Annotated in this window: 79 protein-coding genes, 3 pseudogenes, 2 CRISPR repeat arrays and 1 riboswitch (1 of these 85 only partly in view); of the genes and pseudogenes, 50 read left to right on the top strand and 32 right to left on the bottom strand. The window is 69.3% G+C overall.

Annotated features, from left to right (window positions below; all coding sequences use genetic code 11):
• The 6 genes from GSY65_RS00585 to GSY65_RS00560 all read right to left on the bottom strand — a co-directional run.
• Positions 1–1,429 carry the 5' portion of an amino acid adenylation domain-containing protein gene (locus GSY65_RS00585; RefSeq protein WP_159765230.1) on the bottom strand. Its footprint begins 1,229 nt before the window's first position, so the window shows 1,429 of its 2,658 coding nt (coding positions 1–1,429); the start codon lies at positions 1,427–1,429; its stop codon lies off the left edge, out of view.
• An 80-nt stretch (positions 1,430–1,509) separates the two neighbouring features.
• Positions 1,510–2,514, bottom strand: coding sequence for a guanitoxin biosynthesis L-enduracididine beta-hydroxylase GntD (gntD, locus tag GSY65_RS00580; RefSeq protein WP_236579641.1), 1,005 nt, complete (start codon positions 2,512–2,514; stop codon positions 1,510–1,512).
• A 71-nt stretch (positions 2,515–2,585) separates the two neighbouring features.
• Positions 2,586–7,040 carry a non-ribosomal peptide synthetase gene (locus GSY65_RS00575; RefSeq protein ID WP_159765228.1) on the bottom strand — a complete coding sequence of 1,485 codons (4,455 nt, stop codon included), beginning with the start codon at positions 7,038–7,040 and terminating at the stop codon, positions 2,586–2,588.
• Between the two features lie 32 nt (positions 7,041–7,072).
• Positions 7,073–7,273 carry an MbtH family protein gene (locus GSY65_RS00570; RefSeq protein WP_159765226.1) on the bottom strand — a complete coding sequence of 67 codons (201 nt, stop codon included), beginning with the start codon at positions 7,271–7,273 and terminating at the stop codon, positions 7,073–7,075.
• Positions 7,274–7,316: 43 nt separating this feature from the next.
• A complete protein-coding gene (locus GSY65_RS00565; protein ID WP_159765224.1) occupies positions 7,317–10,424 on the bottom strand; it encodes a condensation domain-containing protein in 3,108 nt (1,035 codons plus the stop codon).
• Positions 10,421–11,206, bottom strand: a complete 786-nt coding sequence (locus GSY65_RS00560) for a thioesterase II family protein (RefSeq protein WP_268978177.1) — start codon at positions 11,204–11,206, stop codon at positions 10,421–10,423. Before GSY65_RS00560 ends, GSY65_RS00565 begins: the two co-directional genes overlap by 4 nt.
• Positions 11,207–11,523: 317 nt before the next feature.
• Here GSY65_RS00560 and GSY65_RS00555 point away from each other — a divergent pair, with 317 nt between their 5' ends.
• The 9 genes from GSY65_RS00555 (at position 11,524) to GSY65_RS00515 (ending at position 32,136) form a co-directional block, all read left to right on the top strand.
• Entirely contained in the window at positions 11,524–13,503 is a 1,980-nt protein-coding gene (locus tag GSY65_RS00555) for an AMP-binding protein (protein ID WP_159765220.1), read from the top strand.
• A 71-nt stretch (positions 13,504–13,574) separates the two neighbouring features.
• Positions 13,575–22,871: a non-ribosomal peptide synthetase gene (locus GSY65_RS00550; protein WP_159765218.1), complete on the top strand. Its 9,297-nt coding sequence runs from the start codon at positions 13,575–13,577 to the stop codon at positions 22,869–22,871.
• A gap of 86 nt (positions 22,872–22,957) precedes the next feature.
• Positions 22,958–23,683 (top strand): GPR1/FUN34/YaaH family transporter, encoded by a 726-nt coding sequence (locus GSY65_RS00545; protein WP_031024387.1) that lies wholly within the window; start codon positions 22,958–22,960, stop codon positions 23,681–23,683.
• A gap of 67 nt (positions 23,684–23,750) precedes the next feature.
• Complete coding sequence (locus GSY65_RS00540; protein ID WP_159765216.1) at positions 23,751–24,806, top strand: hypothetical protein; 1,056 nt, start codon at positions 23,751–23,753, stop codon at positions 24,804–24,806.
• Between the two features lie 167 nt (positions 24,807–24,973).
• On the top strand, positions 24,974–26,038 hold the full coding sequence (locus tag GSY65_RS00535) for a methyltransferase (RefSeq protein WP_159765214.1): 1,065 nt from the start codon (positions 24,974–24,976) through the stop codon (positions 26,036–26,038).
• Positions 26,039–26,186: 148 nt separating this feature from the next.
• A complete protein-coding gene (locus tag GSY65_RS00530; protein WP_236579639.1) occupies positions 26,187–27,233 on the top strand; it encodes a methyltransferase in 1,047 nt (348 codons plus the stop codon).
• Positions 27,234–27,377: 144 nt separating this feature from the next.
• Positions 27,378–28,964 (top strand): MFS transporter, encoded by a 1,587-nt coding sequence (locus GSY65_RS00525; protein ID WP_159765212.1) that lies wholly within the window; start codon positions 27,378–27,380, stop codon positions 28,962–28,964.
• A gap of 329 nt (positions 28,965–29,293) precedes the next feature.
• The gene (locus GSY65_RS00520) at positions 29,294–30,919 is read left to right on the top strand and encodes an FAD-binding oxidoreductase (protein ID WP_159765210.1); all 1,626 of its coding nucleotides are present in this window, start codon (positions 29,294–29,296) and stop codon (positions 30,917–30,919) included.
• Positions 30,920–31,293: 374 nt separating this feature from the next.
• On the top strand, positions 31,294–32,136 hold the full coding sequence (locus tag GSY65_RS00515; protein WP_159765208.1) for a methyltransferase domain-containing protein: 843 nt from the start codon (positions 31,294–31,296) through the stop codon (positions 32,134–32,136).
• A 138-nt stretch (positions 32,137–32,274) separates the two neighbouring features.
• On the opposite strand, the gene GSY65_RS00510 is transcribed toward GSY65_RS00515, so the two are convergent.
• The gene (locus tag GSY65_RS00510) at positions 32,275–33,210 is read right to left on the bottom strand and encodes an SDR family oxidoreductase (protein WP_159765206.1); all 936 of its coding nucleotides are present in this window, start codon (positions 33,208–33,210) and stop codon (positions 32,275–32,277) included.
• Between the two features lie 193 nt (positions 33,211–33,403).
• Between GSY65_RS00510 and GSY65_RS34610 the strand changes: the two genes are divergently transcribed.
• The 11 genes from GSY65_RS34610 (at position 33,404) to GSY65_RS00460 (ending at position 44,459) form a co-directional block, all read left to right on the top strand.
• Complete coding sequence (locus GSY65_RS34610) at positions 33,404–33,694, top strand: transposase (protein ID WP_159765204.1); 291 nt, start codon at positions 33,404–33,406, stop codon at positions 33,692–33,694.
• Positions 33,695–34,129: 435 nt separating this feature from the next.
• Positions 34,130–34,240 (top strand): putative leader peptide, encoded by a 111-nt coding sequence (locus GSY65_RS34425; RefSeq protein ID WP_328707473.1) that lies wholly within the window; start codon positions 34,130–34,132, stop codon positions 34,238–34,240.
• 135 nt (positions 34,241–34,375) lie between these two features.
• Entirely contained in the window at positions 34,376–35,239 is an 864-nt protein-coding gene (locus GSY65_RS00500; protein ID WP_159765202.1) for a glutathione S-transferase C-terminal domain-containing protein, read from the top strand.
• A 65-nt stretch (positions 35,240–35,304) separates the two neighbouring features.
• Positions 35,305–35,413, top strand: a riboswitch (SAM riboswitch).
• A gap of 324 nt (positions 35,414–35,737) precedes the next feature.
• A complete protein-coding gene (locus GSY65_RS00495; RefSeq protein ID WP_159765200.1) occupies positions 35,738–36,718 on the top strand; it encodes an amino acid ABC transporter permease in 981 nt (326 codons plus the stop codon).
• On the top strand, positions 36,715–37,512 hold the full coding sequence (locus GSY65_RS00490) for an amino acid ABC transporter ATP-binding protein (protein ID WP_159765198.1): 798 nt from the start codon (positions 36,715–36,717) through the stop codon (positions 37,510–37,512). The genes GSY65_RS00495 and GSY65_RS00490 overlap by 4 nt, the downstream gene beginning before the upstream one ends.
• 67 nt (positions 37,513–37,579) lie before the next feature.
• Positions 37,580–38,608 (top strand): transporter substrate-binding domain-containing protein, encoded by a 1,029-nt coding sequence (locus GSY65_RS00485; protein ID WP_159765196.1) that lies wholly within the window; start codon positions 37,580–37,582, stop codon positions 38,606–38,608.
• 88 nt (positions 38,609–38,696) lie between these two features.
• Complete coding sequence (locus tag GSY65_RS00480; RefSeq protein ID WP_159765194.1) at positions 38,697–39,422, top strand: GNAT family N-acetyltransferase; 726 nt, start codon at positions 38,697–38,699, stop codon at positions 39,420–39,422.
• Positions 39,423–39,627: 205 nt separating this feature from the next.
• Complete coding sequence (locus GSY65_RS00475; protein ID WP_159765192.1) at positions 39,628–40,836, top strand: LLM class flavin-dependent oxidoreductase; 1,209 nt, start codon at positions 39,628–39,630, stop codon at positions 40,834–40,836.
• Between the two features lie 20 nt (positions 40,837–40,856).
• Positions 40,857–42,230, top strand: coding sequence for an NtaA/DmoA family FMN-dependent monooxygenase (locus GSY65_RS00470; protein WP_159765190.1), 1,374 nt, complete (start codon positions 40,857–40,859; stop codon positions 42,228–42,230).
• Positions 42,227–43,318, top strand: a complete 1,092-nt coding sequence (locus GSY65_RS00465) for an LLM class flavin-dependent oxidoreductase (RefSeq protein ID WP_159765188.1) — start codon at positions 42,227–42,229, stop codon at positions 43,316–43,318. Before GSY65_RS00470 ends, GSY65_RS00465 begins: the two co-directional genes overlap by 4 nt.
• Positions 43,311–44,459 carry an LLM class flavin-dependent oxidoreductase gene (locus GSY65_RS00460; RefSeq protein ID WP_159765186.1) on the top strand — a complete coding sequence of 383 codons (1,149 nt, stop codon included), beginning with the start codon at positions 43,311–43,313 and terminating at the stop codon, positions 44,457–44,459. The genes GSY65_RS00465 and GSY65_RS00460 overlap by 8 nt, the downstream gene beginning before the upstream one ends.
• A gap of 587 nt (positions 44,460–45,046) precedes the next feature.
• Here the strand turns inward: GSY65_RS00460 and GSY65_RS00455 are convergent.
• Positions 45,047–45,982 carry a LysR family transcriptional regulator gene (locus tag GSY65_RS00455; RefSeq protein ID WP_159765184.1) on the bottom strand — a complete coding sequence of 312 codons (936 nt, stop codon included), beginning with the start codon at positions 45,980–45,982 and terminating at the stop codon, positions 45,047–45,049.
• A gap of 137 nt (positions 45,983–46,119) precedes the next feature.
• On the opposite strand from GSY65_RS00455, the gene GSY65_RS34605 reads away from it, so the two are divergent.
• The 9 genes from GSY65_RS34605 (at position 46,120) to GSY65_RS00415 (ending at position 54,431) form a co-directional block, all read left to right on the top strand.
• The gene (locus GSY65_RS34605) at positions 46,120–46,200 is read left to right on the top strand and encodes a putative leader peptide (protein WP_351078001.1); all 81 of its coding nucleotides are present in this window, start codon (positions 46,120–46,122) and stop codon (positions 46,198–46,200) included.
• A gap of 189 nt (positions 46,201–46,389) precedes the next feature.
• Positions 46,390–47,517, top strand: a complete 1,128-nt coding sequence (gene sfnG, locus GSY65_RS00450) for a dimethylsulfone monooxygenase SfnG (RefSeq protein WP_159765182.1) — start codon at positions 46,390–46,392, stop codon at positions 47,515–47,517.
• A 47-nt stretch (positions 47,518–47,564) separates the two neighbouring features.
• Positions 47,565–48,782, top strand: a complete 1,218-nt coding sequence (locus tag GSY65_RS00445; RefSeq protein ID WP_159765180.1) for an acyl-CoA dehydrogenase family protein — start codon at positions 47,565–47,567, stop codon at positions 48,780–48,782.
• Between the two features lie 12 nt (positions 48,783–48,794).
• Entirely contained in the window at positions 48,795–49,352 is a 558-nt protein-coding gene (gene ssuE / locus GSY65_RS00440; RefSeq protein WP_159765178.1) for an NADPH-dependent FMN reductase, read from the top strand.
• Positions 49,349–50,545, top strand: a complete 1,197-nt coding sequence (locus GSY65_RS00435) for an SfnB family sulfur acquisition oxidoreductase (protein WP_159765176.1) — start codon at positions 49,349–49,351, stop codon at positions 50,543–50,545. Before ssuE ends, GSY65_RS00435 begins: the two co-directional genes overlap by 4 nt.
• A gap of 27 nt (positions 50,546–50,572) precedes the next feature.
• On the top strand, positions 50,573–51,736 hold the full coding sequence (locus tag GSY65_RS00430; protein ID WP_159765174.1) for an LLM class flavin-dependent oxidoreductase: 1,164 nt from the start codon (positions 50,573–50,575) through the stop codon (positions 51,734–51,736).
• Between the two features lie 531 nt (positions 51,737–52,267).
• Positions 52,268–52,741: a nuclear transport factor 2 family protein gene (locus GSY65_RS00425; RefSeq protein ID WP_067271715.1), complete on the top strand. Its 474-nt coding sequence runs from the start codon at positions 52,268–52,270 to the stop codon at positions 52,739–52,741.
• A gap of 440 nt (positions 52,742–53,181) precedes the next feature.
• Positions 53,182–53,718: an ATP-binding protein gene (locus GSY65_RS00420; RefSeq protein WP_236579638.1), complete on the top strand. Its 537-nt coding sequence runs from the start codon at positions 53,182–53,184 to the stop codon at positions 53,716–53,718.
• A gap of 137 nt (positions 53,719–53,855) precedes the next feature.
• On the top strand, positions 53,856–54,431 hold the full coding sequence (locus tag GSY65_RS00415; protein ID WP_159775471.1) for a TetR/AcrR family transcriptional regulator: 576 nt from the start codon (positions 53,856–53,858) through the stop codon (positions 54,429–54,431).
• A 471-nt stretch (positions 54,432–54,902) separates the two neighbouring features.
• Here the strand turns inward: GSY65_RS00415 and istB are convergent.
• From istB to istA, 3 genes and pseudogenes are all read right to left on the bottom strand, one after another.
• Positions 54,903–55,674 (bottom strand): annotated as a pseudogene (gene istB / locus GSY65_RS00410) (IS21-like element helper ATPase IstB).
• Complete coding sequence (locus GSY65_RS34600) at positions 55,671–56,132, bottom strand: Mu transposase domain-containing protein (RefSeq protein ID WP_443043183.1); 462 nt, start codon at positions 56,130–56,132, stop codon at positions 55,671–55,673. Before GSY65_RS34600 ends, istB begins: the two are co-directional and overlap by 4 nt.
• Positions 56,133–57,089, bottom strand: a complete 957-nt coding sequence (gene istA, locus GSY65_RS00405; protein WP_443043182.1) for an IS21 family transposase — start codon at positions 57,087–57,089, stop codon at positions 56,133–56,135.
• Between the two features lie 112 nt (positions 57,090–57,201).
• Between istA and GSY65_RS00400 the strand changes: the two genes are divergently transcribed.
• Positions 57,202–57,684 carry a hypothetical protein gene (locus GSY65_RS00400; RefSeq protein ID WP_159765172.1) on the top strand — a complete coding sequence of 161 codons (483 nt, stop codon included), beginning with the start codon at positions 57,202–57,204 and terminating at the stop codon, positions 57,682–57,684.
• Between the two features lie 298 nt (positions 57,685–57,982).
• Here the strand turns inward: GSY65_RS00400 and GSY65_RS00395 are convergent, their stop codons facing one another.
• The 6 genes from GSY65_RS00395 to GSY65_RS00370 all read right to left on the bottom strand — a co-directional run bounded on the left by GSY65_RS00395 (position 57,983) and on the right by GSY65_RS00370 (position 62,148).
• Positions 57,983–58,681 carry an alpha/beta fold hydrolase gene (locus GSY65_RS00395; RefSeq protein ID WP_159765170.1) on the bottom strand — a complete coding sequence of 233 codons (699 nt, stop codon included), beginning with the start codon at positions 58,679–58,681 and terminating at the stop codon, positions 57,983–57,985.
• 29 nt (positions 58,682–58,710) lie between these two features.
• Positions 58,711–59,133, bottom strand: a complete 423-nt coding sequence (locus GSY65_RS00390; RefSeq protein ID WP_159765168.1) for a nuclear transport factor 2 family protein — start codon at positions 59,131–59,133, stop codon at positions 58,711–58,713.
• A gap of 4 nt (positions 59,134–59,137) precedes the next feature.
• Positions 59,138–59,944 carry an MBL fold metallo-hydrolase gene (locus GSY65_RS00385; protein ID WP_159765166.1) on the bottom strand — a complete coding sequence of 269 codons (807 nt, stop codon included), beginning with the start codon at positions 59,942–59,944 and terminating at the stop codon, positions 59,138–59,140.
• A 47-nt stretch (positions 59,945–59,991) separates the two neighbouring features.
• The gene (locus tag GSY65_RS00380) at positions 59,992–60,618 is read right to left on the bottom strand and encodes a DsbA family protein (protein ID WP_159765164.1); all 627 of its coding nucleotides are present in this window, start codon (positions 60,616–60,618) and stop codon (positions 59,992–59,994) included.
• Positions 60,619–60,772: 154 nt separating this feature from the next.
• Complete coding sequence (locus tag GSY65_RS00375) at positions 60,773–61,267, bottom strand: MarR family winged helix-turn-helix transcriptional regulator (protein ID WP_159765162.1); 495 nt, start codon at positions 61,265–61,267, stop codon at positions 60,773–60,775.
• Positions 61,268–61,830: 563 nt separating this feature from the next.
• Complete coding sequence (locus GSY65_RS00370) at positions 61,831–62,148, bottom strand: hypothetical protein (protein WP_443043181.1); 318 nt, start codon at positions 62,146–62,148, stop codon at positions 61,831–61,833.
• Positions 62,149–62,180: 32 nt separating this feature from the next.
• A CRISPR array of direct repeats spans positions 62,181–62,512; the repeat unit is 27 nt; unit sequence GGGACCATCCCCGCGGGTGCGGGGAGC.
• A gap of 354 nt (positions 62,513–62,866) precedes the next feature.
• Between GSY65_RS00370 and cas3 the strand changes: the two genes are divergently transcribed.
• From cas3 to cas2e, 8 genes are read left to right on the top strand one after another with little or no spacing between them, the layout of a single operon-like run.
• Positions 62,867–65,653: a CRISPR-associated helicase Cas3' gene (gene cas3, locus GSY65_RS00365; protein ID WP_236579636.1), complete on the top strand. Its 2,787-nt coding sequence runs from the start codon at positions 62,867–62,869 to the stop codon at positions 65,651–65,653.
• Positions 65,646–67,373, top strand: a complete 1,728-nt coding sequence (gene casA, locus GSY65_RS00360; protein WP_159765158.1) for a type I-E CRISPR-associated protein Cse1/CasA — start codon at positions 65,646–65,648, stop codon at positions 67,371–67,373. The genes cas3 and casA overlap by 8 nt, the downstream gene beginning before the upstream one ends.
• Positions 67,370–68,029 (top strand): type I-E CRISPR-associated protein Cse2/CasB, encoded by a 660-nt coding sequence (gene casB, locus GSY65_RS00355; RefSeq protein WP_159765156.1) that lies wholly within the window; start codon positions 67,370–67,372, stop codon positions 68,027–68,029. Before casA ends, casB begins: the two co-directional genes overlap by 4 nt.
• 45 nt (positions 68,030–68,074) lie before the next feature.
• Positions 68,075–69,289 carry a type I-E CRISPR-associated protein Cas7/Cse4/CasC gene (gene cas7e, locus GSY65_RS00350; RefSeq protein WP_159765154.1) on the top strand — a complete coding sequence of 405 codons (1,215 nt, stop codon included), beginning with the start codon at positions 68,075–68,077 and terminating at the stop codon, positions 69,287–69,289.
• The gene (gene cas5e, locus GSY65_RS00345; RefSeq protein ID WP_159765152.1) at positions 69,286–70,023 is read left to right on the top strand and encodes a type I-E CRISPR-associated protein Cas5/CasD; all 738 of its coding nucleotides are present in this window, start codon (positions 69,286–69,288) and stop codon (positions 70,021–70,023) included. Before cas7e ends, cas5e begins: the two co-directional genes overlap by 4 nt.
• Entirely contained in the window at positions 70,023–70,817 is a 795-nt protein-coding gene (gene cas6e / locus GSY65_RS00340) for a type I-E CRISPR-associated protein Cas6/Cse3/CasE (protein WP_159765150.1), read from the top strand. The genes cas5e and cas6e overlap by 1 nt, the downstream gene beginning before the upstream one ends.
• A complete protein-coding gene (gene cas1e, locus GSY65_RS00335; RefSeq protein WP_159765148.1) occupies positions 70,814–71,776 on the top strand; it encodes a type I-E CRISPR-associated endonuclease Cas1e in 963 nt (320 codons plus the stop codon). Before cas6e ends, cas1e begins: the two co-directional genes overlap by 4 nt.
• Positions 71,773–72,123: a type I-E CRISPR-associated endoribonuclease Cas2e gene (gene cas2e / locus GSY65_RS00330; RefSeq protein ID WP_159765146.1), complete on the top strand. Its 351-nt coding sequence runs from the start codon at positions 71,773–71,775 to the stop codon at positions 72,121–72,123. The genes cas1e and cas2e overlap by 4 nt, the downstream gene beginning before the upstream one ends.
• A gap of 91 nt (positions 72,124–72,214) precedes the next feature.
• A CRISPR array of direct repeats spans positions 72,215–75,660; the repeat unit is 29 nt; unit sequence GTGCTCCCCGCGCCCGCGGGGATGGTCCC.
• Between the two features lie 158 nt (positions 75,661–75,818).
• On the opposite strand, the pseudogene GSY65_RS00325 reads toward cas2e, so the two are convergent.
• Positions 75,819–76,034 (bottom strand): annotated as a pseudogene (locus GSY65_RS00325) (helicase associated domain-containing protein); the annotation flags it as partial.
• A gap of 476 nt (positions 76,035–76,510) precedes the next feature.
• Here GSY65_RS00325 and GSY65_RS00320 point away from each other — a divergent pair.
• Positions 76,511–76,933, top strand: a complete 423-nt coding sequence (locus GSY65_RS00320) for a helix-turn-helix domain-containing protein (protein ID WP_159765144.1) — start codon at positions 76,511–76,513, stop codon at positions 76,931–76,933.
• Between the two features lie 12 nt (positions 76,934–76,945).
• Here GSY65_RS00320 and GSY65_RS00315 read toward each other — a convergent pair whose 3' ends face one another.
• Positions 76,946–77,251: a hypothetical protein gene (locus tag GSY65_RS00315; RefSeq protein WP_201452420.1), complete on the bottom strand. Its 306-nt coding sequence runs from the start codon at positions 77,249–77,251 to the stop codon at positions 76,946–76,948.
• Positions 77,252–77,976: 725 nt separating this feature from the next.
• On the opposite strand from GSY65_RS00315, the gene GSY65_RS00310 reads away from it, so the two are divergent.
• Complete coding sequence (locus GSY65_RS00310) at positions 77,977–79,986, top strand: hypothetical protein (protein WP_159765142.1); 2,010 nt, start codon at positions 77,977–77,979, stop codon at positions 79,984–79,986.
• Here the strand turns inward: GSY65_RS00310 and GSY65_RS00305 are convergent.
• From GSY65_RS00305 to GSY65_RS00285, 6 genes are all read right to left on the bottom strand, one after another.
• On the bottom strand, positions 79,949–80,353 hold the full coding sequence (locus GSY65_RS00305; RefSeq protein WP_159765140.1) for a hypothetical protein: 405 nt from the start codon (positions 80,351–80,353) through the stop codon (positions 79,949–79,951). The two genes, GSY65_RS00310 and GSY65_RS00305, sit on opposite strands and share 38 nt — an antisense overlap.
• Positions 80,354–80,522: 169 nt before the next feature.
• Positions 80,523–80,966: a TerD family protein gene (locus tag GSY65_RS33480; RefSeq protein WP_236579634.1), complete on the bottom strand. Its 444-nt coding sequence runs from the start codon at positions 80,964–80,966 to the stop codon at positions 80,523–80,525.
• Between the two features lie 131 nt (positions 80,967–81,097).
• Complete coding sequence (locus GSY65_RS00300; protein WP_236579633.1) at positions 81,098–83,248, bottom strand: stress protein; 2,151 nt, start codon at positions 83,246–83,248, stop codon at positions 81,098–81,100.
• Positions 83,238–85,310, bottom strand: coding sequence for a DEAD/DEAH box helicase family protein (locus GSY65_RS00295; RefSeq protein ID WP_159765138.1), 2,073 nt, complete (start codon positions 85,308–85,310; stop codon positions 83,238–83,240). The genes GSY65_RS00300 and GSY65_RS00295 overlap by 11 nt, the downstream gene beginning before the upstream one ends.
• On the bottom strand, positions 85,307–85,882 hold the full coding sequence (locus GSY65_RS00290) for a hypothetical protein (protein WP_236579631.1): 576 nt from the start codon (positions 85,880–85,882) through the stop codon (positions 85,307–85,309). The genes GSY65_RS00295 and GSY65_RS00290 overlap by 4 nt, the downstream gene beginning before the upstream one ends.
• 1,082 nt (positions 85,883–86,964) lie before the next feature.
• On the bottom strand, positions 86,965–87,843 hold the full coding sequence (locus GSY65_RS00285) for a hypothetical protein (protein WP_201452419.1): 879 nt from the start codon (positions 87,841–87,843) through the stop codon (positions 86,965–86,967).
• Between the two features lie 85 nt (positions 87,844–87,928).
• Here GSY65_RS00285 and GSY65_RS00280 point away from each other — a divergent pair, with 85 nt between their 5' ends.
• From GSY65_RS00280 to GSY65_RS34595, 5 genes are all read left to right on the top strand, one after another.
• Complete coding sequence (locus tag GSY65_RS00280) at positions 87,929–88,411, top strand: hypothetical protein (RefSeq protein ID WP_159765134.1); 483 nt, start codon at positions 87,929–87,931, stop codon at positions 88,409–88,411.
• Positions 88,412–88,612: 201 nt separating this feature from the next.
• A complete protein-coding gene (locus GSY65_RS00275) occupies positions 88,613–89,476 on the top strand; it encodes a hypothetical protein (RefSeq protein WP_159765132.1) in 864 nt (287 codons plus the stop codon).
• A gap of 37 nt (positions 89,477–89,513) precedes the next feature.
• Positions 89,514–90,758: a hypothetical protein gene (locus GSY65_RS00270; protein WP_159765130.1), complete on the top strand. Its 1,245-nt coding sequence runs from the start codon at positions 89,514–89,516 to the stop codon at positions 90,756–90,758.
• 78 nt (positions 90,759–90,836) lie between these two features.
• The gene (locus GSY65_RS00265; RefSeq protein ID WP_159765128.1) at positions 90,837–92,108 is read left to right on the top strand and encodes an IS256 family transposase; all 1,272 of its coding nucleotides are present in this window, start codon (positions 90,837–90,839) and stop codon (positions 92,106–92,108) included.
• A 359-nt stretch (positions 92,109–92,467) separates the two neighbouring features.
• Entirely contained in the window at positions 92,468–92,776 is a 309-nt protein-coding gene (locus GSY65_RS34595; protein ID WP_443043180.1) for a hypothetical protein, read from the top strand.
• A gap of 171 nt (positions 92,777–92,947) precedes the next feature.
• On the opposite strand, the pseudogene GSY65_RS00255 reads toward GSY65_RS34595, so the two are convergent.
• The 3 genes and pseudogenes from GSY65_RS00255 to GSY65_RS00245 form a co-directional block, all read right to left on the bottom strand.
• A pseudogene (locus GSY65_RS00255) lies at positions 92,948–93,796 on the bottom strand (IS5 family transposase).
• Between the two features lie 246 nt (positions 93,797–94,042).
• The gene (locus GSY65_RS00250; RefSeq protein ID WP_159765126.1) at positions 94,043–94,618 is read right to left on the bottom strand and encodes a hypothetical protein; all 576 of its coding nucleotides are present in this window, start codon (positions 94,616–94,618) and stop codon (positions 94,043–94,045) included.
• 153 nt (positions 94,619–94,771) lie between these two features.
• On the bottom strand, positions 94,772–98,740 hold the full coding sequence (locus GSY65_RS00245; RefSeq protein ID WP_159765124.1) for an NACHT and WD repeat domain-containing protein: 3,969 nt from the start codon (positions 98,738–98,740) through the stop codon (positions 94,772–94,774).
• A 1,133-nt stretch (positions 98,741–99,873) separates the two neighbouring features.
• Here GSY65_RS00245 and GSY65_RS00240 point away from each other — a divergent pair.
• Positions 99,874–104,058: a hypothetical protein gene (locus GSY65_RS00240; RefSeq protein WP_159765122.1), complete on the top strand. Its 4,185-nt coding sequence runs from the start codon at positions 99,874–99,876 to the stop codon at positions 104,056–104,058.
• A gap of 396 nt (positions 104,059–104,454) precedes the next feature.
• On the opposite strand, the gene GSY65_RS00235 is transcribed toward GSY65_RS00240, so the two are convergent.
• Positions 104,455–105,279, bottom strand: coding sequence for a hypothetical protein (locus GSY65_RS00235; RefSeq protein WP_159765120.1), 825 nt, complete (start codon positions 105,277–105,279; stop codon positions 104,455–104,457).
• A 282-nt stretch (positions 105,280–105,561) separates the two neighbouring features.
• On the opposite strand from GSY65_RS00235, the gene GSY65_RS00230 reads away from it, so the two are divergent.
• Both GSY65_RS00230 and GSY65_RS00225 read left to right on the top strand, forming a co-directional pair.
• Positions 105,562–105,801, top strand: a complete 240-nt coding sequence (locus tag GSY65_RS00230) for a hypothetical protein (protein ID WP_159765118.1) — start codon at positions 105,562–105,564, stop codon at positions 105,799–105,801.
• Positions 105,802–106,690: 889 nt separating this feature from the next.
• The gene (locus tag GSY65_RS00225) at positions 106,691–107,887 is read left to right on the top strand and encodes a helix-turn-helix domain-containing protein (RefSeq protein ID WP_159765116.1); all 1,197 of its coding nucleotides are present in this window, start codon (positions 106,691–106,693) and stop codon (positions 107,885–107,887) included.
• 21 nt (positions 107,888–107,908) lie between these two features.
• On the opposite strand, the gene GSY65_RS00220 is transcribed toward GSY65_RS00225, so the two are convergent.
• Positions 107,909–108,783 (bottom strand): IS5 family transposase gene (locus GSY65_RS00220; protein WP_443043178.1). Its coding sequence is split into 2 segments (ribosomal slippage): positions 107,909–108,391 and positions 108,394–108,783, totalling 873 coding nucleotides; the frame shifts between segments, so codons are not numbered across the junction.
• 87 nt (positions 108,784–108,870) lie between these two features.
• Between GSY65_RS00220 and GSY65_RS00215 the strand changes: the two genes are divergently transcribed.
• Positions 108,871–109,530, top strand: coding sequence for a hypothetical protein (locus tag GSY65_RS00215; protein WP_159765114.1), 660 nt, complete (start codon positions 108,871–108,873; stop codon positions 109,528–109,530).
• A 1,158-nt stretch (positions 109,531–110,688) separates the two neighbouring features.
• Here GSY65_RS00215 and GSY65_RS00210 read toward each other — a convergent pair.
• Together GSY65_RS00210 and GSY65_RS00205 are read right to left on the bottom strand one after the other, a co-directional pair.
• Positions 110,689–111,435, bottom strand: coding sequence for an alpha/beta hydrolase (locus tag GSY65_RS00210; protein ID WP_381203368.1), 747 nt, complete (start codon positions 111,433–111,435; stop codon positions 110,689–110,691).
• A gap of 503 nt (positions 111,436–111,938) precedes the next feature.
• A protein-coding gene (locus GSY65_RS00205) for an IS5 family transposase (protein WP_443043179.1) occupies positions 111,939–112,747 on the bottom strand; the annotation gives its coding sequence in 2 pieces (ribosomal slippage) (positions 111,939–112,390 and positions 112,390–112,747; 810 coding nt in all).
• 745 nt (positions 112,748–113,492) lie between these two features.
• Between GSY65_RS00205 and GSY65_RS00200 the strand changes: the two genes are divergently transcribed.
• Positions 113,493–114,200 (top strand): transposase family protein, encoded by a 708-nt coding sequence (locus GSY65_RS00200; protein WP_159775460.1) that lies wholly within the window; start codon positions 113,493–113,495, stop codon positions 114,198–114,200.
• Positions 114,201–115,343: the final 1,143 nt, after the last annotated feature.

Genomic DNA, 115,343 nt, shown 5'->3' with positions numbered 1-115,343 from the left:
GACCGGTGAGCAGCACCACGGCGCCCGAGTCGTCGAGGATGCGCCGGACGCGCTCGGGCGGATACGTCGGCTCGATCGGGACGTAGGCGGCACCGGCCTTCAGGGTGCCCAGCATCGCGGTCACCGACCAGGCCGCACGCTCGGTCAGCAGCGCCACGAGCCCCCCGGGACCGACCCCGGCCGCACGCAGCAGGTGGGCCACCCGGTTGGCGTCCTCGTCCAGCCGTCCATAGGTCAGTTCGGTTCCCCCGCACAGCACGGCCGGCGCGTCCGGGGTCCGCGCGGCGCGCTCCTCGACCAGCGTGTGCAGGCAAACGGCGGGAACAGCCGCCTCCGCACCGCGCGACCACTCGGCGAGCGCGGCCCGCTCCGCCGCCCCGGCGGCGACGATCCCATACACCGGGCGGTCGTCGAGCAGCTCCTCCAGGACGGCGAGCAGCCGCGCAGCGAACGTGGCGACGGCGCCTTCCTCGTGCAGACCTGTGTCGTAGTCCATCCGCAGCCGGTCGTCCTCCAGCAGGACCAGCAGCCCGTGGTGGGCCACCGCGTCCGGCGGCCGGACCGCCGACGCGGTGTGTGCGCCGACCCGTTCCGGCTCCGATACTCCGCACGGGGACACCGCGAGCGCCGCGTGGAACCCTGGGTGGACCGGGACACCCGAGGCGAGCGCGTGCCCGCTCGCCCGCAGTGCGACCGTCCCGGACACGCTCTCGGCCACTCGCGGGGTGACCGCCACGGGCGCGTCGGTCGCGACGACGATCCCCGTACCGGGCGCGCCGCCGCAGCGGACCAGCAGCACTGTCAGGGCCACGGCCAGCGACGCCTCCACGGGTACACCGGTGGAGCGCAGCCGCGCGGCGGCCTGCCCGGCCGGGACCCGTACCGTTTCCGCGTACCCGGAGGCCCGGTCACCGCCGCCCGGCAGACCCGACGGCCCCCGCTCGCCCCCGGACTGCCCGTCCGCCGGCCCGGCGGCGGCCCGTGACAGCCCTTCAGGCCCCGTGCCGACCGCCGGGAACGGGGCGTCGTCCGTCAGCAGCCACCGCATCACCACCGCCGGGGGCAGGGCGTCCTCGGTGACCACCACCAGCAGGGACCGCTCCTCGTCGAGCCGGGCCAGCAGCACGCGGGCCGGGCCCGGCTCCGCCTCGGCGGCGGCCGTCTCGTCACGGATCAGCTCGCCCCACTCCTCACGGTCCGTCCCGACGCTCCCCGGGCCGAGCACCGTGAGCGGAACCTCCTGGCCGCCGCCCGCGACCCGGACCCGCAGCACCCCCGGATCGAGCGGGCCGTCGACCACCCAGCAGCCGGCGGTGAGCCCGGCGCGGCCGCCCGGGGGCACGTCGGCCGGTCCGGCCGGAGGACCATCCACCGGGCCGGCCACCGGGCCAGGCGTGCGCACGGACCGGGACACGGGCGACGCGGGCATGTTCGTTCCCTTCAGGTGTGCTGTCGTGGTACGGCGACCGGACGGGACCCGCCCGGTCGCCTCGGTGTGTTCACAAGCCGTCAGAGCAGCACGCGCTCCGCCGGCGACTTGCGGTGGGCCCGCGACTTGCGCAGGTCCCGGGTGACGACCGCCTTCTTCAGCCAGCGGTCCGTGCCGTCGAACCGGGCCTTGAACGCGGCTCTGCCGTGCACGACCCGGTAGTTGTCGATCACCAGAAGGTCACCGGGGCTCAGAACCACGTCGGTCAGGTTCCGTTGCAGCTCCGCGGTGAGCGCCTCCAGCGCCGCCGCCGCCTCCGGATCACCCGGCAGCGGTGACATGAACGCCGGGTCGATCCGCAGGTACGGCCGGTCCGGGTGCCCGAACAGCACCGCGCACGGCTCCGGTTCGTCCTGCATCAGCTGCACCACGTGCGGACTTCCCCGGTCCGCAGTGAGCGTCCGGGCGTGCCGGAGGTGCTCGGTGTCCGGCCGGATCAGGAACCGGGGTTGGCTCAGCACATCCCGGTCCTCGTCGGTCAGCACCACCTCGTCCACCCCGGCCACGCCGGTGGGCACCGCGTCATGGTTCCGCAGCCCCAGCAGGAGCAGATAGTCGCAGCGGTACGGGTGGAAACCGTCCTCCGTGTGCCAGGCCAGCTCCACCGTGCCGTGACCGCTCTGGTCGTTCTCGTGCGACGGAACCGGCAGCACGTCGTGCACCAGCCGCCCGTTCTGGAGCGTCGACCAGCCGAAGATGTCGCCGAGGTGCGCCGTCGCCAGCGTCAGGAACACCTCGTGCACCTCCGACTCCGGCTCCCTCGGCGGTTCCCTCCAGTGCAGCGGCGTCGGCCCCAGCCGGCTCTCGTCCACCGGCAGGCCGCGCACGACCAGGCAGGACGCCTCCTCGGCGGTCCGGAACCGCCGTAGCTCCCGGATCAGGCGCGGGGGCATCCGGTGGGCCACCAGCGACAGGTCGTCCAGCAGGGACGGGGCACTGCTCGCCCCGTGGTCCCGCAGGACAGAGCGGGTCAGTTCGTCCAGCGCGGCCGCCTCGGCCGCGTCCAGGTCCACGTAACGGATCACCGGTCATCAGCTCCTGGCCAGTCCCTGTGGCAGCGGTCTCGTGCCTTCACGAGCTCTCCTTGCCCTGTAGGTCACTTGATGGATCCCTGCGGAACAACGACGTCCTCCGGCGCGGGCAGGTAGCCGCCGTCGACCAGGAACCGGAAGCAGGCGTGCGCCCACTCCTCGGTCACCGGCGGGCAGCTGATGCCCGACCCCTCGAGAGCCTCGGTCAGCACCCGGCACTCGTCCTGCGGGTCGATCTGCTTCTGCAGTTCCGGGTCGAGCGCGGCGTGCCGCATCGAGGCGACCCGCAGCAGCGGGGTCATCGGGAACAGGACGTGGTCCTCATCGACGCCCAGCGCCCGCTGCCGGGCCTCCTCCTCGTCGATGACGTTGAGGTCGTAGCCGAACGACCGCAGCCACTGGTAGCACTGCGTCATCGTGGTGGGCGCCGGGTTCGTGATGTTGAAGTTCTTCCCGAAGTTCTCCTCCCGCAGCGAGGTGTGGACGATGGCCTGTGCCGTGAAGTCCACCGGCACCGCGTTGATCACATCGTTGTAGAGGGGCAGCACACCGAGGTCGAGGAAGCCCCTCAGGTACACGTACAGGTAGTCGGTGTGGTGCGAGGCGCCCGTCTGGGTGTGGCCGGTGATCATCCACGGCCGCTGCACGGTCACCGGGATGCCCCGGTCACGGGCCAGGTAGACGATCCTCTCGGCCAGCCACTTGCTGCGCGGGTATCCGGTGGGGATGCGGATCGGACGGCTGTCCAAGTCCTCCTCGGTGAACGGCCGCTCCGCCCCGGTGCCCATGAACACGTCCACGCTGGACACGAAGTGGACCGACTTGAGCGTCGTGGTCGTGGCGAGCCGCAGCACCTCCTTGGTGCCCTCAACGTTGGCCGGCCGGGCGGCCTCGTACGGGTAGGTGAAGTTGACCACCGCGCCGCTGTGGTAGATCACGTCCAGCTCGGCCGCGGCGGCGGCGAACTCCTCCTCGCCCAGGCCGAGCCGCGGCCTGGCCAGGTCACCGACCACCATCCGCATCCGGGACCGGTAGGACTCGTCCCACGCGTGGTACTTGCGGAGCGTGGCCTCCATCCGCTCCCAGGCGTCCTCCTCGTTCTCCGCCCGGACCAGGCAGTGCACGAGCGCGTCCGTGCGCAGGATCAGCTCCACCGCCAGGAACGCGCCCAGGTAACCGGTCGCGCCCGTGACCAGCGCGTGGCGCGGCGCGAACCACTCCGAGTGCGGCAGGTCCCCGGGGGTGATCTCCTCGGGCAGCGTGATCTCCGCGTGCAGCTCCTCGAGCTGCTGCGCGTACAGGACCTCGCTGTCCACGTTGTCCCGCTGCCGCCGGTCCTCCTCGATGGCCGCGGCGACGCCGGCGACCGTGGGCACCCGGAAGATCTGCTCGACCGGCAGCGTCACGTCGTGCGTCCGGGAGAGCTGCGCGGTCAGCCGCGCCACCAGCAGCGAGTTCCCGCCAAGCTCGAAGAAGTCGGCCACCGCGCTGACTTTGGAGACGCCCAGCAGCGAGCAGAACGTCTCCGCGATCTCCGCCTCCAGCTGCGTCCCCGGCTCCACGAAGTCCTCGATGCCAAGGTCCGGGGCGGGCAGTGCGGCGGTGTCGATCTTGCCGTTCGGGGTGAGCGGCATCCGCTCCAGCGTCACGAACGCGCTGGGCACCATGTAGTCCGGCACCTGCGCCAGCACATGCTTGATCAGGGTCTCCTTGGTCAGCACCCGGCCGACGACAGGGATCACGTACGCAACCAGGCGCGGCACACCCGGCTGGTCCTCCCGCGCGATCACCGAGGTCTCGGCGACCAGCGGGTGGCGCAGCAGGACGTTCTCGATCTCGGTCAGCTCGATGCGGAAGCCGCGGATCTTGACCTGGGTGTCGGCCCGGCCCAGGAACTCGATGCTGCCGTCCTGCCGGTAGCGTGCGAGGTCCCCCGTCCGGTACAGCCGTGCACCGGGCTCCTCGGAGAACGGGTCGGGCAGGAAGCTGCCGGCCGTCATCCCCGGCCGCTTGACGTAGCCGCGGACCACACCGCCGCCGCCGATGTACAGCTCACCGGGGACACCGGGCGGCACCGGGTTGAGCCGCTTGTCCAGCAGATGCACCCGGGTGTTGGGGATCGGGCGGCCGATCGGCACCCGGCCGGACTCGGCGTCCTCGGCGGTCACCGGGTGCACCGACGCCCAGACGGTCGCCTCGGTGGGACCGTACTCGTTGAACAGGGCCACGCCGGGTGAGCGCCGCCGGTGCGCCTCGACCAGGCTGGGCGGCAGCACCTCACCGGCCAGCACGGTCGTCCGCACGGAGGGGAACGGCTCCTGCTCGGTCTCCAGCAGCACCGAGTACTGCGAAGGCACCCCGTCGACATGGGTGACGTCCTTGTCCCGGATCAGCGCACCGAGCAGCCGCGGGTCCAGCACCTCCGCCTCGGAGGGCACGACGACGGTGCCGCCGCGCATCAGCGTCCAGTACAGACCGCCGCCCGACGCGTCGAACGTGAACGGGGCCAGCACCAGGTAGCGCTCCGGCAGCCCCGGCTCCTCGAGAATCGAACGGGCCAGTGTGGAGTGCGTGATCTGCCGGTGCTCCACCGCCACACCCTTCGGACGGCCGGTGGAACCCGAGGTGTAGATGACGTAGGCCAGGTTGTCCGGCTCGATCTCCACGGCCGGCCGTGTCACCGGGCCGTCCGGATCGGCGGTCGGTACCGCCACCCGCTCCAGGCCCGCCGCCTTTCCGTCGAGCCCGTCCAGCGTCCCCTGGTCGCCGACGAGCACGCGGATCCCGGCCTCTTCCGCGATCGACGCGATACGGTCCGCCGGGTACGAGGGGTCCAGCGGCACGTACGCGCCACCCGTCTTCAGTACACCAAGCAGCGCGACCATGGTGTGCACCGACCGGTCGGCCAGCACGCCGACCAGGGACTCCGGGCCCGCGCCGAGTCCGGCGAGCCGCGCGGCCAGCGCCTCGGCCCGCAGCTCCATGGAGGAGTAGCTCAGCTCCGCCGTGCTCGACGTCAGCGCCGGCGCGTCCGGATGGGCCGCGGCGGCCTCCGCGACCAGCTCGTGCAGCAGCCGGGCCCCGGTGTGCCCGGTCGCCGTTGCGTTCCACGCCTCCAGCCGCTCCCGGTCCTGCACGGACAGCAGCGACAGGTCGGACAGCGGACGGTCGGGCTCCGCGGTCGCGGAGTCCAGGAGCAGCAGCATCCGGTCCAGGAACTGCTCGACGGTCGCGCGGTCGAACAGCGAGGTGTTGTAGTGGGCCCGCAGCGACAGCTCCCCGTCACGGCGTACCGCGTACAGGTCGATGTCGTGCGGGGTCCACGTCACCGGCAGGTCGAGCCGCCGGGCTGTGACCCCTGGCAGCTCCCGGCTGATCCACTCCTCCTCGAAGCCGAACAGCACCTGGAACAGCGGGGTGCGGCTGAGGTCGCGCTGCGGGTGCGCCGCCTCCACGATCTGCTCGAACGGCAGCCGGGCGTGCTCCAGGGCTTCGTCCAGGGAGGAGTCGGTCCGCCCCAGCAGCGTGGTCAGTGATTCACCGGCGTCCAGGTCGAAACGCACCGGCAGGGTGTTCTCCAACGGGCCGACCACGTCCTCGGCGCCCTCCTGCCAGGACGGAGGCACGGGCACACCGACGGCGAACGTGCGCTGCTCGGCGTGGCGGGACAGCACCGCGGTGCAGCCGGCGAGCAGCAGCCGGGACAGCCGCCGTCCCGAACCGGACGTGAACGCCTCCAGCCGGTCCCGCAGTTCACGCGGCACCGGCACCGTCACCACGTCCGCGTCGATGGTCTTCACCGGCGGCCGGGGCCGGTCGGTGGGCAGTTCGAGGGCATTCAGGCCGGTCGCACGGTCGCGCCAGTACTCGATGTCCTTCTCGGCGTCGTCGCCGGTCAGCCAGGCGCGCTGGGCGGCGGCCAGCGCCTGCGGCTCGGCGGCCGGCCCGGCGGCCTCCTCCCCGCTCCCGCCGAGCAGATGCGCGTACCCGGTGAGCACCTCGTCGGTGAACAGCCGTACGGAGCGACGGTCGGCCACGAGCTGGTGGACCGTCAGCAAGAGGACGTGGTCCTCCTCGCCGAGCCGCAGCAGACTCGCCCGCACCAACGGGCCCTGTGCCAGATCGAACCGGCGGCGTGTCTCGGAGGTCGCTATGCGTGCCAGTTCGGCGTCGAGGCGGTCCGGGTCCACCTGGACCACCGGCAGCCGCAGCGACGCCACCGGCCTGACGGTGGCCAGCGGGTGGCCGTCCACCGTGCGGAAGGTGGTGCGCAGCACCTCGTGGCGCTGCACGGCCGTCGACAGCGCCTGCTGGAGTACGGCCGTGTCGGTCCGGCCGGTCAGCCGCACGGCGACGCTGGTCTGCCAGGGCCGCTTCTCGTCCAGCTGGATCAGCAGCCACAACCGGCGCTGCTCGAGTGTCAGATTGCTGGTGACGTTCGCGGAGGCGTCCAGGAGGCCCGCCAGGAGCGCGCGCTTCTCCTCGGACGTCAGGGAACCGATCTCTTGCTGCCCGCTCATTCGGTGGACTCCCGTCCTAGTGTCGGATGCGATCAGGCGGAGCGCTCGCGGACCGAACGCGGACGCATGTCGGTCCACACCCGCTCGATGTGCTTGAGGCATTCCTGCTTGGTGCCAGCCGGGCCGGCGGCGGCCCAGCCCGAGGGCACCGCCCGGTCGGCGAACCAGATCGAGTACTGGTCCTGTTCGTTGATGACGACCTGGAAGACGGTGTCTGCGTCGTCGATACCCATGAGGCCTCCTCGTGGTGTGTCGGATACGGTCCGGATGCGCCGGTCAGTTCAGATGGCGAAGGAGCTGGTCGATCTCGTCGTCGGACATCCCGGCGAGTTGGGCGAGCAGCGCCTCGTCGGCGGTTGGCCTGCGGTCGCGGGCCCGTTCGAGTTCCTCGATGGCCGCGGCCAGACCGGCCGGGGTCGGCAGACGGAAGAAGTCGCGCACCGGCACCTGCAGACCGAACTCGGCCCGGACGCGGCTCAGCATCTTGGCGGCGAGCAGGGAGTGCCCGCCGAGCCCGAAGAAGTCGGCATGCACACCGATCACCGACAGCCCGAGCACCTCCTGGAAGAGGGACAGCACCCGGCGCTCCACCCCGTTGCGGGGCGGCACCTGCGCCACCGGCTCGCGCGGCGCCTGCGCGGGCGGCTCCGGCAGGGCGCCCCGGTCGATCTCGCCGCCCGGTCCCAGGGGCAGTTCGTCCAGGACCCCGAACACGGCAGGGACCTGGTGGCCGGGCAGCGCGGACCGGGCTCGGCTCCGGACGGCGGAGGTGAACGCCTCACGTTCCGCCTCGGTGCCGGCCGGGACGGTGCCGTCCGGCACCAGCCAGGCGACCAGACGGCTCTGCCCGGCATCCGTGGTCACGGCCGAGGCCGCCACCCCCGGGGACCCGGTGAGCACCTTCTCGACGCTCGCCGCCGGGACGGAGCGGTCCCCGGTGAACAGCCAGCCCTCACCGGGCCCGACCACCTCCAGGGCCCCGTCCCCGGCCCGGCGGCACCGCAGCCCCGCCGGCAAGGCGGCGCCCGCCCCGTCCGTGACGAACAGCTCGCCGACCAGACCGGCGGCCACGGGCCTGCCCAGCACGTCCAGCACACTGCGCACCACACCGCTGGGAGCCGGTCCCAGCCAGCGCCCCCGCCCCTCGTCCAGCGGGGCGAGCGCGACCGGGGCCGCCGTCACCCCGGGACCGGGGCGGCCCAGGAACACGGTGCGGCCGGTCCGTGCGAGCATGTCCACCAGATCGGGCGCCAGCACCTCACCGACACACACCAGCCGTGCCCCCGGCGGGGGCTCACAGCCTTCGGTGAGCACCCGCCGCCAGGTCGGCGGATCGGCCAGGACGAATGCTCCGGGCGGGCCCGGAGGAGCCAGCTGCACCCCTGACAGCAGCAGGCTGCGGGCGTGCGTCAACGCCATCAGCAGATCCACCGGTGACGGCGGGGAGCCGCCGTCCAGCAGCACCACGTCGTCCTCCGGGGTCACCGACAGCCGGTCCGCGACGGCCGTCACCGCGGCGGCCAGCGCCCCGTGCGACAGCGCCGCCCCCGCGCCCCCCGGGTCGGTGTCCTGTGGCGACCAGGCCGGCGCGTCCGGCCCTGACGGCCCGGTGTCCTGCGCCGGGTCGAACCGCGGACCGGTCGTGATCAGCCAGCCGCCGTCCTCCTCCTCGGCCCGCCGCACGAAGGCGCCCGCCCGGTCGTGCCGCAGCCCGTACGCGGGCACCGCGCCGACCTCGAACACCGCGAGCAGCACGGCGACCAGCGCCGCCGACGGCACCGGGGGAGTGGTCACCCGCACGTCCGGCCCGGCGATGCCCTCGGCGCGCAGCCGGCCGGCCAGATCCGACGCCCACTCACGCAGCTCGCCCAGCGTCAGCACGGCGTCCGCCGACGACAGAGCCATGCTGTCCGCGGGACGCTCCGCGAGCAGCTGCGCCACGGTCGTCCCCGCCGCCGGTCCGGCCGCGTCCGGCTCGCCCGCAGCCGGCACCGGTGCCGCGTCGGCGGCCAGGGGCAGCGCCCCCACCGGGGCCTCCGGGTCCCGCAGGGCGTCCGTCAGCACCAGCCTGTGCAGCTCCACGATCCGGGCCGCCGTGGCCTCGTCGTACAGGCCCCGGTCGTAGTCCAGCTGCAGCCGCAGCCCGTCCCCGTCCGGCAGCACCGTCAGCCACAGGTCGAACTTGGCCGCCGCACGGGACAGTTCCACCGGCGCCATCGTCAGACCGGGCAACCCCACCTCCGCTGGCGGGGTGTTCGGCATGGAGAACATCACGTCGAAGAGCGGGTTGCGCTCAAGGACACGGGTCTGCCGCATCTCCTGCACCAGCCGGTCGAACGGCATCCGGTCGTGCGAGAAGGCGCCGACACAAGCGTCCCGCACAACTGCGGCCGCAGCCCCGAACCCGCCGGACAGCGGCAGCCTGGCGCGCAGCACGAGGGTGTTCGCGAAGAACCCGACCAGCCGCTCCGCGTCCGGATGGTGCCGCCCCGCCACCGGCGTGCCCACCACGACGTCCTCCTGGCCGGTCACCCGGGCCAGCGTCGCCATGAAACCGGTGAGCAGCACCATGAACAGCGTTCCGCCGGACCGCTTGGCCAGCTCCTCCAGCGCGGCCGTCGTCACCCCGTCCAGGCGCTCCTCCACCCGTCCACCGTCCCCGCCCCGCCCCAGTTCGCGCGGGCGATCCACCGGCAGCTGCAGCGGCGCCGTACCGGACAGCGTCCGTCGCCAGTGGGCGATCAGCTCGTCCATCCGTTCGCCGGCCAACTGCTCGTCCAGCCAGCCGACATAGTCGGCGTACTGCACCGCCAGCTCACCGAGACCGGCCTCGCCGCGCTCGCGCAACCCGCGGTAGGCGTCGGCGAGGTCCGCGTAGAACACGTCCATCGACCAGCTGTCGCACACGAGATGGTGGATCGTCACAATCAGCGTGTGCCGGTCCGCGGCCTCGCGCACCAGGACCAGCCGCAGCAACGGCGGCGCGTCCAGCGTGAACGGCGCCGACGCCTGTTCCCGCGCAAGCGACTGCACCCGGTCCTCGACCGCTCCGGGCGGCAGGCCCGCGCAGTCGACCACCGGCAGCGCCACAAGGGCCTCCGGCAGCACCAACTGGTGCGGTTCGCCCTCGACCAGGCCGACCCCGGTGCGCAGGCTCTCGTGCCGCGCCACCACCGCGTTCACGGCCTGCTGGAGCAGCACGACGTCCAGCTCACCCGTCAGCCGCACCGCGCTCACCACGTTGTACGCTGCGTTGCTCGACGGGGTCAGCTGACAGACGAACCACAGACTGCGCTGCGCCGGCGCGGCCGGGAGCACGAAGTAGTCGCTGTAGTCACGGGACTCGCCACTACCGACACCGCCGGCGTACGAGGAACTGCTCACTGGGTTCCCGCCTCCCTCGCGGCCGATACGCCGAGCGCCGCCCCGATGTGGGCGACGACGCTCCTTTCGTGGTCCTGGACGAAGTAGTGACCTCCGTCGAACTCCTGCACCGAACAGTCCGCCGAGGTCTGCCGGGCCCAGCCCGCGTCCCCCTCCCGCACCAGCGGGTCCCGTCTGCCGCGCAGCACCCGCACCGGCACCGGCAGCGGCGGCCCCGGCACGTACTGGTAGGTCTCCGCCAGAGTCAGATCGGCCCGTATGGTGGGCAGCATCAGCCTGACCAGCTCCTCGTACGTGGAGAGGTCCTGCGGCTCCATCCCCTCCCAGGCCCGCAGCCGCCCCAGCAGCTCCGCGTCCGGCAGATGGTGGACCCGCTCCTGGTCCGCGTACTGCGGGGCGTCCCGGCCGGACACGAACAGCGCCGACGGCAGGGGCAGGTCCAGCTTCCCGAACCGCCGCAGCACCTCGAAGGCGACCAGCGCACCCATGCTGTGCCCGTAGAACGCGTACGGCCGCCCCGTCAGCTGTGCGAGCGCCGGTGCCAGCGCGTCCACGAGCGCGGTCATCTCCAAGAACGGCCGCTCCCCGAGGCGTACCTCACGGCCAGGCAACTGCACAGCCGTGATCTTCAACGCCGAGGTGTACCGCTGCCAGTTCTGGAACATCGCTGCGCTGCCCCCGGCATGCGGAAAGCACACCACTTCGCTGACCGGATCGGTGACGTCGCCGAAGGATCGGAACCAGCGGGAACTCGGTCGGGTCGGGCGCACCTCTACCTCCATGAGAGATGGCGAACGCAGAACGCGTCAATGCGGTGGACCGGTACCGGACCGGCAACTCCCACCGGGTCACGTAACGGAAATCAATAACCGACCTTATTCGTACCAGTTCCCTCGGAGAACACTCAACGACCCCATGACCGACTGAGAGGTGAGCGATAAGAAAGTGAGAGCCGAGTGAGAGACAGCGCACTTTTAATTGCTTCGGCGCCGGAGTGTGCCGCCGTCATACCGACCTGTCACCGAGCCCCGCACCCTCCGATGCGCGATCCGCCGATCCGACACCGGGCCGCCCGCGGCCGAGGGAATGGAGTCAGCCGATGCCGAGCCCAGCTCGCCCCACACTGGTGCACACCCTCGTCACGCACGCCGCCACCCGCGGCGACCAGACGGCCTACGAGTACCTGCACGACGACGGGCGAGTGGACAGCCTCACCTACCGGGAACTGCTGGCACGAGCCACCAAGGTGGCGCCGCGACTGCGCGCCGACTCCGGGAACAAGGGGCCCGCCCTGCTGCTCTACCCGCCTGGCCTGGACTTCGTCGTCGCCGTCTGGGCCTGCTTCCTCGCCGGGGTTCCCGCCGTTCCCGCCTACCCGCCGATCTTCGGCTCCACCGACCGCATCGCGGCCCGCTTCACCCGGATGCTCGAGGACTCCCGGGCCGGCACCCTGCTGGCCGACCCGGACGTGCTCGGACTGTTCACCGCCGGCATGAGCCCCGAGGCCATGCCGCGCGTCCTCACCCTCGACGACGCCGACGACGGCGACGCGACCGCGGACGGGAACCACGACGCGGACGTCCTGGCCGGCCTGCTGCGCACCGCCGCCGCACCCGAGGACCCCGCTCTCATCCAGTACACCTCGGGCAGTACGGGACAGCCGAAAGGCGTCGTCCTGGAACACCGGAATCTCCTCGCCAACATCAGAGCGATTACCGACGTATTCAAACTGGACGAAACCGCCCGCGTCGTCTCCTGGCTTCCGCCCTATCACGACATGGGGCTCATCGGATTCATCCTCACACCTGTCCACGGGGCATTCCCAGTCCGCTTGATGTCCCCCGTGCATTTCCTCAAGAATCCGCTCGCCTGGCTGCGTCAGATCAGCGAACTCGGCATCACCCACACCGGCGGACCGAATTTCGCCTACGACCTGTGCGACCGGCGCGCCGCCACAGCCGACCTCACCGGACTCGACCTGAGCACCTGGCGCCTCGCCTTCAACGGCGCCGAACCGATCCGCCCCGCTACCCTTCAGCGGTTCGCCGACCGCTTCGCCCCCCACGGCTTCCGCCCCGAGGCGTTCCTGCCCTGCTACGGCCTCGCCGAGGCCACCCTCATCGTCACCGGACACCACTGGACCGGACCCGACGACGGCATCGACGAGGACGGCCGCGTCGACTGCGGCCCCGTCATCGACGGACACACCCTCGTCCTGGTCGACCCCGACACGGGCACACCCGTCCCCGAAGGCGCCGAGGGCGAGATCTGGATCAGCGGCCCCAGCATCAGCAACGGCTACTGGAACAGCACGGGCACCCCCGCCGACGACCTCTTCGGCGTCCTCGACGGCACCCGCCGTCTGCGGACCGGCGACCTCGGCCGGCTGCGCGCCGGACACCTCACCGTCACCGGCCGCCGCAAGGACGTCCTCATCCAGAACGGCGTCAACCACCACGCCCACGACCTGTGTTCCGCCGCGACCGAGGACAACCCCGCCGTACGGCCCACCGCCGCCGCCTTCGCCGGATCCGACGACGAGGTCGTCATCGCCGTCGAGGTCGCCGACCGGAACCACGACACGGCGGCCCTCGCCGCCGACATCCGCACCCGCGTCCTCACCGCCACCGGCGTCCGCGTCCACACCGTGGTCCTCTGCCCGCCCCGCACCATCCCCCGCACCACCAGCGGGAAAGTCCAGCACTCCCTGGCCCGCACCCGCCACCTCGAGGGCAGCCTCGGCGGAACCGCCGTCACCGCCACACCGGTCACCGCCACCGCCGAGGAGGACACGGAACTCCTCACCCTTTTCCTCTCCTCCATCTTCGCCGCCGTCTGCCAGGTCCCCTCCTGCGGACCCGACGAGACCCTCGTCGCCATGGGCGGGGACTCCCTGCGGGCCGCCGAGATCGCCGCCGTCGCCGAGGACGCCCTCACCCTCCAGGTACGGGTCGAGGACGTGCTCCGCGCCCAGACACCCCGAGAACTCACCGCCCGCCTCGCCCGGCGCTGGGCCGACGACGAACTGCCCTACGCCGACGCCCTGGAACGCGTCAGGACCTTGATGTCCCACGACTGACGCCGCCGACACCCACCCCCCGGCAACCCAGCGGAGAACCACGTCCGGTGACCACACGGAGGACGACACCTGTGTCTGACAACCTTCAGGTATCCGCCGACCTCGGCCGCGACCTCCTCGCCCGCTGGCGTGCCCGCACACCGGACACCACCGCACCCGCCGCCCCCCAGGCCAGCCCCATCCAGCTCGGCCTGCGGCTGTTCGAGGAGATCCACCCAGGCACCGCCGCCAACATCCTCCGCTACGACGCCGAGACCAACGGCTCCCTCGACACCGACCGCCTCGCCACCGCCCTGCGCACCCTCACCCGCCGACACGCCGTGCTACGCACCACCTTCCCCACCGGGGACCGCACCCAGTGCGCCGTCACCCCGGAAGCCGAAGCCGCACCCGACCTCACCGTCACCGACCTCTCCGACCTCGACCGCGACGCCGGCCACGCCCGGGCGCGCGCCGAGGCGGACGCCCGCGCCGCCGCAGCCATGGACCTCGCGACCGGCCCGCTGTGGCGCGTCGCCGTCTGGACCCTCGCCGACGGCACCGCCCGGCTGCAGCTCCTCGCCCACCACATCGTGGCCGACGGCTGGTCCCTGGGAGTGTTCCTCGCCGAACTCGACACCCTCTACGCCGGCCGGCCCCTCGGCCCGGCCACCCCGCTGCCCGTGGTCCCCGCCACCCCCGACCCGGCCGACCTCGCCGCCTGGCGTGACCGCCTGGCCGGTGCTCGACCGCTCTCTCTGCCCACGGACCAACCCCGGCCGAACACCCGCCGCTTCCGCTCCGGCCACATCGATGTCACCGTGGACGCCGAACTCATGGGCCGCGTACAGGACCTGGCCGACAGCAACGCGATGACACCTTTCATGGTGCTGCTCACCGCCTTCCATCTGACGCTGGCGCGGACGGCCGGACACTCGGACATCACCGTCGGGTCACCCATCGCGACCCGTGAACGCCACCGCGCGCCAGGAGCCATCGGCCCCCTCGCGACCATGCTCGCGCTGCGCACCGACACCACCGGTGCCCGCACCGTCCGCGAGGCGCTCCACGCGGTCCGGGACACTTGCCTCGACGCCTACAGCGGTGCCCATGTGCCCATCGAGACCGTGGCGGAGCAGCTCGGCCGGCGGGGCGCCGCCCTGTTCGACGTCCTCTTCGTGCTCCAGCCGCGTCCGGCCGAGGCCCGCCTCGGGGACCTGCAGGTCCGGCCGATGGTGATGGCACCCGTCACCATCCGCAACGACGTCGAGCTGTACCTCTGGCAGGGCGACGACGGCGTCACCGGCTTCCTGGCCTACGACACGGACCTGTACTCCGCCGACACCGCCACCCTCCTCGCCGACCGCTTCCTCACCGCTCTGTCCGCGTTGGTGGAGTGCCCGGATGCTGTGGTGGCGGAGGTGGATGTGCGGTCGGTGGGGGAGCGGGAGCGGGTGGGTGTGCTGTCGGCGGGTGTGCCGTTGGCGGGTGGGGTGGTGGGTCGGGTGGAGGAGTTGGTGGAGGGGGTGGTTGATCGCTTGGGTGGTGCGGGTGTGGCGGTGCGGTGTGCGGGGGAGGTGTTGTCGTTCGGGGAGTTGGAGGCGCGGGCGAACCGGTTGGCGTGGGGTTTGCGTGGTGCTGGGGTGGGGCCCGGTGACGTGGTGGGTGTGTTGTTGCCGAGGTCGGTGGACCTGGTGGTTGCTCTGCTGGGTGTGTTGAAGTCGGGTGCGGGTTATGTGCCGATGGACCCGGGTTATCCGGGTGAGCGTGTCGACTTCATGGTTGAGGACTCGGGTGTCTCGGTGGTGTTGAGGTCGGTCGAGGACTTCCCGGACGGGGGCCGCACGGACCGGGTGCCGGTGGTGGGAGACGGTTCGGATGTGGCGTATGTGATTTATACGTCGGGTTCGTCGGGGCGTCCGAAGGGGGTGGTGATCGAGCACGCGCAGGTGGTGGCGATGTTGTCGTGGGCGGGCCGGGTGTTCTCGGATGAGGAGTTGTCGCAGACGCTGGCTGCGACGTCGGTGTCGTTCGACCTGTCTGTGTTCGAGATCTTTGCTCCGCTGTCGGTGGGCGGGACGGTGCATCTGGTTCCGGACAATGCGCTGGACCTGATTGCGCATCCGGGCCGGTATGTGGATGTGACGTTGGTGAACACGGTTCCGTCGGTGGTGCGTGAGCTGTTGGCGGCCGGTGCGATTCCTCCTCGTGCGCGGACGGTGAATCTGGCTGGTGAGCCGTTGGCGCCGGGCCTGGTTGCGGAGTTGTATGCGCATCCGGTGATCGGTGTGGTGAACAACCTGTACGGGCCGAGTGAGGACACCACCTACTCGACACACGCGGTCACTGTTTCCGGTGATGCGCGGACGCCGATCGGCCGGCCTGTCGACGGGACACGGGCTCACGTCCTCGACGGGTGTCTGCGGCCGGTGGTTGTGGGTGCGGTGGGTGAGTTGTATCTGTCGGGGGCCGGTGTCACCCGTGGCTACCATGGCCGGCCTGGGCTGACCGCGGAGCGGTATCTGCCCGATCCGTTCTCCTCGGACGGATCCAGGATGTATCGCACGGGAGATCTCGTGCGCTGGCGTCCTGACGGGCAGTTGGAGTATCTGGGCCGCGCCGACGGGCAGGTGAAGATCCGCGGTCACCGTGTCGAACTCGGCGAGGTGGAGGAGGTTCTGCGCCGGCACCCGCAGGTGTCGGAGGCTGTGGTCGTCGCCCGCCCGGACACGACCGGGTCACTGCGGCTGGCCGCCTACATCGTCTCTCACGGGGCCGAGGGTGACGTTCCCTGCGACCTGCCCTCCCATGCACGTGCCTGGCTTCCGGATTTCATGGTTCCCTCGGCTGTGGTCGCTCTCGAGGAGTTGCCTCTCCTCCCCAACGGCAAGATCGACCGCTCTGCTCTTCCCGACCCCGCCCCCGGCGCGGACCGCACCTCCTTGCGCCCTCCGTCCGGGCCGGCCGAAGAACTGATCGCCCGTGTCTGGGCCGAGCTCCTCGGTATCACCCGGATCGGCGCGGACGACGACTTCTTCGCCCTCGGCGGACACTCCCTCCTCGCCACCCGGCTCACCCACCGGCTCGGCGAGGCCCTCGGCACCCACATACCGCTCCACCTCGTCTTCGAACACCCCACCCTCACCGACCTCGCCGCCCACCTCGACCGACCGGGGAAGGCCCGCCCGCCCATACCAGTCGCACCGCGCATCCCGAACCCCGACGGCACCGTCGTCTTCCCTGCCACGTCCGGCCAGAAGCGACTGTGGCTGCTGTGCGCCCTGGACCCGCAGGCGAATCTCGCCTACACACTGAACGGCGGTGCCAGGATCACCGGCCGGCTCGACGCCCCGGCCTTGGCGCGGGCGATCGAAGAGGTCGCCCGCCGCCACGAGGTGCTGCGGACCACCCTGCGCGAGGAGAACGGCGAGGTCGTCCAGGTCGTCCACCCCGTCTGGTCCGGCACGGTGGCAGTCGATACGTACGCGTCCCCGCAGTGCGACGAGGCCGAACTGCTGACAGCCTGGCGTCACTCCACGGTGGACCTTGCCGAAGGCCCGCTCTTCCGCGCGCGGATCATCCGCCGCGCCGAGGACGTCCACCTTCTCCTGCTGTCCCTGCATCACACCATCGCCGACGGCTGGACACTCATCAGCCTGCTGGACGAGATCGCCGCCGTCTACGCCGCCCTCGGCCAAGGCCACCCCCTGCCCTCGGCTCCCACCCTCCACTACGGCGACTTCGCCCGGATGCGAGCTGCCGAGCCGACGTCCGAGGACGACAGCGGGCTCGTTCACTGGCGTGAGCGGCTCGCGGGAGTGCGTCCTCTGGACGTCCCGACCGACCACCCGCGTCCAGCACGGCGCACCCACAACGGTGCGGCCGTCCCGGTGGAGCTGAGCGCCGAGGCGGTCGGGGGCATCGCACGCCGTACCGGCACGACCCCGTTCGCCGTTGTCGCCACCGCGGTCACTGTCGTCCTCGCCGCTCTGTCGGGCAGCGACGACGTGACCATCGGCATCCCGACCAGCGGCCGCACCCACCCCGACACCGCCGGCATCCTGGGATTCTTCACCAACACCCTGCCCCTGCGCCGGACCCTGGACCCGCGGGCCACGCTCGCGGAGACACTGCGCGCCACCCACGAAGCCCTCGTGGAAGCACACGAGCATGCCGAGACACCGTTCGAGGAGATCGTCCGGCACACGACCCTCGCCGCCGACGGGCAGGCACGCAGCCCCCTGTTCCAGACGATGCTGGCCCTCAACGAAGCCCCGTCACGAAACCTGCACCTGCCCGGTCTGACCGTCAGCCGTCTCGACATCCCCCCGGCCGGGACCCAGTTCGACCTCTCCCTCCACCTGGAGCACGGCGAGGACGCCATCACCGGTTACCTGACCTACAACACCGATCTCTACGCGGACAGCACCGCCCGCTTCTTCACCGAGCGCCTCGCCTCCGTCGTCTCCGCGTTGGTGGAGTGCCCGGATGCTGTGGTGGCGGAGGTGGATGTGCGGTCGGTGGGGGAGCGGGAGCGGGTGGGTGTGCTGTCGGCGGGTGTGCCGTTGGCGGGTGGGGTGGTGGGTCGGGTGGAGGAGTTGGTGGAGGGGGTGGTTGATCGCTTGGGTGGTGCGGGTGTGGCGGTGCGGTGTGCGGGGGAGGTGTTGTCGTTCGGGGAGTTGGAGGCGCGGGCGAACCGGTTGGCGTGGGGTTTGCGTGGTGCTGGGGTGGGGCCCGGTGACGTGGTGGGTGTGTTGTTGCCGAGGTCGGTGGACCTGGTGGTTGCTCTGCTGGGTGTGTTGAAGTCGGGTGCGGGTTATGTGCCGATGGACCCGGGTTATCCGGGTGAGCGTGTCGACTTCATGGTTGAGGACTCGGGTGTCTCGGTGGTGTTGAGGTCGGTCGAGGACTTCCCGGACGGGGGCCGCACGGACCGGGTGCCGGTGGTGGGAGACGGTTCGGATGTGGCGTATGTGATTTATACGTCGGGTTCGTCGGGGCGTCCGAAGGGGGTGGTGATCGAGCACGCGCAGGTGGTGGCGATGTTGTCGTGGGCGGGCCGGGTGTTCTCGGATGAGGAGTTGTCGCAGACGCTGGCTGCGACGTCGGTGTCGTTCGACCTGTCTGTGTTCGAGATCTTTGCTCCGCTGTCGGTGGGCGGGACGGTGCATCTGGTTCCGGACAATGCGCTGGACCTGATTGCGCATCCGGGCCGGTATGTGGATGTGACGTTGGTGAACACGGTTCCGTCGGTGGTGCGTGAGCTGTTGGCGGCCGGTGCGATTCCTCCTCGTGCGCGGACGGTGAATCTGGCTGGTGAGCCGTTGGCGCCGGGCCTGGTTGCGGAGTTGTATGCGCATCCGGTGATCGGTGTGGTGAACAACCTGTACGGGCCGAGTGAGGACACCACCTACTCGACACACGCGGTCACTGTTTCCGGTGATGCGCGGACGCCGATCGGCCGGCCTGTCGACGGGACACGGGCTCACGTCCTCGACGGGTGTCTGCGGCCGGTGGTTGTGGGTGCGGTGGGTGAGTTGTATCTGTCGGGGGCCGGTGTCACCCGTGGCTACCATGGCCGGCCTGGGCTGACCGCGGAGCGGTATCTGCCCGATCCGTTCTCCTCGGACGGATCCAGGATGTATCGCACGGGAGATCTCGTGCGCTGGCGTCCTGACGGGCAGTTGGAGTATCTGGGCCGCGCCGACGGGCAGGTGAAGATCCGCGGTCACCGTGTCGAACTCGGCGAGGTGGAGGAGGTTCTGCGCCGGCACCCGCAGGTGTCGGAGGCTGTGGTCGTCGCCCGCCCGGACACGACCGGGTCACTGCGGCTGGCCGCCTACATCGTCTCTCACGGGGCCGAGGGTGACGTTCCCTGCGACCTGCCCTCCCATGCACGTGCCTGGCTTCCGGATTTCATGGTTCCCTCGGCTGTGGTCGCTCTCGAGGAGTTGCCTCTCCTCCCCAACGGCAAGATCGACCGCTCTGCTCTTCCCGACCCCGCCCCCGGCGCGGACCGCACCTCCTTGCGCCCTCCGTCCGGGCCGGCCGAAGAACTGATCGCCCGTGTCTGGGCCGAGCTCCTCGGTATCACCCGGATCGGCGCGGACGACGACTTCTTCGCCCTCGGCGGACACTCCCTCCTCGCCACCCGGCTCACCCACCGGCTCGGCGAGGCCCTCGGCACCCACATACCGCTCCACCTCGTCTTCGAACACCCCACCCTCACCGACCTCGCCGCCCACCTCCCCGATGGCACGGAGCAAGGGCGTACTCCGCCGATCACCCTGCTCGACCGGATCCCGGAACCGGACGGCACGCTCGTACTGCCGGCATCGCCCGGCCAGGAACGCCTGTGGGTCCAGTGCGCCCTGGACCCGGAAGCCAACCTCGCCTACCACATCAGGGGCGCCGTCCACCTGCACGGGCCGCTGAACGAGGACGCCCTGGTCACCGCCCTCCGTCACCTCGCGTGCCGCCATGAGAGCCTGCGCACTTCGCTACGCCAGATCGACGGCGAACTCCGCCAGGTGGTGGCACCCGATCCCGAAGTGCCGCTGCTCCGGACCACCACCACCGACTGGGAAGCGGTGATCGACGCTGAGACCCGGCGGGCCTTCGACCTCTCCGCCGGCCCTCTCTGGCACGTCACGCTCGTCAGTGCCGGGCCCGAGCATCACGTCGTCGTCATGAGCCTGCATCACGCCATCGCCGACGGTTGGTCCGTGGACCTGATCCTGAAGGAGATGGCCCGGAGTTACGCCGCACTCCTGCGCGCCCCCGGTACCGAAGCCCTCTCGCCCGCGCCCGTCCAGTACGCCGAAGCCGCGGCCTGGCAGCGCGAAACGGCGTCGGAGAACGCGGAGTTCTGGCGGTCCCACCTGGCAGGTATGTCCTCGTCCGACCTCTCGACCGACCGGCCCCGTCCTCCTCGGCAAACCTTCCGAGGTGACGCGGTCCCGCTGAACCTTCCGCAAGAAGCGCTGGCCGGCGCGGCACGAAAGGCGGCGACCACCCCGTTCACCGTCCTCGCGACGGCCCTCGCCGTCGTCCTCGTCAAGCTCACGGACCGGTACGACGTGACCCTCGGCATACCTGTCGCCGGCCGCGACCACCCGGACACGGCGGAGGTCGTCGGCTACCTCGTCGACACGCTGCCACTCCGTCTGTGCCCGGATCCGGGCGCCACACTCGCCGAGACCCTGGACGCGACCCGGGAGCTCCTGGACGGCGTCCGCGCCCACCCGCGCATCCCCTTGGAGGAACTGTTCCGCGAAGCACGCCCCCACGGCGACCGCGGCCCGCTGTTCCAGGTCCTGCTGGCCCTCAACGGGACGCCGCCCCGCTACGAACTGGCCGGCCTGGAGATGAGCCCGGCTCCCGTTCCATTCCGCACCACCCCCTACGACCTGGTCGTCCAGGCGGAGGAACGCGACGGCCGAGTCACCGGACACCTGCTGTTCAACACCGACTTGTTCGAGCGCTCCACCGCACAGCTCATCGCGGACCGGCTCGCCACGGCGGTCCACGCTCTGGCCGACGGTCCCAGCCTGACGGTGGCGGAGGTGGATGTGCGGTCGGTGGGGGAGCGGGAGCGGGTGGGTGTGCTGTCGGCGGGTGTGCCGTTGGCGGGTGGGGTGGTGGGTCGGGTGGAGGAGTTGGTGGAGGGGGTGGTTGATCGCTTGGGTGGTGCGGGTGTGGCGGTGCGGTGTGCGGGGGAGGTGTTGTCGTTCGGGGAGTTGGAGGCGCGGGCGAACCGGTTGGCGTGGGGTTTGCGTGGTGCTGGGGTGGGGCCCGGTGACGTGGTGGGTGTGTTGTTGCCGAGGTCGGTGGACCTGGTGGTTGCTCTGCTGGGTGTGTTGAAGTCGGGTGCGGGTTATGTGCCGATGGACCCGGGTTATCCGGGTGAGCGTGTCGACTTCATGGTTGAGGACTCGGGTGTCTCGGTGGTGTTGAGGTCGGTCGAGGACTTCCCGGACGGGGGCCGCACGGACCGGGTGCCGGTGGTGGGAGACGGTTCGGATGTGGCGTATGTGATTTATACGTCGGGTTCGTCGGGGCGTCCGAAGGGGGTGGTGATCGAGCACGCGCAGGTGGTGGCGATGTTGTCGTGGGCGGGCCGGGTGTTCTCGGATGAGGAGTTGTCGCAGACGCTGGCTGCGACGTCGGTGTCGTTCGACCTGTCTGTGTTCGAGATCTTTGCTCCGCTGTCGGTGGGCGGGACGGTGCATCTGGTTCCGGACAATGCGCTGGACCTGATTGCGCATCCGGGCCGGTATGTGGATGTGACGTTGGTGAACACGGTTCCGTCGGTGGTGCGTGAGCTGTTGGCGGCCGGTGCGATTCCTCCTCGTGCGCGGACGGTGAATCTGGCTGGTGAGCCGTTGGCGCCGGGCCTGGTTGCGGAGTTGTATGCGCATCCGGTGATCGGTGTGGTGAACAACCTGTACGGGCCGAGTGAGGACACCACCTACTCGACACACGCGGTCACTGTTTCCGGTGATGCGCGGACGCCGATCGGCCGGCCTGTCGACGGGACACGGGCTCACGTCCTCGACGGGTGTCTGCGGCCGGTGGTTGTGGGTGCGGTGGGTGAGTTGTATCTGTCGGGGGCCGGTGTCACCCGTGGCTACCATGGCCGGCCTGGGCTGACCGCGGAGCGGTATCTGCCCGATCCGTTCTCCTCGGACGGATCCAGGATGTATCGCACGGGAGATCTCGTGCGCTGGCGTCCTGACGGGCAGTTGGAGTATCTGGGCCGCGCCGACGGGCAGGTGAAGATCCGCGGTCACCGTGTCGAACTCGGCGAGGTGGAGGAGGTTCTGCGCCGGCACCCGCAGGTGTCGGAGGCTGTGGTCGTCGCCCGCCCGGACACGACCGGGTCACTGCGGCTGGCCGCCTACATCGTCTCTCACGGGGCCGAGGGTGACGTTCCCTGCGACCTGCCCTCCCATGCACGTGCCTGGCTTCCGGATTTCATGGTTCCCTCGGCTGTGGTCGCTCTCGAGGAGTTGCCTCTCCTCCCCAACGGCAAGATCGACCGCTCTGCTCTTCCCGACCCCGCCCCCGGCGCGGACCGCACCTCCTTGCGCCCTTTGTCCGGGCCGGCCGAAGAACTGATCGCCCGTGTCTGGGCCGAGCTCCTCGGTATCACCCGGATCGGCGCGGACGACGACTTCTTCGCCCTCGGCGGACACTCCCTCCTCGCCACCCGGGTCGTCAGCCGCCTGACGACACTCACCGGCGCCGAGATACCACTCCACCTCGTCTTCGAACACCCCGTACTTGCCGACCTGGCCCGCCTGTTGCCCGATCCGGCGGGCTGGCCGTCCGGCCCCGCCCGCATCCAGCGCATCCGACGCGTCAGGGGCGGAACGACCGCGGGGTGACATCCGTCCCCTCCCCCCACCCCGCTCCGTCCATCCGAACGCCGTATCCATCCGAACTCCGCCTTCTACGAGAACAGGAGACAGTGATGAAACAGGAAGAGAAGACACTCGACATGCCGCCAGCGCCCGTCGCCGACACCGCGCACACGGCGAAGCCGTCCGCGCCCGTACCGGACCTGTCCGAGGGCCCCCGAGCCAACGAGCCCGCCATGCTGGGCTTCGGCGGGTTCCTGCTGGGCTCCATCTCGCTCGCCTTCTACCTGAAGGACGTCAGCGTCCCGGCCAACTCCCTGGTGGCCTCGTTGCCCATCATGGTGTTCGCCAGCACCATCATGCTGCTGATGGCATCTGTCTGGGCGATGCGCCTGGGCGACGGGGTGTTCGCGGCTGTGTACGGCCTCTTCGGGACGTTCTGGCTCAGCTTCTCCATCCTCAGCCTCGCCCTGAACAACAACTGGATGGGACAGTTCGAGAACATCGAACAACGCCAGGCCACCGCCAACTTCGTCCTGGTCTGGGCCATCGTGATCATCCTGCTCACGCTGACCACCCTGCGCCTGCCAAGCGTCTTCACGCTGCTCTTCGTCGTCGTGTCCGCGACGCTGCTCGTGCTGTTCGGATCGATCGAGCAGGCCATCGACCAGACCGTCAACAACCCGCTGAAGCCCAGCGACCCCTGGCTGATCTACGTCGGGATCACGACGATGTTCCTCTTCATCGCGGTCGGCATGTACATCTTCGCGAGCTTCATGCACAGGGCGACCGGCGCCAAGAACCTCCCTCTCGGCAAGCCGCTGATCAAGAGCCGCTGACCCGACCGCCCCACGGTGCCGCTCACGGACTCCCTGCCGGCCCCACCGCAGACGTAAAGGAGGAACGATGACCGACTACCTGCCCCAGGTCGCCACCGTCCCCTTCCCCATGCCGCGCCCGGAAGACCTGCCGGGCGACGCCCCGGCCGTCGCGGCGGCGGCCCCCTCCGCCCTCGCCGCACTGGCCGGCAAGGTGGCCGACCCGGCGCACCGGACCGGTCTCGCCGACATGCTCACCGCCGTACGGACCGCTCGCGCGGATCTCGGCCCGGTGCCCAGCACCCTCGTCGTGGACGATCCGGGGGAGTCCCGGCCGAACCGCGACAACGATATGGCATTCGGCATAGAACGGCACTACGGCGACCCGCTCACCCTGTTCGTCGCGGCGGCGCTCAACGCCCACCTCGGCATCCTGGAAATCGCCGAGGAACGGGGCACGGGCCTGGACGAAACCGCGTGGATCGACCTGGTCGCGGGCTTCGACACCCTGGTGCGGTGGCCGACCGATCCCACCCGGCTGCCGGCGCCGTTGCCGGTGCCCGGCTGCCCGCCGTCGGGGAAACCCGAACCCCTCGACGGGCTCCGGCGCTGGGTGCGAGGCCACCATGTCTTCATGGTGCTCGCCCAAGGCGGCACCGTCGCCGTGAACAGTCTCACGGCGGCGGCCGAGGCCGGCGACGAGGAGACCGCCGCCACGGCGGCCGAAGTGGCCTCGCGGGTCATGCGGGCCTGCCGCGCCGCCCTCCAGTTCGCCGGAGACGCCAACCCCGACCAGTACGAGTCGGAGATCAGGCCCACCCTCATGCCACCGGTCGCGCCCCCGCAGATGAGCGGGTTGCGCTGGCGGGACCACGAGGCACTGGTGGCCGCGCTGACCGCGTCAGGCGAGGCCTGGTCCTGGCTGGCGGAGCGCCGCCCCGATGCCCTGAGGGACTTCCGGACCGCACTCGACGCCACGTACGAGTCGCACAAGGGCGTGTGCGGCCATTTCGTCGGCAGCCAGTCACCGAGTCTTCTCGCGACCAGCAGGTCCCACCGGCCCGCGGTCGGCGTCATAGAACAGTTCCGCCGACTGCGGGTGGGCACCCTGCCCGCCGCCCCGCTCCCCGACCGCTACAAGTGACCGTCCGCGCGATGCCCTTCGGTGGCAGGCACTTCGCGCTCCGCAGTCGCTCCGGACGGACGACCGCGAGCACCTTCCGAGCATCCCCTCCCCACGTAACACCGGGCCACCGGTCCACCCGCCGGCAACCGGTGGGAACTCACTCACATGCGAGAGGCAGGGCACTCATGACCCAGACCGCATCCACCCAGCACGGCGGGCCCGTCGAGCTCGACATGGACGGCCTGTCCCGGATCCTCTTCGGGCATGCGGCCTTCCAGTACCTGAACGCGGCCTGCGAACTGGGCCTTCCGGACCTGGTCGCCGAGAAGCAGGAGCTCACCCGGGACGAGATCCGCGACGCGCTCTCCCTCCAGGACCGCGCCGTCGACATCCTCCTCCTCGGCTGCACCTCGCTCGGCATCCTCGTCAAGCAGGACGGACGGTACCGACTGGCCGGGGTCATCAAGGACCTCATGGACGAGGGCGACTGGCAGCGCTTCGTGGACACCGTCGCCTTCGAGCAGTACATCGTGTACGAGGGCCAGCTCGACTTCACAGACTCGCTCCGCGAGAACCGCAACGTCGGTCTGCGGCGGGTCCGCGGCTCCGGCCGTGACCTCTACCACCGGCTCGCCGAGAACCCGCACATGGAGCAGGTCTTCTACCGCTACATGCGTTCCTGGTCCGAACTGGCCAACAAGCACCTGGTCGAGCAGCTCGACCTCTCCGGCCGACGTCACCTGCTGGACTGCGGCGGCGGCGACGCCGTCAACGCCATCGCCCTCGCCCAGGCCAACCCGGACCTCAAGGTCACCGTCTTCGAGATCCCGGCGTCCGGCAGCATCGCCGAGAAGAAGATCGCCCAGGCCGGGGTCGGCGACCAGGTCTCCGTCATCACCGGCGACATGTTCGCCGACCCGCTGCCCACCGGCTGCGACGTGGTGATGTTTGCCCACCAGCTGGTCATCTGGACGCCGGAGGAGAACACCGAACTGCTGCGCCGTGCCTACGAGGTCCTGCCCGAAGGCGGTCAACTGGTCATCTTCAACTCCATGTCCAACGACGAGGGTGACGGCCCCGTCGTCGCCGCCCTCGACAGCGTCTACTTCGCCGCACTGCCCGCCGAGGGCGGCATGATCTACTCCTGGGCGACGCACGAGCGGTGCCTGCGCGACGCCGGGTTCAGCACCATCAAGCGCATCCCCTTCCCGGGCTGGACCCCGCACGGCGTCATCGTCGCCACCAAGTAGGCCCCACCGGGGCCACGCACGCGGATACCACCGGGCCGGCCGCCACGGCGGCCCGGCGGCACCCCGTCCGGTGAGCACCACCGACCGCTACGGGCTCACCACACCAGCCCAACGCGACACACAAGAGGACGCACAAGAAGGGGACCGCATGCTCCACCCACAGCTCATTGACGACGCGGCGCGGATGCGCATGCTGCTGTACGGCCAGCTCGTCTCCAAGGCGGTGTGCACAGCGGTGGAGCTCGGTCTGCCAGAGGCACTGGCTGGCGGGCGCCGCTCCGCCGAGGACCTCGCTGGCGACGTGGACGCCCACCCCCTCGCCCTGCGCCGGCTGCTCCGCGCACTCGTCCCCTTCGACGTGTTCACCGAGGAGCCCGACGGCACCTTCGCGCTGACCCGCCTCGGCGCCACCCTGCTGCCGGACACCCCCGGCACGGCACGCCCCAGCGCCCTGCTGCTCGCCGGTGAAGTCGGCCGTACCTGGCAGGAGTTCGGGTACTCCGTCCGGACGGGCGACTCGGCGTTCACCCTGCTCCACGACTGCGCCCTCTTCGAGCACCTGGAGCGGCGGCCGGACCGACGCGAGGTCTTCGACCGGTCCCAGGAGGCCGGACTGCGACTGGAACTGGACGAGATCTTCGACGCGGTCTCCTTCGACCGGTACCCCACGATCGTGGACGTCGGCGGCGGCAACGGCCACCTGATGTGCGAACTGCTGCACCGCACCCCGGGCAGCACCGGCAGCGTCATCGACCTGCCCGGGACCGTGCAGCTCGCCGAGAAGCGCATCGTGGAAGGGGGCCTCACCGACCGTTGCACCGCCGTCGTCGGGGACTTCTTCGACAGCGTCACACCCGGCGCGGACCTCTACATCCTCAGCCACATCCTGCACGACTGGGGTGACGACAGCGCTGTCTCCATCCTGCGTACCTGCGCCGCCGCCATGCCCGCGCACGGTCACCTCATGGTGATCGACCTGCTCACCGACGCCGCCGCGGACGACCGGGGCGGACGCCACCGGCTCCCCGCCCTCATGGACCTCTACATGCTCTCCCTCTTCGGAGCGGCGGGCGGCCAGGAGCGCACCGGCGCGGAGTTCACCGCGCTGCTCACGGCCGCCGGACTGGAACCGGAGGAGACCAGGGTGCTGCCCAGCGGCATGGGCGTCATCACGGCCCGGCGGCGCACCACCTGACCGGTCCCGCACACCGCCCAGCCCGGACCTCGGTCCGGTGTGCCGCGCCGCGTCGTTCCGTCGCGGCCGAAAACCGCTGCCAGGGCGGCCGCGAGCCGTTCAGATGGGTCCCTCCCCCTTCCGTCGCTGGATAGGCACTCCCACATGACTCACGACCCCACCGCCGCCCCGCCCGCCCGTGCCGGGAAACGCGAATGGACAGCCCTGGGTGTCCTCGCCTTACCGGCGTTGCTCATCAGCCTCGACAGCACGGTGCTGCACCTGGCGGTCCCGCATCTCAGCGGGAGCATCGACCCCAGCGGCCTGCAACTGCTGTGGATCGTCGACATCTACAGCTTCCTGATCGCCGGCCTGCTCATCATCGCGGGCACGCTCGGCGACCGGTTCGGCCGACGCCGGCTGCTGCTTGCCGGGGCGGCGGGCTTCGGCCTGGCCTCCGTACTCACGGCGTTCTCGACCAGCGCGGAGATGCTGATCGTCAGCCGGGCGCTGCTGGGCATCGCGGGAGCGACCCTGATGCCCTCCTCGATGTCCCTGATCCGCAACATGTTCCTGGACGCACGACAGCGCTCCGTCGCCTTCAGCGTGTGGATCGCCTGCTTTCTGGTGGGAGGAGCGCTCGGCCCCCTCGTCGGCGGAGCGATGCTGGAACACTTCTGGTGGGGATCGGTCTTCCTGCTGAGCGTGCCCGCGATGGTGCTGCTGCTGATGCTGGGGCCGGTGCTGCTCCCCGAATACCGCGACCCGAGCCCCGGCAGTATCGACCCCGCGAGCGTGCTGCTGCTGGTGACATCCCTGCTGACGACGGTGTACGGGCTCAAGGTGCTCGCAGGTGAGGGCTTCGACGTCCTGCCAGCGGCGCTGCTCCTCGCCGGGCTCGCACTGGCCGTGGTCTTCGCCGTACGACAGCGGCGCCTCACCCACCCCCTGCTGGACCCCGCTCTGTTCCGTGAGCGCACCTTCACCGTCTCGCTCGCCACCATGGGCGTCGCACTCTTCGTGATGTCGGGCTCGCAGTTCTTCGTCGCGCAGTACCTCCAGATGGTGGTGGGGCTGTCGCCACTGGAGACGGGACTGGCGTCGTTGCCCGGCAGTGTCGGCGGGGTGATGGGCGCCCTGCTGGCCCCGGTGGCACTGCGCTGGATGCGGTCCGCGTACGTGATGACGGCGGGGCTCACCATGGCCATGATCGGTTTCGCCGTACTGACCCAGGTCGAGGCGGAGGGCGGTCTCGTCCCGGTGATGATCGCGGTGGGGATGCTCAACTTCGGTGTGGCTCCGACCATCGCGCTCGGCACCGACATGATGATCGAGTCCGCGCCGCCCGAGAAGGCCGGGGCGGTCTCCGCGATCTCCGAGACCTGCCAGGAACTCGGGCTGGGCATGGGCGTCGCGATCCTCGGCAGCGTCGGGACCGCGGTATACCGCGCCGAGGTCGCGGACACCCTGCCCGCCGGCGTGGCCTCCCGCGCCCAGGACACCATCGGTTCGGCCGTGGACGAGGCCGGGCGGCTGCCGGACGAGCTCGGCACGACGGTCCTCGCCGCGGCCCGCGAGGCGTTCACCGAAAGCCTCCTCTACGTCAGCGTCATCTGCACGGTGGTGACCCTGCTGATCGTGGTCACCATCGCGGTGCTGCGCCCGACTCCCGGGGACAACGGTCATGCTCTGGACGGGGCGGACGAGTTGAACGGTCCCGGCGGCGCCGAGGTGCCGTCGCGTACCTCCTGAAGAGGGACCGTTCCGCCGGGCCCGCGCCCACAGCGTCCCAAATCATCCCTCATTGCGACGTATTTACCCGCGCTATACCAGTCAATCGGTTCTCCGTACCGCACACCAAGACTCTGGCGCGCAACAGACTCACGGACTCCGTTTGTGAAAGGAGACCCGGCGAAAGTCGGTCATCCATAAGCCTCCTTTAAGATTGCCGCTTCGTCGGACCAATACGTTTCGACGCCCCTGTAAATGACGTAGGCTTCCGATCTGCCGATGTCGGGCCAGTTGGCGAAGGAACACGGTCGAGTTGTGCCCATCTCCCGTACGTAGCAAGGAGTGCGTCAATGTCTGAACTGAACCGCCGGGGATTACTCACTCGCGCCGGACTCGTCGGGGCCGGTCTGGTCTCGGCGGACTTCTTGGCCGGAGGCGGCACCGCAGTCGCGGCCGGGAAGAGCGCCGGGAAGAGCGCAGGAAAGTGCGCCCCGGCGTTCGACTCCGTCACCGTGCAGCCCGGGGACCCCCGGTACGACGGCTTCATCCGCGCGCACAACACCCGCTTCAGCAACCGGCCGGATCAGGTCACCATCGCGACCTCCTCTGACCAGGTCGCCGAGGCACTCGGCCGCGCCGTCGCGGCCGGCCGGCAGGTCGCCGTCCGCTCCGGCGGCCACTGCCTCGAGAACTTCACGACGTACTCCGGGGTCAAGCACCTCATCGACCTCTCGCAGATGTCGGACGTCTACTACGACGAGCGTCGGCAGGCCTTCGCCGTCGGCCCCGGCGCGATCGTGGCCCCGACGCAGAACACGCTCTTCAAGGGCTGGGGCGTGACCATACCCTCGGCGGGCTGCTCGGAAGTCGGTCTTGGCGGGCACATACTCGGCGGCGGCTACAACTTCTACTCCCGCATCCACGGAATAGCCGTCGACCACCTCGACGCCGTCGAGGTGGTCGTGGTCGGTGCCGACGGACAGCCCCGCACCATCGTGGCCACCAGCCGCCAGGACGACCGCAACCGCGACCTGTGGTGGGCGCACACGGGCGGCGGCGGCGGCAACTTCGGGATCGTCACTCGCTACTGGATGCGCACGCCCGGAGTCGACTCCAGCGACCCCGGCAAGCTGCTGCCCAGTGGCTCGAACCAGCGGGTCCGGAACGTGCAGTGGTCGTGGAACGACCTGTCGCCGCAGTCGTTCAGGACGCTCGTGCGCAACTTCTCCCGGTGGTACGAGCTCAACAGCGCCCCGGGGGCCAAGGAGGTCCAGGTATGGGCCTCGTTCTCCGCCTCGCACCAGGCCGCCGGCGTGATCGGCCTGATGGCCGGTGTCTCCAAGGACGTTCCGGGCGGCGAGGCCCTGCTCGACGGGCTCTTCGAGGCGACTTCCGCCGGATCCGGCGTCTCCGCCGTCTCCGACTCGCGGTACGAACTGCCGTGGCTCGACCGCGACAACTGGTACTGGGGCGCCCCCGGACGCCAGAAGGACAAGACGGCGGACCTCAAGAAGAGCTACACCGACGAGCAACTCGACACGATCTACGCCTACCTGACGGACGACTCCATCAGCAATCCCGGCGCACAGGTGAACCTGGCCGCCCTCGGCGGAAAGATCAACGCGGTACGCTCCGACGCGACCGCCTACGTCCACCGGGACTCGATCCTGCGGGTCTACTTCACTCCCGGGGTGTGGCGCGCGGAGGCCGAGGACGCCGCCCACGTCGCGTGGGTGCGTAAGCTCTACCGCGACGTCTACCGCAACACCGGCGGTGTCCCGGTGCCCGACGCCGCCAACGCCGGGGCGTACATCAACTACCCGGACGTCGACCTCGCCGACCCGGAGTGGAACACTTCAGGCACCCCGTGGCACGGCCTGTACTACGGAGCGAACTACGCACGGCTCCAGCGGGTCAAGTCCGCCTACGACCCTCGTGATGTGTTCCGCCACGCGCTGTCGATCCGGCCCGCCTGATCCGGCATCGGTGCGGTGTGCCCGCTGGACGCCACGCGGCCGGTCGACGGGCACACCGCACCTCCCTCCGCCTCGTTCCGTTGGCCGAAAAGAACCCTTACTTCGGAAGCGGGCGGGCGAATTTTCCTGTGTCCGCTGCCGGACAACGCGACGCGCCGCTTTTCGTTCGGCGGCGAGTTCAGTGGAAGCAGTCGATCCGGGCTGCCCCGACGCCCTGCACCGGACATAAGCGGGTTCACGCGCCACAGAAAGCAGACGAGTATCCCCGGAAGCTCCCCGTGCCGTACTTCCGCCGAACCCCTGCGGCCGCGGCGGCGATCCGACCGACCGAGTGCCCGGGGCCAAGGTAAAGCAGTAACGACAGGGAGATAGGGATGGCTGCCGAAACGTCCGGCGTCGAGAATGTCGCGAGTTTCTACGAGGGCCTCGGCCAGGTTCTCAATATCGCCTGGGGCGAGAACCTGCACTACGGCTATTGGGAGGACGACGCCGACGACAGCACGGTCGAGGTCGCCACGGCCCGGCTCACGGATCTGCTGATCAGTCTGCTCGACCCCGCGCCCGGCGCCGGTGTCCTCGACATCGGCTGCGGCGTCGGCAAGCCCGCTCTCCAGCTCGTGGCGGCCAGGAAGACGCGTGTCACCGGCATCGCGATCAGCGACGTCGAGGTGCAGCAGGCCACCCATCGCGCCGCCGAGGCGGGCCTGTCGGACCTGACCACCTTCCGCAACGCGGACGTACAGGAGCTGCCGTTCGACGACAACTCGTTCGACAGCGCCTGGGCGGTGGAATCCCTGCTCCATGTGCCGGACCGGCATCGCGCGCTCGCCGAGACGGCCAGGGTGCTGCGCCCCGGCGGACGACTCGTGATCGCCGACACCGTCCAGCGCCCGCCGCTGGACGCCGAGGCCCGCGCCGTCCTCGACGAATTCAGCACCGCCTACCACGTGAGTGCCTACGCCACCGCCGACGAGTACCAGGGACTGCTCACCGCGAACGGATTCGTCGACATCGACATCCGTGACATCAGCGACAAGGTGGTCCGCACCGGAATGATCATGGCCGACGCCGTCGAGGCCCGGCGCGACGAGCTGGTCCGGATCGACGGGCCGGAACCGGTCGACCAGTACATCGGCCTCATGCGCCGCGCGGCAGCCAGCCCGGGCATCGGGTACCTGGTCATCGCCGCGACGCTGGACCCCGCGCCCACCTCCTGATCCCGTCCGGCACGCGTCCGCTGCCCGGCACCCCTCCTTCACAAGGGATGCCGGGCGAGCGTGTTGCCGACGCCCGAGCTCCACACCTATAGGGGCCGGCAACCGACCGCGATCAGCGCTGGCCCGCGCCGGGTGTCGTCATCGGTACCCGGACGGGTCGGCGGGCTTGCCCGCCTCCTGGACCTCGACCAAATAACGCCAGCAGTCGGGGCGCGAGCCGTCGAGATCGGTGAAGCCGTACTCCTGAGCAAGCTGCCCGCTGGAGACCGACTGGCCGTTCCAGCGCGCGACATCCGCGTCACCCGCCAGCGCCGCGACCGCGCGCCCCACGTACGCGGGGCTCTCGGAGATGCAGAAGTGCGGCACCTCGGTCAGCGCGTCGCGCCAGTTCTCCTCCGTGACCCCGAGCGTCTCGAGCATCATCTCCGAACGCATCCAGCCCGGCGTGAGCGTCACCGCCGTCCCGCCGTACGACTCCAGCTCATGGGCCAGCACGTACCCCATGCGCAGCACGCTGTTCTTGACCAGGTCGTAGAAGTACGAGTTGCGGTAATGGCTGCCGTTGTACGCGGTCGTACCGTCGGTCATCTCCACCACGAGCCCGCCGGGCCGACGCACCAGCAGAGGCAGGAGGAAGTGGCTGGAGATCGCATGGGTGTCCACGCCGAGCCGCATCAGCCGCAGCCCTGCGTCAAGATCGTGCTCCCACACCTTCTTCTCGAACTCGAACAGCCGCTCACCGCCCCAGACGTCGTTGACCAGTACGTCGAGCCGCCCCTGCTCGGTGTCGACGCGGTCGGCGAGCGCGCGGACCTGCTCCGGCACCAGGTGGTCGGTCGGCACCGCGATCCCGGTTCCGCCAGCCTCTGTGACCAGTTCTGCGGTCTCCTCGATCGTCTCGGACCGGTTGTACTCCGAGCGGCGTTCCCGAGTCGTGCGGCCGGTGACGTAGACCGTCGCACCCGCCGCGCCCAGTTGGACGGCGATGGCTCGTCCGGCCCCCCGCGTGGCACCCGCGACCAGCGCGATCTTCCCCCGAAGGTCCGGAGCCGGCGTGTCGGGCGTGCGTTCCATGAAGGTCCCTCATCTGTTCGTGCGTTCCTGACCCGCGTCCATCCTCGACACGGGCTGTTCCACACCATGATGACGTCTTAACCCGACATCCTCCGTCCTGATTTCCGGCCGTTCCCCGAACGGACCTTGACCCTTGCTCCTGGACACGCGAGACACTGGATCATGAGGATCTGAGAACGGACAGTTCGTGGTCATGAAGAGCGATCCGCCGCAGTTCAAGGCGGACGCGGTCGCGCTGTACCAGTCGCGGCCCGAGGCGACGATCCAGCAGGTCGCTGCCGATCTGGGGATCAACCCCTGGACCTTGCGGAACTGGGTGCGGGCAGCCGGCCGGGGGGACGATGGGCGGAGGCGCCGACCGAGCCGTCGACACCAATGGAGGCGGAGAACGCCGCTCTGCGCAAGAAGATCCGTGAGCTGGAGGAAGAACGCGAGACCCTGCGCAAGGCGGCAAAGTATTCTCGCCGGGGAGAAGCGCCGGTGAACCGCTTCCAGTTCGTTGCCGACCACCGCCGCCGCCACGGCGTGAAGCGGCTGTGCACCATCCTCGATATCGCCCGCTCCAGCTTCTGCTACCGGCGTCGGACGGCCGCAGACCGGGCCGCCCGGCAGGCGGCCGACGCCCGCCTCGCCACCCGGATACGGGCCGTGCACGCGAGTCGGACGGCACCTACGGCGTCGCCAGGATCACCGCCGAGCTACGCGGCTGACGTTGCTGGCGGATGCCCAGGCGGCGCTGGCCAGCACGCTGGACCTGCTGGAGGGATATCGGTGCCGCGTCCCGACGGTCGCACTGGGAAACGCGGGGCGTGTGGGCCGTCGTCCATCGGGGCGTCCGCGATATGGGACGGCCCTCTTGACGCCGAGGCCGACCGGATCGACACTCACTGAGGAAATCCTAGTGAATAGGTAGGGAAACATGAGGCGCCTGGAACTGGTCACCGCACGCGTGAGCCGTTCGCCTCTTCTGACCTCCCGCCGTCACATCGATCTGCTGCGTGTCTGCAGCGCGATCAGCGCTCAGGACTGAGCCGCGCGCATCCCGTGCCGCAAGCGCCCCGTCAGCGAGGACTCATGCGTCCGGCGCCCACGGATGCCCTCTGCTTCCTCGCCCCACGTTGCTTCCGCCACGCGTACGTCCGTACGCCCGCTCTCGGGGAGAGCCATGACTGTCACGCCGTTGGCCGCCCGCGCCTCCGACCGACCCGCGCCCGCCTTCCGGGGCCGGATCGGCCGGGACGCGCGCAGCGGGCACTACGCCGTTCCTGGCCGCTACCACCTCCATCTGTCGACCGCCTGCCCCGGTGGCCTGCGCATCGCCGTCGCCCACAGCCTGCTCGACCTGGACACTCTCTGTCCGGTGACCTTCCTGCCCGCGGTCCCCGACTGCCCCGAGGGCGGGCACTGCGTCTTGCGTCCGTTGTACGAGGCCAGCGCGTACCGGTACGCCGGGCCGGCCGTCGCTCCGGTGCTCAGCGACGGCTGGTCAGGACGGATCGTCAGCACCCATGCCCCGGACATCATGCGTGACCTCGCGTGCCGGTTCGGTGCCGACCGCCTCTCGCTCTACCCGTGCGGAGCGGAGTCGGACATCGACGCGGTCGAGCGGATGTGCGCGCAGGGCATCGAACAGGCCGCGCAGCGCGCCGGATCGGCCGGTCTCGAGCCGTTGGAACGTGACAGGGCACTGAGCACGCTACTTGAGACACTCGGCGCACTGGAGCGATGGCTCGTCAACCGCACGTACCTGATCCGCGACGAAATCACCGCCGCGGACGTGGAGTTGTGGGTCACCCTGGTCCAGCTCGACACCGTGCACCGCAACCACCTGGACGCCGCCGCGGTCCAGCGCATCGCCGACCACCCCACCCTCTGGTCCTACGCCCGATGCCTGACCGTCCACCCCGCCTTCGGCGCCCACCTCGACCTCGGCGGCATCGCACGCCGTCACCACGCTGGCTGCCGGGGCCTGGAGGCCGCCGGAGCAGCCGTCCGCATTCTGGACTGGACGGCACACACCACCCGTTAGCCGTTCCACCTGGTGGACCGGCGTTGACATTCGTTCGGGCAATTGTCTTAACTGCAGCCCAGAACGGTCATGAGTGTCAGCGACAAGCCCTGGCTTGCTGACCGGCAACCCTCGCGTCGCGGTGGGGTGCCCCAGGTGACGACCGGACCGAAGACGCTTCGGTAAGCGCGAGGCCCACGGGGCCAGAACAGAGATGGTGACGCCATGTACGCAGCTCACAGGACGGCCACGCGCCGCCCGCAGAGCCGTGTACAGCCGTACCCGAACCCTCTCGTCACCGATCGCGCCGTCGATCTGCTTCGTGTGAACAGCGCGCTGTGTACCGCACCGGGCTGTGCCCGCTGCCGGGGCTGACACTTCCCCGCATCTCCCCGCATTCCCTGACCCACACCGCGCTTGCGGTGTGCCGTTACCCTCCCGCCCCCGGTACCTCGCCGTCGTGTGCGTCCCCGCATGCCGCCGCGCTTCCGGGGCGCTCCCACACAGCCGGAGCCGACCATGAGTGAACCCCCTGGCGCCACCGTCACCCTCCCCGAGGCGCCGACCGCCGACGAACCACCGAAACCGCTCACCGCCCAGCGAGTTCTCCCGCTCCGACGACCAGGGCGCTGGCTTGCCACCGCGGTCATGGTGGTCCTGGTCGCCCAGTTCGTGCACGGACTAATCTCCAACCCCTTCTACCAGTGGGACCGCTGGGGCTACTGGTTCCTGCGCCCCACCATCCTCGACGGCCTGCTGATCACCCTCGAAGTCACCGCCTACAGCGCGGTGCTGGGCCTGATCGGCGGCACCCTGATCGCCGTGGCCCGGCTGTCGAAGAGCCCCGTGCTGCGCGCTGTCAGCTGGACCTATGTCTGGGCGTTCCGTTCCATCCCGCTCATCGTGGTGCTGATCTTCCTTTACAACTTCAGTGCCCTCTACAAGACGTTGAGCGTCGGCATCCCCTTCGGCCCGGCCTTCTTCTCCTTCGATGAGTCGAGACTCGCCACCGACATGGTCGTCGCCGTCGTCGGCCTCAGCCTCAACGAGGCTGCCTATGCGGCAGAGGTGGTGCGCGGCGGCATCCTCTCCGTCGACCAGGGCCAGCACGAGGCCGCCGCCGCCCTCGGCCTGCCCAAGGGCTACCAGTTCCGGAAGATCGTCTTTCCGCAGGCGCTGCGCTCCATCATCCCCAACTACGTCAACCAGCTCATCGGCCTGATCAAGGGCACGTCACTGGTCTTCTACGTCTCCCTGCTCGACCTCTTCGGCTCCGCGCAGACCATGGGTTCCACCTACCCCGGCGACATCGTGCCGCTGCTGCTGGTCGTCACCGTCTGGTATCTCATCCTGACCAGCGTCGTTTCCGTCGTCCAGTTCTATGTCGAGCGGTACTACGCCCGCGGCGCCACCCGCAGCCTGCCGCCGACGCCACTGCAGAAGCTCCGCACCGGTCTCACCGTCCTGCGGGCCCGCATCCGCCGGGAGGCCGCCGTATGACCGCCAAGACCGCCGAGGCCCTGGCGGACGTCGTAGCCGCCACCGTCGAGGTCCATGACGTGCACAAGTGGTACGGAACCCACCGGGTCCTGGACGGCGTCGACCTGACCGTCCGCCCCGGCGAGGTCACGGTCATCCTCGGCCCTTCCGGCTCCGGCAAGTCCACCCTGCTGCGGGTCATCAACCACCTGGAGAAGCCCGAGATCGGCTATGTCAGCATCAACGGCGAACCGATCGGCGTGAAGCGGCATGGCGATCGGCTGAAGGAACTGAGCGAGCGTGCGATCCTCACCCAGCGCGGGCGCATCGGCTTCGTCTTCCAGAACTTCAACCTCTTCCCACACCTGACCGTCCTGGACAACGTGGCCACCGCCCCGGTCGCCACCGGCCGGCTCGGCAGGAACGAGGCACAGGCACTCGCCCATGAACTCCTCGGCCGTGTCGGCCTCGCCGACAAGACCGGCGCCTACCCGCGCCAACTCTCCGGCGGCCAGCAGCAGCGCGTCGCCATAGCCCGCGCCCTCGCCCTGCGCCCCGGAGTCATCCTCTTCGACGAGCCCACATCCGCCCTGGACCCCGAACTGGTCGGCGAAGTCCTGGCCGTCATTCGGGACTTGGCCTCCAGCGGCACCACCCTCGTCATCGTCACCCACGAGATCGGCTTCGCCCGCGAGATCGCCGACCGGGTCGTTTTCATCGACAACGGCAAGATCATCGAGCAGGGCCCGCCCTCAGAGGTCCTCGACAACCCCCAGCACGAGCGGACCAGGGACTTCCTCGGCAAGGTCCTCTGACCCGCCCCACCCCTGTGACCTCCCCCCACGATCACCCTCATCACCCTTTCAGCGACAAGGAACGGCCATGTCCACCCACATCACCCGACGCAGCCTGATACGCGGCATCACCGCGGCGACCGCCGTCGCCTCCCTGGTCACCGGGCTCGCCGCCTGCGGTGGCAACAGCGACGCGGCAACATCCATCGACAGCGCCGCCACGTCCGGCGAGGTCGTCATCGGCCAGGTCTCCAACGGCGCGGCCAAGCAGACCTCCATCAAGGTCTCCGAGGTCAAGTCCATCAGCGCCGAACTGCCCGCCGCCCTCAAGAAGAGCGGCAAGCTGGAGATCGGCGTCGGCGCCCTGCCAGCCGGCTTCCCGCCGCTGGCCTACGTGGGCAGCGACCAGAAGACCCTCACCGGCGCGGAGCCCGACTTCGGCCGCCTGGTCGCCGCAGTCCTCGGCCTGCAGCCCGAGGTGAAGAACTCCACCTGGGAGAACCTCTTCGTCGGCATCGACAGCGGCAAGGTCGACGTGGCCTTCTCCAACGTCACCGACACCGAGGAGCGCAAGAAGAAGTACGAGTTCGCCTCCTACCGGCAGGACAACCTCGCCTTCACCGTGCCGAAGAAGAGCACCTGGAACTTCGACGGCAACTACGAGAACCTCGCCGGCAAGACCGTCTCCGTCGGCTCCGGCACCAACCAGGAGAAGATCCTCCTGGAGTGGAAGGCGAAGCTGGCCAAGGAGGGCAAGAGCCTCACCGTCAAGTACTTCCAGGACAGCAACAGCGTCTACCTCGCCCTGTCCAGCGGCAAGATCGACGCGTACTTCGGCCCCAACCCCGGCATCGCCTACCACAATCGGCAAACCGCGAACACGCCCAACGCCACCCGCACCGCCGGCACCTACTCCGGCGCCGGCGAGAGCCTGCAGGGCCTGATCGCGGCCACCGCGAAGAAGGACAGCGGCCTGGCGAAGCCGCTCGCCGACGCCATCAACTACCTGATCAAGAACGGTCAGTACGCCGAGTGGCTCAAGGCCTACAACCTCTCGAACGAGGCCGTGGCCACGTCCGAGGTCAACCCGCCCGGGCTGCCACTGGACAACTCCTGACCAACGCGTACCGGGGATTCCACCGCCACCTCGCGGTGGAATCCCCGGGCGCCGGACACCCGAGCCGCACACCGGAGACCGCCACACCATGTCCGTGACCAGCATCGACGCCCTCTCCTCGCACATCCTGGACAACCCCGCCTGGGCCGCGCTCACCGGCCCCCACGCCCGCTTCGCCGAACGCCACGGCCGCGCAGTCCGCTACCAGCAGGACGTGGCTCCGTTCCACGCCCTCTCCGACGAGGACGACCCGCGTGCCTGGGCCGACCTCGCCGCACTCGTCGGCCCAGGCGGCACCGCCGCGGTACAGGGCGTCACCGAGGCGGCGGCGGGCTGGGAGGTCGTGCGAACCGGACACGGTGTCCAACTCGTGGACACCTCCCTCCGGGCCGAACACGACCCCGGGGCCGTACGGCTCGGACCCGACGACGTGCCCGAGATCCTCGACCTGATCGCCCGCACCGAGCCGGGCCCCTATCTGCCCCGAACCGTCGAACTGGGTACCTACCTCGGCATCCGCCACCAGGGCCGGCTGATCGCCCTGGCCGGCGAGCGGCTGCACCCACCAGGCTGGACGGAGATCAGCGCCGTGTGCACCGACCCCGCCCACCGCGGCCGGGGTCTGGCCACCCGCCTGGTCCGCGCGGTCGCCGCCGGCGTCAGGGAACGCGGCGAACGCCCCTTCCTGCACGCCGCAGCCACCAACACGAACGCGATCCGGCTGTACGAATCGATCGGCTTCACCGTGCGCCGCCACACCGCCTTCTCGCTCGTCCAGCACACCGGCGTCGCCGCTCTGGAAGAAACGGCATAGCCGCCGCGTTGCCGGTGTCCGCCCGGACAGAGGTGCGACACGTGACACGTGTACTCCGTGCTGTCCGCCTCCACTCCCGGTCCCACATCGACCTCCAGCGCGTGGCCGGCTCCCTCTGTAGCCCCTGACCTCGTTTCCCCAGCCGCCGAAAGCCCGATTTCCCGCGGGCCGGCGATCTCGTACGCACCTTCAGGAAGGCACCCCCGTGTCCTCAACTCCCGCTTCCCATCTGCACCTTGCCGTGGCTCTGGACGGCACCGGCTGGCACCCCGCCTCCTGGCGCGAGCCGGTGGCCCGCCCGCGCGACCTGTTCACTGCCGGATACTGGGCCGATCTGGTCACCGAGGCCGAGCGCGGTCTGCTCGACTTCGTGACCATCGAGGACGGCCTCGGCCTTCAGTCCTCCCACTTCCTGGACCCGGACGAGCGCACCGACCAGGTACGCGGCCGCCTGGACGCCGTCCTCATCGCGTCCCGCGTCGCACCGCTGACCCGGCACATAGGTCTGGTGCCGACGGTGGTGGCCACGCACACGGAGCCGTTCCACATCTCCAAGGCGATCGCCACCCTCGACTACGTCAGCGCCGGCCGCGCCGGCCTGCGCGTGCAGATCACGGCCCGCCCGAACGAGGCCGCGCACTTCGGCCGCCGCAGCGTCCCGCGCATCGAGGCCTACGACCACCCGGACACCTGGGAGCCGGTGGCCGACCTCTTCGACGAGGCCGCCGACTACGTGGAGGTCGTGCGCCGCCTGTGGGACAGCTGGGAGGACGACGCCGAGATCCGGGACGCCGCCACCGGCCGCTTCATCGACCGGGACAAGCTGCACCACATCGACTTCGAGGGCAGGCACTTCAGCGTCACAGGCCCCAGCATCACGCCCCGCCCGCCGCAGGGCCAGCCGATCGTCAGCGCCCTCGCCCACGGCACCGTCCCGTACCGGCTGGTGGCCCGCGCCGCCGACATCGGGTACGTCACCCCGCACGACGCCGACGAGGCCCGCGCCGTCGTCGCCCGGATCCGCGCCGAGCAGAACGCGGCGGGGCGAGCCGCCGACCCCCTCCATGTCTTCGGCGACCTGGTCGTCTTCCTCGACGACGACCCGGCCGCCGCGACCGCCCGCCGGGAACGGCTCGACGCGCTCGCGGGACAGCCGTACACGAGTGATGCCCGCATCTTCACCGGCACGCCCGCCCAACTCGCCGATCTGCTGCATGAGTTGCACAGCGTCGGGCTGACCGGCTTCCGGCTGCGTCCCGCCGTCGCCGGCCACGACCTCCCGGCGATCACCCGGGGGCTGGTCCCCGAACTGCAGCGCCGGGGCGCCTTCCGCCGCGCCTACGAGGCCGGCACCCTGCGCGGCCTGCTGGGGCTGGCCCGCCCCGCCAACCGCTACGCCGCCACCACCGTCTGAACCGGAAGGATCCCCGACCGATGACCAAGCCTTTGAAGCAGATCCATCTGGCCGCGCACTTCCCGGGCGTCAACAACACCACCGTGTGGAGCGACCCGAAGGCCGGCAGTCACATCGAGTTCAGCTCCTTCGTCCACTTCGCGCAGACCGCCGAACGCGCGAAGTTCGACTTCCTGTTCCTCGCCGAGGGACTCCGGCTGCGCGAACAGGGCGGGAAGATCTACGACCTGGACGTGGTCGGCCGCCCCGACACCTTCACCGTGCTCGCCGCGCTCGCCGCCGTCACCGAGCACCTCGGCCTGACCGGCACCATCAACTCCACCTTCAACGAGCCCTACGAGGTGGCCCGCCAGTTCGCCAGTCTCGACCACCTCTCCGGCGGACGCTCCGCCTGGAACGTCGTCACCTCCTGGGACGCCTTCACCGGCGAGAACTTCCGCCGCGGCGGCTTCCTGCCGCAGGAGGAGCGCTACTCCCGCGCCAAGGAGTTCCTGGCCACGGCGAACGAGCTCTTCGACTCCTGGCACGGCGACGAGATCCTCGCCGACCAGGAGACCGGCACCTTCCTGCGCCACGCCAAGGCCGGAGCCTTCGTCCACACCGGACAGCACTTCGACATCCACGGGCAGTTCAACGTGCCGCGCTCCCCGCAGGGCCGCCCGGTGATCTTCCAGGCCGGCGACTCCGAGGAAGGCCGCGAGTTCGCCGCCTCCGAAGCCGACGCGATCTTCAGCCGGCACGCCACCCTCGAAGCCGGCCAGGCCTTCTACACGGACGTCAAGAACCGCCTCGCCAAGTACGGTCGCAGGCAGGACCAACTGCTGATCCTGCCCGCCGCCTCCTTCGCCCTCGCCGACACCGACGCCGAGGCGGAGGAACTGGCCAAGCTGGTACGCCGCCGGCAGGTCAGCGGGGCCACCGCCCTCAAGCATCTGGAGTTCGTCTGGAACCGGGACCTGTCCTCCTACGACCCGGACGGGCCACTCCCCGACATCGACCCCGATGTCAGCGACCACCACATCTCCCAGGGCCGCGCCCAGGTCCGCATGTACCGCGACCCGCTGGCCACCGCCCGCGAGTGGCGCGAGCTGGCCGAGGCGAACAACTGGTCCATCCGCGACCTGGTCATCAACACCGGCAACCGCCAGAACTTCGTCGGCTCCCCGGCCACCATCGCCAAGACCATCAACGACCACGTCCAGGCCGACGCCAGTGACGGCTTCATTCTCGTCCCGCACATCACCCCGACCGGCCTCGACGACTTCGCAGACAAGGTTGTCCCGTTGCTGCAGGAACAGGGCGTCTTCCGCACCGACTACGAGGGCCCGACGCTCCGGCACCACCTCGGCCTCGCCCACCCGGACGAGGCGTCCGAAAAGCGGGCGGCGTCGTGAAGTTCCTCGCCATCACCCTGATCGTGCACCGGCCGGATCCGATCACCGGGGTGCACAAGCCGACCCATGACCGGTTCCGCGAGGTCCTTGACAACGCCCTGCTCGCCGAGGAACTCGGCTTCGACGGCTTCGGCGTGGGGGAGCGCCACGAGCGGCCGTTCATCTCCTCCTCGCCCACCGTCGTCCTCAGCCACATCGCGGCACTGACCCGACGCATCCGGCTGTTCACGGCCGTGACCACGCTCAGCCTGCTGGACCCGGTCCGCGCGTACGAGGACTACGCCACCCTCGACCATCTGTCGGGCGGCCGCCTCGACCTGATCATCGGCAAGGGCAACGGCTCCGCCCAGCGCGAGCTGTTCCACGTCACGTCCGAGGACCAGTGGGACCGCAACGCCGAGAGCTACGAGGTCTTCCGGAAGATCTGGCGGCAGGACAAGGTCACCGCCGACACCCGCTTCCGTCCCCCGCTGACCGACGCCGAGGTGTGGCCGCGGCCGTACCAGCAGCCGGTCCGGGTCTGGCACGGCAGCGCCACCAGCAAGGAGTCCGTCGATCTCGCCGCCCGCCACGGCGATCCGCTGTTCTCCGCGAACGTCAGCAACCCCATCGAGCCGTATGCCGAGTTGATCCGCTACTACCGCGAGCGCTGGGAGTTCTACGGCCGTGACCCGGCCCACATCGCGGTCGGCGCCGGGACGGCCGGCATCTACGTGGCCCCCACCTCCCAGGAGGCGCTGGCCGCGTACCGGCCGATCTTCGAGTCCAACCTGGCTTTCTTCAGGAAGGCTGGCCTGCCGCTGGTCTTCGAGACTCTGGCGGACTTCGTCGAACGCAGCTCCGCCCTGATCGGCAGCCCACAGCAGGTCATCGACAAGGTGCACCGCTACCACGAACAGTTCGGCCACACCGTGGTGCACCTGCATGCCGACGCGAACGGGCTGACGGAATCCCAGCACCGGGCCTCGCTCGAACTGTTCCAGTCCGAGGCCGCCCCCGTGCTGCGTCGGGAGATCCCGGATCCGCCATTCGCCTGGGGCCCCGTGCTTCCGGCATCACCACTCGCTCAGGAGTCCATCCGTGTCTGACATTCCCCTCGGCGTCCTCGACCTGGTCCCTATTTCCTCCGGCTCGACGGCAGCCGATGCCCTACGCAACTCCATCGACCTCGCTCAGCAGGCCGAGCGTTTCGGGTATGCCCGCTACTGGTTCGCGGAACACCACCTCAATCCCGGCGTGGCCGGAACGTCACCCGCCGTCGTCCTGGCGCTGACCGCCTCCGCCACCTCCACCATCCGGCTCGGCTCCGGGGCCGTGCAGCTCGGGCACCGGACGGCGCTGTCCACCGTGGAGGAGTTCGGCCTGCTCGACACCCTGCACCCGGGCCGCTTCGATCTGGGCCTGGGCCGCTCGGGAGGCCGCCCGCCGGGACAGCCGTCCGCACCGTCCACCACAGCGCCCCCGGTCGTCGACGGCCGCACCCCGAACGGCCTGCTGATCCCACCCCGCTTCTCCTTCGAGCATCTACTCGGCTCACCCCGCATCGCGCTGCAGCGCAGGCTGCTCCTGCTGCCCGGCGCCGAGTCACAGGACTACGCCGAGCAGATCGGCGACATCCTTGCCCTGCTGGCCGGCACCTACCGCTCGCCGGAAGGCGTCGAAGCTCACGTCGTGCCGGGGGAGGGCGCCGATGTGGAGGTGTGGATCCTGGGCAGCAGCGGTGGCCAGAGCGCCGAGGTGGCCGGCGGCAACGGCCTGCGGTTCGCGGCCAACTATCACGTCAGCCCGGCCACGGTCCTGGAGGCGGTGGAGGGCTACCGGTCTTTCTTCCAGCCCTCCGAGTTCCTCGACAAGCCGTACGTCAGCGTCTCGGCGGACGTCGTCGTCGCCGAGGACGACGCAACGGCCCGGGAGCTCGCCACCGGTTACGGCCCGTGGGTGCGCAGCATCCGCACCGCCGAGGGCGCCATCGAGTTCCCGACGCCGCAGGAGGCGCGCGCCCACCCATGGACCGACGAGGACCGCGCCCTCGTCCGGGACCGCCTCGACACCCAGTTCGTCGGCTCGCCGGGCCGGGTCGCCGACCAGTTGCTGCAACTGCAGGAGGCCACGGGCGCAGACGAGTTGCTCATCACGACGATCACCCACGACCACGCGGACCGGGTCCGCTCGTACGAACTGCTCGCGGAGGAATGGCGCCGACGAGGGCTCTCCTTCCAGCCGAGATGATGCTCGGCGTTCCGATGACAAGGTGTTCGAGGCACCGACCCACGCGCCGACTCGGCCGAGCAGCCCCGCAACGCCGAACGGCAACGGTCAGCCTGGTGGGAGGGCACGGAGGAGCAGAGCCAGTGGCTGATCGTTGGCTCTGTACCGCCGCGTCGACGAGGACGTGCTCGCGGTCCCACGGCTCGTACTCCCGATCCGCGATCTACTGCCATTCGAGCAGCGGCAGACCGGGAAAGCCGACCGCCCGCGAGGTCACCCAGCGCCGGTGCTCGGCCGGATCCGAGCATCACCTCCGCCTCGGCGACGGGCACACACGTCCCGTTGACCGTGTCCCGCCAGGCGCCGCGTGTCACGCTCAACGGATGACCGATTCCGCGATCACGGTCAGCCCCTGCCGAAGGTGTTCCTCAGCCAGGGCGTATCTGACGGCGTGGCCCGCGGGGCCAACCTGGTACCCGGCGGAGGCGGAACGGACGCGATCGCATGCTCGATGGGGTCGACCCGCACAAGGGCCACAGCGATCCGGGCAGCCCGGATACGGGTGAGGGTGGACTTGCCGGTGCAGGGTGTGTCGCTCATGAAGACGACTACGCGGTCGTTCGTCCGCCGGCCGTCGCGAAGAGTCCTCGTACCGCCCGTGCGTTGCGCACGAACAGCTCGTGCAGATCGCGGACGGCTCGCGGGACGGAACCGGAGTGCCGGCGCTGCAGGATCAGCAGCACGTCGGCCGCGTCCCCGGCCAGCGGCCGTACGGTGATCGTGCCCCGCCGTTCCAGGGGATCGCCGATGACACTGAAGTCGGGCAGCACCGTGGCTCCCAGTCCCTCGGCGACCATCAGCTTGCCCATCTCGGCGCCGTCGGTGGAGTACGAGAAGGACGGCGTACGGCCGCCCAGCAGACGGTGGACAAAGCGGTGCATGACATAGCCGGACCGCATCACGACCAGCGGCTCGGCCAGGAGGCTGTCCACGTCCACCGCGTCCAGGGCCGCGAGCGGACTGTCCGGGCGCACGCACACCACCGGCCGGCCCCGCAGGAGTTCGGTGGTCTCGAAGCCGGGTGGCATGTCGTCGCCTCCGAGGTAGTTCACCAGCCCCAGGTCGAACGCGCCCTCCAGCAGCCCGCGGTGGATCTCGGACTGCTGTGCGCCGACCAACTCGACCTGGGTGGCCGGGTGCGAGGCCCGGAACTCCCGCACCGTGGGTATGACCAGCGGGACGGTGGCCGTGTTGACCGTGCCGAGGCGGACCATGCGGCTGATGCGGTGCTGGTCGCCGGCCGCGCCACGCAGCCGGTCGACCGCATCCAGCACGGTCATGATGTGCGGCAGCAGTTCCCGGCCCTCGTCGCTGATCTTCGCCCCGGAACGCTTCCGCTCCAGCAGGTCCACGCCGAGTTCGCGCTCCAGGTTGCGTACGGTCTCGCTGAGCGCGGGCTGGGACAGGTGCAGTTCTTCTGCGGCGCGCCGCAGCGACCCCAACCGCGTGACGGCGGCGATGTATTCGAGCTGTTCGATACGCACGGCAAGGAGACTGCCGTTCACCGCGCGCCGCGTTCAAGGGAATCCCTGTCACAACCTCGTGAATACCGACTCTCAGCATGTGAAATGACATCCGGGCATTCTTGACCGGCCGTACCCCCACTGCTTTGATCGAAGGCATGAAGCGACAGGACCTCACGCGGCGACGCCACGTCGACCTCGCGCGTGTCTCCAGCTCCTGCTGTCGCTGTCGGGTCTGAGCGCACCCGAGGGAAACCCTCGAACCTGCGCCGACACGCCCTTCCTGGATATTCCACTGCCGGTCTTTTCGTGGTGATTTCTGCCGTCCCGGGAACGTCGTCGCCGCACGCCTGAATCCCGATCACTGAACACGTTTCCCTGTCACCGCACGCGCCTTTTCGCATGCGCATTCCCGCCAGGAGTTCCCCATGCCCGCAACCCCCGGACCCGACCCCGTCCGCTTCGCCTACTGGGTACCCAACGTCAGCGGCGGCCTGGTCACCAGCACCATCGAGCAGCGCACCGACTGGAGCTACGACTACAACCGCGAACTGGCCGTGCTGGCCGAGAACAACGGCTTCGACTACGCCCTCAGCCAGGTCCGCTACATGGCCAGCTACGGCGCCGAGTACCAGCACGAGTCGACCAGCTTCAGCCTCGCCCTGCTGCTCGCCACCGAGCGGCTGAAGGTCATCGCCGCCGTCCACCCCGGCCTGTGGCACCCGGGCGTCCTCGCCAAGCTCGGCGCCACCGCCGACCACCTGTCGAACGGCCGCTTCGCCGTCAACGTCGTCAGCGGCTGGTTCAAGGGCGAGTTCACGGCCCTCGGCGAGCCCTGGCTGGAGCACGACGAGCGCTACCGCCGCGCGGAGGAGTTCATCACCGCCCTGCGCCAGATCTGGACCGAGGATCACACCGAACTCGCCGGTGACTTCTACCGGTTGCGCGACTTCTCCCTCAAGCCCAAGCCGCTGAACACCCCCGAGCGTCCGCACCCGGAGATTTTCCAGGGCGGCAACTCCACCGCCGCCCGAACCATGGCGGGCCGCGTCTCCGACTGGTACTTCAGCAACGGCAAGGACTTCGACGGCGTCACCGAGCAGATCGAAGACGTCCGCGCCTCCGCCGCCCAAGCCGGACGCACAGCACCGAAGTTCGGCCTCAACGGCTTCCTCATCGCCCGCGACACCGAGGCCGAGGCCCGCGACACACTCCGCGAGATCGTCGCCAAGGCCGACACACCGGCCGTCCACGGCTTCCGCGACGCCGTCCAGCAGGCCGGGCAGTCCACCGCAGACGGCAAGGGCATGTGGCAGGACTCCAGCTTCGAAGACCTCGTCCAGTACAACGACGGCTTCCGCACGGGCCTGATCGGCACGCCCGAGCAGATCGCCGAGCGGATCGTCGCCTACAAGCGGCTCGGCGTCGACCTCTTCCTCCTCGGCTTCCTGCACTACCACGAGGAGGTCGAGTACTTCGGCAAGCGGGTGCTGCCCCTCGTACGCGAACTGGAGGCCCGGCAGTTCGAGTCGGTGCCCGTCGCCGCCCGCGCCTGACCGCACGCCCCGAACCCTCCCCCACCCGAGACCGAAAGGGTCCCACCATGAGCACCGCCGCACCGGCCGACTGGAAGACCGCCCCCGACCCGACCGACGCCGCCGGCTGGATCGCCCGCGCCGCCGAGGTCGCAGCCGTCCTCGCCTCCGACGCCGCCGCCCGGGACAAGGCCGCCGCCACCCCGTACGCGGAGGTCCGGCTGCTGAAGGAGTCCGGCCTGGTCACCCTCCTCGGCCCCGTCGAGCACGGCGGCGCGGGCCAGGACTGGACCACCGCCTACCGCGTCGTCCGCGAGGTCGCCAAGGCCGACGGCTCCATCGGCCAGCTGCTCGGCTACCACTACCTGTGGAACTGGGCTGCCCGCCTGGTCGGCACCCGCGAACAGTGGGAGCACGTCGAGGCCGAGGCCGCCCGCAACCAGTGGTTCTTCGGCGGCGCGGTCAACCCGCGCGACGAGGACGTGGTGGTGAAGGACGAGGGCGACACGCTCACCTTCACCGGCCGCAAGACCTTCTCCACCGGCAGCAAGGTCTCCGACGTCACCGTGCTGGAAGGCGTCCTGGAGGGCACCGACGACCACGTCTTCGCCATCGTCCCCTCCGACAGCGAGGGCCTGACCTTCCACGACGACTGGGACAACATCGGCCAGCGCCTCACCGAGAGCGGCGGCGTCACCCTCGACGCCGTACGCGTCCCCTGGACCGCCGCCGCCGGATACGTGGACAAGCAGTTCCGGCCCCGCGTGTACAACACCCTCAACGTGCCGACCATCCAGCTCGTCTTCGTCAACTTCTACCTCGGCATCGCCGCCGGAGCGCTGAAGACCGCCGCCACCTACACCCGGACCAAGTCACGGCCCTGGCTGCACGGCGGCCACGAGCACGCCGTCGACGAGCCCTACGTCATCGACATCTACGGCGACCTCACCGCCCAGCTGTGGGCCGTCGAGGCCCTGGCCGACGCCGTGGCCGACGAGGGCCAGAAGCTGCACGACGACCCGGACGCGGTCACCGCACAGGCCCGGGGCGAGTTCGAGGTGCGGGTGGCCGCGGTGAAGGCCCGCGCCACCGACGTCGCCCTGGAGATCACCCACCGCATCTTCGAGGTGACCGGAGCCCGCGCCACCGCCTCCGCCGAAGGCCTCGACCGCTTCTGGCGCAACATCCGCACCCACACGCTCCACGACCCCGTCGCCTACAAGCGCCGTGAGGTCGGCCGCCACGTCCTCACCGGTGAACTGCCGCAGCCCACCTGGTACTCCTGAAAGGTCCCTCCCATGGCCACCATCCTCTCCGTCTCCGGCAGTCCCTCTCCCACCTCCCGCACCGCCCGGCTGCTGCGCCACCTCGACGACCGGCTCGCGGCCCAGGGCCACGAGGTGATCCCGTTCGACGTCCGCACGCTGCCGGCCGAGGCCCTGCTGCACGCCGACTTCGCTCACCCGGCGATCGTCGAGGCCAGCGCCCTGGTCAAGCACGCGGACGGCGTCGTCATCGGCACCCCGGTCTACAAGGCCGCCTACTCCGGCCTGCTGAAGTCGCTGCTCGACCTCCTCCCGCAGTACGCCCTGGCGGGCAAGACCGTACTGCCCCTGGCCACCGGCGGTTCCACCGCCCACGTCCTGGCCATCGACTACGCCCTGCGGCCGGTCCTCGCCTCCATGGGACCCGCGCACATCACACCGGGGTGGTTCACGCTCGACAAGGACATCACGGTCGGCGACGACGGCTCGCTGATCGTCGCGCCCGCCTCGGCCGAGGCGCTGGCCCAGGTCACGGACCAGTTCTCGCTCGCGCTGGGCGGCCGTACGACGCTGCTGGCGGCCACCGGATGAGCGCCCTGGCCGTGATCGGCGGCGACGGGGAGGCCCTCGCCGTCGCCGCCGAGCTGGCCGCGGACTTCCGCAAGGGCGCCGCGGAGCGGGACGCGCTCCGCCGGCTGCCGCACGCGGAGCTGGGGCGGCTGTCCGCCTCCGGACTGCTCGGGGTGACGGTGCCGGCCGAGTTCGGCGGCGCGGACGTCCGCGTGGAGACGCTCGCCGAGATCTTCCGGCTGCTGGCCGCCGCCGACGCCAGCCTCGCCCAGATCCCGCAGAGCCACTTCGTGTACGTGGGTGTGCTGCGCCGGCAGGGGACCCACGAGCAGCAGCGGTTCCTCTTCGGCGAGGTGCTGCGAGGCAAGCGTTTCGGCAACGCCCAGTCCGAGGCGGGAACCAAGCACGTGCAGGACATCCGCACCCGGCTCGCTCGCCGCCCGGACGGGTCGTACGTCCTCGACGGCGTCAAGCACTACTCCACCGGCGCCCTCTTCGCCGACTGGGTCCCGGTCCTCGCCCGCGCCGACGACGACAACCTGCACGTGGCCTTCGTGCCGCGGGAGGCACCCGGCCTCACGGTCGTGGACGACTGGGACGGCATGGGGCAGCGCACCACCGCCAGCGGAACCGTCCGCCTGGAGTCGGTGCCGGTGCCCGCCGACCGTGTGGTGCCGCACCACCTCACCTTCCGGGGACCGCAGCTCCACGGTGCGGTGGCGCAGTTGCTGCACGCCGCCATCGACGCCGGGATCGCCTCCGGAGCGCTGGCCGAGGCCGTGGACTTCGTGCGCACGAAGAGCCGTCCCTGGTTCGAGAGCGTCGACGAAGGACACCCGACCGCCGCCGACGACCCGCTGCTGATCCAACGGCTGGGGGAACTGGCCATCCGGGTGCGGGCCGCCGACGCGTTGCTCGCCACCGCAGCCAGAACCGTGGACGCCGCCCGCACCGAGCTGACGGACGACTCCGCGGCGGAAGCCTCGATAGCGGTGGCTGCGGCCAAGGTGACGGCGGCGGAGGTGGCCGTGGAGGTCGGCAGCGCCCTGTTCGAGGTCTCCGGCACCCGCTCGGCGCTCGACTCCGCCGGCCTGCACCGCCATTGGCGTGACGCGCGCACCCACACCCTGCACGACCCGGCCCGCTGGAAGGTCCAGCACATAGGCCGTTACCTGCTCAACGGCACACGGCCGCCCCGGCACGGCCTGCTCTGACGAACCAATCCCCCATCGGAGGCCCACGTGTCCCTCACCTTCCACTGGTTCCTGCCCACCAATGGCGACAGCCGCCACGTCGTCGGCGGCGGCCACGGCACCCCGGTCACCACGACCGGCGGTGACCGGTCGCCGACGGTCGCCTATCTGAGCCAGATCGCCCGTGCGGCCGAGGAGTTGGGCTTCGTGGGCGCGCTCACACCCACCGGCGCCTGGTGCGAGGACGCGTGGCTGACCACGGCGATGGTCAGCCAGAACACCGAGCGGCTGAAGTTCCTGGTCGCCTTCCGGCCCGGCTTCGTCTCGCCGACGCTCGCCGCGCAGATGGCGTCCACCTTCCAGCGGCAGACCGGCGGACGGCTGCTGCTCAACGTGGTCACCGGCGGCGAGAGCCACGAGCAGAAGGCTTACGGCGACTTCCTCGACAAGGATGCCCGCTACCGCCGGACCGGCGAATTCCTGGAAATCGTCCGGGGGCTGTGGCAAGGGAAGACCGTCGACCTGACCGGTGAGCACCTCCGGGTCGAGGAGGCGAAGCTGGCCCGGCTGCCCGACCCGGTGCCGGAGGTGTACTTCGGCGGGTCCTCGCCCCTCGCCGGGGAGGTCGCGGCCAAGCACGTCGACGTGTACCTCACCTGGGGCGAGCCGCCGGCCGCGGTCGCCGAGAAGATCGCCCGGATCCGAGGGCTGGCGGCCGAGGAGGGCCGCACCGTGCGCTTCGGGATCCGGCTGCACGTCATCACCCGCGACACCTCCGGGCAGGCGTGGGCGGAGGCGAACCGTCTCCTGGAGGGCTTCGACCCGGAAACCGTGCGGTCGGTCCAGGCCGGGCTCGCCCGCAGCGAGTCCGAGGGGCAGCAGCGGATGCTCGCCCTGCACGGTGGCGGCCGCGACCGTCTGGAGATCCACCCCAACCTGTGGGCCGGCATCGGCCTGGTCCGCGGCGGCGCGGGCACCGCACTGGTCGGCAGCCATGACGAGGTCGCCGAGCGCATCGAGGAGTACCACTCCCTCGGCATCGACGAGTTCGTGCTCTCCGGCTACCCGCACCTGGAGGAGGCGTACTGGTTCGGCGAGGGCGTCCTGCCACGGCTTCAGGCGCGCGGGCTGTGGAGCCATCCGTTCCGCGGCGCGACGGCCGCAAAGCCCGTTGCTCAGATCCCGTTCGCGGACGCCGGGAGCCGGCGATGACCCACGTGATCGCCGACGCGCCGAGGCGGACGCCCTCGCCGCCGAGCCGGCCGCCGAGTTCGCCCGCGAGGCCGCCCTCCGTGACGCGGAACGCATCACCCGCGAAAAGGGCGCTCCGGATGATGTCCGGCTGAGCAGTCTGGGCTTGCCAGTGGCGGGCGGGCGGCCGGGCGCAGCCGTCCGACGACGATGCCTGATGCGATGCCGACGGTACGGGCGAATGTCCTGAAGGCGGCTGGTCAGGAAGCGGCAGGCGTCGCGCGGCCGAGCGGCGCCAGGCTTCCGTGCAGGGCGGCGTGCAGGGCGGCGTGCAGGGCGACTGCGAGTCACGGGCCCGGCCCTCGACCCCCTCACCTCAAGCCTGTTGTTCACAGCGGCTTGCCCCGGACGCACCTGGGGGTCTTGCGCGAGAACCATCGTTCCCGTAGGTTATACCCGTCGACGAGAACGCTCGTTCTCACGGCAGCGCACCCACGCCAACGGAACTCACACCCCACCAGCGGCGATACCGACAGACCCAGAGGAAGCGACATGAGTCATGAACCGCGGCCCCCGTTCCCGCCGTTCACCCGGGAGACCGCCATCCAGAAAGTCCGCCTGGCGGAAGACGGCTGGAACTCCCGCAACCCGGAAAAGGTCGCCCTCGCCTATACGGTGGACTCCTACTGGCGCAATCGCGCGGAGTTCGCCACCGGCTACGACGAGATCGTCGCCTTCCTCACCCGCAAGTGGAACCGGGAGCTGGACTACCGGCTCATCAAGGAACTGTGGGCCTTCGACGGCAACCGCATCGGCGTGCGCTTCGCCTACGAGTACCACGACGACTCGGGCAACTGGTTCCGCGCCTACGGCAACGAGAACTGGGAGTTCGATGACAACGGCCTGATGCACCACCGCTACGCCTGCATCAACGAACTTCCCATCAAGGAATCGGAGCGCAAGTTCCACTGGCCCCTCGGACGCCGCCCCGACGACCACCCCGGCCTGAGCGACCTCGGCCTCTGACCGGCCACCCCCGCGCCGTGGACCCGGACCCGACGCCGGATCCACGGTGCGGCGGTTCGCTCGTGACGCTGTACCTGCGGCAGGGGCCGCCACGCACCTGGAGGGCTTGGGCTCAGGAATCCCTCGCAGGCCCTGCAGACCCTCTCACCTGCGGTAAGCGTGGGGCGCTGCTCCGGATCCTCGGCAGTTCGGCGCACCCCTCCTGTGCCTAGAACGACCGTTCTACAGGTGGTCTCATCTCAATCGATAGAACGATCGTTCTTAGTCTGAAGGCTCACGACACTGTCATAACTGGCCGGACGGATTGCCGGTCGACCGCCGCGAGTGCCGCAGGACCGCCGCCTGGGCCCTGACGCCGTCCTAATCCAGGGCCGAGGGCAGAGAAGCTGCAGAACACGAACCTGTTGATGCGGGCTCGGAAAGCTCAGCTGGGTGATCCCATGACTCTCTCGCACACCGCAATGCGACCCCCGCCGATGGCGCTGCCCCCGTCCGGCGAACAGCCCCGGCCGGCCCCCGTGCCCCCGGCGCTGGCCCATGCCCGTACGGGCATGCACCGGCACGGCATGATCGCCCTCCCCGCTGAGGAGCGCTGGGTACACGCCGCCCGCCACTTCGCCGCATCCCTGCTCGCCCGATGGGACGTCGTCCCGGAGGATCAGGACTCCGTCCTGCTGATCGTCGGCGAGCTTGCGGGAAACGCGGCCCAGCACGGACGGGCCGACATGATCGTGAGCCTCGCGGTCGAAGGCCGCGCCGTGCGTATCGAGGTCGCCGACTCCGGCGCCACGGCGCCCTCGCCCCACCCTCGCTGCACCGGTGCCCCTGATGAGCACGGCCGCGGCGCGGGCATCGTCGAACTCCTGGCGGACTGGACCGGAACACTCGAGGAACGGGATCACCGGCGGGACCGCGCCGGCCTCCGCGTCGCCACCGCACCGGCTGAGCAGCCCCAGGCAGACCTTGCGCTCGCTTGAGTGGGCAGCGGGCAACACGCCCGGCCCCGATCCGGGCAGGCGCACACGGCGACGGCCGGCCCGCGCCCGGGAATCTGCCGTGCAACCTGGTGGCTGTATCGTGGGAGAACGACCGTTTTCGAGATTGGGTGAGCGAAGTGGAAGCCGAGACGACTGAGCAGCGGATCCTTGACGCTGCGGAGGAGCTGTTCTACGGCCGAGGCATTCAGTCGGTGGGAATGGATGCGATCCGCACCGCCTCCGGCGTGCCTCTCAAGCGCCTGTACCAGAACTTCCCTTCCAAGGACACCCTGGTCGAGGCGTACCTGAGGCGGCGGGACGCGAGGTGGCTCCGCGATCTTGCCCAGCACGTGGATACCTACGACTCACCCGAGCAGCGGATTCTGGCGGTCTTCGACTGGCTGTTCCTCTGGTTCAGTGAGCAGGGGTTCCGCGGCTGCGGCTTCATCAACTCCTTCGGGGAGCTGGGGGCGACGTCCCAGAGCGTGGCCGACATCGCGAAGGCCCACAAGGATGCCTTCCGGCGATATCTTGCCGATCTCGTGGCCGCCGCGGACGTGCCCGCGTGGCTGACCGACCAGCTCGTCCTCCTCGCCGAGGGCGCGATGACCACAGCGGCCATCTCCGGGTCTCCAGAGCCCGCCCGTCACGCCAAGGACGCCGCCCGCACCCTGCTGCGGGTCGCTCACGCAGATGTGGTCACCGCTGCCTGAGCACGCCATCGCCTTCACTCACAGCCCCGCTTCCGTTCCCTGCGGGGTGCCGCCAAGTGAGCAGGGCGCACGTGAGGCTGGTCCTGGGTGGGGGCTTTTGGCCCTGCCCGCGCCGGTCGTCCATCGAGCAGGACCCGCAGCTGCCGGCCGGCGCGCGGATGACCATGCGACTGCGGGTCGCGGCCGAACGCCGGATACGCGACGCCGGGTTCCACCGTCGTCCAGGCCGCGGGATCTGCACCTGTCCTGGCCGACCGCACGCATGCCTTGCGCGACCGGGCCCGTGAGGTCGTCGAAGCATCTTTGCCCGAGGTCTACGTGCGGGGCATCGGTGACACCCGCCGGGGCGAGCCGCGCTGGGAACAAGACCTCGACACCGACAGGCGGGCGGGGCACGCGATCGGTGGCACACCGGCTGTCCCGGTACTCCTCTGAGTGCACAACCGAGTACGAAGTAATGTGCACCATTGCTCAGGCCACGTCGGAGTCCCGCTCGATGGCCTGGAGGCGGTTCTTGAGCCGGTAGCTTTTGCCGTTGATCGAGACGACTTCGCAGTGGTGCAGGAGGCGGTCGAGGATCGCGGTGGCCAGAACCTCGTCGCCGAAGACCTGGCCCCATTCACCGAAGGTCTTGTTCGAGGTCAGGATGATCGAGCCCTTCTCGTAACGCCTGGAGATGACCTGGAAGACCAGGTTCGCCTCGGCCCGTTCCAGCGGCTGGTAGCCCACCTCGTCGACCACGAGGACGCTGGGCCGGAGGTAGCTGGTGAGCTTGCTGATCAGCCGGCCCTGGTCTTCGGCGGCTTTGAGGTGGCGGACCATGTCGTCGAGGCTGGTGAAGCAGATCGAGTAGCCGGCCCGGCAGGCCGCGACGGCCAGGGCGACGGCGATGTGCGTCGTGCCGACCCCCCGGCGGCCCGAGCAGAGCGACGTTGGCCTTCTCCTCGACGAAGGACAGGGTGGCCAGGTCCTTGACCTTGCGCGGGTCGAGCTCGGGCTGGAAGGAGAAGTCGTAGTCCTCCAGCGTCTTGTGGTGCGGCAGCTTCGACAGCCGCAGGCCATTGCGGAAACGACGATCGTCGCGGACAGCGAGTTCCTCGGACAGCACCAGGTCGAGCAGGTCGAGGTAGCCCATCTTGGCCTCGTCCGCCCGCTGGATGTACTGGTTCAGGGCCTCGGCCAGGTGCGGCAGGCCGAGCTTGGCGGCGGTGGTGCGGATGCGGGTGCTGGTCAGCTCGCTCAACGGGCTTCCTTGGTGGCGGAGTTGGCAGTGAAGGCGCGGGTGCCGGTCAGCTCGTCGTAGACCGACAGCGGACGGCGGCCGACCTCGACGTTCGCGGCGGCGGCCCGGTTCAGCAGAGCCTGTAGCGGTCCGGCCTGCGGCCCGGCTGCCTGGCCGCGGCGGGACGAGGGCAGGGCGTCGCCGGTGGTGACGCGGCGGCCGACGCCGGTGGGAAGGCCGTCCCAGTGCGTCTCATCCACGATGCGGGCGCCTCGTCCAACGGCCCGTAGGTGGACGGCCAACAAGGTCTGGCCACCTGTGTCGGGGACGGTTGAGTGCAGGCTGACCTGCGACTTCGTGGCCCGGATCTCGACCAGCTGACGGGGGCGGACCTTGCGGGCGGGCACCGAGTAGAGGTTCGCGTCGAAGGCGGCCAGGCAGCCCTTGCCGACGTGCCGCAGATGCCGCTGCGTGACCACCTACGGAGTCGCCGGCAGCGGACGCAGGGCCATATGGTCGCGCACGGCCCGGTGTCCGATGACCTCGCCGTGGGTGCCGTGGACCTTCGCCCGCCGCAGCGGGACCCAGGCGGCGAAGGCGGCGTTCAGCTCCTCGATGGAGGAAAACGCCCGCCCGGCCAGGACGTGGTCGCGGACGATGTTCACCTGCCGCTCGACCCGCCCCTTGCCTTGGGGCCGGTAGGCGGCCAGCACGTCGATGTCGAAGTCGTAGTGCCCGGCGAAGGCGACCGCCTCCGGATGCAGCGGAACCGCTTCGCCGGGGGCGACGTGCCGGCGCACGACCGTCTTCGTCCGGTCGTAGACGATGCTCATCGGAACCCCGCCGAAGTGCGCGAACGCGGCCCGGTGGCAGTCGAAGAACGTGGCCAGGTCCTGGCTGGTGGTGAAGCAGCAGAACGGGTCGCGCGAGTACGACAGCGTCATGTGGAAGGAGTAGACCTTCGGGATACCGACATGGGCCAGGATCTTGCCCTCGTCTCCCCAGTCGACCTGGGCCTGAGCCCCCGGGACGACCTCGAACCGCCGGTGCAGGCCCGCCAGGTCACCCGGGCTGATACCCAGTTCCTCCGCGATCCGGGGCCGTGCCTCCTGCAGATAGAGCTTCACCCGCTGGTAGTTGATCGTTACTCCGTACTCCTGGGCCAGGCGCTCGTGGATCACCCTTCCCTTGAGCAGGATCTCGGACCGGAGCATCGCGTCGATCAGCGGTGCGACCTCGTCGACCACCCGCCGAGGCCGCTGATCTGCTGTTTCTCTCTTCGGTGGCGCGACCGATGCGGGGTCCTTGAGGTACTTGCTGACCGTCCGGCGGTTCAGCCCGGTCTCCTTCGCGATCTCCCGCAGGCTCATCGCACCGGACTCGTACAGCGGACGAAACCGCCTCAACTCCAGCCAGCGACGCGGATCCAAGACCACCGTCTGTCGCCTCCCTGCCACCCCGAACCGACAGCAGCAGACTCACGGCCGACACCCCGTCACCGCATCAAGAATGGTGCACTTTCATCCGTACGAGGTGGTGCACGTTCGCTTGTACGCCGACAACGCCTGGCACCAAGCGCCCGTCCATCAGCGCAAACTGCACTCCCGCAGCCGCTACCGTTACCGGACCGAAGACCTCGCCGTATCCCTGGAAAGCGTCGGCAGGCACATCGCTCAGCTCGAATCGCCGGTGAACTACCGCGCACGGCGCATGCAGTATTCGGACTGGACCCTCAGCCCCGAAGAGTGGGCGAACATGACCGCCTCACTCACAAGTCAAAGGGGTCGTCAGGGACTCCCTGACCTGCTGATTCACGCGTGTGTGTCCAACAACATCTGGGCACGTCTCACTGGCAGCGAGTGGAGACTCGCGCCCAGCATCCTGATCCACTTCCCGTCCATCACCTCCCTCGACATGGAAGGCAAACAGGCGCACGCAGTGCGGCACCGCATCAGGCACAGAACCAGCCCCTACTACCGGAGCCTCGGCGAACTCATCAACCAAGCCGCCGCTACCGAAGGTCAGGCCTGATGTGACCGGCACGGAGCCCTACCCTCTCGCCCACACCAGCACACAGGCCGAACGCGCGCAGCCAGCTGCCCCCGGCTCCCGGCCGGGACGGCGGCTCCGGATGTGTCGGTGCCATGACGTCCGGAGCCGCCCATCACCGGCCGGTGCAGCCCTGCGGTGATTGCCGGGAAGCCCGACGAGGCCGCCGACACCACACCTCGCGGTGTCGTGTCACCCGGCCCAACCAGCAACGGTCACGTCCGTTGACGGGCTGCGGTCGACGTCATGCCCGCATTCTCTACTCGCCGCAGCCGGAGCGTCACCTTCCGGTGGTGGCCCGTGCGACCGCCTCGGCGAGGGCGTCGGCGACATGGTCGGCGTGGGAGAGGTGCGGGGAGTGCCCGGAGGGGACGCGGAGGGTGTGGGCGGCACGCGCTGCCCACTGTTCCTGTACGGCGGGCGGCAATGCCGGATCTTCGGTCGCCACGACGTACGTGAGGGGGACCTTCGTGGGTGCGGCGGCCAGCTTCTCGGTGAAGGCGCGCATGCCCTGCCAGTTGAGGCGTTTGACGGCCTCTGCGGTCAGGGCGGGGTCCACGCCGCTGAAGATGGACTGCTCCGCGTCTGCTGCCTTGACGGCCAGGCCGTCGGGGGAGTGGATCCAGGTGGGCGGGAAGTCGCCGCCCATCCATTCCATCATCGAGGTTCCGGGTTCGAGTGCGAACGCGGCGAGGTAGACGAGTTCGGCGACCCGGTCCGCTTCGGCGGCAGCCCAGGCGGCAGGGACACCGCCGTAGGAGTGGGCGGCCAGTACGACGGGCCCTTCGGCGGCTTGGATCGCGGCGCGGACCACGTCGACGTCCTCGGTCAACCCTCGGGCTGCGGCGCTGTCGGGGTTGCTGCTGGGCAGCTGCACGGCGCGGGAGGTGACGCCGCGGGCGGTGAGCCGCTCGCGCAGCGGTTCGAAGATCCACGGGGTGTGCATCGCCCCGTGGACCAGCACGACGGTCGGGTTCATGGGATACGTCCTTGAGGTGGCGCGGGAGGTCAGTCGGTCATCGCGTCGCGGACGAGCGCGGTGTCGACGAACTGCTCGAAGCGGACGATCAGGCCGCCGCGGACCGTGAAGTGGTGGGCGACGCGGACGTCGATCGGTTTGCCGGTGGCCTTGTTGGTCGCGGTGTAGCGGGCCAGCACGACGACGTTCTCGCCGTCGACGACGTAGGTGTCGTCGTGGGCGGTCCAGCCGTCCCATTCCTGGCCGAGCTTCTCCATCACGTTGGATGTGACGCCTTCGGGGGTGCGGTAGGTGCCGGCGAGGGGGAAGCCGGCCATCTCGGTCCACTCGACGTCGGGGGCGAGTGTGGCGTGCAGTGCCTGAAGATCACCGGCCGCCGAGGCCAGGTACTGGCGGCGTACGACGTCGGCGGGGGCGGTGGAGGTGGCGAAGTCGGTGTGGTCGTCCGTCATGGTGTCAGCCCCACTTCATTTCGCCCTTGGCGACCTTCGCGCCGATCTGGGCGGCGATCAGCATGCCGTTGTCCGGGTAGCGCTTGACCAGCGCGTCGGTCAGAGCGGCGCCGTCGGCCGCCTTGCCGAGCTCCTCCTCGAAGGCGATCAGGTAGTCGCGGGTGGCGGTGATGGCGGAGGCGTCGGTGGGGGCGCCGGGCAGGCGGTGGCCGGGCACGACCAGTTCCGGCTCCAGGGCGGCCATCTCGTCCAGGAGGTCGATCCAGGCGGCGCGGTCGGCGGAGGTTGGGGTGTCGGCGACCCAGACGTGCTCCTGCTGGAACAGCAGGACGCCGCCGAGGATCGCCTTGTGCTCGGCCTGCCACAGGTAGTGCCGGTCGGGCACGCCGGCCGGGCCGCCCTTCAGCTCGAAGCGGTGGCCCTCCAGGGTGAGCTCGCCCGTCAGGGGCTCCAGCTCGACGAGGCGGGTGGGCAGATTCGGGCCGAGAGCCTGCCACGCCTTGAGCTTGCCCTCGTAGGAGTGCCGGATGTGCTCGATGACGATCGGGGTGGCGACGAAGTGCGCATCCGGGAAGGCGTCGGCGAGCACTTCGGCGCCGAAGTAGAAGTCGGGGTCGCCGTGGGAGACGAACACGGTGGTCAGCTTCTTGCCGGAGTCGAGGATCTCGGCGGCCAGGCGGTGGCCGTCGGCGCGGGTGAAGGCGGCGTCGACCAGCAGGGCCTCGTGCTCGCCGGTGACCAGGGTGGCGGTCTTGTTCTTGCTGCCGGCCGGGAAGTCCAGGTCGAGGACCTTGAAGGAAAGGGTGCTCATGGCTGCCTCCTTGGGGGCTTTGGGGCTTGCGGGGACAGGGGCGCAGGTCAGACGGTGTGGGTGGCCGCGAACGCCGCGAGACGCCGCTCGACGTCGTCCGTGGTGGCGTGCCCGCGAGCCAGGGCGGTCACGTGGTCGCCGTCGACGGCGAGGAGCGTGGGGAAGCCTTCGACGCCCAGTTCGGCGGCGCGCGCGAAGTCGGCCTCGGCCGCAGCCCGGGCTGCGGGCGCTTCGAAAGCGGCGGCGACGGCGTCCGCGTCCAGGCCGTTCTGCTTGGCGATCTTCCGGTAGGTGGCCGTATCGGACGGGCTCAGGCCGTCGAGATAGAAGGCCTGCTGGGCAGCGGCGGCCAGTTCCACTGCCCGCGCGGGTGCGACCTGGCGCAGGGCGGCCACGCCGCGGGCGGCGGCCTCGGAGTCCATCACGAAGGATCCGTCGGCGATCAGCCGATCGTATGTCTCGCCGAACTCCGCGCCCGTCAACTCACGGATCTTGGCATTGGCGCCCTGGACGTAGCCGAACTCCCGGATGGGTACCCGGCGCTCTCCGGTGAACAGGCCGCCGGAGACCACGTCCACTGGGAGTTCGGGATGCCGGGATGCCACCTCGCGCAGCGTCGAGGAGAATCCGTGCGACCAGCCGCAGTAGGCGTCGAAAACATAGACGAGCTTCATCGAGGACCTCGGCAGAACGGTGCGGTGCCCGCTGATGCGAACCTTTCACCTGACACAACAGTATCTGACGCGTCAGGAATTTCTCGGTGAGAGTGGCGGCCATCACACACTGGCCACCCCCGCGCGGCCCTGCGTCGGCTGCCGCAGACCGCGGTCAGGGAAGCCGGGGCAGCATGTCCCGCGCCGCATGACTCAGCATGCGCAGGTTCTCGGCGAACCGCTCCCGGTCCTCGACCGGCAGGGGCGCGAGGAAATAGCGCCTGATGTTCTCGATGTGCACCCGTGACGCGGCGACCGTGGTCCGCTCCCCCAGCGGAGTGAGGCGCACCAGCCGTCCGCGCCGGTCACCGGGGTCCTCGACGCGCTCGACCAGCCCGGCCGTCTCCATGCGGTCCACTAGGCGTGTCGCTCCTCCCGTGGTCAGCACCTGCTCCTGGGCGATGGCTCGCATCGACAGCCCCGGCTTGCCGGCACGCCCCAGAATGAGCAGCACCTCGAACATCAGATGGCTGATGCCGCACTCCACCTCCAGAGCCCGGCCCAGGATGTACTCCAGCCGGTTCGCAGCTCCCTGCAACCGCCCGAAGGCCAGGACCAGCGCGTTGTTCGCCGCGTCCTTCGGCGTCGAGATCTCCGCCTGTTCGTCCACGGTCGTGGCGCCCCCTTCCGTCCCGCTTCCACCCCGCTCACCGATCATGCCGCACAGCGGCAGACGACTCCTCGTCCACTGCCCCCTCTGACCGGTCTGGTGTGTCCACGCAGCGGTGTAACCAGGGGTGAGGGGGGATCAGCGGGCGACTGAGAGCCAGCCGTCGATGGTGATCCCGGAGGCGTTCAGCACGGCTTGGCTGCGCTGGGTACAGCGTGTTGCGGCTCTTGGCGGTTGGGTCCAGGCCCGCCGGCAAGGTGGGCGCACCTCGGCACGGTAGTTCCCGGCCGGCGCCGGGCGAGCACGACGGCCGCCTGTTCGTCGCGGAAGCGGCTGCGGGCTTGGGCGGCCTGGCGGAGCGGCGGTCACCCGGTGGCCGCAGCTCAGTGCCGCCCGGTGAGGGGAGTTCCGCCTGTGAGCAGGCCGCCTGCCACACCGCGAGGGGCCTGCTCCTTCTCCGGTGCGGATGTCCGGCGCCGCAGGTGCTGAATGCCTGGAGAAGGTTCCTTCCTGTGGTGTTCGATCGGCCTGACGGATGCGGTCTCGTGTCCTCGTGCGTCGGCTCAGTGATCCAGCGGGTCGGGGGTGGATCGCCAGGGGCGGCACAGGGCGAGGAAGCAGCCCGCCGCGGCCATTGCGAGGCTGAGGACCGACCAGGCCATGGGCAGGGCGGTGGACTCGCCGTCGAGACCGGCCAGGGCGGGCGCGAGGGCCCCCATCAGGAACTGGGTGGTACCCAGCAGCGCGGAGGCGCTGCCCGCCGCGTGTGGCGCACGCTGCAGGCACAAGGCCGTGGTGGTGGGCAGGATCAAGCCGACCGGGCAGACGGTGAGGAAGAGCGCGGCAGCGATCCAGGGCAGACCCGCGTGTGCGGGGAGCACGGCGGCTCCTCCGGTCCCGTCGGGGCCGCCGAGGAACCATCCCCGCGGGTGCGGGGAGCACCGCTTGATCTCGTAGTACTCGCCCCATGGGTGGGGACCATCCCCGCGGGTGCGGGGAGCACTCGGGGTCGGGGACGGCGCCGGTGGGGCCGGCGGGACCATCCCCGCGGGTGCGGGGAGCACCCGGGACGCCCCCGCCAATGGGGACTCGCCTGGGGACCATCCCCGCGGGTGCGGGGAGCGCAAGCACGACCAGGAGCACGGGCAGGAGCAGGCGGGACCATCCCCGCGGGTGCGGGGAGCGCCGGCCCGCGCAAAAAAGCGAGCGACAAGGGCGGGGACCATCCCCGCGGGTGCGGGGAGCACCGCTCGGTGACCTGTGGCTTTATCGCTGCGGGAGATAGTTCGAGGGTACTTTCACTGATTCGGTTATTCCGCTCAAAGTGTTGTAAATGCCTACCGGTTGGGTCGTGGGGAGGTGGCCGGTCATCCTACGTCGGCTGGCCTGGCGTTACGTGGCGCCCGGGCAGATTTGCCCGCGGTCGTGTTCGGTTTCTTGAACGAGGCGTTGCGGGAGATTGTCTGGCTGTATGTATCTGGCATGGCGTGTGACGGGGAGTGCGGGTCTGGGCTGGGGGGTCGGCTTGCGGGTCCGGTGCGGTCGGTGTGGGCGAAGCATGACCGCGATGGTGGGGGTTGGCTGCCGTTGTGGCGGCATATGGAGGACAGTGCTGCGGTAGCGGGTTTGTTGTGGGACCGGTGGCTGCCTGCGAACGTGCGGGCGCTGGTCTCGGGGGTGTTGCCGGACGGTGAGGCCGATGGGCGGCGTCTGGCGGTGTGGCTGGCGGGGGTGCATGACATCGGGAAGGCGACGCCGGCGTTCGCGTGTCAGGTGGATCAGCTGGCCGATGTGATGCGCGGCCTGGGGCTGGAGATGAGGACGCGGCGGCAGTTCGGTCCTGACCGGCGGCTGGCTCCGCATGGTCTGGCCGGTCAGGTGCTGCTGGGGCAGTGGCTGGAGGAGCGGCACGGCTGGACGGGGCGGCAGTCGGGGCAGTTCGCGGTGGTGGTGGGAGGGCATCACGGTGTGCCGCCGGACCATGGGCAGCTCAAGGCGTTGCAGGACCGCCCTCATCTGCTGCGGACGCCGGGGCCGAGTCGCGGGGTGTGGCAGCGGGTGCAGGAGGAGTTGCTGGAGGCGTGTGCCGAGGAGTTCGGCGTCGCGGGCCGGCTTGGTGTGTGGCGGGCGGTGAAGCTGCCGCAGCCGGTGCAGGTGCTGCTGTCGGCGCTGGTGATCGTCGCTGACTGGATCGCGAGCAACCCCGACCTGTTCCCGTATTTTCCGCAGGCGGCCGGCCGTACAAGTGCCGAGCGGGTGGCGGCCGCGTGGCGTGGGCTGGACTTGCCCGAACCGTGGAGGGCCCAGCTGCCGCCCGAGGACGTGGGTGAGCTGTTCGGCGGGCGGTTCGGTCTGCCGCCGGGCGCTGTGGTGAGGCCGGTGCAGGAGGCGGCGGTGCGGCTGGCGCGGGGCATGTCCGCACCGGGTCTCTTGGTGATCGAAGCGCCGATGGGGGAGGGGAAGACGGAGGCCGCGCTGGCGGCGGCCGAGGTGTTCGCGGCGCGTTCGGGTGCGGGCGGTGTGTTCTTCGCTCTGCCGACCATGGCGACCGGCAACGCGATGTTTCCGCGGCTGCTGGACTGGCTGAAACGGATTCCTGCGGGAGGGGGAACGCGCATCTCGGCGCTGCTGGCGCATTCCAAGGCGGCGCTGAACGAGGCGTATGCGGATCTGATGCGCGGAAGCGCTCAGAGGATCACGGCTGTCGCCGTGGATGAGGAAGAGCGTGTGTGGCGGCCGCGGGAGGACCGGCGGGCTGCGCCCGCGGAGGTGGTGGCGCATGCGTGGCTGCGGGGACGGAAGAAGGCGATGCTGTCGTCGTTCGTCGTGGGTACGGTCGATCAGCTGCTGTTCGCGGGGCTGAAGAGCCGGCATCTGGCGCTGCGGCACCTGGCGGTCGCGGGCAAGGTCGTGGTGATCGACGAGGCGCATGCCTACGACACGTACATGAGCGCCTATCTGGACCGTGTGCTGTCGTGGCTGGGGGCGTACCGGGTGCCGGTGGTGGTGTTGTCGGCGACGCTGCCGGCCGGGCGCAGGCGGCAGATGGCCGAGGCCTATGCGGGTGCCGAGGGCGGGGCCGCCGGCGAGGGGTTCGATGTCGTGGGCCGATCTGATGCCTACCCGCTGCTGACCGCCGTTGCGCCGGGCGGGACTGCGGTCGTGGAGTCTCCTCGGGCTGCGGCTCGCGGAGCAGAGGTCCGTCTTGAACGCCTCGATGACGACTTCGGTGTCCTCGCAGGCCGGTTGGCCGTCGAGCTGGCGGGCGGCGGGTGCGCGCTGGTGGTCCGCAACACGGTCCGCCGCGTGCTGGAAACAGCGCGGGTCTTGCGTGAACGGTTCGGTGAAGATGCCGTCACGGTGGCCCATTCCTGCTTCATCGACGTGGACCGGGCGGCCAATGATGCCGCTCTGCTTTCCCGGTTCGGGCCCCCGGACAAGAGCCAGGGGCGTCCGGCGGGGCCTCACATCGTGGTGGCCAGTCAGGTCGCGGAGCAGTCCCTGGACGTCGACTTCGACCTGCTGGTCAGCGATCTGTGTCCGGTGGACCTGCTGCTGCAGCGCATGGGACGCCTGCACCGGCACACCCGGGGCACAGGCCAGGCGCAGCGGCCGGCACGGCTGCGCGCGGCGCGGTGTCTGGTGACCGGTGTGGACTGGACGGGTCAGGTGCCGCTGCCGGTGCGGGGGTCGGTTGCCGTGTACGGGGCGCATGGGCTGCTGCGGTCGGCGGCTGTTCTGCTGGAGCACCTCGATGGCCGTCCGGTCCGGCTTCCGCAGGACATCAGCCCGCTGGTGCAGGCCGCCTACGGGGATGGTCCGGTGGGTCCTGCCGGCTGGGCCGAGGCGATGGGGCAGGCGCTGCGCCGGCATGAGGAGCACCGCAAGGACCAGGCCGAGCGGGCGGGTGTGTTCCGGCTGGATGCGGTGGGCCGGCCGGGGCGTGCGCTGATCGGGTGGGTGGCGGCTGGTGCAGGAGACGCGGACGACACACGTACCGGCCGGGCTCAGGTGCGTGACAGCCGCGAGAGCCTGGAGGTGGTCGTGGTGCAGCGGCGGCCGGACGGGTCGCTGGCCACGGTCGACTGGATCGCACCGGGCAAGGCGGGGCTGGAGCTGCCCATGGACCGGCCGCCTTCTCCTCGGGCGGCCAGGACGGCCGCCTCGTGCGGGCTGCGGCTGCCGAGCCAGTTCTCGTCCGCGGAGGTGATGGACCGTGCGATCGCCGCGTTGGAGGAACTGTACGTGCCCGCCTGGCAGGTGAAGGAGAGTCACTGGCTGGCCGGCCAGCTGATTCTCGCGCTGGACGCCGATTGTCAGACCCGTCTGGCAGGCTTCCGACTCCGTTACAGCCCTTTAGACGGACTTGAGGTGACGTGTGCCTGACGCCAGTGGGAGCCGCGCAGACGGCTTATTGTCGTTCGATCTGACACGGCGGCCGTGGATACCGGTCCTGTTCGGCGACGGCCGCACCGACGAGCTGTCCCTGAACGAGGTGTTCGCGCAGACCGCCCACGTGCGGCGGCTCGTGGGCGACGTGCCCACCCAGGAGTTCGCCCTGCTGCGGCTGCTGCTCGCGATCGTCCACGACGTGCTGGACGGGCCGGAGGACATCGACAGATGGTCGCAGCTGTGGGAGGACGACGACTGCTTCGCACCGGTCGCCGCATACCTCGAGGAACACCGCGAACGGTTCGACCTTCTGCATCCGGCCGCCCCGTTCTTCCAGACGGCCGGGCTGCGCACGGCGAAGGACGAGGTCTTCCCTCTCAACCGGATCGTGGCCGACGTGCCGAACGGTGAGCCGTTCTTCACCGCCCGGATGCCCGCCGTGGACCGGCTGACCTTCGCCGAGGCCGCCCGCTGGGTGGTCCACACCCACGCCTACGACACCTCCGGGATCAAGACGGGTGCCGTCGGCGACGAGCGGGCCAGGAGCGGCAAGGTGTACCCGCTCGGGGTGGGCTGGGCCGGCGCGCTGGGCGGGGTCTTCGTCGAGGGGGAGACGCTGCGCGAGACGCTGCTGCTCAATCTGGTTGCCGCGGACACCGCCGGGCTGCGTGTCGACGGGGAGGACCGGCCGGCCTGGCGGCGGGAGCCGTGCACGGCCGCTGCTGCGGCGGGGCGCCGCCCGTCAGGGGTGCGGGACCTGTACACGTGGCAGACGCGGCGGGTGCGGCTGCACTTCGACGAGGCCGGTGTCCACGGGGTGGTTCTCGGTTACGGTGACCCGCTCCCGGCGCACAATCTGCACACGCGTGAGCCGATGACCGCGTGGCGGCGCAGCAGGGCCCAGGAGAAGAAGCGCGGCGAGGCCTTGGTCTATCTGCCGCGGGAGCATGACCCGTCGCGGGCGGTGTGGCGGGGGCTGGCCTCGCTGATCGCCGAGGGGCAGGTGGCCGGTCAGGGCGGTGAGGCGGCGTCCTCGCTGCGCCCTGGGGTTTTGGAGTGGGTCGCCCGGCTGGTGACGGAGGGGGAGCTGCCCCGCGGCTTTCTGATCCGTACCCGGGTGGTCGGCGCCGTCTATGGCACCCAGCAGTCTGTGATCGATGAGATCGTCGATGACCATCTGGCGATGGCGGTGGTGCTGCTGCACCGTCAGGACCGCGGATGCGCGCTGCAGGCGATCGACGCGGTGGGGGACGCGGAGCGCGCGGTCACCGCTGTGGGAGATCTGGCCACTGATCTGGCGCGGGCTGCGGGCGCGCAGACGGAAGGAGCCCGGGCCAGGGCCCGCGAGCGCGGCTTTGACGTGCTGGATGACCCGTACCGGATCTGGCTGCGCACGCTGGCCGAAGCAGCGGACCCCGATGAGCAGCGCACGCTCTGGCGGCGCCAGGTCCACCGTCTCATCGGCCGGCTCGGTGACCGGCTGCTGGCTGAGGCCGCTGACGCTGCGTGGGAGGGCCGGATCGTGTCCACGCCCAAGGGCGCCGTGTGGTTCAACTCGGCGCACGCCGAAAAGTGGTTCCGGTACCGGCTGGGGGATGCGCTCGGTGTCGCGGGCTTCTCCGGCGCAGGCACGGACGGAAAGCAGGCGCCTGCCGGCCTGGCTGACGACGCTGAAGCCGATGCGGGCCTGTCCGTAGAAAGGGCGTACTCGTGACCGCCGCTGCCTTCGTCTCTCTCCCGGATCGGATCCGGGGGATCACCGCGGAGACCGTTGGGGACCTGCAGCGGGGCTATCTGGCCGACCAGGCGCATGCGGTGGCGGCGCTGGCCCGGCTGCGCCGCGGCGCCGGCAAGCAGATCCAGCAGGTCCCGGACCTGTGGGGTCTGATCGACACCGGCCCGCTGCACACCCCTGTGCAGGAAGGCGGGCGGCCCCCGCGTGAGGAGGACCTGACGCGTGCCGAGGACGCCGTCCACGTCGCGGTCACCCTGTGGGCCCTGCACCAGCAGTCACGCGGGACCGGCATGCACCAGCCCCACCGCACCGAGGCGCCCGCCGGGCTCGGCGGCGCCGTCCGCCGCCTCATGCCGGCAGGCGACATCGACGAGACCGTCCTCAAGCGCCTGGTACGGGCCGGCCATGCTCCGGATCTTCCCGCCCTGGCCGTGCGGCTGCGGGAGATCGTGCTGCTCCTGCGCCGTGCGGACATCACCCTCGACTACGCCCTGCTCGCCGAGCAGTTGTACCGGTGGCAGCAGCCCGGAGGCCGGGACACGGTGCGCCGGGCGTGGGCCCGCTCCTTCCACGCCCACCGTCCGCCCCGCCCCCCGGCCGCCGACGCCGGGAACCCGGCCGCAGCTGCCTTGTAAAAAGCCACCGTTCCTTCCGACTTCTGCCACGACCAAGGACGCCTCGTGAACCGCATCTTCCTCGACGTGCACGCCCTGCAGACCGTGCCGCCCAGCAACCTCAACCGGGACGACACCGGCGCCCCGAAATCGGCCGTCTACGGCGGGGTTCCCCGGGCCCGGGTCTCCAGCCAGGCCTGGAAGCGTGTCACCCGCGAGTACTTCCGGGGCGAGCAGCTCCTCGACCCGAGTGAACTGGGTGTACGGACGAAGAAGGTCGCCGAACTCCTCGCCGCCCGCATCACCGGTCTCGACGCCTCGGTCGAGGACGCTCAGGCGCTGCGGCTGGCGGCTGAGGTGATCGAGACGGCCACCGGCTCGAAGATCCAGGCGCCGGAGCGCACAACACGCAAGGCGAAGACAGAGGCCGGGGCAGAGGAGGAGAAGGAGGCAGCGCCGGAGTCGAAGTACCTGATGTTCCTCAGCTCCCGCCAGCTCGACGGTCTCGCCGCGCTCGCCGTGGAAGGCGCCGCCGACATCACCGCGTACCTGAAGGACAAGGCCAACAAGGCGCGGGCCAAACAGATCGCCGACACCCGCCACTCCGTGGACATCGCCCTGTTCGGGCGGATGGTCGCCGACTCGGCCGACTTCAACGTCGATGCCGCCACACAGGTGGCCCACGCCATCAGCGTGCACCGGGTGGACAACGAGTCCGACTACTACACGGCCGTCGACGACGAGAACACCGACGCCGAGACCGGCGCGGGCATGATCGGAACGGTCGACTTCAACTCGGCCACCCTCTACCGCTACGCCGCCCTCAGCGTGCACCAGCTCGCCGCCAACCTCGGTGAAGGCCTGCGCGAGGACGAACCCCTCACCACACCCGTGCGGCGTGCTGTGGAGGCGTTCGTGCACGCCTTCGTCGCCTCACTGCCCAAGGGCAAGATCAGCACGTTCGGTCACCACACCCTGCCCGACGCCGTCGTCGTCAAGCTCAGCACGACCCGGCCCATCAGTTTCGTCGCCGCGTTCGAGGAGCCGGTGACCGCCGAGGCGAGCGGGGGGCATCTGCGCGAGGCGTCCGCCCGCCTGGCCGACTACATCCCCGAGGTCGAACGTGCCTACGGCGACGAGCAGTCCACCATGACCTGGGTCCTGCGCGTGGGAGCCACCACCGACAAGCTCACCGGCCTCGGCCAGCAGACACCCAGCCTGTCCGCGCTCGTCACCGCGGTCGGCCAGGCGGTGGCCGACCGCATGGAGAAGCCCGCATGAGCGTGCTGACCCTGCGTCTGGCAGGCCCCCTGCAAGCATGGGGGGCCTCGGCCCGGTTCGCCCGCCGCACCACCGAGTCCGCCCCCACCAAGAGCGGCGTGATCGGCATGCTCGCCGCCGCCCGCGGCCTCGACCGCGGTGACGACACGGGCCTGGCCCGCCTCGCCGCGCTCCGCTTCGCCGTCCGTATCGACCAGCCCGGCACGCGGGTACGTGACTTCCAGACCGCCCACCACGCGGACACCGGCAAGCCGATGCCCCTGTCCGAGCGGTACTACCTCGCCGACGCCGTCTTCGTCGCCGCCGTCGAGGGCGCAGACGAACTGCTCGACGAGATCGACGCCGCCCTCAACCGCCCCGTCCACGCCCCCTACCTCGGCCGCCGCTCCTGCCCGCCCGCCCACCCCGTCCGGCTCAGCCTGCACCGCACAGCCCACCTCACCCAAGCGCTCGCGAACGAGCCCTGGCAGGCCGCCGCCTGGTACCGCCGACAGCGCCGCCGCGACGCGACGGTGTCCCTGACCGTGCTGCGCGAGGCCCGCCCCGACGAAGCCGATGCGGACCTGCTGCGCGACCAGCCCCTCAGCTTCGCAGCCGAACACCGCCGCCACGCCCTGCGCCCCGTGCTCACCACGACCGTGCAGGTACTAAACCCCAGCGCGAAGACCGCCCCCGCGACCAGAGCCGTGCCCGCGCACGACCCGTTCGCCGCCCTGGAGGAAGAAAGCACCTGATGTATCTGTCCCGCTTCCGCATCAACACCGCCCGCCCCGGCGCCCGGCGACTGCTCTCCTCCCCCCAGTCCCTGCACGCCGCCGTCATGGCCTCCTTCCCCCACCTGCTGCCCACCGCCGCCAGCGAGGCAACGGCCGCAGGGCCGCGGGTGCTGTGGCGCCTGGACCGCAACGCGGCCGCCGAAGTCTTCCTCTACGTGGTCAGCCCCGACCAGCCCGACCTGACCCACCTCGTCGAACAGGCCGGCTGGCCCGCCGCAGCAACAGCCGACCAGGCCAACCCCGGCTGGCAGACCCGCCCCTACGCCCCCTTCCTCGACCGGCTCAACCCCGGCACCCGCTGGGCATTCCGGCTCACCGCCAACCCCGTGCACCACATCCGCCGCAAGGACGACGAACCGACCAAACGCACCGCCCACATCACCCCGGTCCACCAGATGTCCTGGCTCCTGGAACGGCAACAACGCTGCGGCTTCCGCATCTGCGAAAAACCCGACAGCAAACGGCTGCTCCCCGACGGCGCCACCCACAAGAAAGCCCCGCACCACGGCGACCGCTACGAACTCCTCGTCCGCGACCAGCGCAACCTGTCCTTCGCCAAACCCCTCAGCAGCACAGCGGGCCGACGGCCGGTCACCCTGCTCGCCGTCACCTTCGACGGCCGCCTCGAGGTCACCGACCCCGAACTTCTGCGCCGCACCCTCGTCCAGGGCCTGGGCAAGGCCAAGGCGTACGGCTGCGGGTTGCTGACCCTCGCCCCCACCCCCTCCGCCGTAGGTGAGCAAGCCAGGTGACGACCGTCGGCAAACGCACCGCGCTCACCCCCCGCCACCTCACCCGCACCAGCGAGCGCCTGTCCTTCATCTACCTCGAACGCTGCACCGTCCACCGCGACGCCAACGCCATCACCGCCGAGGACGCGGACGGCACCACCCACATACCGTCCGCCACCATCGGCACCCTCCTGCTCGGCCCCGGCACCCGCATCACCCACCAGGCGATGAGCGTCCTCGGCGAAACAGGAGCAGCCGTCGCCTGGGTCGGCGAACACGGCGTGCGCTACTACGCCGGCGGCCGCGCACTGACCCGCTCCTCGGCACTCGCCGAAGCCCAGGCCCTGAAATGGGCCAACCCGCGCAGCCGCCTCGCCGTCGCCCGCGCCATGTACCGGATGCGCTTCCCCGACGAGGACCCTGCCGGCCTCACCCGCCAGGAACTCCTCGGGCGCGAAGGCCGCCGCGTCAAGGACTGCTACCGCGAACACGCCGCCCGCACCGGCATCCCCTGGAAAGGCCGCAAGTACACCCCCGGTGACTTCTCCAGCGGTGACCCCGTCAACCAGGCCGTGACCGCCGCCGCACAATGCATGTACGGCATCGCCCACGCCGTGATCGCATCCCTCGGCTGCACCCCCGCCCTCGGCTTCGTCCACTCAGGCCACGAACTCTCCTTCGTCCTGGACATCGCCGACCTCTACAAGACCGAAATCGGCATCCCCCTCGCCTTCGACATCGCGGCACAGGACGAACAGGACGTCGGCTCCCGAACACGCCGCGCTCTGCGCGACCACATCAACGCAACATCCCTCCTCGACCGCTGCGTCGACGACATCAAAACCCTCCTCCTGCCCGACGCCACTTCCCACACAACCGAAGAAGTGGACCGCGTCACCCTCCACACCGACCGCGGCCACCAGGTCGCCTCCGGCCGCAACTACGCCGACCCCGGCAGCGAGGAAGCGGTGCTCTGGTGACCGTCATCGTCCTGACCAACTGCCCGCCCGGCCTCCGGGGATTCCTCACCCGCTGGCTCCTGGAGATCTCGGCGGGCGTCTTCATCGGCAACCCGTCAGCTCGTATCCGCAATGCCCTCTGGGACGAAGTCCGGCAATACGCAGGACAAGGCCGCGCTCTACTCGCCCACACCACCAACAACGAACAAGGCTTCACCTTCCTCACCCACGACCACGCCTGGCATCCAGTCGACCACGAGGGCCTGACCCTCATCCGCCGCCCCAACCCGAACGCCAGGACCACCCACACCATCCCCAAACAGGGCTGGAGCAAGGCCGCCCAACGCCGCCGATTCAAGAGAGACTGAAGAAGGAATGACGGTTAAGAGACAAAAGTCGGAATCTGTGAAAGTGCTGAAAAACGTGGGCCGCCGAGCCTAAACGAGCAGGTCACGAAGTGTGCTCCCCGCGCCCGCGGGGATGGTCCCGAAACTCCGCCGCAGGCCAGGGGCCCGGAGGGGTGCTCCCCGCGCCCGCGGGGATGGTCCCGCTCGCATCCTCGGTCAGAGCAGGATGGCCAGGTGCTCCCCGCGCCCGCGGGGATGGTCCCACAGCTCAGGTTTGACAGTGATGCACGTTAGCGTGCTCCCCGCGCCCGCGGGGATGGTCCCACCTACCGGGACAAGCAGGTCGACGAGCCACCGTGCTCCCCGCGCCCGCGGGGATGGTCCCCTCTACCCCTGGTGGACCGGCCCCCGCGAGATGTGCTCCCCGCGCCCGCGGGGATGGTCCCTCCTCACCCAGCTCAGCGAAGACACCCCGCTCGTGCTCCCCGCGCCCGCGGGGATGGTCCCGACACCGGGCCCTCGGGAGTGCTCCCACCCCGGTGCTCCCCGCGCCCGCGGGGATGGTCCCCAGGTCGCGCGCGGTGACCGGTACCGCCGCTTGTGCTCCCCGCGCCCGCGGGGATGGTCCATAGGTCGTCATGTGGGCGCGCAACCCCAGCTCGTGCTCCCCGCGCCCGCGGGGATGGTCCCGGGTCATCGAGGCGCACGCCCAGCAGGGCCTCGTGCTCCCCGCGCCCGCGGGGATGGTCCCGTGCAGATCGGGTTCGACCCGACCGGCGATCCGTGCTCCCCGCGCCCGCGGGGATGGTCCCGGCGCCATGGAAGACGTACGACTCAAGCACCCGTGCTCCCCGCGCCCGCGGGGATGGTCCCCCGCAGATACCCGCATACCCGCATAACCGCAGGTGCTCCCCGCGCCCGCGGGGATGGTCCCGGCCCGGACTGCACGAGGCACTCTCACTCGTCGTGCTCCCCGCGCCCGCGGGGATGGTCCCGCGTCATCCCCGAGCGCCCGCAGCGTGTTCGCGTGCTCCCCGCGCCCGCGGGGATGGTCCCGACCCCGGAGCCCTTCAGGCGAATCACGCGGTGTGCTCCCCGCGCCCGCGGGGATGGTCCCAGCCCTCCGGGCCGCATGCCTGCCTCCTCAGAGTGCTCCCCGCGCCCGCGGGGATGGTCCCCGGGCGAACTGAGCCTCCGCGATACCCAGGGCGTGCTCCCCGCGCCCGCGGGGATGGTCCCGGTGCGGTGAGCTGGTCGAGGTGGGCGCGCCAGTGCTCCCCGCGCCCGCGGGGATGGTCCCTTGAAGGCGACGGCATCTGCGCAGCGGTAGGCGTGCTCCCCGCGCCCGCGGGGATGGTCCCAGGCTACCCAGCCCACGACGTCCACCGCACCAGTGCTCCCCGCGCCCGCGGGGATGGTCCCATGCTCGCCCGCCTCATGGCCGGCATCGCCCAGTGCTCCCCGCGCCCGCGGGGATGGTCCCCGCCACGCCACTTCGGCGAGATGCCGGATGCGGTGCTCCCCGCGCCCGCGGGGATGGTCCCGTGCCGCAGAACCCGAACCCGCTCTGCCGGGAGTGCTCCCCGCGCCCGCGGGGATGGTCCCTCGTGCGCGTGCCAGCCCTTCTCCGTCGCGTCGTGCTCCCCGCGCCCGCGGGGATGGTCCCCGACATGCTGCCCCAGCGCATTGCCCAGATCCGTGCTCCCCGCGCCCGCGGGGATGGTCCCAAGATCGAGGAGCTGAAGGAACAGCTCAAGCAGTGCTCCCCGCGCCCGCGGGGATGGTCCCAGCTTAAGGCGGCAGCCTTCAAGGTTGCCGATGTGCCCCCCGCGCCCGCGGGGATGGTCCCGAGCTGCGGCCCGTCGCTCAGCGCAGGGTCGAGTGCTCCCCGCGCCCGCGGGGATGGTCCCAGGTCCTCGCCTGCCTTGCGGCGGAGGTGGGCGTGCTCCCCGCGCCCGCGGGGATGGTCCCGACTACTGGACCAGCTACGACAAGGCCACCGCGTGCTCCCCGCGCCCGCGGGGATGGTCCCTGGGTCACCCGGCGGCCCTTCAGCAGCTTGTAGTGCTCCCCGCGCCCGCGGGGATGGTCCCCGGATACCCCGCACACCAACCCCGGAAGGAACGTGCTCCCCGCGCCCGCGGGGATGGTCCCTGCACCGACAACCGTGGCCTGCCCGGCGTCCGGTGCTCCCCGCGCCCGCGGGGATGGTCCCCGAGCCCGCCAGGGTTCTTCGGTCACAACGGTGTGCTCCCCGCGCCCGCGGGGATGGTCCCACCCAGCCCATGACCTTCGGCAGGCGGGCGCTGTGCTCCCCGCGCCCGCGGGGATGGTCCCCCGTTCCGACAGGTCTCCACGATCAAGACCGTGTGCTCCCCGCGCCCGCGGGGATGGTCCCGCTCCCCAGCCGTGCCCGCGCCGGTACACCCGGTGCTCCCCGCGCCCGCGGGGATGGTCCCCAGTCGATGGTGACGGCCCGCTCCAGCGACCCGTGCTCCCCGCGCCCGCGGGGATGGTCCCCGATGAGCGTGGACGCCGCCTGTGAGCTGGTCGTGCTCCCCGCGCCCGCGGGGATGGTCCCGGCAGCGTCTGGAACAACTCGGGGCCGAGGCGGTGCTCCCCGCGCCCGCGGGGATGGTCCCCCGCCCAAGCACGTCGGCGGGAACGCGGAGGAGTGCTCCCCGCGCCCGCGGGGATGGTCCCGCGGTGGCGGCGGCTTTGCCGGCGGTGGTGGCGTGCTCCCCGCGCCCGCGGGGATGGTCCCTAGACCCGGAAGTCCGGTACTCCCGGAGTCTGGTGCTCCCCGCGCCTGCGGGGATGGTCCCTCTGCCCCGAGGCCAGCGCAGCTGGCACAGCGGTGCTCCCCGCGCCCGCGGGGATGGTCCCAAGGTTGAGCTATCGGGAGAGTACGAGGAAAAGTGCTCCCCGCGCCCGCGGGGATGGTCCCTTGAAGTCGTGCGTCACCGTGGTGACGTAGCCGTGCTCCCCGCGCCCGCGGGGATGGTCCCCGGATTCTGACCAAGGGCCGCTCGAAGGGTGCGTGCTCCCCGCGCCCGCGGGGATGGTCCCGGTCGTTGCGGATCGTCTTCTCGAACGTCAGCGTGCTCCCCGCGCCCGCGGGGATGGTCCCAAGGACTCCGGGGAGGTGAGCAGCTGATGGCCGTGCTCCCCGCGCCCGCGGGGATGGTCCCTTCTCCTGGGCCATGGCGGCGTCGTACACGTCGTGCTCCCCGCGCCCGCGGGGATGGTCCCCCACCCCGGCTGCGGCTGCGGGTACTGCTGGCGTGCTCCCCGGGCCGGCGGGGATGGTCCCGAATCTGGAGGAAGACGATGATGACCGAGACTGTGCTCCCCGCGCCCGCGGGGATGGTCCCACGCGGTTCTGGACGTCCTGCTGAAGCTTCCGGTGCTCCCCGCGCCCGCGGGGATGGTCCCCAGTTCCAGCTAACGAACGTCGGCAACGAGCTGCGCTCCCTGCGCCTGCGGGGATGGTCCCTCCGCGAATCCCGCCCCCGGCTACGACCAAGCCGTGCTCCCCGCGTCTGCGGGGATGGTCCCAGGCCGACCGAGTCGTCGTGGCCGTAGGGAAGGTGCTCCCCACGCCCCGCGGGGTCGGGGCGTCTTGGCTGTCGGTTGTGGTGCCTTAGGGGCTGCGGGGCGGGTGTGGCTGTGGGCCCGCCCACCGGCTGTGTTCTGGTTGTCTTCCCCTGGCGCAGTCAGTGCTGGGTTTCCTCGGTCACCGCCCAGTGGACTCCGAGTTCGGCGAGCGCCTGGAGCCGTTCCGCGCTCAGCTTGGCGCGTCTGGTCTTGCTGTTGGACAGAAACACCCCCAGGCGGACTTCACTCCCGTCGGGCAGGACTTCGGTGTGGGAGCGGCTGATGGGCCCTACAGAGCCGGTGCGGGCCTTGTACTGCGCCAGGGCCGCGATGCCCCGCTCGAACGCCCCAGAGGCCGCCCTGGGCGCCCTGGCGGGGTGGTTGGTATCGCGGCCGGCCGCGGGCCCTGATCCGCAGCTGAGACACCACGGGCCCCAGGGGAATCAGCCGTGACATCCCCGGGGCCCGGTCGCACCGTCCAACGACGCCGCGACCCGGTTCGTCCCGCGGGTGCTGGCTGTGGCACCTCCAGTACCCCGGCGATTTTCCGCGCTAGCTCCGCGACGTGAGGTGGCAGGAAGCTGTCCAGTGAGTCGACGTCTTCACACAGCCGGGCCCGCAGTCCGTGCAGACACGCCTCGGTGAACAGCCGCTGCTCATCGGCCTCAGCCATCAGCTCTCTTGCCGCATCCTCCTGGCCGCACGAGAACTGTCCTTGCGCGTCCTGGCTGGCAGTGGGTTTGCGAGCCTAGCGCATGCGTAACTTATTTGATACGCTCTACGGTACTGGCAAAGGGAGAGGAAGGCAGCAATGACTACGGAGCATGGCGCTTTCTGGGACGACCTTGCCGAGGACTTGCAGGACCCTGAATTTCTCCGCCACTACGTTGTTGAGTCCATGCGTATCGCCACGATCGACCAGATCGTGAACGCGCTGGATGAGGCACGTGACGCGGCAGACCTCTCCAAGGCTGCACTGGCTCGGGCAATCAGTGCGGAGCCCGCCGCCGTGCGGCGACTGTTCACGGCGGGGCACGTCAATCCGACGCTGGGCACTCTGGCTGAAGTGGCAGCGGCGCTAGGGATGAGGATCACCCTTGAGCCGCTGCCAGCAGCTGAACGGAAGACCGTCACTGAGCCGCTGCTGGAAGGTCGTGCGGCAGATCCTCGTGCGCTCGCGAAGCACCTCAGCGAGCTGCGGCGTTCCAAGTCCCGCTCAACTGCCGCCGCCTAACCAGACGTCCAGTCACCGCGTCGAGCGGGGGTTGCGCTTCAGGTACTCCTCGCCCAGCTCCCGCACCGATCGGTAGTCACTCTCCGATAGGACGGTACGGAAAGGCTTGTCCAGCCCGGCAACGACGACCAGCAGCGGCTTCTCGCGTCCTTCCGCCTCGTAGTCGAGCAAGCAGAACAAGCGGTAGTGATGGCGGCCGGGCCCGTTTACGCGAACCTCGTACCAACCACCCATGTCTCCTTTCATCGCTTCCCAGTACCCACCGCCGGCGAAGCGCTTCGGGGGTGCAGCGGCAACCTCGGCAAGCACTGCCGTCATGGTCGCGCGTACCTTGGCTGGGCATACATCGCGCATGAATACACGCCCTGGAGCCGTCTGCAAGGGGTCGTCGTCAGGGTGGCGTTGGAAGTAGACGACCTGGTGAGCGTCGTCGCTGGAAGGACGGATCCGTACCTGTGGTTTGGCTGGGGCTCGTGGCGAGGACCGTCGACGGTCGCGTGGGTCTGGAGTCACAAGTCAGATCATTTCGCAGACGTCAACGCCACGGGTGCATTTTGCCTGATTACAGTCATTATCTCTGGGAGGGCCAGAAGTGAGGGCTGTCTTAACTCTCGCCTCTGGGAGTGTTGTTTGAGGTACGCACCCTGGTGCTGAAAGGCCAGGGTGCGGGCTCCCGGCTGGAGGGACGCGGTACTGGCGGGGCCGGGGGAGGCAGACGGGCAGCCGGTCGCTGCCCGCAATCGCGGGGACTCAGACGCCCAGTCCCGGTACCCGCCCCCATCCATGAGCAGCGCGATGGCAAGTCCACCGTCGCGCGATTCGAGGTAACCCGCTTTCACCGTGATGGTCTGCGGGGGAGTGTCAGTTGGGCATCGTCATCTGAACGTCAGTGGCGCAGGCTCAGTGACCTGGTAGTTGGCACTGACGGATGGTGCTCACCTGTTGCTGACATGAGTGGCGAAGGGCCATGTCATTCTCATGCCGACTGCTACAGACGTTTGGGCGGGGGCGCCAACGTGCCTGGTTGAACGTAAGGTACGTACGTGCGCTACTCGGTGTGGGACAAGGAGATCAGGAGCAACTTTGATCGCAGGCAGCTGACGCGTCAGCAAAGGAGCTTCCTCGAAGGGCTCTTGCTCTGCCTCGAACCAGGCGCCTACCTAAGCGACCATGTCTCCACCGCTAACAGCACTGTTGTTGCCCTGACGCGAGCGCACCAGGCACTTGCCGGCCATGCGGCAGGCGGACAGCCGAAACTCGGACTCCTCAAGCGGTGTCTGACCACTGCCGCCTCCACCGTGGCGGCAGGGCTGCCGGCCCACCAGGCCCTGGGAGGTGGGCAGCAGGCGACGCAGGCTCACACGCTGCTCGCCTCGATCCCCGGTCTACTGACCAGTGCGACCAGCAAGGCCACGGCCGCCGCATACGCTCCGCGCATCCAGGCTCACATCGCCCCTACGGCAGCCCACATCCGTACCTGGGTGACCTCCGTGTGGGACGGTCCCGTCCTTCCACCCGACGTGTTGGCACGAGCCCGTGGAGAGGTTGCCGCGCTCATAGTGCTGGATGGGCGAGATCCTCGCTCGCTGCACATTGATCTGATCCGCAAGGGATCCAGGGCTGTTCAGGACGCCGTATCGATCACTGCAGTGCTGTGGCCGCCCTCGCGCACTTACCGTGTCGCAGGACTTGTCCAAGGTGCCAGTCAACTCGAGCACCTGGACCAACTCCTCCCGGGATCACGGCAGAGTCCGCTCCTCGCCTCCCGCCCCGTCACTGTGGGGGCTCAAGAACTGACGGCCCGGGCTGCAGCCATCAAGGGGCCTGCAGTCATGATCGATCTGTCTGTGGCTGCCGCCGATGCGGCGACCGCTGTCGTCCGGGCGCGGCGTCAGATCAGCGAAGCGCTAGACCAGTACGCTGCCGGTCAGCGACTAGTCGACCTCACCCTTGGCCCTCACACCATCACTGTCGACGACGCCGGACGCCGAGAGTCGCACCATCTCACGAGCGTCTCTACGTCCGTCGCCCGCCCCCTCACCACCCACTGGCCCGTCTCCCTACGACCTGCCCTGCGCAGCGCACACCTGGCTGCCCGACTGGACGCTCCGATGGCCAGCTCCGCTCTCGCCTGGAGCGTCATCGATTCTCTGGACGTTGACTCCACGCAACTCGACCTCGTCGCAAAAGCCTGCGCTCTGCACTCCATCCGCCAGCTACTCATCGCCCTCTACCAGACAGTCACGAACTCGGCGCTCAACTACCTTCGCTCCGCACAGATGCGGCTGGCCAACGACACAAGTGACCTGGCCAAGCTGGAACGAGCAGTGGGGCGCACGCAGACGCTGGAACAACCCGCAGCACGCGCAGCGCACGCACAGCTGGCCGAGCAGGCCCGTCATGCACGGCAGCAGCTGACCCCTCAGGAGCAGGCGGTGCGGTCGCTGGAACAGACAGTGACCTCGCACGCTGCCGTGGTGCGCCGCGTCCTGCTGAAAGACGGCGACAATGGCCATCCCCTCCGCCTCACCAGCTGGAAACTTGATGTCAACGGCTGGCTCGACGTCCTGCTGCCCGCACGGGCGCAGACGGGACAAGACGTACGCGATGCACAAGCGGCGATCGATGCTCTGAGCCGGATGGCCGGCGGGTACGCCCAGGACACCCTGACACTGTGGCGTGCCCGCCTGGCTGACCCCAAGCTCCTGTCCGACTGGCTCCAAGACCAGCAAGACATCCATCATGCACTGCTTGAGTGGCTCTACGCCACACGAAACAGCGCCATCCACCGAGGGCAGTTCACGGCCCCAGCGGACGCTATGACCGCACACGCCGCACGAGGAGTCGTCGACATGTTGCTGGAGTTCCTGGGTAACTGGCACAAGATCCAGTACTCCCGAGGCGCGGCAGAAAGCGATGCCCTGAGCGTCATCCGCGATCTGGCCAACCGCAAAGACTCTCTGACCCATCACCTGGCCCAAGCACCGTCGTGTCACCCGCTCAACCTGGAGTCCGTCACAGGACCGGGCGTCGACTGCTGGAACCGCTCATAGCTCCTGCCAGGCAGGCGTTGATGTCGATGCCGCAACCGGCTGTCAGGCCGTCGAGGCGGGGCCACTCGACGCCGACGGCGACGGCACCGGCCTTCTTTACGGTGCGGGTCAGAGGCAGCAGCGGCTCGTACCTCAGGGGCAGGCGCGCAGCCAGCGGGGCGATGTCGCCGAGCATGGTGGCAAGGCCCAGCGGGATGTTGGAGAGCACCGTGAGCATCGACGCCCGGCTGATGGCCTCCATCACCGGTTCGGTGAACAAGGGCCTGACGACGGCGTTGAGGCGGCTGAGCAGTTTCTCCACGGAGCGGGGGCGGTCCGCGGCAGAGTCCCGGAAGAGCTTTTCCAGGTCGGCCAGCAGCGTGAACACGCTGGGGGAACGGAGGGCATCAGCAGTCCCAGGCTGTCGTTGACGACGGCCCGGCGGGTCAGCGTGTGTCCTGGTGTGGTGGGACCTGCACGTGCGGACCGGTGGGCCCGCCCTTGTTGCAAGTGCCCGTGCCCAGCGGTGATGATCCTGGCTGGGCGACTTGGATCTGTCAGCCCTCTACGTTGATGCCGAAGTCCGTGGCCATGCCTGCCAGGCCGGTGTTGTAGCCCTGCCCGACAGCACGGACCTTCCAGCCCGCTGCGTGCCGATAGATCTCCACGACGACGGAGACGGTCTCGCCCGAAGTGAAGGGTGGTGGCTCGAAGGACAAGCTGGTGCCCGAGGGCTGCGTGGTCTCCGCACGCCATGTGGCGTGCTGGTCGAAGACGGCCGTGGGCTGTGCTTCGAGGTCGATGCTGGCGATGACGGCCACGCGGTCGATGTCAGCAGGGATATGGGGCAGTTCCGCGGTGATGGCGGCTGTACTGCTGTGGACACCGTCTTGGTAGGGATGGTTGTAGAAGACGAGATCGTGGTCGCCGCGTACCTTGCCGTGGCTGGTGAGGAGTACGGCGGAGACATCGACGGGTACACCGGTGGTGATGATGCGCACCGTGACGGATTCGGCTTCCAGAAGGGCGTTGGCCCCCTTGCTCAGCGCCTTCCCGGCAGGCTGCGGGGCACCCAGGCGGTTCTCGGCTGCTTCCGCGTCCGGTGGTGTCTGCGAGGGCGGGCTGGTGTTGGTCAGCGTGGCCAGAGTGCGCTGGAAGACGGGCCAGCCTTCGGCTTCTCCCCCAGGCCAGGGCCAGGCCAGACGTGCCGAGCCAAACTGTTTGGGTGTGGGGGCTGTCCGAGGGCTTCGTGGAGTTGCAGGTAGCGCAGGCTTTCGACGGCCAGGCGGGTGAGTTGCCATTGCCGTTGAGCTTCCTCGGGCTGGTTCATGCGCAGGTCGTTGTCGACGGCAATGCCGCCGAGTGCGGTGTAGACGCGGCGGGCGAAGTCGTCCCCGTCGCCCGGCAGGAGACGGGCCGGGCGCTCCTGCTGGGCGGGTGCAGGCTCTCCGATCGCGGTGTAGAGGCCGCCGAGGTCGCCGCCGGTCCACTGGTTGGCCGTGGCGGCGGCGAACTGGGCGAACTGGATCAGGGTGGGCGGTCGGCCCTTCGCGGCCACGAACCGGTGGTAGGCGCGTGCGACGTCTTGCAGCGCGGTGCGCCAGCGCTGCTGCAGGTAGGTGTCGAGGTACTGCTCGGTCCAGGCGCGGCGATGGCGGGTGACGATGTCACGCACCCGCTCGAAGCCTTCCCGGCGGCTGCCGCTGCTGTGACTCATCGTCAGGGTGAAGGAACCGACGGCGGTGTCCACCGGGAGTTCACTGCGCTCCCTGATGATCGCCTCCTCCGGCCCCAAATGCTGCTCCGCAACGCGCAGCTCCTCGATCAGATCTGGCGCGACGGGGCAGTTGGCGGCACGCAGAGCGGCGAGGGGACGGCTGTAGTAGTCGGCCACACCGGACAGGGGAGTGCGGGAGTAGGGGCCTTCGCACACGAACCAGGCGGTGAGCGCGACGCCGTGCCAGAACTCCAGGGCCGGGCCGAAGGTTTCGGCCATCAACTGGTGGGGGCGTGGGTTGCTGACGATGCTCTTGGCGTGCCGCTGCAGCGTCACCGACTGCCACAGCCGGTCCACCTGCTCGTTGACAGAAGGGGGCAGCACCTGCCGGTACAGCTGCTGGCCGCGCTCGCCCGACTCGAAGGCCATGACCTCGTTGTCGACGAGCCCCCACAGCGACCGCATGCCGGGCCGTTGTGCGGCGTGCGCCTGGTCGAAGGCGGTCCACCAGCCGCGCAGCGCCGCCGCGCGCTCCTCGACAGGGGAGAGGGAGGTCGGGCCGCCAAGGAACGCCGCGAGCATCGCATGAATCTCGTGCTCCGGTATACCCGCCTCGGCCGCCATGCCGGCCGCCTGGGCGGACATCCCCACATACAGGCGCGGCTCGGGCAACGCGGTGATGACCTCCTCGTCCGGGTGCGGCGGCGCCTGAAGGTAGTCAAGTACGGCCAGCCAGTCGCCAGCGAAATAGCCGCAGACGACCCGCTGCAGGGCGCGCGTCAGAACTCGGCGCGCCAGGGCGGTGCCGGTCTTGGCCTTCTTAGCGAAGCCGGCCATCAGGGCCTGCATCTGCAGGCTGCGATAACGGGTGACGAGCTGCAGCGGATCCACGGCCGTAAGGGCGTCCAGGAGACGGAGGCGGGCACGTTGCTGTCCGGGCCGGTCCAACCGGTGCCAGCCGCCCCCGAAGCTGAAGATCTCCAGCGCCTCGTCGGAAATGCCGAGCAATCGGTAGCGCTCCTCGATGCCGGACCACAGCCGCTGCTGGTCGTCGACCGCCTTCGCCGGGCCAGCCGCCCGCACCTGGATCGGCTCGATCAGTGTCTCGAACAACGGAACCAGCAGCGACCACAGCAACACTGCCTCGGCCGCGCCGTCCACCAAGCTGACGCCGACCGAGCCGTCCGCGGCCAACGTCAGGGCATGGGCGGGCCGTTCGCGCACCAGAGATGGCAGGTTCACTGCTCCGGCTTTGAGTGACATCTTCTGCGGCAGGTACCAGGCACCACGCCGCTGCTGCTCCTGAAGACCGAACGCCTCAGCGCACCACGTCCTCTCCTGGACGGTAAGCCCCAACACCTCGACGCTGTCCGCTGCCTCTGCCCCTTCACCCCTGACCACCGAGGCCACCGGCCGCCCGGCCAGTGCCGCGGCCAGCAACCGGGCCGCGAGCGCGTCGAGCTGACCGAACCGCTGCTGCTGTCCGGCAGCCGCCTCCAGGGCAAGCAGGTCCTCGGGATGCGCGTCGAGAGCAGGCTCCCACCAGCGCGACAGGTCACTGGCCATCGGTCAGCCTCCGCATGCACTCGACGAACTGCTCAAACGGCATCGGAGTCGCGGTGTTCTGCGCATAGACGGCGTAGCGCTGCGCCATAAGCTGCATCTCCCGCTCCGCGCGCCGGGCCTCCACCCGGTCCAGGTCGTGCACGACCCGCTGCTCTACACGCCCCTGCTCGTACAGCACGAACGCATCGACCCCGCCCGGCAATGCACTGTCAGATGCCCCTTCCTCAGCGCCGTCACCGTCTGCGATGTCCGCCTCCAGCGCGCTGACATCGATCAGCGGCAGGTCGAGCAGCAGCGCGGGATCCATGTCGTTGTCCTCGCACATGGCCTCCAGATGGTCCTCGAGGCCGAGTTCGGCGTGGCAGACCACATCCAGGTACTGCTGCTCGGCTGCCAGACCGGGATGCCGCAGCACCCGCACCCCACGCCCGACGAACTGGTAGAACTCGCCGAAGCTGCCATAGGGACGCACGGGCACGACCACGGTGATGGGCGGGAAGTCGTAGCCCTGGCCAAGCATCCGCAACTGCACGATTCCCTGCAGATCACCCGCATCCGACTCGAAACGCCGCCGGGTGGCTTTGATCGCCGACGAGGACATGCTGTGGTGCAGCGTGGCACACGGAATGCCGTGCTCTTCGGCGATCCGGGCGATCTGCCAGGCGTGGGCCTCACCCAACGCCGCAAACAGCGCCCGGGGCTTGACGGGGGCCAGCAACTTGGCCTGCGCATCCAGACAGGCCCGCGTCACGGTCATCACGTGCCGGATCGAGGCATCGGACTGCGCGGTGATGCGGGCCATCTTCCGCTCGTCCCCGAGCGCGGCCAGCAGAGCTTCGCGGCCCACAATCTGCTCGCGCCGGCCGTCAGGCCACACCGCCTCGTAAACGGTCGCCGCCGCATCCGGCGCGAACCGATGCACCCGCAGGTTCTTCGCCGAACCATCCGCGATGGAATCCACCAGGCGGTAGCGGTAGACGACATCGGCGTCGATCGGCTTGCCATCCAGACGTTGGAAACACGCCGACATCAACAGCGTGCGCGCACCTCGGAAGTGGGCGAACAACCGCTGATAGGAGGCGCTGGCCGCGATGTGGGCCTCGTCGACGACGATAAAGTCGACATCCTCCGGCTCCAACTTGGCCAGCAGGTCCCCGTCCTTGTTACCGGTGCCCAGCGCGTGAAAGTTCGTCACCAGCACGTCCGCAGCCAGCATCCGCTGCCGGCTCACGCGGCTGATCTGCTCGTCGTCCGCGTCCAGGACCAGCGTGGCCGGCGGCCGGGCACCCGGCAACAGCGGACCGCCCGCCAGCCCGTACAGGACATTGCCCGGCACTCCCGGATCGAGCGCCTTGGCGAAGGTGCCACGGATGACCGAGCCCGGCGTCACCACCAACGCTCGCCGCCTGGTGAACGACAACGCAGCCGCCACCCCCAGCGCGGTCTTGCCGGCCCCGACCGCCATCACCGTGGCCGCATGCTGGCCGCCAGAGGCGTAATAGTTGGCCAGCGCAGCCAGGGCCTCGTCCTGGCAGGCCCGCAACGGCTCCCGGACGACCCGAGCACGCGCACTGGCGAAATAGGCCTCATCGGCCGGCGTCTGGACGCCCCGAGGCGGATCGGCCGCCCGCAAGGGATCGCCCACCATCTCCGGGACCTCGACACGCGGCGTGGCGATCACCAGCGGCGCCAGCACGGCATCCTGGCTCAGCATCGCCTGCAGCTGAGCCACGCAGCGTGCAGTGTCCAGGCGCACCGCGTCGTAGGAAAACCGCAGCACCGTCAGCCCTGTGGCCGCCAGGTCGTTCTGCCGCAGCCGGTCGTAGGTGAAGGCGGCACGGTCACTGTGGAAGGTGAACCCGTCCAACTCGACGGCCAGATGCAGCGACGCGCCTGCGATCAGATAGTCCAGCCGGTAGGTGCGCTCATTGACCGTCACCGGATACTGGCTGCGCACGTGGGACACGATGCCCCGTTGTGCGGCCGGAGTGAGCACCCAGCGCAGGAATGCCTCTTCCAGATAGGAGGCCGAGGGGATCAGCTGCTCCAGCCCGGCACTCACGTCGGCCCGCCAACCGTCGCCTCAAGAGTCAGTGCCCCGAGCTTCTCTGAGAGGCGGGCCACCGCGTCCTCACCCTGCCCGAACCGTCCCAGCCGCTGCGCCACGCCGAGGGCCTCGGTGAAGGCGCCCTCTCGCTCCAGCAGCATCACGAGCCGCGGAACGGATGTCACGTGCACAAACGTTGACGGGACGGGGCCGGACTCAAAGGAGATCGCCTGGGGAGCCGCCTCCATCAACTCCAAGTCCAGCAGCGCGAATACCTCAAGTAGCGCAAGTCCGTCAGGGTATGCGCGCCGCCCGCTCCACAGCCGGTCCACGGCGCTCTGCAGGACGAAGTGGTAGTCCATTGCCTCACCGGGAAGCTCCAGCGCCTCCCAGACCCGGGTGACCAGGCCCGCTCCGCTCGCCTCAACCGGCACATGCTGGCTGGCCGGCGTTGCCGACGTACTGCCCTCGGCGGACGGCCACATCAGTGAGCCGTAGGACTTCTCCGGACGGACATGCGCCGCCGCGAGCGAGTCACGGACGACTCCAGGACTCCCGGTGAAACGCATGCCGGGAATCGCTGCCAAACGCTCAAACCACCCAGCCACGTGCCCTCGCTCTTCCCGCTTCGGCGTTCACGCCACCCCAAGTCCCCATATCTAGTACGGCCAGCCGAACCGGAGCCACGCGCCCCGGTGCGTGCGACCTGCAGGGTCCACGCATCCTCTCGCGGACTCGCTCGCCCGAGTGCCAGATTCCGCGGAAAAGTCCGCCAACCGGGCGACGCCCGACTTGGCGCAGTCCGCACCACTGCGACGTGGACGCACGGGCCACTCAGCGGGAGGGAGACAAAGCCAGGTAACCCGCGCAGGCGCGGGAGCAACGAGCGTGTCCGCAGGATGCCGACGCGTGCCGTCAGGCAGTGCCAGGTCTGGTGACGGAGTTGGGCAGGGCTGAGACCATGCGGCGTTGAAGGGGTGCGTTCGACGTCGACTACGTTCCCCGGACGTCGCCGTGGCCCCGAAGCGGCCACCTAAGGACTGACCACCTTTCGGGCGAACGCCCCATGGGCGGCGGTTACCTCGATGCTTCTGCCACCATCACACAGGCCCGCTGGCCCTTCGGCCGTGCTGGATCCTGGGATGGAGAGAGACGCAAGGTGGTCCCGTCCCGCGTCGTGGTGTAGGTGATCAAGCGATTCGCGCTCCGGTACGAGGCTCCAGGGACCTTCGCCAGGTCCGCGGTCCATGAGGCGCCCTGCTGGGGGAGTTGAGCGCCCGGTTGCACGGAGCCACCGCCGTCGGCCTGCGGATTCCGGCGACTTGATCGGCTACACCACCCTGGCGGGACGCCACCCGCAAGGTGGCCAGAACAACTGCAACTCGCGGTGCGGACGTGGACGCGGTCGCTCTGCATAGGTCTGCAGACGCGTCGATCTCAGCTGGAGTGCCTCGATAGTGGGGTGCTGTAGCTGTTCTTGCACCGGCAAGAGCATGCGGGCCGCGGGCGGGTGAAGCCTGAGTCAGTGGAGTCTGTCCCGGCCGGCTTGATGCGCCGTCATGGCATGCCAGCAGAGAGGCCCGACGAGGCATTGTGAGGAGCGGCAACTCGTCCCAGTAGCAGGAGGTGAACACGGTGGCAGGCGAATGTGGCAGTTGGCATGGTCCATTCAGGGATTGCTGACCTCTTGCTTGCGGCGTCGGCGCAGTTCGCGTTGAGCCTGGGCGCGGGCGCATTCCCGGGAGCAGTACTTGACGCCGGTGGTGCGGTGTTGGCGGTATGCGGCGCGGCCGCGTTGGCGGACGAAGGCGCGGCCGCACTTCTCGTTGGCGCAGTGGTGGATGGTGGCGCCTTCGACGAGGTGGTTGTACAGCTGCAGGAACGCCGCGGAGTAGACGGTGGGGTAGCGGTCGGAGAGATCGCCGATGCCGATGCTGAAGCGGCCAAGGGCCCGGTTCAGCACCTCCTCCAGCGAGGTGAGTTCGGCGTCGATGAGTATCTCCTGCAGCTCCTCGAGCGACTGCGGCCAGGGCTGCTCGCGGTGCTGGGTCTGTGCTCGAAGGTCGGCCAGCGTCTCCTCGGTGACGTGCGGGCGGACGAGTTCCTCGAGCCCGCCCTCCTGCTGGCAGGCCAGCCATGTCGTGATCGCGTCCTGCGCGGTCCGCACGTAGATGGCCACCAGGTCGCGGTGGACACCGAACGGATGGGACTGCTGATCGCTGCCGGCTTCGGGGATGTCCTGCACCTTGTAGTACACCTCCTCGTTATCGAAGGACAGATCGTCCCGGTCGGCGCCGAAGAGTGGGCCGTAGGCCGACATCATGCGGGCTGCGCCCTCGAGGTCGTCGGCCGGCAGTTCCATCAGCTCGCGCAGGTAGAAGTCCTCGGGCAGCTCTACGAAGGTGCGGTCCTCAAAGGGAGCGGGAGTCCACAGGATCCAGTCGCCCTCCACGCGCACGTTCTTGATGCGTCGCGTCAGGGGCGGGATCGGGATGGTGGACCCAGGCCACAGCGTAGGACGAAAACGTGGGTCAACGTACTCCGGCATGGCGGTATCATAGCCGCTACGGTGGTAATACAACACAGTGGAGCTTCGTACTACGCGAAGTTGCGGCCGACAGGGAGGCGCAGGAGTGACCGACGGGCTGGCACGAAAGACCATCGGAGACCAGCACGAACGCACCGTGAAACAGGCACTTGAGACACGCGGTTGGACCGTCCACCCTTGCGGACAGGGCACCTACCCGGCACCGATTCAGCAAGCCCTGGGCCACACGCACTCGGCACTGCGCTACTTTCCCGACCTCATCGCAGCCCGCGGCAGCGAGCTGGTCACCATCGACGCCAAAGCCCGCATGCCCAGCACCTCGTCCCAGAACTATGCCATCTCCCACACGTGCGCCCTGGCAGGCCTGCAGTTCATGGGCGCTCATGCGCCCGTACCGCTGTACTACGTCCTGGGGGACCTCCGGGTTTTGACGCCCGCGGAAGTCCTTTACAACGCCTTCCACACGCTCCGGCCCACCAGTGGTGCCTACCATCTGGTCAGTAGCCGTCATGCGCTTCCCTTCGACGAAGTCTTCGGGACCAGCACCGCTTATGAGCGCGCCGCCTGAACCTCGACTGGCATGGACCGCAACCGCAGCTGCCGGATCGGAGCGCCCAGCAGCAGCGGCCGACGGCCCAGCGAGCGAAACGCCGCTCCACCCAGGGACTTGGGGACACCGCCACGGGGGCCAGATCTGCCGGAGCTCACCCTCCTGTCGTGTGATCAGGAGCAGGATGGTGGCGAAACGTTCGCCAGGAGAGGGGGGCCTGTGGAAGTGGGGGAGCGGTGGGCGTACCGGGTGGCGCCGCACCACGGACCGGTCGCGGAAGTCGAGGTCCTGAAGATGGCCACGCAACGCCCGCTGCGTGTCAAAGTCCGCTTCGGCGCGGAGGAAGCCGAAGGCAGGCAGGAGTGGGTGCCGCCGGCCCGGCTGCGTGTGGTCTGGCAGGACAAGGATGCCTGGCTGGCCCGCGAGGAGCGGTGGAGCGAGCTGACGCGGGACAGCCCGGACGACGAAGACACAGCATTCCGAGCGGTCGTCATCCTGTTCGACGAGCACCTGTGGGAGGGGCTGGTGTCTTTCGGCGTCAACTACCGTGACCGGGGACTGCTGTACGTCGACGATGTGCCCGCGCTGGCGACGCTCCTCGACGTGCCCGAGAGCTTCTTCTGTAGTGACCCGCGGGCCTTCACCGACACCGATGGTGCACTGACCGCGCCCTGGCCCACCACCGTTGAGGTGGCGCGGCTCCTGGCCCGCAGCCGGGCCGACCATCTCATGGCCGTCGTGGACCAGCACGAACGCCAGGCACGGCAAGCCGCGATCTACGGCCGCTACTACCGTGGCCGCGGCAAGAATTCCGGCACCCACATCAGCCCCGAGATCTGCGCAGAGGTCGATCGCAGCTCCCAACCCGCCTACGACCTGCTGCGCCAGTGGTGCGGCGCGGACGTTGTAGAGAGCTTCGAGGAACTGAAGGCGCTGCGTGATGAGGTCTTCCGCATCGGCCAGCTCATGGAGCAGGCCATCGGCTGTCTCCGCCAGGCCGGACAGGTCAGGGCAGCCGACCGCTTCGAGCGGGAACTCGGCATCCCCCTCGAGACGCTGCGCCATGCAGAGCGCGACGACTGACATCCGACCGTCCTGGCACCGACGACAGGAAGATTCCGTGGCCCGCACCAAGCTCAGCGAGCGCCAGCTCGACGTCCTGCGTCGCATCTGCCACGGCGAGAAACCCGTCACCTCCGACGACTCCGGCCTCACCACGACCGTCTATGCCCTGCGCGACCAGGGCCTGGTCGCCATGACCCGGGCTGACGGTCGCTGGAGCGCAGCCCCCACTGAGGCCGGCCGTCGACACCTCGCCCGCACCGACGCCTCGCTCGCCCCACGTTCGAACGCCGCTGCCCCCTCGACGGCCCCCGAGGCGGCTGAACTGATCACCAGACTCCAGCAAGCCGGCGGTACCCTGCACATCACCACCCCCACCCCGGACGAGCGCGCCCGCTGGCGCCGCGCCCTGCACACTGCACGCGCAGACCACCTGGTCCCTGACGGCCACCATCTCCGGCACACCGGACGCGACAAAGGCGACCTGGTCATCACCCTGCGCCCTGGGTCACCGCCGCGACGCTCCGCGCCCCCAGGCGAGTCCGTTCCAGTTCCCGAGAACTTGCCCCCAGAACGCCTGCACCCCGCAGCCGCCGCAGCACACATCCCGGCCTGCCCCGACTGCCAGCCCCGCGCCCGCCGCATCCTCCACGCCCTCTGCCACGCAGCCGAGGCCAACACCTACACGGTCAGCAACCCAGAGACCGGTTCAGCAGCCAGCCTGGTGATCACCATCGGCGACAGTTCCTTCCCGCTCTCCCTCCACGAAGGCTCCTACGAGGTCCCCGACCCCAGCAGCGCAAAATACGCCTGGCAACGCGTGACCGCGCGCACCACACGCCCATCCCACGAACTCGAGCTCAGCCTCGAGCACACCTACGCGCATCGGGGCCGGCGTACTCACTGGGGAGACCGGAAGCAGTGGAGCCTGGAAGACAAACTCCCCGCCCTGTTCAGAGAGATCGCTCACCGTGCACACACCGAGTACGAACGACAGCAGGCTCAACAGCGCAAAGAAGAAGAGACACGCCAACGCTGGCTGACCGCGATGCAACAAGCTCGCACCGCCCTGCTGGAAGACCATCGGCTGAAAGCCCTGCGCACGCAAGTGCAGGCATGGCAGGAAGCCACCGCCATCCGCGCCTACTGCGACGCACTCGAAGACCACCACGCCACCTCTGGCAAGGCCGAAGCAGCCACTGCCTGGGCGACCTGGGCCCGGGACTATGCCGACCGCATCGACCCAGTACCCCAGAACCCAGGGACACCAGAACCCCCGGCGATCACACCAGGGCGTGTCTGAAAGATCGTGTAAGTCCGTAATCTGACAGGCTGGCCGAGGCCCCCAGCCTTGGGGCCCGGCCAGCCGGGACGGACGGACATGACGGATTACAAGACCCCGATCGCTGAGACGGTCGAGGAGAAGCTGGTGGATGAGGTCGTCGAGCGGCTGATGGACCGCGCCGACGCCTCCGGGGCGGCGCTGCTGGGCGAAGGCGGACTGCTGACCGAGGTGACTCGCGCCGTGCTCGAGCGGGCGCTGGACGCGGAGATGACCGAACACCTCGGCTACGAGAAACACGATCCGGCCGGCCGCGGTTCGGGCAACAGCCGCAACGGCACCTCGGCGAAGACCGTGCTGACCGACGCCGGTGCGGTCACCGTGGCCGTCCCGCGGGACCGGGACGGCAGCTTCGAACCGAAGCTGGTGCCCAAGCACGCCAGGCGGCTCGCGGGCTTCAACGACCAGATCCTGTCGCTGTATGCCCGCGGCATGAGCGTGCGCGACATCCGCTCCCACCTCGCCGGCATGTACGGCGTGGAGGTCTCACCGGACCTGATCAGCAAGGTCACCGACGCCATTGCCGATGAGCTCACAGCCTGGCAGATGCGGCCCCTGGACCCGGTCTGGCCGATCATCTACATCGACGCCCTGTGGATCAAGATCCGCTCCGGATCGGTCGCTTCGAAGCCGGTCTACCTCGCGGTCGGCGTCGACATGGACGGCTGCAAAGACGTCCTCGGCCTGTGGGTCGGGAACGAGGGCGAAGGCGCCACAACCTGGATGACGGTCCTGTCCGAGCTGCGCAACCGCGGCATCGAGGACGTGTGCATCGTCGCCTGCGACGGGCTGAAGGGCCTGCCCGACGCGGTCACCGCGACATGGCCCAAGGCCACGGTGCAAACGTGCGTGATCCACTTGATCCGCGCATCGCTGCGGCTGGCGTCCAAACAGCACCACCCCGCGCTGGTGGCGTCGCTGAAGGAGATCTACACGGCGTCGACGGAACAGGCTGCCCAGCAGGCCCTGGACGACTTCGCCGCAGGCGAGCTGGGTCAACGCTATCCGGCGATCGTGCGGACCTGGCGGGCCGCCTGGAGCGAGTTCATCCCCTACCTCGCCTTCCCGCCGGAGATAAGGAAGGTGGTCTACTCGACAAACCTCATCGAGTCGATCAACGCCCGGCTGCGGAAGACCACCCGCAACCGCGGGCACTTCCCATCCGAGCAAGCGGCCTTGAAGGTGCTCTACCTCGCAGTCCGCGAGCTGATCACCCCCAAGGCACGCGATGTCAACCACGTCGCGGCACACTGGAAGAAGGCGCTGAACCAGTTCTCACTCTTCTTCGAGGACCGGCTCAACGTTCGGTGAACGACAAGGACTTACACAAAGTCCCTTACACGCCCTCACACCAGAAGACCTGCGCCCGTACCTGCGTGGCTGGAGCCCATACGAGCCCAAGCGGGGATGACCGCCTCAGTAGGGGCCGTGCGCATGCAGGTCATTGGATGCAGAGGATGACCCGCACGCCGTGCAGGTAGCCCCAGCCCGCTGTATGCGTGCCGGGTGCTCGCATACCAGGGGCTGGGGCAGGAGGCTTTCGCCGGATATCAGAAGCCGTATCTCAATCGAACGTGATCTCTTGATTCCTGCTGGTCAGGCATGGTTTCGCTCGGGTTGAGGGAGGCATGCCGACGTCTTGTGTCCGCTTCATGGTCGAGGGGTGCGCGGTGGCGTCGGTGCTGGGAATGCTGGAGGAGCGGGAGGCGGCTGCCCGCGTGCGGGTGGAGGGTCTGCGGGAGGAAGTCGCGCGGTTGGCTGCGGTGTTGGAGGCCGCGGAGATCGAGCTGGACCGGCGGGTGATCGCGCGGGAGGAACTGGTCGAGGCCCTGGCAGTCTCTGCGGCCGAGTCCACTGCCGTGACCATGACCGAGGCGGAGCAGAAAGCGGCGCCGTCGCTCGCGCCGGTGCCGGGCTCGACGGTGCCGCCCTGGCGGGAAGGGCTGCCGGTGACGGTTCTTGCGCCGGACTATCAGTGAATTCTGGGCGTGCTGGAACAGCAGCGATCCACGGGTCACGGGCCGCTTCGAGCCAAGGAGATCGCGGTGGAGCTGGGCCTTGAGGCGACGCCGGCGAAGGTCGAGGGGCTGCGGTCGAAAGCCCGGCGCCTGGCGGAGCGCGGCTGGCTCCTCCTGGAGGCGTCGGGGCATTCAGCGCCGGCCGGCGGCCCGTGGCCGCGCCAGACGCCGGCTCATCCGCGTGACCATCGACCACCGGATCATCGCCTCGCTGGTGGCGGGCAGGGTTTCGTAGTCCCGGGCCAGACGGCGGGAGTTCATCAACCATGCGAACGTGCGCTCTGCCACTCACCGCCTCGGCAGCACCACGAACCCGGTCATGTCGTCGGTGCGCTTGACGATCTCCAAGGTCAGGGCGAGTTCGTCCCGGCACCAGCCGACGAGGCCGCCGGTGTAGCCGCCGTCGGCCCAGACGAGGGTGATGTCGCGGTGCAGGCGACGCAGGCGGGTCAGCAGGCCGACGGCGGCGTCTCGGTCGCCGATGTTCGCGGCGGTGACCGCGACGGCCAGGAGCAGACCGAGGGTGTCGGTCACGATGTGCCTCTTTCGGCCCGGCACCTTCTTCCCGCCGTCATAGCCGCGTGAGGCGGCCGGCACGGTCGCGGCGGCCCGCACCGACTGCGCGTCGATGATCCCCGCCGTGGGCTCGGCCTCACGGCCCTCGCGCTCACGGACCTTCCCGCGCAGTCGGTCGTGGAACTCGGCGATCAGCCCATGCTCGCGCCAGCGGCGGAAGAAGGCGTAAACCCGGCCCCAGCCGGGGAAGTCCGCGGGCATCGCCCGCCACGAGATCCCGCCCGCGACCAGGTAACGGATCGCGTCCAGCAGCTGCCGGTGACAGTAGCCCTCGGGCCGTCCGCCCCGCCCCTGAAGCCAGGCCGGCACCGGCAACAACGGCCGGATGGCCGCCCACTCCGCGTCCGTCGTGTCCGACGGATACCGGCGAACCCGATCAGGATGATCGGCCGCGTTGCCGTACACGTGCGCGAGGCAATCGCACGACACGGCGGGCGAGTTGAAGTCAACGGGCTCGGGCGCGTACAACAACGACAACAGGGCCTCCGGGAACCGCTCGGAATGGGGTCGCACCCCCGAGCTACCAGGAGGCCCTGCCTTCATGCGCGTACCGCCGGAAGATCACCCGACCAGGAACTCCGTTCGATCCACACGTTCCAAGATCGGTTGAGATACGGCTTCTCAGCGAATGAGCCCGTCCTCTGAGGGGTGTCAGGCGATGTTCCTGTTCGCCTGGTACAGGTCGACCTGGCCGTCGTCGGGGCGGAAGGGGGTGCTGAACGGGCCGGCCGGGTCAACTCCCATGTGGTTCAGGCACTCGGTGATGATGAGGGCTTCTCCCGAGACGACACGCGGCAGCACGGGACGCCAGCTCTCCAGATCGTAGGTCTCCCCGGTCGCCCACTTGCTTCCTTCCCGAGGCAGGACCATCCACGAGTTCAGCTGGTGGCATTCCAACTGGTCCCAGATCGTGTCGGCGACTCCGCCATAGAGCCCGGGCACGCACGCCTGGATCGCGTGCCACTGCTCGACGACGGCATCGCGGGGGTTGAGAGCGGCGAAGGCGTGCCAGCGGGCCTCGTGCGTAGGGGTGAGGACGACCTGGAACTGGCCGTCTGCCCAATGGGCGACTTCGATCTTCTCGACGTACTTGCTCGGACCGCAGTAGGGGTAGGGAGCAGCCTCCGCTGACGGTGCCAGAGCCGTGAAACCGAACGCCGTCGTCAGGGCCGCGATCCATACGGCTGGCTTCCGGCCCGCGCGGCGAAGGCGTGTTGCAAGGTTCATGATCGGGTGAGGTCCCCTTCTTGCAGTGGGCCAGTGCGGCCCCTGTGGCGGCTGGACGACTCCAGCATGACGGCGGGATTCGGCTCCCACCCTGTCCTGCGGGCTCAAAAGCCCAGATCGGACAGCCTGTCGGACGCTTGTGAGCATGTGAACTCAGGGGCAGGGCGGGGCGTAGGAACGGTCGGGGGGAAAGTACTTGTCCCATTCCTCGGGGGTGAGCGGGTCCCCTGTGGTGCGGCAAATCAAGGCGGTCGCCTCAGTGACGTCGGTGTTCCAGATCCAGGCCTTCTTCTCGGCACCCCCGGCGACCAGAGTCCGTGAGCGGGGCTTGTAGCTGACCGGGTACACGGCGTCGGTGCTTGTGCGGAGAGTCGCCCATACGGTGGGGGACCGGCGATCCTGCAGATCCCAGAGCCACACCGTGCCGTCGGTGGCGGTCGCGGCCAGGAAGGCGCTGTCGCTGGTAAAGGAGAGGGCGGAGACATATCCCTCCGGCCCGGTCAGCGGTTGCCCGATGGCTTCGGGACGGCCGGGCTCGGTGACGTCGTAGAGCCGGACGGTGCTGTCGGCCAAGCCCACGGCGAGTAGCGAGCCGTCCGCACTGAACACCGTTGAGAAGACGTAGTGATTGGCGGGAGTGATGGGTGCGCCGTACGGTCGGGGCTTTCTCGGGTTGCTGACGTCCCAGAACCGAACCGTCTTGTCTGCGCTGCCGGCGACGAGGAGTCGCCCGTCCGGACTGAACCTGATGTCGGTCACCATGCCGTCGAATGGGCCGGGCTCGGCGAGCTCCTTCGGCCGCTCGGGTGTGCGCACATCCCACAGGCGCATGCTCCCGTCGCGCGCTCCGGTGGCCAGGGTGGTGCTGTCTGGGCTGAAGGCCAGAGCCTCGACCTGTTTGGAGTGGGCTTCCAGCGGCGGACCGAGCTCTGACAGCCGTGCGGGGGTGGCAACGTTCCAGAGCTGGACGGTTCCGGATCTGCCGCGGCCCTCGGCGAGAAGACGGCCGTTGGGGGCAAAAGCGACAGTGCCGGAGAACGTGTCCGGGTTGGAGACGGCCGGCCCGAGACGATGAGGGCTGTGTGCCTGGGTGACATCGAAGAGTTGCAGGTCGGCGCTGCCGATGGCCAAAGTTTTGCCATCGGGGCTGAAACGCGCCGCGCTGACGATGTAGGCCATGCCTTCCAGGGTCGGAATGTTCACGGGCCAGAGCCGAGCGGTGCCGTCGTTCGCCCCGGTGATCACGCTCTTGCCGTCGGGGCTGAACTTCACCGACGTGACGGGGGCCGGGTGCGGAAGCGTGGCGATGATCCGACGAGAGGCGAGGTCCAGCAGACGGATTCCGTTGACGCCGTCGGAGCTGGCGATTGCGAGTGTGGCGCCGTCCGGAGAGAAGGCGACCGCGTTGATGTAGCTTGTCGCGCCGCCGATCGGCTTTCCTTCTGCGCGAGGGCGGGAGCCACTCGTCGACCAGAGATGGACCAGGTTGTCGGCGCCGCCAGCGGCGAGCAGCTTTCCGTCAGGGCTGAAAGCCAGCTGGCCAATCGCCTTCGTCGTTCCCGGGACTTCCACCGGGTCAGTGGGTCGGTCGGGGCTGCTGATGTCCCACAGCTGCACGGTGCCGTCGTCGGTGCCTACCGCGAGCTGTTGATTATTGCGGAAGGACACCGACTTGGCCGGAGCCGCATCGTCGACACGTACCGCTGCGCTCAACGGCTGCACAGCGGAGCCGGTGACCGACCACAGCCGGATGCTTCCGACGGCGACGCCGTCGGCCTCCGGCTCGGCGATGGCAGCGGCCATCAGGCCGCCATCCGGGCTGAAGGCGACTGAGTAGACCTTCGCGCCCAGGCCGCGCAGGGCCGGCAACGCGACCGGAGCCTTCGGGTTACGCGTGTTCCACAAGCGGATGGTGCCGTCGTTGCAGGGACCGGCCAGCAGATCTCCGCTGGGAGAAAAAGCCAGCGCGTAGAACTTGCGGCAGGTGGAACCGGGCAGGGCCGGAAGCGGTGCGGGGTGACCTGCGTCGGCCAGGTTCCAGAACCGAACCGTGCCTTCCACAGCAGCGGCGGCGACCGCACCCCCCGGATGAATCCCGACCGCATACATGATGCCGCTGTCCTTGCCGCCAAGCATCCGAACGGCCGGCGGGAGAGCCGTCGCTTCGATCAGAGCCGAGCGCGCTTCGGTGGTGGGGGAAATCTGGTATGCGGCCAGCGCCAGCTGGCGGGCGAGGTTGACGTCCTTGTGGCGCAGGATGCTTGCCTGGCTGGCCAGGGTCCGGGACTGCGCCTCATCACGCTGCTGCTTGAGGTCGCTCTTCTGCCAGGACACCACCACGGCCAAGGTACCTGTCAGCATCACCAGAACAGTCAACGCGGCGATCGTGCCCCACAGCCGCCGGGTTCGTTTCTGAGACTGCCTGACGGATGCGTCGATGAATGCCTGCGACAACTCGGTGACATCTGCAGGATAGTTCGTACGCCAGGCCTGTGCGCTTTGCAGCCGGCTTGCCGAGTACAGGTCGGACACCGGCCGCTTCGCCTGATCCCAAGCGCGCGCATCGGCCACGACCTGCTGCGCAACCAGGCGGCTGCCGCGGTCGGCGTCAAGCCACACCCGCAGCGTCGGCCAGGCGACCATCAGAGCCTCGTGCGTGATCTCGACGGTCGTGTCGTCGATGACGAGCAGCCGTCCTTCCACGAAGCGATCCAGCACAACCTCAAGCTCCGCCTCCTCGCAGTTGACCTCGTCGAACAGATCATCCTGGGAGATCTGGCGGCGGGTAGCGGTACCGGAGTGCTGCACGTGCACGAGACTCAAGAACATCTGCCGCGCGATCTCCTGCTGACGGGGAGACAGGGCAGCATAAATCTCTTCAGCGGTGACCCGCAGCGCGCCCTCGACGCCGCCGACCGCCCGGTAGTTGGCTTTGGTCATCTCGCGGCCACCGCCGCGCTCCCAGGTCATCTGGAGCGCATGGGAGAGCAAGGGCAGGACGCCGGTCTGGTGCGCGAGTCGGCCTCCACGTGCGGAGATGTCTCCCAGGACCAAACCGGCGAAACCGGCCTCTGGATTCACTTTGAAAGCGCGAGCGGGCATTTCAATGATGGCAGTCAGGTCCGTCTCACCGATCGGCTCGACGAAGACGGGAGGTCTTCTGTCCGCCCCCGCTGGCGAAGGAGCGCTCTGCAGGGCAGCGTTGAGGAAGTCAAGCCGCACACTCAAGATCACAATTGCGGCCGTGGGTACGGACGTCATCGTGCGCAGAACGGCGTAGAAGGCTTGGAGCCGCTCGTCGCTGCCGGGACCGTCCTCGGCGCTGACCAAAGCCCGTTCGAACTGATCGATGATCACGACTACCCGGCTGTCTGCGTCTGGCGCTGGTCCCCCGCCGGGGCGTGCACCACGCCCGAGGGTGACGATCTGCTGCATGAGGGCCTCGACCGCCTGCGGCCCACTGTGCAGCGCCCCGGTGACCTCTGCAAGTTCCGCCTCTGCGCAGGAAGCCATTGCCTTTGCGAGACTGTCCAAGGGGTCCGGTTCGTCGCTTTCGGCAATCATGCTCACTGTCGGCCAGTCGGCACTGCCAGGTAACTTGCCAGCGCGCAGGGCCGGAACGACGCCGGCCTTCAGAAGCGAGGACTTGCCTGTGCCGGAAGCGCCGGTCAGTAGGATCGTGCCTCCCTTGCCCCGTACAGCCTCCAGTTCACTCAGAACGCGCTTGACGAGCAGCTCCCGACCGAAAAAGACCTGAGCGTAGTCGGAGTCGTAACTCTTCAGACCGCGGTAAGGCCCGGCGATCGACGGTCGCTGACGCCAGGACCGCAAAGCGCGGGCAGCCTGCAGCCATGCCTCCAGATCAGCTTGCTGGGTCACCCCCAGTTTCTGCAGCACGAGCCGGAATGCCGGCTCGTTGGACTCCGATACAACCCCCCCTTTCCCCCAGTGCTCGATAGTCGAATGACTGACCGGATGGTCCTCCGCGCATGACTTCTGCAGCATCCGCAGAGAAATCCTCGCCCGACTGCGCAATCTCGTGAATGCCTCGCCGAAAGCGAACGGATCTTTGCAGTCCTCGGCAGAGGGTGACATCGGTGCCTGCGGCGGAAGTTCGCTCACGGGTCTCCTTGATAAGCGGCACCCAACAACTGACCAGACCATACTGCGCGATACCCGCCGCTTGCACTGCGGGGCCGTCCGATTCGTTGTCCGATCTGCTGTCCGCGCCGGCGGCAGCGCAGTCAAGGAGATCTAAAGCATATGCTCCTGGTTCGTGACATGTGACAGGAGGACCGCCGTCGAACCGGGAGACAGGTGTCCCGCACGCGACATCTGCACCACCCGATGATCGAAGTCCAGTCCTTTCTGGCCGTCCCTGCTCCTTTTTTGATCCGCTGGAATGGTCTTCGTGTGCGAAATTGATCCATGCGGGCAGAACGTCGCTGTCCGGTTGGATGTCGCGTGTGCTCAGCGTGAATGAGTTCAGCCGTCCGATCCCGGGAGACTCTGCCCATCCGGACAGTTCCACCCATGCCATCAGTCCACCGCTGCACATATGTTGGCCTGGATCCCGGTATCGATTGCCGCACGAGCCCTCGGGACGTTCTGCGGCTGATGCCCTACGACAGGTGCGGCGCCGACGGTCACGCACCTGATCATTCCCCTCGTATGCGACACATCAGTCACATACTGATGGCTCTTAGGAGGCTCATGGTGGCCAACTTGTCACGTGTTACGGAGAATGCATGTCCAGCCCACTCCGTTCCGCCGGTCCGCACCGTCACCTGGCCGCAGGTCGTTCAGACTCTCAGCGTGCTGCTCTTCACAGGCTGGATGCTTACCCAGGGCTTCGACTGGTACCTGGCCCTACTGACCGCTGGCGGAGCCGTAACGGTCGCCACCAGCCTGTCCCGCGTCCCGCGCGGCATCGTCCACATGGCACGGGTCCTTAGCCAAGACGCGGGACAGCCCTGAGTAGAGCGGCCTTCAACGCACGCGACGACCAAGATCATCGCGACCCGGCAGGAGTTGTACCTGTGCCCGACTGGCACAACTTCTGCAGTGCCCTGTTCTCAAGCGGAAGACTCCACGGCCGGCCCCTTCGGTCCGTGAACCGCACCGGAGTCTGCCTGCTCCCAGCATTCCCTCGTGACGCCCGTGTCGCGCATCAGCGCAGTCAGCAGGCATCACAATGGACTTCCGTTCACGGTGGGGCCGCGGCAGGCAGTCCCGGAATCTCAGGAGGCCACCTCATGCGGCTCCCGTGGCAGCGGCGACTGTTCTTGCTGGACGAGCCACCGGCGCAGGGCCGTTACGGCTGGCCACCAGCCAACTCGAAGGCCGGCGTGCTGCTGGCCCAAGAGCGCAGCACGGCAGTGCTTGTCCTTCGTGGTGAGCGTGGCCTGGGCAAGAGCGTCGCCCTCCTTCAGGAGTACGAGGCTCTGAGCAAGGAGGGTGTGCCGGCTGCCTGGTTGGAGCTGAAACAGTGCACCACCATGGAATCGGCGCAGACGCGGCTTCGACAGGCACTGACGCCGCCCTCCACCGAAGCGGGGGAGTGGCACGTCCTGCTCGACGGCTTGGACGAGGGTCTCAACGACCTTCCCCAACTGGATCAGCTCATGGACGACGTCCTCGCAACTCTTCCCCAAGAGGCTCTCAAAGCCCTGCGGCTGCGGATCACATGCCGCAGCGCCCGCTGGCCCGCGCGCCTGGAGGATGCTCTGCGGCAACGCTGGACGGACCTCAAGATCATGGCGATGGCGCCCCTGAGCCGTGACGACGTCGCCCTCGCCGCGCAGGCATTCAAAGTCACGGACACCGAGGCATTCCTCCAAGCGGTCCGCCAGCAAGGACTTATGGCACTCGCCACGCACCCCGTCACTCTGCTGCAGCTCCTCGACAGCTACCAAACGAACGCCAGTCTGCCCAAAACTGCACAAGACGCTTATCTGCAAGCGTGCTTGAGGCTCTGTACCGAACACCGGCGCCCCACCGACCGCCGCCAGCTTCAGGCCGAGAGCTCTCCCGAACATCTGCTGGCCGTCGCGGCGCGCCTGGCGGCAGCCCTGCAATTCGGCCCCTACACAGCGGTGGCCGACACCCCCGCCGAAGGGGGCGCCTCCGCAGCCGACTTGCGGCTCTCACGCCTGGACGGCGGCGATGAACCCGGACACCTGGACAGTCAGGTCCCGTGCACGCTGTGGGAGCTGCGTCAGGTGACCGAGTCGGGGCTCCTGGCGCCGGTCGGTGAACTGCGGTGGGTGTTCGCCCACGACAGCTACCGCGAATTCCTCGCCGCGTACTTCCTGCGCACGCGTGCCATGCAGCCAGAACCGCAACGCCAGCTCCTGTGGATCGGTGACGGCGACGCCCGCCACGTCATCCCCGCTCATCAGGAAGTAGCCGCCTGGCGCGCCACCAGCGATCCCGTCCTTTTCGCCGACCTTCTGCGTGACGCCCCGCTCATCCTTCTGCTGGCCGACCTGCCCAGCATGCCTGCCGCCGAGCGCGCGCGTACCGTCGACGCCCTGTTCACCGCGCTGGAGCGGGACAGCACCCTCACCCTCGACCCCAGCCTGCTGCACCGCTTGGATCATCCAGACCTACCTGCACAACTCGAGGCACGCCTGACAACGGCCAGTGCCCCACATCTGATGTATGCGGCCCTCGAGATCGCCTGGGCATGTCCTCATCCCGAACTGAACGACGCTCTCATGGCAGTCGCCGAAAACCTCAGCTACGACGGTTCTATGCGGACTGCGGCCCTGACCGGTATCACCCTGCCCGCCCCCAGGCAGACGATCGCCCGATTGACCGCCTTGACCGACGACACCTCACGCGAGGTGGTCGCCGCGGCACTGGACCGCCTCTACCCAGAGCACCTGCCGTTGGCGGATCTCCTCGCCCGTTTCCGCGATAGTGATCAGGACTTCGGGGGAGTGGCCGATCGGCTGCGGCGCGAAATTCCAGAGCGTATCGATGGCACCACCGTCGTCGAAGCCGTCACCTGGGCACAGGACGCACTGAAGCCAGACTCCACCACCCCCGTCAGCTGCCCCCTGGCCGTCAGCCTGCTCGCACGCGCGGTCACCCTCAACGAAGACACCCCCACCGCAGATCTCGTTCCCCTGGTCAGCAGGGCCATCCTCCACCTCGTCGACCACGGCGAGGACCTCCTCTACACCGACCCGATGCAGGCCGCTCTGGAGGATCTCGCGGACGCCCTCGGAGCATGCCCCCACACCCGCCGCGAGGTCGCCCTCCACACGCTCCAGCACAGCGACGAAGAGCAGCTCTCCACCGCCCTCAGCGTGATCCCCCAAGACGCCATCCTCCCTGGCGCCGACGCGCTGTACTGGATGGAACACTGGGACCAACTCATCACCGCCAACGCGGACCTGGCTTCACACGCCGTCCGCTTCACCCCACCCACGAACGCAGACGCCAAAGCCCGAGGCGAGGCCGCCCGCCGTGCTCATCCCACACTCGCCGCCGCCACCGCCTTCCAGTGGGAGATCTACCCCCGTCAGCAACAAGAGCGGGCCGAACGCCGGGAAGCCGCAGCCCAAAAACGCCGCTTCGACGCAGCAGCACTGAACACCGCGATCGAGGAGGTCATCGCCACCAGCGACGCGGGCGATCCGCTCCCTGCGTGGAACGAGGTGCTTCAGCAGCTGCACCGCACCCCGGACGGCTCCCCCTCCCGCCACAACGCGAGCCTGCTCAGCTACGCCTCCCACGCGCCGTCCCGTCCGGCGGCCGACAGCGACCTCGGTGCGCGTCTGGCCCAGGCAGCAGCCCACCTCCTGAGGCAGCTGCTTCCACTCACCGCGACCGCTCTCCTCAACGCGGGCGGCGACCCGCGCCCAGCTGCCGAACTCACCGCCTTCGCCCTGATCCCCGATCCCATGGCCCTGGACGTCACCCCCGAGCACTGGGCCGGCTGGGCCCTCGCCCTCGCCGCCGCCCCCGCCTACGAATCCAGAGAGAACATCACCCGCGCCACCTGGCTGCCGCTGTGCGTCGAGCGAGCCCAAGACCACCTCCCGCCACGACTGACTGACACCCTGGACCACGCCTCGATCCACACCGTGCGCACCCTGGCCGGCGCCCTGGGGGGCCCGCCCACCTACGCACTCAGACCAACTCTGCACACCTGGGCCCTGCATACTGAACGCAGTCCCGAGCAGTGGCACGCCGTTGTCGACGAACTCGCTGCAGCACACGACCCCCAGGCCCTCACTCAACTCGCCCAAGCCCTGGACGCCGACCCGCGAACGCGGCAACCGGACGATCCGGCACGGCAGCGATGGCTGCTCGCAGCCCAGTCCATGCCCCACCACCACAGCCTGGCCACCTCCTGGCCCGCACTACGGCGCGCCCTCAGCGACGCTTCCGTCCTGCAGCAATACCGCAGCCAGCTCACCCGACACGACCCCGACACCTGGTCCTTTCACCGCCTCGACGACGACACGCTGGCCGAGCTCTACACCCTCTTGCTCGACGAGGACAGCCTCGCCCGCCTGCAACGCCACCCCCAGCTCGGCATCCAGCCCGACGACCGCCTCGTCGACCTGCTGCAGCACGTGCCACGCCTACTCGCCTCAAGGGCGACCTCTTCCGCAGCAGCCGCTTTGCGCCGCCTTGCCCAGACACACCCGGGCGTTTCGCAACTACGCGTATACGGCCGTGCCACGGCCAGGGCAGCAGCCGACCGAGATGCGCTGCCCCTCGAACCCGAACAGCTCATCCGCCTCGCGACCGACACTCAAACGCGTCTGGTACGAGATGCCCGCCAACTCCTCGACCTGGTCCGCGAATCACTCTCCGCCATGCAGGAGGATCTGCAGGGATACAACGGCACTGCCGTCAACCTCTGGAACCGCGACCGCAGCCGATTCGAGGCCAACACTCGGTGCTGGCCCTGCTGGGAGGACGACCTCAGCGACGCAGTCGCCTCCTTCCTCCGCCGCGACATCGGAGGACACCGCGTCGTCGTCAACCGGGAAGTGCAGGTACGACGCACCGGCCTGCCCGGACTGAGAACCGATCTCCAGATCGAGGCCCCCTCTGCGCCCGGCACCGGCCAGCACACCATCCGAGTAGTGATCGAAGCGAAAGGATGCTGGAACCACGAACTGCCCACCGCCACGCGTACCCAACTGCGCGCCTACCTCAGCGAACCACACACCGCAGGTCTGCTGCTGGTCGGCTACTTCGACTCCACACGCTGGAACGCCCATAGGCGCGGTTGCCCCAGCACCGGCCACGAAATCGACGATGTCCGCAGCCAGCAGGTCGAGCAAGCGCGCCTCCTCGTACAGGACGAACAGCTACTCGTCGCCGCACACGTGCTGGACTGCCGGCTGCCGAGCGAGGACAGCGCCTGGCGCAAAGCACCGAACCCATCCCACGAAAGTCCGAACTCACCGTGACGAACAGTCAACTCGGTCGTGAGGACCCGCGGGATCGGCACAATGCCTGCCTTGGCGACACCTCGTAGAGCCACGCTGCAGCCTTGCCAGGCCGGCGGCCGTCGGGCACGGCGGGGCCTCGAAGCAGCCTCGCTCTCAAGAGGCCGCAAAAGGGGCGTCGTCATCCTTGAGCCGCTTCAGATGCTTTTCATGCCCCCGCTTGCGTCAACAAGGGGGCAGCCACGAACGGTGATGCCCGGCCACTTCCTGTCGCAATGTCCGGCAGAAACCTCCTCTTGAATCCGCAGACGGGGCAAGGTCGGTGCGGGCAGACAAGACCTTCTCTGTCTCTTCGCGGTGCAGCACGACGCGGACGCGTCGTGCCTGGCAGCGGGGCATCGGCCGAACAGGGCCAGTTCACGTCACTGGGTTGCCCATCGCCTGCGCGCTGACGGTCGCTGTGACCTTGGCCCCGGGGAAGCGTGCTTCCAGCTCCTGTACCAGGGCCTGTACCCGGCGGGGGGTCTGAGCAGGGTTGACAGCCCGCAGGAGCGGAAGAGAGGGCAGGTCTTCACCGTGGGACCATCGCCCCTCGATGATCAAATCCAGCCCGATCAGCCGCCGCCCGCGCTCCTGAGCCTCGTGCGCTTCCACCGTCGGCGGCGGCGTTCGGGTCACCCGCAAGGCCAGGGTGCGCCCGGCGTATGGGCCCTGCCTCACTGGCTCCGGCAGCGCCGGCTGGGCGCGGCGGGGCTCGAGCGGGTGCCCCCGGCCGATCGGCCACAACCGCGGCGCGTGCATCTCGGGGTCATAGGCCGGCAGGTAGGGTCTGTCCGTCTCCGGGTTGATCGTTTTGCGGGCCTGTTCGATCCACCGTTCCAATGTTCGGGAGTACTGCGCGCGCTCACCGGGCGCCTCGGACACACGAAGCCCGTAGACCTCGGAGATGGCCCGCCGGGGAGACAGCCCGAAGTTGAGCGCGCACTCGTACAGTGCCGCGATGGTCTGGGCACGCAACCGCACCCCGTCCTTCTTCTTCCCGTGGGGCGAGGGAAGACCGAGGGAGACAAGCCAGATCCCGCTGCGGGGTGCCTCACGTGCTGCCTCCGCCGCTTTCTTGATCCGCTCTACCAACTCAGGGTCATCACATGGCCGCCGGGAATTGCGCCGCGTGCGCTGCGGCGGGACGTCCCGGACCCGGGTGGCGCTCCACGTCCGCCAGTCGATATCAACCTCGATCACCCACCCCGGCCACCCGTACAAGTCTCCCAGGACCAGGCCTCGCTCGGTCAGATCTCCCCACACCACATGACCACTATCGCAAGCCCGGGTGACCGACAGCCCGCAGCACGCGGTGGGAACACCCCCGATTCTGTCGGCCAGGATCCGGCGGTGATCACTACAAACCTGTGAGGGCAGGGCTTTTGGCACTCCCGACCAGGAGCCCATCGAACGAAGCCTCTATCGCCCGCCCGCCCGCCCGCCCGGGCGGGGCGATCAGGTCCGAGCCGAAAGGGCACAGGGATGGTTATGTGGCACGGCGACCTGGACCTCATTGTCTTGCTCCTGATCGGTCTGCTGACCGCCTACGCGGCCCACAAGTGGAAAGAACTGGCGACACCCATCACCGTGGGGGCCGTCGTCGTGACACTGCTCCTGCTCCTGCTCCAGGGGCAGGAACCAGGAGGCGCCGGGCAGCAGGTACCGTCGCCACCCTGCTCGTACCAGGCCGGGCGTCAGGAGACGGATCTTCCTGCATGTTGAGGCGAGCCGTGAGGCAGCGGCGGCCAGGCGTTCTGTTCAGCGGCGCGGCCCGCACCCGCTCGGAGAGCCACGGCGCCCGAAGCAAACGAGCCCAGCCGAGGCAGCAATTGAGGGCCCTGCATCCGACGGCAGCCGTAGGCGCACGAAGCCTCAACAGCCACGGACAGCCAGGTCAAGCGCGCCGCCGCCACCCCCAGCCCTCGAACGCGCGCCTGACCCAGCGGCCGGGACCACCGCCGGCCTTTCTCGGTGAAGCGCCGAGGTGATCTTGCCCGCTCCTGTCCGGGCAACCGCGTGCCCTTGCAGCACGCGCCGGGACGCTTGGCACAGGCGGCCGCGGCAACCGGCCAGGTGCTTCAGCCGCGCGGCCGCAGTGGCCACCAGGACGAGCGGCCCCACCGACATCACAGGGCCAGCAGCCGATCACGAAAGGAGACGGAGGCAGCTCACAGCGCCAGCCCGGGGCCCCTACGGCCACCCAAGCGCGATCTCGCCGACCTGCCCGCTTTGGCCGCGCGCCGGCGCCTCCCTTTCGCGGGCCGCACCGAAGGAAGGCGCACCCGGCTGCGCCTTAACCGCTCCGTCGCCGCCCGTGTCAGATGCCGCGACGCAGGGACGGTGGGGGACACCCCTGCACAGGCACGCCCCAGCCGGGCACACGGGCAACCGGCTGCCTTGCGGAGCCGCTCGGCAAAGACGGGCCCGCGCGCTGGGCACGCCTGCTTCGCCCCAGAACGCACCAGCGGCCATGGCAAAACCCATACGCCCAGAAGGGGACAGCTGGGGCGTTGAGTCTGCCGTAGTTCCAGGCTTGTCAGTCCCAGGTGATACACATGCCATTGGCCAGCGTGAATCAGGCCGGTAGAATTGATTCTGAAGGAGGTGCTACGTGGATCTCGTGCTTGTGGGGGAGCGGATCCGCTGCGAACGTGAGCGTGCTGGGCTCAATCAGCGCCAGCTCGCCTCTCGCGCTCAGCTCTCCCAATCGACCTTGACCCGTATCGAAAACGGCGCTCGCGCCACTGTGACGCTCGCCGAGCTGGATCGGCTCGCCGTTGCGCTGGACATTCCAGTGCGGCTGCTGACCAGCGGGAATCCGGTGCGCGGCAGGGTACGGATCGCGGCCCGTATCAATGAGGTGGTGGCCGCAGAGCGGGAGGAAGCTCTGCGGCGCACCCTGGAGGTGCTGGAACTGGACGCCCGGCTGGACAAGCTGGGCCCCGTTGCGGTGCGGCACCGGAAGACCGATGGCTCCTTGTCCGTGCCGGATGAAGACTTGCCCCGCGAGGAGCAGGGCCGGGTGCTGGCCCAACGGGTGCGGGAACTGCTCCACCTTGGCTGCGCTCCCATCGCCGACGTCGATGAGCTGATCGAACAGCTCACCGGCGTGGACACGGCAGTCCTGAGGCTCCCGAAAACCACAGAGGGATTCACCGCCACGGATCCGGAGCGTGACATTACACTCATCGCCGTCCGGGCCTGCGATGTCCCAGAACGGCAGCGTTTCAGCTTTGCGCACGAACTCGGTCATCTGCTGTGGAACGACGGCACCGAAGCGCATCAACTCGATGGCAAAAGAACCCCGGGCGAGAAACGCTGCGACGCTTTTGCCCGCAATCTGCTGGCTCCTGAAGAAGGCATTACGGCGTGGCTTTCCGCGGAAGGACTGCCAGAAAAAGGCGTGATGGATGAGCGCACAGCCGCTCTCCTCGCACGCCATTTCCGAGTCAGTTTCATGGTGATCCTCATCCAGCTCGAATCAATGTCACTCATCACGAAGGAGCAGAAAAACAGACTGCAAGGGCCCACCGGTGCCCAATTGGCACAGCAATACGGCTGGGGCCCCGCATATCAGCAGGAGCAGGAATCCGCCAAGGCGGTTCGGGCTCCGCGGCGCATCCTCGAAAGAGCCGTCGAAGCGTACCGGCAGAACCACATCGGAGTCCGTGCCCTGGCCATGCTGGAGGACAGCAAGCCGGAAGAAGTGGAAGCCCGGCTGAAAGATGCGGGTATAGTCCCCAATCCTCCGGCCCCCCGCCGAGCCGATCTCTCGCGGCTGGTAGCCCGCGGGCTGGCGAAGGACTAGGGCGTGTATCGAATGTGCTGGTCACAGCCATTCATTGATGGCCGCTACGAGGACGGTCGCCTCGTAGCGGACCGCGAGCTTGTCGTACCTCGTGGCCACGGCCCGGTGCCTTTTGAGGCGGTTGATGCCGCACTCGACCGCGTGCCGAGCCTTGTAGTCCTGCGGGTCGAACTTCGGCGGTCGGCCGCCGCGCGAGCCGCGTTTCTTGCGGTTGCGGGCCTGGTCGGCCTTGTCCGGGATGGTGCAGCGGATCCTGCGCTGCCGCAGGTAAGCGCGGTTCTTCCGGGAGGCGTACGCCTTGTCGGCGCGCACACGATCGGGCCGGGTGCGCGGCCTGCCTGGGCCAAGACGCGGGACGCGGATCTTGTTCAGGACAGGCTCGAACTGCGGGGAGTCGCCCCGCTGGCCGGCCGTGATCACGATGGACATGGGCTTCTGGCCTTGTTCGACGGCCAGGTGCAGCTTGGTGGTCAGGCCACCGCGCGAGCGGCCGAGGCCGTGGTCGTCGGGCTCGACGCCGACGCCGCCGGGCGGCTCCTTCTGCAGCTCCCCTTTTTCCTTGCCCCGGCGGCGTGCTGGTGGGCCCGACACACCGTGGAGTCGACGTTGATGTCCCAGGTGATCAGCTCTTTCGCGTCGGCCCGGGCCTGGAGCGCGGTGAAGATCCGATGCCAGGTGCCGTCCCGCTGCCACCGCCGGAACAAGTCGTACGCCCGGCCCCACGGCCCGTACTCGGCGGGCAGGTCCCGCCACGGAACGCCAGTACGGACCCGGAACCGTATGCCGTCGATCAGCTGCCGCCTGGCCCACGTCGGCGGCCGTCCGGGCTTCTTGCCCTTCGGCAACAGCGGTTCCAGCACCGCCCATTGCGCGTCCGTCAGATCTCCACGTGCCACGAAGCAAGATCATCTCACGTTCAAGATCCACTTTCGACACACACCCTAGTAGAGTGGTCCTGACGGGGGCTTCGAAGGGGTGGGGGATTGCCCGAGCAGCAGGTGGAAGAAGCTGGCGAAGAGGCTTCGCCGGAGCAGCGTGAACCGGTCTGCATCCTGGATGCGGTCATCTGCGTGCACTTTGTCGGCGCCAATCTCCACGCCCTGCTCGTAGAGGTTCTCCGCAAGGCCGACCTGGTACTTCTCGTACCGCAGGAGGTCTGCGACGAGGTTGTCGGCAAGGACCGGAAATACCCCGGGATCAGGCTCCGGTGGACCCGCCTGGCCGCCAGCCGGCACGTGCGGGTCCTTCCCGCACTCCAGGCCGAGTCCGCCCCACCCCGTGTGGTCGAGGTCTTCGAAGACGTACGCGGGCGTCAGTTCGAAGACGCCCTGCGCGAGCGCAGGGATCTGGGGGAAGCCGTCGTCGTGGCGCACGGTGTGCACTACCAGGACCTCGGTCACGAGGTCCTGGTAGCCATCGATGACGGCGCCGGCCAGGCCATCGCGGCAGGCCGCGACCTCCAGGTGATCACGATGGAAGACGTCCTCGAGATGGCCGTCGAGTTCAGTATGTTCCCCACCGAGGGTCAGCTCAAAAAGGCCTACGAAAAGCTCCAGGGGTTCGGCGAAGGACTTCCCCCCTATGCGACAACCGGTCTTTCGTCCCGGTTCAGGAAATGGCGTTCCCGTAAGGAAAATGAATAGGATCCGCCTCGGGACAGTCGGGCCGCCGTGAAGCTGGCACGCCAAAAACATCCTCTCTTCCCATCAATGTGTACACCGGCTGATAAGAGGATCTGAAGATAGTGCGGCGTGTAGGGTGGCCCATGCGCCCTCTCGAAGTACTCCGAAAATCGCACGCATCCGTGGAATCACGCGATGCCCGTCGCAGGTGCCCGTATCCTTTCGCTGTGACTGTGGCACTGGTAGGGCGATGACATACTGGCCGGACAGATGCACCGATGTAAAAAAGAGAACCAACCCCAGAGGGATAGGGGAGTGCACACAGTCTGTATGTGTACGAGGGCGTCCTGACCGTGGTCCTGCTCCGGTGCGCTGTGTGAGGAGAATCGTCAGCGGGCTGGGACGCAGGCAGTAAGGCGAAGCTGCTCCATGCTCGTCTCTCAAAGTGAACGCCGTCCGTCCGAGTAGTTCGTTCCACCGGCGAATGGACAGTCGTCTGCACTTGCATCCGCCGAAACCGGGAGCACCCTATTAACGGGGCCGAGCAGCACCAGATTGCGGCTGGCGGACGGGCCCTCTTCCTGCAATCCCAACCCGGCTGAAGCAACTCCCGACGCGGCCGGCTCGCTCTTTCGGTCCGGCCACTGCGTGTGGGGCAGGATTTCAAGACCCGCACGCAAACAGGGATCGTCTGCCAGCTTTGGATGCTGTGGCCGTCTGCGCCCGGGCGCCCCAATGCACGGCTGCGCCCCTTGCGGGCGCCGCGCCCAGTGCTCCTGGCGCCCTGGACAGCACCGGCAAGGCGCTGTGACCTGCGGCGTTGACCGCGGGCGGGGCGTCGAGGGCTTTCGCCTATTGCTCCTCAATCTCGCCGCCTGGCGCCGTGTCGCTCACGGTAACCCCAGCAGCCGCCCGCGCTGGTTCATTTGCGACCTGTCTGGCACAGCCCGGCACCGCGACGCCCAGGTACGGCACGCACTCACGCGGCTGCTGAACTGGGCCGAGACCTGCGCCGTCAGAGCCATCGCGGCGGAAGATGCAGACTTCCAGGCGAGAACCACAGAGGAGTACGGGCGTAAGCGCCGATGCCGGCAACTCGTCCGCGCCCGCCTCGCCCACTGCACGGCTGAAGCTTTCCTGAGGCGGCGGGAAGCACGCGCCCCGCGTGCCGATCAGCCGTTATCCAGCGGTCTGGCGGTTCTGCCGGCACAGCTCGGTGGCCCAGGCCGCGGACCGTTCGTTGATGAGATCACTCTCGTAGTCGAGGGTGGCGACGTGGTATGAGTTCGGCAGTTCCACCAGCGTCGCCTCTCCGCTGCTCCGGGCCACGAGCAGCTGGGAGGAGGCTGGGTCGACGACGTGGTCTTGGGGGCTGACGAAGACCAGGGCCGGCGAGGTGATCTGCGGCAGTGCCTGGACCAGGCCCGCCAGCGCCTCGTTGAGGGACCTCAGCGGCGCGATCGGGACGGCGTCGTAGGCCGACTCCACCACACCGGGCAGGGCGATGTCGGACCCGACCTCAGGCAGGTACTCGCCGTCCGCGGCCTCCCCGGCGGCCGTCAGCGCGGCCCACAGCGGCGCGGTGGGGTCGATGAGGGGGTTGACCACGATGATCCCCAGGATCTCCGGGTGCCGGGAGGCGAGCCAGGCGGTCAGGGCACCGCCCATCGACAGGCCCGCGACCACGACACGGTCGCAGCGCGAGGCGAGGTCCACATACGCCTTGTCGATGACCTCGGACCAGTCCTGCCAGCTGGTGGCGTTCATGTCACTGACGTGCGTCCCGTGACCGGGCAGCAGTGGCAGCTCCACGGCGAAGCCCGCTGCGGCGAACGCCTTGGCCAGGGGCTTCATGGACTGGGGTGAACCCGTGGACCACGAGGGCGCCGTCGGATCCTCCCGGGGCCGAGAATGGGTCTGCGTCAGGCAGCATCGTTGCTACTTCCTCTCATCCGGACGCGAAGGCTGTCCGCCGTCGTGTACTTGCTCATCGATGTCGGACGCGCCCAGGTAGGCGTCGGCGACGCTGACCCCGGCACGGGGCCGTGACCGTGGACCGTGCCGCGGCTGAGGATCCAGGCCTGGTCGCAGAGGGTCTCCACGAGCTTCACGTGCGACTTCTCGTTTCGGTGTCACCGATTCCCTCATCTCGATGTCACTCGCCTGTGCAGGTCAGAGCCGAGACGAAGAGACATCGAGCGAGAAGTCGTGATGACATCGCATGAGAATTCCCAGCGCACCGAAATAAGAAGGCCATAGGGGTAGCTCCCTGACCTGGGGAGACGAGTGGGAGTCCGGGTTAGCCACCTTGTTGGTGAAAGTTCCACACGTGTGGGGGGACGTGGGGGAGGCAGAACGACCAGGGAGGGTGTTGCCGCGGACGGACCCCCATATGGTGGGGAAGAGGGCGCTTGGACGTGGACGTCGTTTCATTTGGTGAGGCGACGGTGACAGATGAGGGCTGCGGCTATGCCGACGAAGGCGAGGAAGTGTTCGGCCTTGCGCTCGTAGCGTCGGTGGAGACGACGGCAGCCGGCGAGCCAGGACACGGTTCTCTCGACGACCCAGCGGTGTCGGCCGAGCCGCTTTGAGGACTCGATGCCCTTGCGTGCGATGCGGTGGCGGATGCCGCGTTTGCGGAGCCATCGGCGCAGGTGGTCGTAGTCGTAGCCCTTGTCCGCATGCAGCTTCGCCGGCCTTCGTCGCCGTGGGCCGCGGCGGGACCGGATGGGTGGGATCCCGCGCACGAGCGGTTCAAGGCCGAGGCTGTCGTGCATGTTGGCGCCCGAGATCCCCAGAGAGATCGGCAGTCCGTTCCGGTCGGTGATCAGGTGGATTTTCGATCCCGGCTTGCCGCGGTCGGTCGGATTCGGTCCGGTCAACGGCCCCCTTTTGCGGCCCGCAGGCTGACCGAGTCGATGGCGCACCGCGACCAGTCCAACTCACCCCGTGCGCCGAGCTCGTCGAGGATGACGCGGTGGAGCCGAGCCCAGACACGGTCCCGACTCCACTGGGCGAAGCGCCGGTAGACGGTGGGCCAGGCCGGCCCGAACACCGGCGGAAGCTGCCGCCACGTGCAGCCCGAGGTGGCCACGAAGATGATCGCTGCCAGACATTCACGGTCACTCGCCCGCCGTCTCCCGCCGCCTTGCGGGCGTATGACCTCCGTCGACGGGACCACCCGCCGGAACAGCGTCCACAACTCGTCCGGCACCAACCGCTCCACCAGATCAGTCATGCACGGCTCAACGAGTGATCACGCCATTAGAAACGGTGTCGTGGCAGCCGCCCCAGACCGGGGATAGACCCCCACGTGCGTGGGGGAACGGCCCGTTCGTGAGGCCGGGGATCTAGGGCGGAGACAGACCTCCTCGGGCGTAAGGAAAACGGAACCCTCGGCTACATGGCCGACCGGCACAAGGGCAGACCCCACTGGCGTGGGGAAGACCTGCTTGTGTGCCAGGACTTGGGCCTGCATGCGGATAGACCCCCACGGACGTGGGGAATACCGGCCGCCATCCCGAAGATGCTCGTCAGCGAGGAGAGACCCCCACATGCGTGGGGAGGACCATGCCCTGCCAGACGCCGGCATGCGCATGGATGACAGACCCCCATGTGCGTGGGGAGGACTGTCACGGCCGGGACGCGAAGAGCATGGCGGAGGACAGACCCCCATGTGCGTGGGGAGGACGCCGCGACTTGGATCCGAGCGATCCGCAGACGGGACAGACCCCCATGTGCGTGGGGAGGACCCTCAACGAGCTGCGCGTTTGAAGATCGGCAGGTCGTACTTTACTGACTTTACCGAGCTGACCATGCTGGGGGAACGACGGGTTATAGGCCAGGGAGTTTGCGGACCTTCCTTGAGCGGCTGGCCCCCCAGCTCCTGAGGCGGGTTCGCAAAGGACGGGGCAAGACTCCGGGCGGGGGGGCGTGTTCGCCAGACAGCGCCCGACGTGTCCAGCTCCGCCCTTCGCTTCCTCATGCAGCAGCTGCGGCGCCACCGCCGCGCGATCGGCTCCCGGTGGCGGCGCCTGAGCGCCGGCCGCCAGGCCCTGCTCACCCTCGCCCACCTGCGGATGGGCCACACCTATGCCCAGCTCGGAGCCGGGTTCGGCATCGGCACCACGACGGCCTACCGCTACGTCACCGAAGCGGTCGAGCTCCTGGCCGCTCTCGCCCCCGGCCTGACCGACGCGGTGCGTACCGCTTCGGCGAAGGCGTACCTGATCCTGGACGGCACGCTCCTGCCCATCGACCGCATCGCCGCGGACCGGCCGTTCTACTACGGCAAACACAAGAAGCACGGGATGAACGTGCAGGTGATCGCCGACCCCTTCGGTCGGCTGCTGTGGGCCTCACCGGCCCTGCCCGGCGCCGTCCACGACATCCGCGCGGCTCGCGAACACGGCATCGTCGACGCCCTCGCCGAGGCAGACATCCCGTGCTGGGCCGACAAGGGATACCGAGGCGCCGGCGGCACCGTCCGCACCCCGTGCTGGGGACGATGGGACACCCTCTCCGCAGGCCAGCAGGCGGTCAACCGGTCCCACGCAAAGATCCGGGTCCTCGTCGAGCAAGCCGTCGCCGCCCTCAAGTCCTGGCGCCTCCTCCGCAAACTGCGGTGCTCAACCACCCGGATCACCAGCCTCATCCAAGCCGTCCTCACCCTTCTGACCAGCTCAGAGTGAGGTTGGAAAAGGCTCACTGCCAGCTCGAAAGACGCCCAGGCCTGTGGGGAAGCCTGCTGCACTCCGCATGTCCCGGTGCTACTCGCCGACTGACCCCACGCTTGTGGGAGGCGACGTACGTCAGGAGCACCCGGCAGAGCGGTTGCTCGCCCCCCGAGCGTGGCGAGAGCCCCACGCGCGTGGGGAGTGCTCGGTCGGCTGCCGCTGGTAACCGATCACGCCTGACAGACCCTCACACATGTGAGCGAGGAGAGGATGCGTCCGGTGTCCCGGATGAGCAACCCTCACACGTGTGGGGAGCAGCCCGAGACGATCGTTGCCGACCGGGGCAAGGTGGACTGACCCCCACGGGCTAGGGACATCGACGCCCGCCAGCAAGGGGACCTGAGGGTGCCGGAAGGACCCCCACGCGTGTGGGGAAGGCGTCTTGTAGTCGACCGCGACCGCGCGCACCGTGGACCGACCCCCATGCGTGTGGGGAGGACGGCAAACTCATCCTGGCGGACATCCGCATGCGCGACAGACCCTCACGTGTGTGGGGAAGACGAGCTTGCGTGTCCGGAGTGCTGGGGCAAGGTGGACCGACCCCCACGGGCGTGGGGAGAACCTGAAGGGCGTGCTGCTGGCCTGGGCTTTCGTGGACAGACCCCCACACACGGAGGGGAAGGCCGCGCATCGCTCAGCTCGCCGCCCTGCTGTACGGCTGACCCCCACGCGCGTGGGGAAGACCGCAGAACCGTGTGGCCCGGACCGCGAGTGAACGACAGACCCCCACGGGTGAGGGGAAAAAGCCGCCGTTATCGACTGGCTGACGGACAACTACGATCGACCCCCATGCGCGTGGGGATAGCAGCCCGCGTCGGCAGGTGTTGACGGCCAGAGTCGACAGACCTCCACGGGCGTGGGGAAGCGACCGTTGGCCCAGGAATATTTGTTCGACGACGGGAGGCAGACCCCCACGCGCGTGGGGAGGGCACCCCGCTGGTATCCAGTCTTTCCCCGCGTGCTGGGCAGACCCCCACGTGTGTGGGGAGAACAGATGGATCTTCAGGGCGGAGAGGTAGGCGCCTGGCGGACCCCCACGGCATGTGGGGAGTGTTCCTGGAACCACCGAGACCATATCCATCAGCCAGGCAGACCCCC

This window comes from Streptomyces sp. HM190 (genome assembly GCF_009857135.1).
Classification (GTDB): domain Bacteria; phylum Actinomycetota; class Actinomycetes; order Streptomycetales; family Streptomycetaceae; genus Streptomyces; species Streptomyces heilongjiangensis.
The sequence above is the reverse complement of the archived record's forward strand: the minus strand, read 5'-3'. Positions and strand labels throughout refer to the sequence as shown.

Coding starts and splice junctions, on each gene's coding strand:
- GSY65_RS00575 (WP_159765228.1), bottom strand. CDS start 7,040: ATGAGCGGGCAGCAAGAGATCGGTTCCCTGACGTCCGAGGAGAAGCGC.
- GSY65_RS00570 (WP_159765226.1), bottom strand. CDS start 7,273: ATGGGTATCGACGACGCAGACACCGTCTTCCAGGTCGTCATCAACGAA.
- GSY65_RS00560 (WP_268978177.1), bottom strand. CDS start 11,206: ATGGAGGTAGAGGTGCGCCCGACCCGACCGAGTTCCCGCTGGTTCCGA.
- GSY65_RS00555 (WP_159765220.1), top strand. CDS start 11,524: ATGCCGAGCCCAGCTCGCCCCACACTGGTGCACACCCTCGTCACGCAC.
- GSY65_RS00545 (WP_031024387.1), top strand. CDS start 22,958: ATGAAACAGGAAGAGAAGACACTCGACATGCCGCCAGCGCCCGTCGCC.
- GSY65_RS00540 (WP_159765216.1), top strand. CDS start 23,751: ATGACCGACTACCTGCCCCAGGTCGCCACCGTCCCCTTCCCCATGCCG.
- GSY65_RS00535 (WP_159765214.1), top strand. CDS start 24,974: ATGACCCAGACCGCATCCACCCAGCACGGCGGGCCCGTCGAGCTCGAC.
- GSY65_RS00530 (WP_236579639.1), top strand. CDS start 26,187: ATGCTCCACCCACAGCTCATTGACGACGCGGCGCGGATGCGCATGCTG.
- GSY65_RS00525 (WP_159765212.1), top strand. CDS start 27,378: ATGACTCACGACCCCACCGCCGCCCCGCCCGCCCGTGCCGGGAAACGC.
- GSY65_RS00520 (WP_159765210.1), top strand. CDS start 29,294: ATGTCTGAACTGAACCGCCGGGGATTACTCACTCGCGCCGGACTCGTC.
- GSY65_RS00515 (WP_159765208.1), top strand. CDS start 31,294: ATGGCTGCCGAAACGTCCGGCGTCGAGAATGTCGCGAGTTTCTACGAG.
- GSY65_RS00510 (WP_159765206.1), bottom strand. CDS start 33,210: ATGGAACGCACGCCCGACACGCCGGCTCCGGACCTTCGGGGGAAGATC.
- GSY65_RS34610 (WP_159765204.1), top strand. CDS start 33,404: ATGAAGAGCGATCCGCCGCAGTTCAAGGCGGACGCGGTCGCGCTGTAC.
- GSY65_RS34425 (WP_328707473.1), top strand. CDS start 34,130: ATGAGGCGCCTGGAACTGGTCACCGCACGCGTGAGCCGTTCGCCTCTT.
- GSY65_RS00500 (WP_159765202.1), top strand. CDS start 34,376: ATGACTGTCACGCCGTTGGCCGCCCGCGCCTCCGACCGACCCGCGCCC.
- GSY65_RS00495 (WP_159765200.1), top strand. CDS start 35,738: ATGAGTGAACCCCCTGGCGCCACCGTCACCCTCCCCGAGGCGCCGACC.
- GSY65_RS00490 (WP_159765198.1), top strand. CDS start 36,715: ATGACCGCCAAGACCGCCGAGGCCCTGGCGGACGTCGTAGCCGCCACC.
- GSY65_RS00485 (WP_159765196.1), top strand. CDS start 37,580: ATGTCCACCCACATCACCCGACGCAGCCTGATACGCGGCATCACCGCG.
- GSY65_RS00480 (WP_159765194.1), top strand. CDS start 38,697: ATGTCCGTGACCAGCATCGACGCCCTCTCCTCGCACATCCTGGACAAC.
- GSY65_RS00470 (WP_159765190.1), top strand. CDS start 40,857: ATGACCAAGCCTTTGAAGCAGATCCATCTGGCCGCGCACTTCCCGGGC.
- GSY65_RS34605 (WP_351078001.1), top strand. CDS start 46,120: ATGAAGCGACAGGACCTCACGCGGCGACGCCACGTCGACCTCGCGCGT.
- sfnG (WP_159765182.1), top strand. CDS start 46,390: ATGCCCGCAACCCCCGGACCCGACCCCGTCCGCTTCGCCTACTGGGTA.
- GSY65_RS00445 (WP_159765180.1), top strand. CDS start 47,565: ATGAGCACCGCCGCACCGGCCGACTGGAAGACCGCCCCCGACCCGACC.
- ssuE (WP_159765178.1), top strand. CDS start 48,795: ATGGCCACCATCCTCTCCGTCTCCGGCAGTCCCTCTCCCACCTCCCGC.
- GSY65_RS00435 (WP_159765176.1), top strand. CDS start 49,349: ATGAGCGCCCTGGCCGTGATCGGCGGCGACGGGGAGGCCCTCGCCGTC.
- GSY65_RS00425 (WP_067271715.1), top strand. CDS start 52,268: ATGAGTCATGAACCGCGGCCCCCGTTCCCGCCGTTCACCCGGGAGACC.
- GSY65_RS00420 (WP_236579638.1), top strand. CDS start 53,182: ATGACTCTCTCGCACACCGCAATGCGACCCCCGCCGATGGCGCTGCCC.
- GSY65_RS00395 (WP_159765170.1), bottom strand. CDS start 58,681: ATGAACCCGACCGTCGTGCTGGTCCACGGGGCGATGCACACCCCGTGG.
- GSY65_RS00390 (WP_159765168.1), bottom strand. CDS start 59,133: ATGACGGACGACCACACCGACTTCGCCACCTCCACCGCCCCCGCCGAC.
- GSY65_RS00385 (WP_159765166.1), bottom strand. CDS start 59,944: ATGAGCACCCTTTCCTTCAAGGTCCTCGACCTGGACTTCCCGGCCGGC.
- GSY65_RS00380 (WP_159765164.1), bottom strand. CDS start 60,618: ATGAAGCTCGTCTATGTTTTCGACGCCTACTGCGGCTGGTCGCACGGA.
- cas3 (WP_236579636.1), top strand. CDS start 62,867: ATGGAGGACAGTGCTGCGGTAGCGGGTTTGTTGTGGGACCGGTGGCTG.
- cas5e (WP_159765152.1), top strand. CDS start 69,286: ATGAGCGTGCTGACCCTGCGTCTGGCAGGCCCCCTGCAAGCATGGGGG.
- cas6e (WP_159765150.1), top strand. CDS start 70,023: ATGTATCTGTCCCGCTTCCGCATCAACACCGCCCGCCCCGGCGCCCGG.
- GSY65_RS00320 (WP_159765144.1), top strand. CDS start 76,511: ATGACTACGGAGCATGGCGCTTTCTGGGACGACCTTGCCGAGGACTTG.
- GSY65_RS00315 (WP_201452420.1), bottom strand. CDS start 77,251: ATGACGGCAGTGCTTGCCGAGGTTGCCGCTGCACCCCCGAAGCGCTTC.
- GSY65_RS00300 (WP_236579633.1), bottom strand. CDS start 83,248: ATGGCCAGTGACCTGTCGCGCTGGTGGGAGCCTGCTCTCGACGCGCAT.
- GSY65_RS00285 (WP_201452419.1), bottom strand. CDS start 87,843: ATGCCGGAGTACGTTGACCCACGTTTTCGTCCTACGCTGTGGCCTGGG.
- GSY65_RS00265 (WP_159765128.1), top strand. CDS start 90,837: ATGACGGATTACAAGACCCCGATCGCTGAGACGGTCGAGGAGAAGCTG.
- GSY65_RS00250 (WP_159765126.1), bottom strand. CDS start 94,618: ATGAACCTTGCAACACGCCTTCGCCGCGCGGGCCGGAAGCCAGCCGTA.
- GSY65_RS00240 (WP_159765122.1), top strand. CDS start 99,874: ATGCGGCTCCCGTGGCAGCGGCGACTGTTCTTGCTGGACGAGCCACCG.
- GSY65_RS00230 (WP_159765118.1), top strand. CDS start 105,562: ATGGTTATGTGGCACGGCGACCTGGACCTCATTGTCTTGCTCCTGATC.
- GSY65_RS00200 (WP_159775460.1), top strand. CDS start 113,493: ATGCAGCAGCTGCGGCGCCACCGCCGCGCGATCGGCTCCCGGTGGCGG.